Origin of the sequence: Occultella aeris (assembly GCF_902703175.1) — a bacterium.
In the GTDB taxonomy this organism is placed as follows: domain Bacteria; phylum Actinomycetota; class Actinomycetes; order Actinomycetales; family Beutenbergiaceae; genus Occultella; species Occultella aeris.
In genome coordinates this window covers 1-83,045 of sequence record NZ_CACRYJ010000060.1, presented here as the reverse complement: position 1 = coordinate 83,045, position 83,045 = coordinate 1, and the positions used below count along the sequence as shown (strand labels likewise).

Annotated in this window: 88 protein-coding genes; 32 read left to right on the top strand and 56 right to left on the bottom strand. The window is 71.9% G+C overall.

Annotated features, from left to right (window positions below; all coding sequences use genetic code 11):
- Positions 1 to 587 precede the first annotated feature (587 nt).
- The 12 genes from tyrS to HALOF300_RS21360 form a co-directional block, all read right to left on the bottom strand.
- Positions 588 to 1,847: a tyrosine--tRNA ligase gene (tyrS, locus tag HALOF300_RS21415; protein WP_156742924.1), complete on the bottom strand. Its 1,260-nt coding sequence runs from the start codon at positions 1,845 to 1,847 to the stop codon at positions 588 to 590.
- Positions 1,848 to 1,933: 86 nt separating this feature from the next.
- A complete protein-coding gene (locus tag HALOF300_RS21410; RefSeq protein ID WP_156742923.1) occupies positions 1,934 to 2,557 on the bottom strand; it encodes a DNA-3-methyladenine glycosylase in 624 nt (207 codons plus the stop codon).
- Complete coding sequence (locus tag HALOF300_RS21405; RefSeq protein WP_156742922.1) at positions 2,554 to 3,144, bottom strand: nucleoside/nucleotide kinase family protein; 591 nt, start codon at positions 3,142 to 3,144, stop codon at positions 2,554 to 2,556. The genes HALOF300_RS21410 and HALOF300_RS21405 overlap by 4 nt, the downstream gene beginning before the upstream one ends.
- The gene (gene argH / locus HALOF300_RS21400) at positions 3,141 to 4,565 is read right to left on the bottom strand and encodes an argininosuccinate lyase (RefSeq protein WP_156742921.1); all 1,425 of its coding nucleotides are present in this window, start codon (positions 4,563 to 4,565) and stop codon (positions 3,141 to 3,143) included. Before argH ends, HALOF300_RS21405 begins: the two co-directional genes overlap by 4 nt.
- Positions 4,565 to 5,992, bottom strand: a complete 1,428-nt coding sequence (gene argG, locus HALOF300_RS21395; protein WP_156742920.1) for an argininosuccinate synthase — start codon at positions 5,990 to 5,992, stop codon at positions 4,565 to 4,567. The genes argH and argG overlap by 1 nt, the downstream gene beginning before the upstream one ends.
- Positions 5,989 to 6,522, bottom strand: coding sequence for an arginine repressor (locus tag HALOF300_RS21390; RefSeq protein ID WP_156742919.1), 534 nt, complete (start codon positions 6,520 to 6,522; stop codon positions 5,989 to 5,991). Before HALOF300_RS21390 ends, argG begins: the two co-directional genes overlap by 4 nt.
- Positions 6,522 to 7,478, bottom strand: a complete 957-nt coding sequence (gene argF, locus HALOF300_RS21385; RefSeq protein ID WP_156742918.1) for an ornithine carbamoyltransferase — start codon at positions 7,476 to 7,478, stop codon at positions 6,522 to 6,524. Before argF ends, HALOF300_RS21390 begins: the two co-directional genes overlap by 1 nt.
- A complete protein-coding gene (locus HALOF300_RS21380; protein WP_156742917.1) occupies positions 7,475 to 8,734 on the bottom strand; it encodes an acetylornithine transaminase in 1,260 nt (419 codons plus the stop codon). Before HALOF300_RS21380 ends, argF begins: the two co-directional genes overlap by 4 nt.
- Positions 8,731 to 9,783, bottom strand: coding sequence for an acetylglutamate kinase (gene argB, locus HALOF300_RS21375; RefSeq protein WP_156742916.1), 1,053 nt, complete (start codon positions 9,781 to 9,783; stop codon positions 8,731 to 8,733). The genes HALOF300_RS21380 and argB overlap by 4 nt, the downstream gene beginning before the upstream one ends.
- Complete coding sequence (argJ, locus tag HALOF300_RS21370; RefSeq protein ID WP_156742915.1) at positions 9,780 to 10,943, bottom strand: bifunctional glutamate N-acetyltransferase/amino-acid acetyltransferase ArgJ; 1,164 nt, start codon at positions 10,941 to 10,943, stop codon at positions 9,780 to 9,782. Before argJ ends, argB begins: the two co-directional genes overlap by 4 nt.
- Positions 10,940 to 11,998 carry an N-acetyl-gamma-glutamyl-phosphate reductase gene (gene argC / locus HALOF300_RS21365; protein ID WP_197522741.1) on the bottom strand — a complete coding sequence of 353 codons (1,059 nt, stop codon included), beginning with the start codon at positions 11,996 to 11,998 and terminating at the stop codon, positions 10,940 to 10,942. Before argC ends, argJ begins: the two co-directional genes overlap by 4 nt.
- Before the next feature lie 8 nt (positions 11,999 to 12,006).
- On the bottom strand, positions 12,007 to 14,049 hold the full coding sequence (locus tag HALOF300_RS21360) for an elongation factor G (protein WP_156742913.1): 2,043 nt from the start codon (positions 14,047 to 14,049) through the stop codon (positions 12,007 to 12,009).
- A 257-nt stretch (positions 14,050 to 14,306) separates the two neighbouring features.
- On the opposite strand from HALOF300_RS21360, the gene HALOF300_RS21355 reads away from it, so the two are divergent.
- The 5 genes from HALOF300_RS21355 (at position 14,307) to HALOF300_RS21335 (ending at position 18,650) form a co-directional block, all read left to right on the top strand.
- Positions 14,307 to 15,023 carry a VOC family protein gene (locus tag HALOF300_RS21355; RefSeq protein WP_197522740.1) on the top strand — a complete coding sequence of 239 codons (717 nt, stop codon included), beginning with the start codon at positions 14,307 to 14,309 and terminating at the stop codon, positions 15,021 to 15,023.
- 495 nt (positions 15,024 to 15,518) lie between these two features.
- On the top strand, positions 15,519 to 16,568 hold the full coding sequence (locus HALOF300_RS21350) for a hypothetical protein (protein WP_156742912.1): 1,050 nt from the start codon (positions 15,519 to 15,521) through the stop codon (positions 16,566 to 16,568).
- 57 nt (positions 16,569 to 16,625) lie between these two features.
- Positions 16,626 to 17,078, top strand: a complete 453-nt coding sequence (locus HALOF300_RS21345) for an SRPBCC family protein (RefSeq protein ID WP_156742911.1) — start codon at positions 16,626 to 16,628, stop codon at positions 17,076 to 17,078.
- Between the two features lie 48 nt (positions 17,079 to 17,126).
- Complete coding sequence (gene def, locus HALOF300_RS21340; RefSeq protein ID WP_156742910.1) at positions 17,127 to 17,771, top strand: peptide deformylase; 645 nt, start codon at positions 17,127 to 17,129, stop codon at positions 17,769 to 17,771.
- A 60-nt stretch (positions 17,772 to 17,831) separates the two neighbouring features.
- Positions 17,832 to 18,650, top strand: coding sequence for an alpha/beta hydrolase (locus HALOF300_RS21335; RefSeq protein WP_156742909.1), 819 nt, complete (start codon positions 17,832 to 17,834; stop codon positions 18,648 to 18,650).
- On the opposite strand, the gene HALOF300_RS21330 is transcribed toward HALOF300_RS21335, so the two are convergent.
- From HALOF300_RS21330 to HALOF300_RS21315, 4 genes are all read right to left on the bottom strand, one after another.
- On the bottom strand, positions 18,634 to 19,287 hold the full coding sequence (locus HALOF300_RS21330; protein ID WP_156742908.1) for a DedA family protein: 654 nt from the start codon (positions 19,285 to 19,287) through the stop codon (positions 18,634 to 18,636). The two genes, HALOF300_RS21335 and HALOF300_RS21330, sit on opposite strands and share 17 nt — an antisense overlap.
- A 109-nt stretch (positions 19,288 to 19,396) precedes the next feature.
- Entirely contained in the window at positions 19,397 to 20,053 is a 657-nt protein-coding gene (locus HALOF300_RS21325; protein WP_156742907.1) for a response regulator transcription factor, read from the bottom strand.
- Positions 20,054 to 20,084: 31 nt separating this feature from the next.
- Positions 20,085 to 21,377, bottom strand: a complete 1,293-nt coding sequence (locus HALOF300_RS21320) for a sensor histidine kinase (protein WP_156742906.1) — start codon at positions 21,375 to 21,377, stop codon at positions 20,085 to 20,087.
- On the bottom strand, positions 21,374 to 22,735 hold the full coding sequence (locus HALOF300_RS21315; RefSeq protein WP_156742905.1) for an acyltransferase family protein: 1,362 nt from the start codon (positions 22,733 to 22,735) through the stop codon (positions 21,374 to 21,376). Before HALOF300_RS21315 ends, HALOF300_RS21320 begins: the two co-directional genes overlap by 4 nt.
- A 109-nt stretch (positions 22,736 to 22,844) precedes the next feature.
- On the opposite strand from HALOF300_RS21315, the gene HALOF300_RS21310 reads away from it, so the two are divergent.
- Genes HALOF300_RS21310 through HALOF300_RS21300 form a run of 3 tightly spaced genes read left to right on the top strand, consistent with a single transcriptional unit; the run spans position 22,845 to position 25,162 of the window.
- Positions 22,845 to 23,831, top strand: coding sequence for a quinone oxidoreductase family protein (locus HALOF300_RS21310; RefSeq protein ID WP_156742904.1), 987 nt, complete (start codon positions 22,845 to 22,847; stop codon positions 23,829 to 23,831).
- A gap of 39 nt (positions 23,832 to 23,870) precedes the next feature.
- Complete coding sequence (locus HALOF300_RS21305) at positions 23,871 to 24,392, top strand: PadR family transcriptional regulator (protein ID WP_156742903.1); 522 nt, start codon at positions 23,871 to 23,873, stop codon at positions 24,390 to 24,392.
- Positions 24,392 to 25,162 carry an alpha/beta fold hydrolase gene (locus HALOF300_RS21300; protein WP_156742902.1) on the top strand — a complete coding sequence of 257 codons (771 nt, stop codon included), beginning with the start codon at positions 24,392 to 24,394 and terminating at the stop codon, positions 25,160 to 25,162. The genes HALOF300_RS21305 and HALOF300_RS21300 overlap by 1 nt, the downstream gene beginning before the upstream one ends.
- A 43-nt stretch (positions 25,163 to 25,205) precedes the next feature.
- Here HALOF300_RS21300 and HALOF300_RS21295 read toward each other — a convergent pair whose 3' ends face one another.
- The 3 genes from HALOF300_RS21295 to pheS form a co-directional block, all read right to left on the bottom strand.
- The gene (locus HALOF300_RS21295) at positions 25,206 to 25,742 is read right to left on the bottom strand and encodes a flavodoxin domain-containing protein (RefSeq protein WP_197522738.1); all 537 of its coding nucleotides are present in this window, start codon (positions 25,740 to 25,742) and stop codon (positions 25,206 to 25,208) included.
- Between the two features lie 110 nt (positions 25,743 to 25,852).
- Complete coding sequence (gene pheT / locus HALOF300_RS21290; protein ID WP_156742900.1) at positions 25,853 to 28,396, bottom strand: phenylalanine--tRNA ligase subunit beta; 2,544 nt, start codon at positions 28,394 to 28,396, stop codon at positions 25,853 to 25,855.
- On the bottom strand, positions 28,396 to 29,445 hold the full coding sequence (gene pheS, locus HALOF300_RS21285) for a phenylalanine--tRNA ligase subunit alpha (RefSeq protein WP_156742899.1): 1,050 nt from the start codon (positions 29,443 to 29,445) through the stop codon (positions 28,396 to 28,398). Before pheS ends, pheT begins: the two co-directional genes overlap by 1 nt.
- Before the next feature lie 213 nt (positions 29,446 to 29,658).
- On the opposite strand from pheS, the gene HALOF300_RS21280 reads away from it, so the two are divergent.
- From HALOF300_RS21280 to ligD, 7 genes are all read left to right on the top strand, one after another.
- Complete coding sequence (locus tag HALOF300_RS21280) at positions 29,659 to 29,814, top strand: ribbon-helix-helix domain-containing protein (RefSeq protein ID WP_156742898.1); 156 nt, start codon at positions 29,659 to 29,661, stop codon at positions 29,812 to 29,814.
- On the top strand, positions 29,811 to 30,566 hold the full coding sequence (locus HALOF300_RS21275) for a VOC family protein (RefSeq protein ID WP_156742897.1): 756 nt from the start codon (positions 29,811 to 29,813) through the stop codon (positions 30,564 to 30,566). The genes HALOF300_RS21280 and HALOF300_RS21275 overlap by 4 nt, the downstream gene beginning before the upstream one ends.
- Before the next feature lie 62 nt (positions 30,567 to 30,628).
- Positions 30,629 to 31,204 carry a DinB family protein gene (locus HALOF300_RS21270; protein WP_197522737.1) on the top strand — a complete coding sequence of 192 codons (576 nt, stop codon included), beginning with the start codon at positions 30,629 to 30,631 and terminating at the stop codon, positions 31,202 to 31,204.
- Between the two features lie 137 nt (positions 31,205 to 31,341).
- Complete coding sequence (locus HALOF300_RS21265; RefSeq protein ID WP_197522736.1) at positions 31,342 to 32,070, top strand: DedA family protein; 729 nt, start codon at positions 31,342 to 31,344, stop codon at positions 32,068 to 32,070.
- The gene (locus tag HALOF300_RS27115; RefSeq protein ID WP_197522735.1) at positions 32,067 to 34,109 is read left to right on the top strand and encodes an aminotransferase class I/II-fold pyridoxal phosphate-dependent enzyme; all 2,043 of its coding nucleotides are present in this window, start codon (positions 32,067 to 32,069) and stop codon (positions 34,107 to 34,109) included. The genes HALOF300_RS21265 and HALOF300_RS27115 overlap by 4 nt, the downstream gene beginning before the upstream one ends.
- Positions 34,110 to 34,254: 145 nt before the next feature.
- Positions 34,255 to 35,379 (top strand): hypothetical protein, encoded by a 1,125-nt coding sequence (locus HALOF300_RS21250; protein WP_156742896.1) that lies wholly within the window; start codon positions 34,255 to 34,257, stop codon positions 35,377 to 35,379.
- A 10-nt stretch (positions 35,380 to 35,389) separates the two neighbouring features.
- Positions 35,390 to 36,406 carry a non-homologous end-joining DNA ligase gene (ligD, locus tag HALOF300_RS21245; protein ID WP_156742895.1) on the top strand — a complete coding sequence of 339 codons (1,017 nt, stop codon included), beginning with the start codon at positions 35,390 to 35,392 and terminating at the stop codon, positions 36,404 to 36,406.
- Positions 36,407 to 36,423: 17 nt separating this feature from the next.
- On the opposite strand, the gene HALOF300_RS21240 is transcribed toward ligD, so the two are convergent.
- From HALOF300_RS21240 to HALOF300_RS21200, 9 genes are all read right to left on the bottom strand, one after another.
- Entirely contained in the window at positions 36,424 to 36,942 is a 519-nt protein-coding gene (locus HALOF300_RS21240) for a gamma carbonic anhydrase family protein (RefSeq protein ID WP_156742894.1), read from the bottom strand.
- Positions 36,943 to 36,986: 44 nt separating this feature from the next.
- Entirely contained in the window at positions 36,987 to 37,349 is a 363-nt protein-coding gene (locus tag HALOF300_RS21235; protein WP_197522734.1) for a pyridoxamine 5'-phosphate oxidase family protein, read from the bottom strand.
- Positions 37,346 to 37,825, bottom strand: a complete 480-nt coding sequence (locus tag HALOF300_RS21230; RefSeq protein ID WP_156742892.1) for an LppU/SCO3897 family protein — start codon at positions 37,823 to 37,825, stop codon at positions 37,346 to 37,348. Before HALOF300_RS21230 ends, HALOF300_RS21235 begins: the two co-directional genes overlap by 4 nt.
- Before the next feature lie 108 nt (positions 37,826 to 37,933).
- Positions 37,934 to 38,368, bottom strand: a complete 435-nt coding sequence (locus HALOF300_RS21225; RefSeq protein WP_156742891.1) for a VOC family protein — start codon at positions 38,366 to 38,368, stop codon at positions 37,934 to 37,936.
- A 26-nt stretch (positions 38,369 to 38,394) separates the two neighbouring features.
- The gene (locus tag HALOF300_RS21220) at positions 38,395 to 39,162 is read right to left on the bottom strand and encodes a maleylpyruvate isomerase family mycothiol-dependent enzyme (protein ID WP_156742890.1); all 768 of its coding nucleotides are present in this window, start codon (positions 39,160 to 39,162) and stop codon (positions 38,395 to 38,397) included.
- Positions 39,163 to 39,223: 61 nt separating this feature from the next.
- Entirely contained in the window at positions 39,224 to 40,285 is a 1,062-nt protein-coding gene (locus HALOF300_RS21215) for an ATP-dependent DNA ligase (RefSeq protein ID WP_156742889.1), read from the bottom strand.
- A gap of 39 nt (positions 40,286 to 40,324) precedes the next feature.
- Complete coding sequence (locus HALOF300_RS21210) at positions 40,325 to 40,948, bottom strand: 2'-5' RNA ligase family protein (protein ID WP_156742888.1); 624 nt, start codon at positions 40,946 to 40,948, stop codon at positions 40,325 to 40,327.
- Positions 40,945 to 41,958 carry a hypothetical protein gene (locus tag HALOF300_RS21205; RefSeq protein ID WP_156742887.1) on the bottom strand — a complete coding sequence of 338 codons (1,014 nt, stop codon included), beginning with the start codon at positions 41,956 to 41,958 and terminating at the stop codon, positions 40,945 to 40,947. Before HALOF300_RS21205 ends, HALOF300_RS21210 begins: the two co-directional genes overlap by 4 nt.
- A gap of 20 nt (positions 41,959 to 41,978) precedes the next feature.
- The gene (locus tag HALOF300_RS21200) at positions 41,979 to 42,440 is read right to left on the bottom strand and encodes a hypothetical protein (RefSeq protein ID WP_156742886.1); all 462 of its coding nucleotides are present in this window, start codon (positions 42,438 to 42,440) and stop codon (positions 41,979 to 41,981) included.
- A 27-nt stretch (positions 42,441 to 42,467) separates the two neighbouring features.
- Here HALOF300_RS21200 and HALOF300_RS21195 point away from each other — a divergent pair, with 27 nt between their 5' ends.
- The 4 genes from HALOF300_RS21195 to HALOF300_RS21180 are packed head-to-tail and all read left to right on the top strand — an operon-like array spanning position 42,468 to position 45,911.
- The gene (locus tag HALOF300_RS21195) at positions 42,468 to 43,067 is read left to right on the top strand and encodes a thymidine kinase (protein WP_156742885.1); all 600 of its coding nucleotides are present in this window, start codon (positions 42,468 to 42,470) and stop codon (positions 43,065 to 43,067) included.
- Between the two features lie 49 nt (positions 43,068 to 43,116).
- The gene (locus HALOF300_RS21190) at positions 43,117 to 43,926 is read left to right on the top strand and encodes a nucleotidyltransferase domain-containing protein (RefSeq protein WP_156742884.1); all 810 of its coding nucleotides are present in this window, start codon (positions 43,117 to 43,119) and stop codon (positions 43,924 to 43,926) included.
- Positions 43,927 to 43,968: 42 nt separating this feature from the next.
- A complete protein-coding gene (locus tag HALOF300_RS21185; RefSeq protein WP_156742883.1) occupies positions 43,969 to 45,081 on the top strand; it encodes a DUF4037 domain-containing protein in 1,113 nt (370 codons plus the stop codon).
- Between the two features lie 5 nt (positions 45,082 to 45,086).
- Complete coding sequence (locus tag HALOF300_RS21180) at positions 45,087 to 45,911, top strand: class I SAM-dependent methyltransferase (RefSeq protein WP_156742882.1); 825 nt, start codon at positions 45,087 to 45,089, stop codon at positions 45,909 to 45,911.
- On the opposite strand, the gene HALOF300_RS21175 is transcribed toward HALOF300_RS21180, so the two are convergent.
- The 11 genes from HALOF300_RS21175 to HALOF300_RS21125 form a co-directional block, all read right to left on the bottom strand.
- Entirely contained in the window at positions 45,908 to 46,564 is a 657-nt protein-coding gene (locus HALOF300_RS21175; RefSeq protein WP_231955672.1) for a nucleoside/nucleotide kinase family protein, read from the bottom strand. The two genes, HALOF300_RS21180 and HALOF300_RS21175, sit on opposite strands and share 4 nt — an antisense overlap.
- The gene (locus tag HALOF300_RS21170; protein WP_156742881.1) at positions 46,561 to 47,415 is read right to left on the bottom strand and encodes a TrmH family RNA methyltransferase; all 855 of its coding nucleotides are present in this window, start codon (positions 47,413 to 47,415) and stop codon (positions 46,561 to 46,563) included. The genes HALOF300_RS21175 and HALOF300_RS21170 overlap by 4 nt, the downstream gene beginning before the upstream one ends.
- Before the next feature lie 39 nt (positions 47,416 to 47,454).
- A complete protein-coding gene (gene rplT, locus HALOF300_RS21165) occupies positions 47,455 to 47,844 on the bottom strand; it encodes a 50S ribosomal protein L20 (protein WP_154793698.1) in 390 nt (129 codons plus the stop codon).
- A 35-nt stretch (positions 47,845 to 47,879) separates the two neighbouring features.
- Positions 47,880 to 48,074: a 50S ribosomal protein L35 gene (gene rpmI, locus HALOF300_RS21160; protein ID WP_154793697.1), complete on the bottom strand. Its 195-nt coding sequence runs from the start codon at positions 48,072 to 48,074 to the stop codon at positions 47,880 to 47,882.
- 30 nt (positions 48,075 to 48,104) lie between these two features.
- Positions 48,105 to 48,671, bottom strand: a complete 567-nt coding sequence (gene infC, locus HALOF300_RS21155; protein ID WP_231955671.1) for a translation initiation factor IF-3 — start codon at positions 48,669 to 48,671, stop codon at positions 48,105 to 48,107.
- Between the two features lie 331 nt (positions 48,672 to 49,002).
- Positions 49,003 to 49,782, bottom strand: a complete 780-nt coding sequence (locus HALOF300_RS21150) for an SseB family protein (protein ID WP_231955670.1) — start codon at positions 49,780 to 49,782, stop codon at positions 49,003 to 49,005.
- Positions 49,779 to 50,510: a bifunctional 1-(5-phosphoribosyl)-5-((5-phosphoribosylamino)methylideneamino)imidazole-4-carboxamide isomerase/phosphoribosylanthranilate isomerase PriA gene (priA, locus tag HALOF300_RS21145; protein WP_156742880.1), complete on the bottom strand. Its 732-nt coding sequence runs from the start codon at positions 50,508 to 50,510 to the stop codon at positions 49,779 to 49,781. Before priA ends, HALOF300_RS21150 begins: the two co-directional genes overlap by 4 nt.
- Before the next feature lie 43 nt (positions 50,511 to 50,553).
- The gene (gene hisH, locus HALOF300_RS21140) at positions 50,554 to 51,174 is read right to left on the bottom strand and encodes an imidazole glycerol phosphate synthase subunit HisH (protein WP_156742879.1); all 621 of its coding nucleotides are present in this window, start codon (positions 51,172 to 51,174) and stop codon (positions 50,554 to 50,556) included.
- Entirely contained in the window at positions 51,171 to 51,923 is a 753-nt protein-coding gene (locus tag HALOF300_RS21135) for a hypothetical protein (protein WP_156742878.1), read from the bottom strand. The genes hisH and HALOF300_RS21135 overlap by 4 nt, the downstream gene beginning before the upstream one ends.
- Complete coding sequence (gene hisB, locus HALOF300_RS21130; protein WP_231955674.1) at positions 51,920 to 52,501, bottom strand: imidazoleglycerol-phosphate dehydratase HisB; 582 nt, start codon at positions 52,499 to 52,501, stop codon at positions 51,920 to 51,922. Before hisB ends, HALOF300_RS21135 begins: the two co-directional genes overlap by 4 nt.
- Before the next feature lie 80 nt (positions 52,502 to 52,581).
- A complete protein-coding gene (locus HALOF300_RS21125; protein WP_156742876.1) occupies positions 52,582 to 53,724 on the bottom strand; it encodes a histidinol-phosphate transaminase in 1,143 nt (380 codons plus the stop codon).
- A 148-nt stretch (positions 53,725 to 53,872) separates the two neighbouring features.
- Here HALOF300_RS21125 and HALOF300_RS21120 point away from each other — a divergent pair, with 148 nt between their 5' ends.
- From HALOF300_RS21120 to HALOF300_RS21100, 4 genes are all read left to right on the top strand, one after another.
- Positions 53,873 to 54,244 (top strand): DUF952 domain-containing protein, encoded by a 372-nt coding sequence (locus HALOF300_RS21120; RefSeq protein WP_156742875.1) that lies wholly within the window; start codon positions 53,873 to 53,875, stop codon positions 54,242 to 54,244.
- Positions 54,245 to 54,291: 47 nt separating this feature from the next.
- Positions 54,292 to 55,017 carry an aminoglycoside 3'-phosphotransferase gene (locus tag HALOF300_RS21115; RefSeq protein WP_197522733.1) on the top strand — a complete coding sequence of 242 codons (726 nt, stop codon included), beginning with the start codon at positions 54,292 to 54,294 and terminating at the stop codon, positions 55,015 to 55,017.
- Between the two features lie 219 nt (positions 55,018 to 55,236).
- On the top strand, positions 55,237 to 56,952 hold the full coding sequence (locus tag HALOF300_RS21105) for an HNH endonuclease signature motif containing protein (RefSeq protein ID WP_197522732.1): 1,716 nt from the start codon (positions 55,237 to 55,239) through the stop codon (positions 56,950 to 56,952).
- A gap of 175 nt (positions 56,953 to 57,127) precedes the next feature.
- A complete protein-coding gene (locus tag HALOF300_RS21100) occupies positions 57,128 to 59,293 on the top strand; it encodes a RecQ family ATP-dependent DNA helicase (RefSeq protein ID WP_156742873.1) in 2,166 nt (721 codons plus the stop codon).
- A 21-nt stretch (positions 59,294 to 59,314) separates the two neighbouring features.
- On the opposite strand, the gene HALOF300_RS21095 is transcribed toward HALOF300_RS21100, so the two are convergent.
- Positions 59,315 to 59,575 (bottom strand): PspC domain-containing protein, encoded by a 261-nt coding sequence (locus HALOF300_RS21095; protein ID WP_156742872.1) that lies wholly within the window; start codon positions 59,573 to 59,575, stop codon positions 59,315 to 59,317.
- A gap of 95 nt (positions 59,576 to 59,670) precedes the next feature.
- Between HALOF300_RS21095 and HALOF300_RS21090 the strand changes: the two genes are divergently transcribed.
- Positions 59,671 to 60,339, top strand: a complete 669-nt coding sequence (locus HALOF300_RS21090) for a P-loop NTPase family protein (protein WP_156742871.1) — start codon at positions 59,671 to 59,673, stop codon at positions 60,337 to 60,339.
- Positions 60,340 to 60,384: 45 nt separating this feature from the next.
- Here the strand turns inward: HALOF300_RS21090 and hisD are convergent, their stop codons facing one another.
- Positions 60,385 to 61,704, bottom strand: coding sequence for a histidinol dehydrogenase (hisD, locus tag HALOF300_RS21085; RefSeq protein WP_156742870.1), 1,320 nt, complete (start codon positions 61,702 to 61,704; stop codon positions 60,385 to 60,387).
- Between the two features lie 117 nt (positions 61,705 to 61,821).
- On the opposite strand from hisD, the gene HALOF300_RS21080 reads away from it, so the two are divergent.
- The 3 genes from HALOF300_RS21080 (at position 61,822) to HALOF300_RS21070 (ending at position 63,000) form a co-directional block, all read left to right on the top strand.
- Positions 61,822 to 62,205, top strand: coding sequence for a nuclear transport factor 2 family protein (locus HALOF300_RS21080; protein ID WP_156742869.1), 384 nt, complete (start codon positions 61,822 to 61,824; stop codon positions 62,203 to 62,205).
- Positions 62,206 to 62,308: 103 nt separating this feature from the next.
- On the top strand, positions 62,309 to 62,560 hold the full coding sequence (locus tag HALOF300_RS21075; protein WP_156742868.1) for an RNA-binding S4 domain-containing protein: 252 nt from the start codon (positions 62,309 to 62,311) through the stop codon (positions 62,558 to 62,560).
- A gap of 95 nt (positions 62,561 to 62,655) precedes the next feature.
- The gene (locus HALOF300_RS21070) at positions 62,656 to 63,000 is read left to right on the top strand and encodes a cupin domain-containing protein (RefSeq protein ID WP_156742867.1); all 345 of its coding nucleotides are present in this window, start codon (positions 62,656 to 62,658) and stop codon (positions 62,998 to 63,000) included.
- 25 nt (positions 63,001 to 63,025) lie between these two features.
- Here the strand turns inward: HALOF300_RS21070 and dnaE are convergent, their stop codons facing one another.
- Positions 63,026 to 66,571, bottom strand: a complete 3,546-nt coding sequence (dnaE, locus tag HALOF300_RS21065) for a DNA polymerase III subunit alpha (RefSeq protein WP_156742866.1) — start codon at positions 66,569 to 66,571, stop codon at positions 63,026 to 63,028.
- A gap of 139 nt (positions 66,572 to 66,710) precedes the next feature.
- Between dnaE and HALOF300_RS21060 the strand changes: the two genes are divergently transcribed.
- The 3 genes from HALOF300_RS21060 to HALOF300_RS21050 are packed head-to-tail and all read left to right on the top strand — an operon-like array spanning position 66,711 to position 69,347.
- Positions 66,711 to 67,532, top strand: a complete 822-nt coding sequence (locus HALOF300_RS21060; protein WP_197522731.1) for an endo alpha-1,4 polygalactosaminidase — start codon at positions 66,711 to 66,713, stop codon at positions 67,530 to 67,532.
- A gap of 18 nt (positions 67,533 to 67,550) precedes the next feature.
- Complete coding sequence (locus HALOF300_RS21055) at positions 67,551 to 68,828, top strand: aminotransferase class I/II-fold pyridoxal phosphate-dependent enzyme (protein ID WP_156742865.1); 1,278 nt, start codon at positions 67,551 to 67,553, stop codon at positions 68,826 to 68,828.
- 39 nt (positions 68,829 to 68,867) lie between these two features.
- Positions 68,868 to 69,347 (top strand): pyridoxamine 5'-phosphate oxidase family protein, encoded by a 480-nt coding sequence (locus tag HALOF300_RS21050; RefSeq protein ID WP_156742864.1) that lies wholly within the window; start codon positions 68,868 to 68,870, stop codon positions 69,345 to 69,347.
- A 41-nt stretch (positions 69,348 to 69,388) separates the two neighbouring features.
- On the opposite strand, the gene HALOF300_RS21045 is transcribed toward HALOF300_RS21050, so the two are convergent.
- Positions 69,389 to 69,862 carry a YqaA family protein gene (locus HALOF300_RS21045; RefSeq protein ID WP_197522730.1) on the bottom strand — a complete coding sequence of 158 codons (474 nt, stop codon included), beginning with the start codon at positions 69,860 to 69,862 and terminating at the stop codon, positions 69,389 to 69,391.
- Positions 69,863 to 69,944: 82 nt separating this feature from the next.
- Here HALOF300_RS21045 and HALOF300_RS21040 point away from each other — a divergent pair, with 82 nt between their 5' ends.
- Entirely contained in the window at positions 69,945 to 70,157 is a 213-nt protein-coding gene (locus tag HALOF300_RS21040) for a hypothetical protein (protein ID WP_231955669.1), read from the top strand.
- 66 nt (positions 70,158 to 70,223) lie between these two features.
- Here HALOF300_RS21040 and HALOF300_RS21035 read toward each other — a convergent pair whose 3' ends face one another.
- Positions 70,224 to 71,675, bottom strand: a complete 1,452-nt coding sequence (locus HALOF300_RS21035) for an MFS transporter (protein ID WP_231955666.1) — start codon at positions 71,673 to 71,675, stop codon at positions 70,224 to 70,226.
- A 49-nt stretch (positions 71,676 to 71,724) separates the two neighbouring features.
- Between HALOF300_RS21035 and soxR the strand changes: the two genes are divergently transcribed.
- Complete coding sequence (soxR, locus tag HALOF300_RS21030; protein ID WP_156742862.1) at positions 71,725 to 72,192, top strand: redox-sensitive transcriptional activator SoxR; 468 nt, start codon at positions 71,725 to 71,727, stop codon at positions 72,190 to 72,192.
- Here the strand turns inward: soxR and HALOF300_RS21025 are convergent.
- The 12 genes from HALOF300_RS21025 to HALOF300_RS20970 all read right to left on the bottom strand — a co-directional run.
- Positions 72,179 to 72,685 carry a GNAT family N-acetyltransferase gene (locus tag HALOF300_RS21025; RefSeq protein WP_197522729.1) on the bottom strand — a complete coding sequence of 169 codons (507 nt, stop codon included), beginning with the start codon at positions 72,683 to 72,685 and terminating at the stop codon, positions 72,179 to 72,181. The genes soxR and HALOF300_RS21025 overlap by 14 nt on opposite strands.
- Positions 72,682 to 73,590 (bottom strand): RluA family pseudouridine synthase, encoded by a 909-nt coding sequence (locus HALOF300_RS21020; RefSeq protein ID WP_408636990.1) that lies wholly within the window; start codon positions 73,588 to 73,590, stop codon positions 72,682 to 72,684. The genes HALOF300_RS21025 and HALOF300_RS21020 overlap by 4 nt, the downstream gene beginning before the upstream one ends.
- Before the next feature lie 10 nt (positions 73,591 to 73,600).
- Positions 73,601 to 74,353, bottom strand: a complete 753-nt coding sequence (lspA, locus tag HALOF300_RS21015) for a signal peptidase II (RefSeq protein WP_156742859.1) — start codon at positions 74,351 to 74,353, stop codon at positions 73,601 to 73,603.
- Between the two features lie 88 nt (positions 74,354 to 74,441).
- Positions 74,442 to 75,134, bottom strand: a complete 693-nt coding sequence (locus HALOF300_RS21010; protein WP_197522728.1) for a DivIVA domain-containing protein — start codon at positions 75,132 to 75,134, stop codon at positions 74,442 to 74,444.
- A gap of 88 nt (positions 75,135 to 75,222) precedes the next feature.
- Entirely contained in the window at positions 75,223 to 75,516 is a 294-nt protein-coding gene (locus HALOF300_RS21005; protein WP_156742857.1) for a YggT family protein, read from the bottom strand.
- A 2-nt stretch (positions 75,517 to 75,518) separates the two neighbouring features.
- Positions 75,519 to 76,004: a cell division protein SepF gene (locus tag HALOF300_RS21000; RefSeq protein ID WP_156742856.1), complete on the bottom strand. Its 486-nt coding sequence runs from the start codon at positions 76,002 to 76,004 to the stop codon at positions 75,519 to 75,521.
- A gap of 138 nt (positions 76,005 to 76,142) precedes the next feature.
- Positions 76,143 to 76,856 (bottom strand): peptidoglycan editing factor PgeF, encoded by a 714-nt coding sequence (gene pgeF / locus HALOF300_RS20995; RefSeq protein WP_156742855.1) that lies wholly within the window; start codon positions 76,854 to 76,856, stop codon positions 76,143 to 76,145.
- A 1-nt stretch (position 76,857) separates the two neighbouring features.
- Positions 76,858 to 78,102, bottom strand: coding sequence for a cell division protein FtsZ (ftsZ, locus tag HALOF300_RS20990; RefSeq protein ID WP_156742854.1), 1,245 nt, complete (start codon positions 78,100 to 78,102; stop codon positions 76,858 to 76,860).
- A 231-nt stretch (positions 78,103 to 78,333) separates the two neighbouring features.
- On the bottom strand, positions 78,334 to 79,278 hold the full coding sequence (locus tag HALOF300_RS20985) for a cell division protein FtsQ/DivIB (protein ID WP_156742853.1): 945 nt from the start codon (positions 79,276 to 79,278) through the stop codon (positions 78,334 to 78,336).
- Positions 79,275 to 80,648, bottom strand: a complete 1,374-nt coding sequence (gene murC, locus HALOF300_RS20980) for a UDP-N-acetylmuramate--L-alanine ligase (RefSeq protein ID WP_156742852.1) — start codon at positions 80,646 to 80,648, stop codon at positions 79,275 to 79,277. The genes HALOF300_RS20985 and murC overlap by 4 nt, the downstream gene beginning before the upstream one ends.
- Positions 80,645 to 81,787, bottom strand: a complete 1,143-nt coding sequence (gene murG, locus HALOF300_RS20975; RefSeq protein ID WP_156742851.1) for an undecaprenyldiphospho-muramoylpentapeptide beta-N-acetylglucosaminyltransferase — start codon at positions 81,785 to 81,787, stop codon at positions 80,645 to 80,647. The genes murC and murG overlap by 4 nt, the downstream gene beginning before the upstream one ends.
- On the bottom strand, positions 81,780 to 83,045 hold a 1,266-nt coding region (locus HALOF300_RS20970), incomplete at its 5' end, for an FtsW/RodA/SpoVE family cell cycle protein (protein ID WP_231955664.1). The genes HALOF300_RS20970 and murG, both read right to left, overlap by 8 nt.

Here is an 83,045-nt window from a genome sequence, read left to right as displayed (position 1 = left end):
TATTCGGCATCGATCATATGACACACTGTTGAGTTCTCAAGGAGCGGACGCGCACCAACCCAGACCCGATCGGATCCTCGCTGGGGCAACCTCTCTACCTTAGCCTCCCGCACCCTCGCCGTCAAATCCTGCGTTCCGGCTCGTGCTTACTGCCGGTGGGCATGGAGTTGCTGCGTGGACTGTGGTCCAAGGCCCGTCCTGTCGCTCCTCGATGCATCGCATCGGGTGACTGCCGGGGGTTCGTGCCCTCTATCCGGGACCGTCCACCTCTCGGTGTCCGTTCCTCCCTGTCGGGGCAACGAGGTGAAACATTACGTCGTGCCGGCGCAGGGGTCAAATCACCCGCAGCGCGCCCCACGGGCACCCGTTCGGGTCGCGTTGATGGCCTCTGACCTGCGGCAACGTCCGTTCGGTGGAACTCGTAGGTCTCGGCTTCGGCCCGGATCCGGCAGGAACTGGTCCCAGTGACCTGAGTCACGATCCGGCCCGGGCCGGGTGATGCCGCTCGCCGGAACGAGCGCGGCCGGCCGCCGGGACCCAAGGGTCCTCGGCAGGCCGGCCGGCATCGGGCAGCGGGTGCGGGTCGATCAGCGGGTGATGACCGCCAGGCTCCGACGCCCACGGCGCACCAGGGCGACACCGCCGGCGAGGAGGTCCCCCTCGGTGATGATCTGCTCCGGGTCGGAGATCTTCACGTTGTTCAGGTACGCGCCCCCCTCACCGACCACGCGGCGGGCGGCGTTGCGTCCCTTCTCCAGGCCGGCGGCCACGAGGGCATCCACGATCGTGGACTCCCCCGGCACCACGGTGCCCCGCGGCACCTCCGCCACGGCATCCGCGAGCGTTCCGGCGTCGAGGTCGTGCAGATCCCCGCCGCCGAACAGGGCCGCCGAGGCGGCCTCGACCCGGGCCGTGGCGTCCGCGCCGTGCACCAGCGTGGTCACCTCACGGGCGAGCACCCGCTGGGCCTCACGGGCGCGGGGTGCGTCGGCGACGGCCTGCTCCAGCTCGGTTATCCGCTCCCGGTCGAGGAACGTGAAGATCTTCAGGTAGCCCACCACGTCGGCGTCGTCGGTGTTCACCCAGAACTGGAAGAAGGCGTACGGGCTCATCATGTCCGGGGCCAGCCAGACCGCACCGCCCTCGGTCTTGCCGAACTTGGTGCCGTCCGCCTTCGTGATGAGCGGGGTGGTGAGCACGTGCACCGTGCCACCGTCCGCCTTGCGGATCAGGTCCACGCCGGAGAGCAGGTTGCCCCACTGGTCGTTGCCGCCGGTCTGCAGCGTGCAGCCGTAGCGCCGGTTCAGTTCCAGGAAGTCCATGCCCTGCAGGATCTGGTAACTGAACTCGGTGAAACTGATGCCCTCGTCGCTGCTGAGCCGGCGGGCCACCGTGTCCTTCGCGAGCATGGTGCCCAGCCGGTAGTGCTTGCCGATGTCCCGCAGGAAGTCGATCGCGGACAGCGGCGCGGTCCAGTCGAGGTTGTTCACCATGGTGGCCGGGTTGTCGCCCTCGAAGTCGAGGAACCGGGAGATCTGGGCGTGCAGACGCATCGTCCACTCGGCCACGACCTCCTTCGTGTTCAGCGTTCGCTCGCCGGACATCCGCGGGTCGCCGATCAGGCCGGTGGCGCCGCCGACGAGGGCGAGAGCCCGGTGGCCGGCACGCTGCAGGTGTCGCAGCAGCACCAGCTGCACGAGGTGCCCGTGGTGCAGGCTCGGGCCGGTGGGGTCGAAGCCGGCGTAGTACGTGACCGGCCCCGCCGCGAGTGCGTCGGCCAACGCCGACTCATCGGTCGACTGGGCGATCAGACCGCGCCAGCGCAGCTCGTCGAGGATGTCGTTCACGGCTACTTCTCTGCCTCTCGGGTGGAGTGACACGCGGATACGTCGGAACCGCGTGGGGTGCGGCGGGTTGCCCGCCAGGTGCGAGCCTAACGGCGACCGGCGGACCGGTAGGCGGACACGTGGGGGTCACCGTCGACCCAGTACCGCCAGCCGAACCTCTCGGCGTCTCCCCCGGCGCCGCTCACGCCGACCCGGCCGCCGCTGGCCACGGCCGCCGGCGGCTCGCCGCGGTCCAGGCTCAGGAGCCCGACGGCGTCACCGCCCTGGGTGACGACGGCTCCGTTGTGCTCTCGGGTGAGTCCGAGCACCACGGCCAGGCGCGCCGGTCCCCTGGCGAGGTCACGATCGGCGCGGCACACGCCCGAGGCGAGCCGACGCCGTCGGGCCTCGCCGGTCCCGGCGACCACCTCGCCGGCGCGCAGCAGGACCGCGGAGGCGACGCCGTCGGGCCCGCAGACGAGATTGGCGCAGTGGTGCAGCCCGAGGTGTCGGTACACGTAGAGATGCCCGGCCGGCCCGAACATCACCTCGTTGCGCAGGGTCGGGCCGCGGTAGGCGTGCGAGCCCGGATCATCGGTGCCCTCGTAGGCCTCGACCTCCACGAGCCGGACGGTGACCTCGTGCCCGCCGACCCGGGACGTGAGCGTGGCGCCCAACAGCTCCGACGCGAACTCGGTGCTGCGCCGGGACAGGTCGAGGGCGCCTCTCATGGGCGCAGCCGGCCCCAGGCGTCCACGTGCACGTCGGCGAGGTCGCGGGTCCCGACGCGGGCGAACAGGTCACGCTCGGCGTTCATCCAGCTCCGCCAGTGCGGTTCCGCGGCGACGCCGTCACGGGCGAGGCCGCGGGCCAGCCGGACGTCGTCGTCGGCCTCCACCCACACGATCACGGACAGGAACCGGCGCGAGGACGCCCGCACGCACCCGACACCCTCGACCACGAGGTGGTCGGCGATCGGGACCTCGTGGGACTCGGCGAACGCTTCGGAGTGCCAGTCGTAGCGCCGGTATCGGCCCGGTCGGCCGAGCCAGATCGGCGCCAGGACCTCCTCGGTGAGCCGGTCCCCGGCCGCCGCGAGTCCGGACCAGCCCTCGTAGAGATCGTCCATGTGGATGGTCCGGGCGTCCAGAACGGGCGCGAGGGCGGCGGCCAGGCTGGTCTTGCCGGAGCCGGCCGGCCCGTCGATGGCGATCACCGTGGTCCGCCCACAGTGCGGCCCCGCCGCGGCCGCCGCCGCGACGATCGCGGCGACGGTCTCTGCGGTGGCGGCCGCGCCGTCGGAGGGCGTCCGGGTCACCGCATCGCGGCGATGCCGGCGCGCCGCTGCGCGGACGTGGTGCGCGCCACCTCGAGCTGCTCGGCGACCCGCTCGGGGGCGGTGCCACCGACGCCGTCGCGGGAGCCGATGGAGCCGGCCACGCTGAGCACGTCCCGTACCCCCGGGGTGAGGTGCTCGCTGATCTCGGCGAGGTCGTCGTCGCCGAGGTCCCAGAGCTCGATGCCGCGCCCCTCGCAGGCCTGCACGCAGGCGCCGGCGATCTCGTGGGCATCCCGGAACGGGACGCCCTGACGCACCAGCCACTCGGCGATGTCGGTGGCGAGGGCGAAGCCCTGCGGGGCGAGCTCCGCGAGCCGGTCGACATGGAAGGTCAGGGTCGCGACCATGCCAGCGACGGCGGGCAGCAGCAGAGCGAGTGTGTCGACGGCGTCGAACACGGGCTCCTTGTCCTCCTGCAGGTCCCGGTTGTAGGCCAGCGGGAGGCCCTTCAGCGTGGCCAGCAGTCCGGCCAGGTCGCCGATGAGGCGGCCGGCCTTGCCGCGGGCGAGCTCGGCCACGTCCGGGTTCTTCTTCTGCGGCATGATCGAGGAGCCGGTGGAGAACGCATCATCGAGGGTGACGAAACCGAACTCCTTCGTGGCCCAGAGGATGACCTCCTCGGAGATCCGGGACAGGTCCACCCCGATCATCGCGGTCACGAACGAGAACTCGGCCACCACGTCCCGGGCGGCCGTGCCGTCGATGGAGTTCGCCACCGGGGCGTCGAAGCCGAGGTCCGCGGCCACAGCGGCCGGGTCGAGGCCGAGAGAGGAACCGGCGAGCGCCCCGGACCCGTACGGCGAGATCGCCGCGCGGGCGTCCCAGTCGCAGAGCCGGTCCACGTCCCGCAGCAGCGGCCAGGCGTGCGCGAGCAGGTGATGGGCGAGCAGGACCGGCTGGGCGTGCTGCAGGTGGGTGCGCCCAGGCATGGGCGCGTTCGGGTGTGCCTGCGCCTGCGCGATCAGGGCGTCCACCACGTCCAGCACCCCGCCGGCGACCAGGAGTGCCTGCTCGCGCAGATACATCCGGACCAGGGTGGCGATCTGGTCGTTGCGGGACCGCCCGGCGCGTAGCTTGCCGCCGAGCTGCGGCCCGGCCCGCTCGATCAGACCCCGCTCGAGGGCACTGTGCACGTCCTCGTCGCCGTCAGCGGCCACGAACGCGCCGGAGGTGACGTCCGCGTCGAGTGCGTCCAGGGCGGCGAGCATGCCGGCCAGCTCGTCCTCGGTCAGCAGGCCGGCACCGTGAAGTACGCGGGCGTGCGCCCGGGAGCCGGCGATGTCGTGCCGCGCGAGGCGCCAGTCGAAATGGGTCGACTTGCTGAGGGCGGCGAGCGCGTCGGCGGGTCCACCGCTGAAGCGCCCACCCCAGAGCGCGCCGGACGTGGTGTGCTCGGCCATCAGTCGGATCCCACCTCCATGGCCGCACTCTCCAGAGCGGTCTCGTCGTCCGCGACCGTCGGGTTGGCCGTGATGACGGCGGCGCCGCCGGTGGGCAGCTCACCGAAGAGCGTGCCGTTCTCGACCAGCACCTGCCCCTGGTTCACCGGCTGCCTGGCGTACATCTCCAGCTTGTCGCGCGAGTCGGCGATGTCGAGGTTGCGCATGGTGAGCTGACCGATCCGGTCGGTCGGACCGAAGGCCGCGGACTCGGTGCGCTCCATCGACAGCTTCTCGGGGCGGTAGGAGAAGGCGGGTCCGTCGGTGCGCAGCAACGTGTAGTCCTCGCCACGCCGCAGCCGAAGGGTGACCTCGCCGGTGACGACGGAGGCGATCCACCGCTGGATCGACTCGCGGATCATGAGCGCCTGCGGGTCCAGCCAGCGGCCCTCGTACAGCAGCCGTCCCAGCCGCCGGCCGTCGGCGTGGTAGCTGGCGATGGTGTCCTCGTTGTGGATGGCGGCCACCAGCCGTTCGTAGGCGATGTGCAGCAACGCCATCCCGGGGGCCTCATAGATACCGCGGGACTTCGCCTCGATGATGCGGTTCTCGATCTGGTCTGACATGCCGAGCCCGTGCCGGCCACCGATGGTGTTCGCCTCGTGCACGAGCGCCACCGGGTCGGCGAAGGGGCGCCCGTTGATCTCGACCGGGCGGCCCTGGGAGAACGCAATGGTCACGTCCTCGGCCTCGATGGCCACCTCCGGGTCCCAGAACTTCACACCCATGATCGGGTCGACCGTCTCCAGGGAGACGTCCAGGTGCTCGAGGGTCTTCGCCTCGTGTGTGGCGCCCCAGATGTTGGCGTCGGTGGAGTAGGCCTTCGCGGCACTGTCCCGGTAGGGCAGGTTGTGATCGGTGAGCCACTCGCTCATCTCCGCGCGGCCGCCCAGCTCGGACACGAACGCCGGGTCCAGCCACGGCTTGTAGATCCGCAGGGACGGGTTCGCGAGCAGCCCGTAGCGGTAGAACCGCTCGATGTCGTTGCCCTTGAACGTGGACCCGTCGCCCCAGATCTCGACACCGTCCGCCTGCATGGCGCGCACCAGAAGGGTGCCGGTGACGGCTCGGCCGAGCGGGGTGGTGTTGAAGTAGGCGCGGCCGCCGCTGCGGATGTGGAACGCACCGCAGGCGAGCGCCGCCAGCCCTTCCTCGACCAGGGCACTCTTGCAGTCGACGGCGCGGGACAGCTCGGCGCCGTACTCGATGGCGCGGCTCGGGACCTTCTCGATCTCGGGCTCGTCGTACTGGCCGAGGTCGGCGGTGTAGGTGCACGGGATCGCCCCGTGGTGCCGCATCCAGGCCACCGCGACCGAGGTGTCCAGACCGCCGGAGAACGCAATGCCTACTCGTTCGCCGACCGGCAGTTCCGTCAGTACCTTGCTCACCGGTTCTCCTCAGGGGTCGTCGTGTCTCTATCGGGATCGCGGCCACCGGCCAGATCCAGGAACAGCTGGGCGACCACGGGTCCACCCGCTGCTTCGGCCGCGATCACCAGCACGGTGTCGTCCCCGGCGATCGTGCCTATCACCGGGGGCAGGACGGAGTGGTCGATCGCCGATGCCAAGAATTGTGCCGCGCCGGGAGGGGTGCGCAGCACCACCAGGTTCCCGGAGACGTCGGCGGAGACGAGCAGCTCGGTGCACAACCGGGCCAGGCGCGTGGCGAGCTGCTCGGTGTCGCCGCCGGCGTAGCCGAGCCCGCTCTCGGGCGGTAGCGCGTAGTGCTGGCTGCCGTCGCCGCCCCGGACCTTGTAGGCGCGCAGCTCGTCCAGGTCCCGGGACAGGGTCGCCTGGGTAGCACTCATGCCCCGGTCGGCGAGCAGGGCCTGCAGGTCGCCCTGGGAGCGCACCGCGCCCGCCTCGATCACCTGCCGGATCAGCGCGTGCCGGGCCGTCTTGGTCGCCGGGATCGTCATCACTGCTGCACCAGCCGCTCGAGCAGCCACGCCAGGATCGCCTTCTGCGCGTGCAGCCGGTTCTCGGCCTCGTCCCAGACGACCGAGCGTGGTCCCTCGATCACCTCGTCGGTGATCTCCTTGCCGCGGTAGGCGGGCAGGCAGTGCATCGCGATGGCCGACGGCGCAGCCTGGCCGAGCAGGTCGTCGTTCAGCTGGTAGGCCCGGAAGGGCGCTTCGCGTGCCTCGGACTCGGCCTCCTGTCCCATCGACACCCAGGTGTCGGTGGCGACGGCGTCCGCGCCACGGACGGCCTCCACCGGGTCGGTGGTGACGGTGACCGATCCGCCGCTCTCGCGTGCGATCGCGGTGGCCCGGGCCACGATGTCCGCGTGCGGGTGGTAGTCGGCGGGCGCGCCGATCCGCACGTCCAGACCGGCCACCGCGCCGCCGAGCAGGTAGGAGTTGGCCATGTTGTTGGCGCCGTCGCCGACGTAGGCGAACGAGCGACCGGCGAGCGCCGGACCGGAGGCGGACAGGCCACCGGTGTGCTCGGCGATCGTGAGCAGGTCGGCGAGGATCTGGCACGGGTGGTAGTCGTCGGTGAGCGCGTTCACGACCGGCACCCCGGCGTGCGCCGCCATCTCCTCGATCCGGTCCTGCCCGAACGTGCGCCAGACGATCGCCGACGTCATCCGGCCGAGCACCCGCGCGACGTCCGGAACGGACTCCCGGACGCCGACCTGGGCGAGCTTGCCGTCGACGAGCATCGGGTAGCCGCCGAGCTCGGCGACCCCCGCGGTGAACGACGCCTGGGTGCGCAGGGTGGGCTTGTCGAAGATGATCGCGACGGCCTGCGGGCCGGCCAGCGGCCGGAACGCGTGCCGGGCCGCCTTGGTGGCGAGCGCGAGCAGCAGGACCTCGCGCTGCTCGGCACTGGTCAGGTCGTCGTCGGCGAGGAAGTGGCGAAGGCTCATGCGGCACTCGCTTCCGTGAGGATCGTCGGCAGGTCCGCCACGAGGGCGTCGGCCTGCGCGGTGGTCAGGATCAGCGGTGGGGCGAGCCGGATCGCGTCCGGTGCCACCGCGTTGACGATATAGCCGCGGCGCAACGCGGCGGCGGCGACCGCCGGAGCCACGGGCTCGGCGAGCTCGATAGCGATCAGCAGGCCCTCGCCGCGGCATCCGGTCACGAGCGGGTGGTCGAGCGCTGCGATCTCGGTGCGAAGGTGCTGCCCCACCGTCGTCGCGTTGGCTAGCAGCCCGTCGCGCTCGATGACGTGGATGGTGGCGAGGGCGGCGGCGCTGGCCACCGGGTTGCCGCCGAATGTGGTCCCGTGCTGGCCGGGGGTCAGGAGCGTGGCCGCCTCCTCGGTGACCGCGACGAGCGCGCCCATCGGAAAACCGCCGCCGAGACCCTTGGCGAGCGCGATTGCGTCGGGGACGACTCCCCCACCGATGTGCGGCAGGTGGTGGCCCATCCAGGTACCGGTGCGGCCCATGCCGGACTGCACCTCGTCGAGGATCAGCAGCGCCCCGTGCGCGGAGGTGATCTCACGCGCCGCGGCCAGGTACCCCGGCGGCAGCGCGCGCACGCCGGCCTCCCCCTGGACCGGCTCGACGATCAGCGCCGCGACCCGCCCACCGCCGTCGGCGAACGCGGCCTCCAGGGCGGCGAGGTCACCGAACGGCAGATGCTCCACCCCGCCCGGCAGCGGCTCGAACGGTTCCCGGTACGCGGCCTTGGCGGTGAGGGCGAGCGCCCCCATCGACCGGCCGTGGAACGCGCCCTGCAGGGCCAGGATGCGATCCCGGTCCGGGCCGCCGTGGCGGCGCGCGAGTTTGAACGCGGCCTCCATCGCCTCGGTGCCGGAGTTCGTGAAGAACACCCGACCGCCCGCCGGTGCGCCGCCGTCGACCACGAGGGCGAGTAGCCGCTCGGCGAGCGTGATCTGGGTGGGCGAGGCGAAGAAGTTGGAGATGTGCCCCAGCGTGCCGAGCTGGGCGCTGATCGCCCCGGTCAGCGTGGGGTGGGCGTGGCCGAGCGCGTTGACCGCGATGCCGGCGAGCAGGTCGAGGTAGCGGTTGCCGTCGGCGTCCCACACATAGCAGCCCTCGCCGCGAACGAGCACCCGCTGCGGCGGCCCGAACGTGTTCATCAGCGCGCCGGCGTACCGGCGCTGCCAGTCGTCCTGGGTCAGCGAGCCGGTGGCTGCGTCGATCACTTCGCTCACGCGTCGTCCTCCTCGTTCTCACTGGGCTCGGCAACCTCGGTGGTGCCGTCGGCCACCGGCAGCACCATGGTGCCGACGCCCTCGTTCGTGAAGATCTCCAGCAGCAGCGAGTGCGGCTGGCGGCCGTCGATGACATGTGCCTGGCGCACGCCGCCGCGGACCGCGCGCAGGCACGCCTCCATCTTCGGCACCATCCCGGACTCGAGACCGGGCAGCATCTCCTCCAGGGAGTCCGCGTCGATGGAGCGGATCAGGGAGGTCCGGTCCGGCCAGGCCGCGTACAGGCCCTCAACGTCGGTGAGCACCACCAGCTTCTGTGCGCCGAGCGCGGTGGCCAGCGCGGCGGCGGCGGTGTCCGCGTTCACGTTGAGCACGTCACCCGGGTTCTCGCCATCGGGCGCGATCGTGGAGACCACCGGGATCCGGCCGGCGTCGAGCAGGTCCTGCACGGCCTTCGGCCGCACCTCGACGACGTCGCCGACCAGGCCGACGTCGACGGGTTGGCCGTCGATCATGGCGGGCCGCTTCACCGCGCGGAACAGGCCGCCGTCCTCCCCGGACAGCCCGACCGCGAGCGGCTCGCGCTCATTGAGGCGGCTGACCAGGTCACGCTGGACCTGCCCGGTGAGCACCATCCGGACCACGTCCATGGTCTCGGGGGTGGTCACCCGCAGGCCGCCGCGGAACTCGGAGGAGATCCCGAGCCGGGCCAGCATGGCCGAGATCTGCGGGCCGCCGCCGTGCACCACGACGGGCCGCAGACCGGCGTACCGGAAGAACCGGATGTCGTCGGCGAAGGCACGCTCGAGGGTGGCGTCGACCATGGCGTTTCCGCCGAACTTGATGACGACGATCGCCCCGGCGAACTCCTCCAGCCACGGCAGGGCCTGGACGAGCACCTCGGCCTTCTGGTGCGGGAACAGGTCCGTCTCGGTGTTGAAGACGAACGAGGGGTCGACGGCGGGGGTCGCGTCCGGGCCGACGGCGGCGGTCGGGTCCGGGCGCTGGGTGGGACCGTCGATGAGCTGGTTGTCGGTGGGCTCGCTCATGTGGAGTACGCGCTGTTCTCGTGGACGTAGTCGTGGGTGAGGTCATTGGTCCAGATCGTGGCGGTGGCGTCGCCGGCGTGCAGGTCGATGACCACGTGCACCTCCCGGGAGGCGGCCAGGTCGAGCTGCGCCGGGTCCTCGTGGGCGCCCCCGGCCCGGCAGATCAGCAGCCCGTTGATGCGCACGTCCAGTTCGGCAGGGTCGAACGGCGCGACCTCCTCCGGGACCGTGCCCACCTGGGCAATGATCCGGCCCCAGTTCGGGTCGTTGCCGAACATGGCGGCCTTGAACAGGTTCGAGCGGGTGACCGCGCGGCCCACGGCCACCGCCGCGGCCTCGTCGCTGGCCCCGACCACCTGCACGGCGATGTCGTGGCTGGCGCCCTCGGCGTCGGCGATCAGGGCCCTGGCGAGCTGAGCGCAGGCGGACTGGACGGCCTCGGCGAACTCGGCGGGCTCCGGGGTATGGCCGCTGGCGCCGGAGCTCAACAGCACCACGGTGTCCGAGGTGGACATGCAGCCGTCGGAGTCGATCCGGTCGAACGTGGTGGCGGTGGCCGCCCGCAGCGCGGCATCGGCGGTGGCGGCGTCGACCACGGCGTCGGTGGTGAGCACCACGAGCATGGTCGCCAGCGACGGGGCCAGCATGCCCGCACCCTTGGCCATGCCCCCCAGGGACCAGCCACCCGCCTCGACCAGCACCTGCTTGGGCACCGTATCGGTCGTCATGATCGCCGTCGCTGCGGCCGGGCCGCCGTCCACGGACAGGCCGTCGACGGCCCGGTCGAGCCCGGCGAGCAGTTTGTCGGCCGCCAACGGCACCCCGATCAGGCCGGTGGAGCAGACCACCACGTCGGCCGCGGACGCGCCGAGCAGGGCGGCCGTCTTCTCGGCGGTGGCGTGGGCGTGGGCGAAGCCGTCCGGGCCGGTGGCCACGTTCGCGCCGCCGGAGTTCAGGACCACGGCGTGCACGATGTTGTCGGTCACCGCCTGGCGCGACCAGATCACCGGGGCGCCGACCACCCGGTTGCTCGTGAACACCGCGGCGCCGACCTGGTCGGGCCCGTCGTTGACGACCAGGGCGAGGTCGGGTCTTCCGGAGGACTTGAGGCCGGCGGTGACGCCGGCGGCGCGGAACCCGGCGGGTGCGGTGATGCTCACGGGGCGACTCCGTTCGTGGGCAGGCCCATGGTCTCGGGCAGGCCGAGGGCCAGGTTCATGGACTGGATGGCACCGCCGGCGGTGCCCTTGACGAGGTTGTCGATCGCGCAGACGGTCACGACCCGGCCGGCCCGGGCGTCCACGGCCACCTGGACCAGAGCGGTGTTCGCGCCGACGGTGGCGGCCGTGGTGGGCCATTGGCCCTCGGGGAGCAGGTGCACGAACGGCTCGTCGGCGTAGTAGGTCTGCCAGGCGGCCCGGACCGTGGCGGAGTCGATGCCCTCGGTCAGGCGCGCCGTCGTGGTCGCGAGGATGCCTCGGGCCATCGGCACCAGCGTCGGGGTGAACGACAGCCGCACCTGCTCGGCGCCCGCCGCGCGAAGGTTCTGTTCGATCTCGGGGATGTGCCGGTGCGTGCCGCCGACGGCGTAGGGCACCGCGGAACCGAGCGCCTCGGAGGCGATCAGGTGGGTCTTGGCCGCCTTGCCGGCGCCGGAGTACCCGTTCGCGAGGACCGCGACCAGGTCGGTCGCCTCCACCACCCCGGTCGCGATACCTGGCTGGATGCCCAGGGTGACGGCGGTGACGTTGCAGCCGGGCACCGCGATCCGCCGGGCCGAGCGCAGCACCTCACGCTGGCGGGTGCCGGAGTCGGCGAGCACGAGCTCGGGCAGCCCGTAGGGCCAGGTGCCCGCGTGGGGAGAGCCGTAGAACGCCTCCCAGTCCCCCGCGTCCACGAGCCGGTGGTCGGCGCCGCAGTCCAGCACCAGGGCCTCGGACCCGGCCGCCTCGAGGGCGGCCGCGATCGCGCCGGAGGCACCGTGCGGCAGGGCGAGCACCACGACGTCGTGGCCGAGCAGGTTCTCGGCCGTGGTCTCGACGAACCGGCGCTCGGCGAGGTCACGCAGGTGCGGGTGGTGCAGCCCGACCGGGTCACCGGCGTTCTTGTGGGCGGTGAGCGCGCCGATGGTGACCTCTGGGTGACCGAGCAGCAGGCGCAGAACCTCGCCGCCGGCGTAGCCACTGGCACCGGCGATCGCGACAGATACAGGCATGTGCATAACTATACAGTCGGATGGATGCCTGTCCAGCCGCGATCATCGGTGGCCCGGTCCGACCATCCGCCACCGACGATGGGCGCGAAGTGGTCCGGGACCGATTCCAGGACGCCCTGTCCGTTCGCGGCGCCGTGCAGACCGGCCCGTACCGCGCCGACCGCGGCGGCTCGCACCGTTCCCGTCACCACGGCCAAACGGCCGTGGCCGTCGGTGGCATCCGGCGTTGCGCCGTGCCGGGAGAGCACGGCGAGGACTGCGGCGAGGGTGCCGATCGGTGCCTCGACGGTGAACCGGTCGACCGGCTCGCAGACGGTGGTCCCCGCACGGTCGAGCGCTTCTCGCACCACGACCTCCGTGGTGTGCCGCACGTCGGACGCGCGCGGACCGGCCGGAGGGTAGTCGCTCTCGATCACCGTGACCCTGAGGTCCGTGACCGGCCAGCCGCGCGGTCCGGATCCGAGGGGCTCCGCCAGGTAGCCCAGCATCGCCGACCGGAAGCCGTCGAGGGTGGCGTACACGTGCAACGGAAGCCCGGCACGCGGTGCCTCGACCACCAGGTCGACGCCGCTGCCCGGCGCGGCCGGCACGATGCGCACCCCGAGGGAGTAGCCGTACAGGTGGTCCGGGTCACCCATCCGACGCACGGCCGTCCCCGTGCTCGACGGTCGTTCGACGCACACCACCGTGGTCCCACTGAAGGCGGCATCGATGCCGAAGTCGGCAGCCAGCGTCTGGGCCAGGACCTGTTGCTGCACCTCCCCGTAGGTGCTGATCCGCACGGCGCCCCGGTCGGGCCGCACGGAGATCAGCGGGTCGATGTCGGCCAGCTCCGTCAGCGCCTTGCGCAGGTCGTACTGCTTGCGAGGATCACGCGCAGCCACACGGGTCTCGAACCCCGGCCTGGGCAGCACCGACCGAGCGGCGGGCGCGGGTCCGGAGCCGATCCAGTCACCAATCTGCGCGGAGTCCAAGCCTCGGACCCGGGCGATCTGCCCTGCCGCTACCCGATCACGCCGCACCGGCCCGCCCGGCTCGAAGACCTCGAGCTCCGTCACGGTCGCCGACCGGCCACCACCGAGCGGCACCCGGTCCCGAAGGCGCAGCACGCCGGCGCGCATCCGCACCGTGGCCTGCCGTCCTCCGGACGCGGGATGCTCGACCTTGAAGATCTGCGCCGACACAGGGGCTGCGTCATCGCCGGCGGGCGGCGTGAGGAACTGGGTCACCGCGTCGATCAGCTCGGTGATTCCGGCACCGGTTCGGGCCGAGCCGAACACGACCGGTTCGACGGCTCCGGCGCGGGTCAGCCGCTCCAGACTCATGCGCAGTCGCGCCACGCCGACCGGAGGCGGGACGGCGACCCACTCGGCGAGCAGTTCGTCGTCATGCTCGGCCAGCCGAGCCGTCAGATCCTCCGCCACCACCGTTTCGTCCCAGGCGAGCGACTGGCTCTGCGCCGCGGGTGCGCCCGCGCCGAGCACGCGGGTCAACGGCACCACCGACGAGCCCAACCGGAGCCGGATCTCGTCGAGGACCCTCCTGGGCGCCGCTCCGGATCGGTCGATCTTGTTGACGAACAGCACCATCGGCACGCCCATGCGCCGCAGCGCCCGGTACAGCACCACGGTCTGGGCCTGCACGCCCTCGACCGCGGAGAGCACCAGGACCGCACCGTCCAGAACTGCCAGCGACCGCTCGACCTCGGCGATGAAGTCCGGATGGCCCGGTGTATCCACCAGATTGACGGTGAGATCGCCGACGCTGAACGACGCGACGGCGGAGCGGATGGTGATACCGCGCTGCCGCTCCAGGGCAAGGGTGTCCGTCTGGGTCGTGCCGGCATCCACCCGGCCGATCTGGTCGATCGCTCCCCCGGCGTGCAGCAGCGCTTCGGTCAGAGAGGTCTTGCCGGCGTCGACATGGGCCAGTACGCCGAGGTTGAGCCGGCGTGAGCCCGAGTGGGGCGGCGCACCCGCGGCGGGCGGATCCGAGGCTTTGCTCGGGTCGGCGTCAGGTGATGCGGATCTCTGCGAGTTCGAACGGTCCATGGCTCCTCGTGTGCAGGTCGGCAGTGGCTGGGCACACGAACTCGCGCATGGTGGCTCCGTTCTTCCGGTCGGGGAACCTGTCAACTATTCGGACAGGACCCGACGATCCTGCGGCCGTGCCCGGCGCAGTGTCAACGCGATTTACATCGAGCTCCGACGCCATCGAGCCTCGACGCGATACCACCGCGTCGTTGCGCACCTTCGCGCATCGCATCAGGCAGGATCGTGGTCGTACCACCAGACCCGGAGGTCCGGTCATGAGTGAGCAGGGTTGGCGTCACTTCCTCGAGGCCACCGGCGTCGAGGACTGGGTCGTGCTGCACGGCGGCGCGACGGCGGTGTTCCGGACCGGCTCGCTCGCTGACTCAGTGCGGCTCGCGGCGGCGATCGCCGAGGTCGCGGGCTTCGAGGGTTCCGGCCGGCTCCTGACCATCGCGGATGACCGGCTCACGGTGCGACTCACCCGGGACCTGTGGGCGCTCGAGCCGGAGCACGTCGGCCTGGCCAGGGCGGTCTCGGCCACGGCCGGGCGGCACGGCGCACCGGCTGATCGCGCGGCGGTCCATGAGGTCCAGCTCGCGATCGCGGCGAAGCCCGAGACGATCGACGTCGGCTTCTGGCGGGCCGTCCTCGGCTACGACCCTGTGGCCGACGACAACGGTGTCGACCCGCTCGGCCACGGCTCAACGGTCTGGATGCAGGACCTGGACGAGACCAAGCCGCTGAGGCATGCGATGCACATCGATGTCTCCGTGGCGCGCGAGCATTCGCAGGCTCGGTTCGATGCGGCCGTGGCGGCCGGCGGGATCGTGGTGCACGACGCCGCACCGGGTCACTGGATCCTCGCCGACCGGGCCGGCAACAAGGTGTGCATCTGCGCGTGGCCCGACGGAGCCGAGTTCTCGGCGGACGACGAGGGGGACGTCACTGCCGGGGAGTCCGCGATCGAGTCCGGGAGGACCGAGACCGGCTGAGGCCCCGCTCGTGCGGTGCGTGCAGGGCCCTGCTCGTGCGGTGCGTGGCGACTGCGCGCGGCGCACCCGGAGGTGCCGGTACGATCCGCGGGAAAGCGAGCGGCCCCGCACCCGTGACCTACGAGCGACGAGGGCCCTGCACAGGGGCGAGGAGTGGCCGTGGGGCACGACGCACAGCAGCCTGGACACCAGCCAGACCCGCACCCGGGCCAGCCGCCGACGCAGCAGTCGTGGTCGCCGCCGGGCCAGCCACAACCGCAGGACGGGAGTCGTCCGTGGCCATTGAGCAGCGGTGGGCAGCCGTGGCAGCAGGGCGGTGCACCCGCACCCCAACAGCCTTGGCAACAGGGCACCGCACCCGCACCCCAACAGCCTTGGCAACAGGGCACCGCACCCGCACCCCAACAGCCATGGCAACAGGGCCTCCGCCAGGCGCCGCAGCAGCAACAGTGGACGCCCGCTGCCGCCCCGCCGCCCAGGCCGAAGCGCAAGCCGATGCGCAAGGGCATGCTCTTCGGCATCATCGGCGCCGTCGTCCTCGTCATCGCGCTCGTCGTCGTGCTCTCGGTCACCAACGCCCGGCGCGCGGAGCAGCGCGCTGCGGAGGAAGCCGCGGCATCCGAGGCGGCCGCCGAGGCCGCCGCGCAGGCGCGAGCGGACGCGGCCATCGCTCCAGTCCAGGGGTACCTGCAGGCCCTGGCCGATGCGGACGCCGCAGCGGCACTCTCGTTCCTCTCGATCGACTCCTCTCCGTCTGAACTCATGACGGATGAGGTGCTCGCGGCATCGAACGCGATCGCACCGATCTCCGCGATCGAGGTGAGTCCGGTCGACCCGGGAACGGCGCTCGGAGTCGTCGACGTCCCGGTGTCGTACCTCCTCGGTGACGAACAGATCGACGTCACCTTCAACGTCTCCGGGCCAGTCACAGAGAACGACGACGCCCCGTGGGAGATCTCCGGCGGCTACGGCACCGTCTTCGTCAGCGACCCGTTCGTTGCCGCGGGTGGACTGGTCAACGGCGTCCCAGTCACGTCCACGATCGTCGACGTGTTCTTCGGCGCCTACCAGTTGAGCCTGTCCGACACCAGGTTCGGGCTTGAGGGCACGACGGCGGCGACCATCTCCGTGGATTCCCTCGAGGCTGACTTCGATGCCGAGGTCGTCCTGACCGAGGAGGGACTCGTGGCGTTCCGCACCCTCGTCAACGCAGCGGTCAGCACGTGCGTCGCCTCGACGACTCTTGTCGCCGGTTGCGGTATCGACCTGCCTGACACGATCCAGGGCACCACGGTTCACGAGGGCACGGTCGCCCGGTCCCTGACCGCCGAGGCCCAGGTGACCCTCGACTCGCTCGAGGCGACCGTCACCTCCGACGAGCCGAGGATCGTGACCGGCGAGTCCATCGGTGCTGTCGACGTCGAGTTCGACTGCACGGAGAACGGCCAGTCGGGCCGCTGCGAACTGCTCTTCGGCAGCGCCGGCAGCCTCGGCGCGCCCGTGGTCGACTTCGGCGCCGACGCACCCGTGGTGCGCTGGGACTGAGATCCGAGGCGCGGGCGATCCTTGCGTCCGCGCACTTGCCCGTGGTCGGCTCTACCCATGAGCGACGACGAGCGCATCGTGACCGCGTCGAAGGTGGTGGCGGCCCCCGCGGCCGACATCTTCGAACTGATCGCCGATCCGGCCCGGCAGCCGGAGTGGGACGGCAACGACAACCTCGGGCACGCGCCGCCCGGCCAGCGGGTGCGCTCGGTCGGCGACGTGTTCACGATGGAGCTCACGAAGGGCGCCGTCCGCGAGAACCACGTCGTCGAGTTCGAGGAGGGGCGCCGCATCGCATGGAATCCCGCGCCGCCGGGGGAAGCGCCTCCCGGTCACCTGTGGCGCTGGGAACTCGAACCGTCCGACGAGCGCACCACGCTCGTCAGGCACACCTACGACTGGACCGACCTCACCGACGAGCGGAGGTTCGACCGGGCCCGAAGCACGACGGCGGCGAATCTGCAGGCTTCCGTCGATCGCCTCGCGGCCCTCGCCGAAGCCTTCGGGTAGCCAACGAGCCCGCACGGGCACTGCCGCGGTTGCGGAACAATGGGGGCCATGAGCACCACCTACCTCCAGGGCGTCCCCGTTGAGAACTACCCCGAGGTCCCACCCGAGGCCGCCCGTGGCCGGGCGCTGCGGATCACCGAGGTCGGCGAGGACGTCCTGCATCACCCGTGCCGCGACGTCGAGAACTTCGGTTCGCCGGAGCTGGCCGGCCTGATCGATGACATGTTCGCCACCATGCTCGTGGCCGAGGGTGTCGGCCTGGCGGCGAACCAGGTGGGCGAGGACCTCCGCCTGTTCGTCTACGACCTCACCGACTCCGACGAGGTGCGGCACGTCGGGCACGTCGCGAACCCGGTCCTGACGGTGCTGGACGGGGACACCGAGGAGGGCGAGGAGGGCTGCCTGAGCGTGCCCGGGCCCGGCGCGGACCTGTTCCGTCCCGTGCACGTGCGCGTCCGAGGCGTCGACCAGCACGGTGAGCCGGTCGAGCTCGAGGGCTGGGACTACCTCGCCCGGTGCTTCCAGCACGAGGTCGGGCACCTGCACGGTCAGCTCTACATCGACCTGCTCAGCAAGCGGGTCCGCAAGCGGGTGCTGCGAGACATGGATGACATGCGCGACGAGGTCCTCGAGCGCCGCGAACGCATCTCGCGGGCGTTCGCGAAGGAGCCGGCGGCCTACCCCGCACCCTGACGTCCCGCTCGCGCGAGACGGCCGGGCCCACCGCCGGCGCGGTGCCCTACAGTGCTGCGCATGTCCGCCGTTGGTCACCTTCCGCGCGTCCCGTTCGTTCTGCATCCTCGGGCCAAGGAACTGGCCGACGGCGGTGCCTCCGGCTTCGTGCTGGTGCTGCCGGGCGGTGGTTACGAGGGGCGGGCCGAGCACGAGGGTGCGGTGATCACGGCGTTCCTCGCCGACCACGGCATCCCTTCGGGATACCTGGAGTACCCCGTCGCGCCGGCGATCTATCCGGAGGCGCTGGACCAGGTCCTGCTGGCCCTGGCAGACCTGCGAGCCGCGGTGCACGGCGCCTTCCCCGGCCCGTTGGCGGTGATCGGGTTCTCCGCGGGTGGTCACCTGGCCGCCTCGGTCGCGACCGCTACCGAGTCCGAGCGCGCCGACCTGGCCGGCCGCGAGGGTACGGACCCGGCGTCGCTGGCCCGACCGGACCTGGCCACCCTGTGCTACCCGGTCATCTCACTCGTCAACCGTGCCCACATCGGTTCCCGGCGGAACCTGCTCGGCGACACGGACACCGAGGCCCTCGCCACGTCCCTGAGCGTGGAGCGCCGGGTCGATGCGGACACTCCCCCGGCGTTCCTGTGGCACACGGCCGACGACGCAGCGGTCCCGGTGGAGAACTCGCTCCTGATGGCCGCAGCGCTACGGGATGCTGCCGTTGCGTTCGAGTTGCACGTCTACCCCACCGGCCGGCACGGTCTCGGCCTGGCCGACGACGTCGGCGCGCCGGTCACCGACTGGCGGGATGCCTGGCTCAACTGGCTCGCGCGCGGTGGCGTGGGCCCGGCCCCGACCCTGAGTCCTGGCTGTGCTGTCAGGCGCACTCGGTGACCTCGTCAGCCGCGACGCGGTCGGCGGGGCGGGACCGGCGTCGGACCAGGTGCACGGTGACCGCCACCACGATCGCGGCGACGACGATGCCCCCGAACACCAGCCAGCTCGCGGTGCCGAGCGCCGCCGCGGCCTGCGGAAGGGCCGTCCGGGCGGCGGCGCCGACGCCCACCCAGAGCCCGGACCACAGGATCGCCCCGATGACCGACCCGGCCAGGAACTTGCCGTAGCCGAGCCGGCTAGCGCCGGCGGCCGGCGGCACCAGGGTGCGCACGGCCGGGAGCAGCCGGGACACGACGATCGCCAGCACGCCGTACCGGCGCAGCATCGACGTACCCCGGTCCCAGTGTCGGGTGCCGACCCGGCGCACCACCCGCGACTCCCGCAGGGCCGGGCCGGCCCGGTGCCCGATCAGGTAGCCGAGGTGATCGCCGGCCGTGGCGCCGAGCGCGACCACCCCGATCGCGACTGCGACCTGGTCACCCGTGGTGGTGGCCGCGCCGATGCCGAGCACCACGGTCTCCCCGGGGAACACGAATCCCAGCCCCAGTGCCGACTCCGCGAACGCGAAGAGCGCGCCGAGTGCGAGGAGCAGCGGACCGTAGTGGTCGGCGAGTCCGGCGAGGAGGGATTCCATGCGTCCCAGCCAACCGTCCGGGGCGGGGTCGCGGCCATGGGGTATGCCCCCCATTCGCCCCCGGGATCCCACCCGTGACCACTCAGGGTAGGCCGGCTCGGACCCCGGCTCAGGATGCCGGGGAGTCCCCTTCGCGCAGCCAGGTGAGCACGGCCAGCACCCGGCGGTGGTCGTCCCCCGACGGCGGCAGGTCGAGTTTGTCGAAGATCGACGAGACGTGCTTCTCAACAGCCTTCGGGGTGATCACCAGGGCGCGACCGATCGCCGCGTTCGTGCGCCCCTGCGCCATCAGGCCGAGGACCTCGCGCTCGCGCGCGGTGAGCCGCTGCACCGGCCGCGCCCGGCGCCCGGCGAACAACTGCGCGACGACGGTGGGATCGAGCACGGTCCCACCGGCTGCCACGCGCTCGAGGGCGTCGGAGAGCTCGTCGAGGTCCGCGACCCTGTCCTTGAGCAGATAGCCCACACCACCGCCGGTGGCGAGCAGGTCCCCCGCATAGGACTCCTCGACGTACTGGGACAGCACCAGAACGGCGGTCCCCGGGACCCGGTCGCGGATGGTGAGTGCGGCACGCAGGCCCTCGTCGGTGAAGGAGGGTGGCATCCGCACGTCGACGACGGCCACGTCGGGCCGGGCCTCGGTCACGGCTTCGATGAGCGCGTCCCCGTCCCCGACCGCGGCGACCACCTCGCAGTCCGCCTCCTCGAGGAGCCGGATCAGGCCCTCACGGAGCAGGACCGAATCCTCGGCGAGGGCGACGCGCATGGTCCCCGACCCTAGCCGAGCGCGGGTCCGGTCAGGGAATCGTGGCGACCACGCGGGTGCCCGCGCCGTCCGGGCTGTGCACCTCCAGCACCCCGTCCACGCCGGCGAGCCGGTCGGCCAGGCCGGTCAGGCCATGCCCCTTGCCCGGATGCGCGCCGCCGATGCCGTCGTCCGCGATCTCGACCCGCAGCACGCCGTCGTCCAGCTGCGCCACGGTCACTCGCACCGCCGTCGCACCGGAGTGCTTGGCAGCGTTCACGAGCGACTCGGTAACCACGAAGTACGCTGCCGACTCACGGGCGGCGGCGAGCCGCTGGCCCGGGTCGAGGCCGATGTCCAGCTCCACCGGGATCAGTGACTGCCCCGCGGCGGACCCGATCGCGGCGCGCAGGCCACGGTCGCTGAGGACGGGCGGGGCGATGCCGCGGGAGAGTGTGCGGAGTTCGTCGAGACTCGCCTGGGCATGCCCTATCGCCTCGGCGATCAACCGCTCGGCGGCGTCCGGGTCGTCGGCGGCGAGCCGCCGCTGCGCGGACTGCAGGTCCATGCTCATCCGGACCAGTCGCTGCTGCGGCCCGTCGTGGATGTCCCGCTCGATCCGGCGCAGCGTATCCGCCTCGGCACCGACCACGGCGGCCCGGCTGCGGGTCAGTTCCGCGACCTGGGCGCGCAGGGCCGACGACGACGTGCCACCGAGGGTGATCCGTGCGAGGCCGCTGTGCAGGGCGACCATGCCGCGCACGACCCAGGGTGCGGTCAGGAGCAGGAGGGCGCCGAGCACCGTGGTCAGCAGGATGTCGGCCAGTTGGCCGGGGTAGCCGAGCAGGTCCGCGAGGTCGGTGCGGCCGCCGTCCGGCAGGTAACGCTCCCAGACGATGTACAGCACGCCCCCGGCGCCGACGACCCACCAGACCACCGTGACGACGAAGGTGAGCAGGGAGACCGGGAAGAACAGCAGCGCGTGGAGCAGGTCCAGCCAGCTCTGCCCGTGGCCGAGCCTGGCCAGGAACCGGCGCAGGCCCTTCCGCTCCGTGTGGAACGGCAGGGTCGCCGGTACCGGGTAGCCGAGTGCGGCCAGCCGCGTCCGCTCGACGTTCCCGAGCCCCTGGGCCGCGGCGAGGGTCCCGGCCAGGATCGGCAGGCCGAGCAGCGTGACCAGCAGGCCCACCCCCAGCGCGATCCCGACCACGAAGACGACGAGTCCGGCGATGCCGAACGGTAGGCAGAGGAGCAGGTACCCGCTCTCCCGAGCGGCGCGGCGCAGCAGCGAGACGTGCTCGGGTGCTTGCGGACCGGGGCCGATGGGGGTCTCGAGCGCGGTCATGACGCCACCTTGCCGGTTCGAGCCACCGAAGACCAGCGCGATCCGGGGCGCCGGGCGGCACTCGCGAGCAGTAGCAGCACCCCGGCCGTGATCGACGCGACAGCCACGAGGGGCCCGGTGGCGTCCCAAAGGGTCTCGGGGCGGAATCCACCGATGGTCAGCGCCAGCACACCCGCACCGACGAGCAGCCCGGCCGTGAGCAGCCGCCCGGCACCCACGTCCGTGGCGACCAGGCGGGGCAGCCGCACCCGCTCCAGGCGTGAGAAGACCGTCATGGCCACCGCGAGGACCAGGCCGAGCACGGCCACCCAGGCGGTGACGCCGTCGAACCACTCGGCGCTCAACGGATCCGGGGTGTCGCGGCCGAGGGCGATAACCGCGACCCCGGCGACCAGCACCAGTGCCGGCGTGTGCCACAGGTACACGGTCATCGCAGACCCCGAGAGCCGGCCCACGACGGCGGCCACCCGCGGACGCGCTGCCCACGCCGCGATCTGGTCGCGGACGGCGAGCGCAAGGCCGAGCTGACCGACCGCGAGCGCGAGCAGCACCGCGGTCGGGGGGTTCATGTTGGACATCGGGTCACCCGGCAGACCGACCATGCTCAGCGGGTACGGGCCGAACCCCACGGCCAGCGCCGCCGCGGCGAACCCGAAGGCACCGAGCGCGACCGCGCGCAGCCCGCGGATGCCCCGAAGGCGTCCGTGTCCGTAGTGGATGCCGACCTGATGCACGGCGCCCCAGACGGCGATCACGTTCAGGTAGCCGAGCACGTCCGGCGCCCCGAAGGAGAACCGGAGCACGTCCACCGCGATCGCGACGGCTGCGAAGCCGATCAGTTCGCGGCCACGCAGCGCGTCGGCCAGCCGCACCAGCGCCGGGCTGAGCAGGGTGATCAGGACGTACGCGCCGAGGAACCACAGCAGCGCGCCCACGAGCCGGGCACCGACCGAGACCGGCTCGGCGGGCATCCCGAGGGCCAACATCAGGTGCGGCAGCGGCAGCCAGAGCGCCGCGAGCCCGAGGACCGGGATCGCCAGGCGCAACAGTCGAGCTGCCACCCAGGCCCGATCGGCGCCGGTGGAGCGCCGGCGCAGGCTCATCGCGGTGGCCGCCCCACCGGCGAAGAAGATCAGTGGCATCACCTGGCTGATCCAGGTCACCACCCAGCCACCGGGGACGGTCAGGGCGTTGCTGGTGACGAGGTGGCCGTCGGAGTAGTCGATCACGGGCATCAGCCAGTGCTGTGCGACCACGAGGGCGATCGCGAACAGGCGCAGGACGTCCACGAACAGGTCCCGCGTCGGCGGAGGGCTCGCGGCGGGGGCGAGGACGGGTGGATCAAACGTTGCGGTCATGGTGTCCAGCCTTGTCGTCACAGGGCGCGCGATCACTGGTGCCCACCGGCATCTGGACCCGGGGGTTCTCCCTACCTCCGGACGGGGTGGGCGGTTGTAGGTTGGCCACATGCTCGCGATCGAAGCCCGGGCCGCAGGCGGTCCCGACGTCCTCACGCCCACCGACCGCCAGGCTCCGGCGCCCCAGGCCGGACAGGTGCTGGTCCGCACCAGCGGGATCGGGGTGAACTTCTACGACACCTACGTCCGCTCCGGGGTGTATCCGCGCCAGTTCCCGTTCGTGCCCGGCAGTGAGGGCGCCGGCGAGGTGATCGCGGTCGGCGACGGCGTCACGCACCTCTCGGCCGGCCGCCTCGTCGCGTGGTCGAGCTCGCTCACCGGTTCCTACGCCGAGGAGGTGCTGCTCGCCGCCGACGCGGCGATCGTGGTGCCCGACGGCGTCGATCCGCACCTGGCCGCGGCGTTGCCGCTGCAGGGCATGACGGCCCACATGCTCGTCGACGGCGTCTTCGACGTGCAGCCGGGCCAGGACGTGCTGCTCACCGCCGGCGCGGGCGGGGTCGGACTGCTGCTCACCCAACTCGCCGTTGCCCGGGGGGCGCGGGTCATCACCACGGTGTCGACGGCCGAGAAGGAGGCGCTGTCCAGGGCCGCCGGAGCCAGCGAGGTGATCCGCTACACCGATCTCGACGACGTCACGACCGAGCTCCCCCAGATCGTGCGGGACCTCACCGGCGGCGCCGGCGTACACGTGGCCTACGACGGCGTGGGCAGGACCACCTTCGACGCGAGCCTGGCGAGCGTGCGGCGCCGAGGCATGCTCGTGCTCTTCGGCGGCGCCAGCGGCCAGGTGCCCCCGTTCGACCTGCAGCGGCTGAACAGCTCGGGCTCGCTGTTCGTCAGCCGGCCGACGCTCGGGCACTACACCGCGGACCCGGAGGAGCTCGCCTACCGGTCCGGCGCCGTGTTCGGCGCCCTCGCGAGCGGTGACCTGGACGTGCGCGTCGGCGCCACGTTCCCCCTGGCACGCGCCGCGGACGCGCACCGCGCTCTCGAGGGCCGCGAGACGACCGGCAAGGTGCTCCTGCTGCCCTGATGCTTGCATAGTCCTATATGTGCATGGTCCCATAGGTCCATGAGCATGAAGCATGCCGTCCTGGGGTTGCTCGACCTGTCCCCGTTGACCGGCTACGACCTCAAGAGGGCGTTCGACGAGACCGTCAACCACTTCTGGTCCGGCGACCAGGCGCAGATCTACCGCACCCTGACCGCGCTGGTGGCTTCCGGCCTGGCCGACGTGGAGGTGGTGCCGCAGCAGGGGCGCCCGGACCGTAGGGTCCACCACATCACCGACGCCGGCCGCGACGAGCTCGACAGCTGGCTGACTGCCCCGGCCGAGCCTGCGCCCGAACGCAGCGAGTTCCTCGCCAAGTTGTTCTTCTCCCCACGCCTGCCCGACGCTGCGATCGCAGACCTGCTGGGGCAGCGCCGCACCGCGGCGACCACGGCCTGGGAGACGCTCAGCGCCCTCGCGGCGGCCGAGGGCACAGGCACCACCCGCGCCGAGAGGCTGCGACTGTCCACCCTGAGCAACGGCCTGGCCCACGCCCGGGCCGAACTGGACTGGCTCGAGACGATGGACCGGGAGTTCACCTGATGTACGTCGCGGTCACGAACGAGCAGTCGCCCCCGAGCGTGCTGTTCCTGCACGGTGGGAACGTCGCGGGCTGGATGTGGGAAGGGCAGGTGGCCACCCTGGCGGACCACCACTGCCTGGTACCGGACCTACCCGGGTTCGGGGCCTCGGCCGATCAGGACTGGACCTCGCTCGCCGACGTCGCGGACCAGCTCGCGGACCTCATCGGCGAGCATGCCCACGGTGGCCGCGCCCATGTCGTCGGGCTCTCCCTCGGCGGGATCCTGGGGAGCATCCTGACCGCCCGCCATCCCGAGCGAGTCCGTTCCACCCTGGTCACCGGTGCAGCCCTGCGTGGGGTCCACGGGCCGACGCGCTGGTTCGGGTTGGCACAGGTACGGCTCTGGGACAAGCGCTGGTACTGGAACGCGATGGCCCGGGCGTTCCGCCTCCCGGGGGACGCCGTGCCCACGTTCGTGAGCACCGGGCTCGGGATCCGTACGGAGAACGCCGTCGCGATGATGACCGAGGTGTACGACGGCGTCGCGCCCGCCGACCTCGGGGGCCTGCAGGGCTCCGAGGTTCCGCTCCTCGCCCTGGCGGGCGAGCGGGAGCCGCGGACCGTGGCCCGGTCGTTCGCCGAACTGACGTCCCGCTCGGGTGCGGTGACCACACGACGGGTCCCCAGGATGCACCACGCCTGGAACGCCGAGGATCCGGCACTCTTCAACGAGGTGATGCGGGACTGGCTGACCAGCGGGGCGGTGAACCAGCATCTGATGCCCGCCTGAGCCCCGTCGATCAGGCAGCGGAGCGGGTCCACCGCCGGTCGGGTCAGCCCGGTGTCGCGATCGACCTCGTCTCGCCCGCCCGACGGCGGGCGGTGTAGGCATTCATCCGCACCGAGACCTCACCGGACCAGGCCGCGATCAGGTCGAAGTCGCGCTCGTCGGAGTGGGTCGCGCCGACGAACCCGATCAGTGAGCGCTCCGCGGTGCCGAGCTTGCTGCGGTCCACGACGCCACCGAAGATCGTGTACCGGCCGCCGAAGTACGGCGGCTGTACGGGCGAGGTGAACGCGGCGCCGAGCGGGTAAGGGGTGACGCTCTTCATGCCGGAGGCGAACACCCACACCGGGCGCGGCGCGAACTCCTCGGCGAGGCGGGCGGCGAACTGCCGGGCCGATGTCAGGATCCGGCCGATGTACACGGCGGATCCGAGCACGACGCCGTCGTAGGGGTCGAGCCGGCCCACCGCCTCGACCGGGCGGACCTCGACGTGGTGGCCACCCTGACGCAGCTCGACGGCGATGGCCTCGCCGATCTCGGCGGTGGCGCCGTAGGTGGATGCAATCGCTACCAGGACTCTCATGTATCCAGGGTGCGCCACCGGATCCGGCCGATCGAGGGACCTTGGTCCTCGCATGGCCTTGGTCGCGGCCCGGGCGTCGTCGATCTCGCCCGGGCCGCCGGAACCTCGGTTCAGCCGCGCAGTTGCGCGCCCAACCGCGCTCCCGCGAGCGCCACGACGGCGTCGCGCACCCCGGCGGTGTCGGCCGCGGTGAGCGTCCGGTCGGCCGCGCGCAGGCGCAGCGAGAACGCCATCGACGCCTTGCCCTCGCCAACGGACTCGCCCGTGTAGATGTCGAAGAGGTGGATCTCCTCGGCCAGCTCACCGGCTCCCTCGCGCACGGCGGCGAGCACGGCGGCGACCGGCGTGCCCGCATCGACGACGAGGGCGATGTCCTCCTTCGCGGCGGGGAACGTGGACAGCGGCGGGACCTGCTTCGGCTCCGTGGGCGCCGCACCGAACAGCTCGTCCAGGTCCACCTCGAACGCGACCGTGCGGGCCGGCAGGCCGAGGGCGGCCGTGACCTTCGGGGCGAGCTCGCCCGCGTGGCCCAGCAGGACGCCGTCGGCCGTCATGAACCTTGCGCACCGGCCGGGGTGCCACGGCAGGTGCTCGGTGTCCGCCTCGACGACAGGCGTGACGTCCACCGCTTGGGCGATCCGGTGCACCAGGGCGATGGCGTCGGCGTGGTCGGCACGCCGGGCGCTGGTGTAGACGCCCGGAGCGACGATGTTGCCGGCCAGGATGCCCGCCACCCGCAATGGCTGCGCGGGCACCGCGGCCCGGATCGCGTCCAGGTCCGCGTCGCTCGGGCGCAACCCGGTGGGCGGCAGCGGCGAGTCGTGGCTCGCCCCGTCGGGTCGGGTGACCAGGCCGATCTCGTAGATCGCGACGTCCGTGAGCCCGCGGCCGATATTGCGCGCCGCGGCGTCGGTCAGGGTGTCCAGCAGGGACGTGCGCAGGTACGGCATCGTCTCCGAGAGCGGGTTGGCCAGCCGGACCGACCGGCGCCGTGGGTCCGCTGCCGGCATTGCGAGGTCGTCGTGACGGGAGGCTGCGATGAACGGGTACGTGAGCACCTGGGTGAGCCCGGAGTCCGCGAGCAGGTTCGCCACCCGGCGGCGTCGCCGCTGCGTGCGGCTCAGCCCGCGTCCGCCCGGGGGCGCCGGCGGCAGCACCGAGGGCACACGGTCGTACCCCTGCAGGCGCACGACCTCCTCGACCAGGTCGGCCGGCTCGGTCAGGTCGGGCCGCCACGTGGGCGGGGTGACCACCAGCGCGTCGCCGTCGGCGACCACCCGGGCACCGAGGGACTCGAGGGTGGAGACGACCGTCCCGGTCGCGTACGCCACGCCGGCCAGCCGACCCGGCAGGCCGGCGTCGATCGCGATCGGTCCGGGCGCCGTCGTCCGGTCGAGGTCGGTGACCCCGGCATCCGGCGCGCCGCCCGCGAACTGCACGAGCAGGTCGACGACGCGCTGCGCGGCGACCGCCTGCAGCGCGGTGTCCACGCCGCGCTCGAACCGCTTGGCGGCCTCACTGGGCAGCTTGTGCCGGCGGGCGCTGCGGGCCACCGAGATCTGGTCGAAGTGCGCCGCCTCGATGAGCACGTCCGTGGTCGCGTCCGTCACCTCGGTGTCGGCGCCGCCCATCACCCCGGCGATGCCGAGGATCCGCGAGCCGACGGTGCCCGAGGAGTCCGGGGAGTCCGTGATCAGCAGGTCCTCGGAGTCCAGGGTGCGCGTGACGTCGTCCAGGGTGGTGAGCTTCTCCCCGGCCCGGGCCCGGCGCACCACGATCGGTGCAGCGAGGGTGGCCAGGTCGTAGGCGTGCAGCGGCTGACCGAGGTCGAGCATCACGTAGTTCGTGATGTCCACGGCCAGGGAGATCGGACGCATGCCCGCCTGACGCAGCCGGGTGGCCATCCAGTCCGGCGTCGGCGCGCCTGCGTCGATGCCCCGGACGATCCGCGCGACGAAACGGTCCGCGCCCGGCACACCGTGGATCGGTGCGTCGTCGGCGATCTCGACGGCGAACCCGTCCTTGTTCGCGGACGGCAGGTCCGCCGTCGCGAGGCCGTGGTCGGTGAAGGCCGCGCCGGTGGCGTGCGCGTACTCACGGGCCACGCCGCGCACGCTGAAGCAGTAGCCGCGGTCCGGGGTGACGTTGATCTCGAGGATCTCCTCGCCGAGGCCGAGCAGCTCGATCGCGTCGGTACCCGGCGCCGGTGCGTCCTCGAGCACGATGATGCCCTCGTGCCCCTCGCCCAGCCCGAGCTCGCTCTCGGAGCAGATCATCCCGTCCGAGACGTGGCCGTAGGTCTTGCGGGCCGCGATGGCGAAGTCCCCGGGCAGCACGGCGCCGGGCAGAGCCACCACCACGTCGTCACCCGCGGTGAAGTTGTGCGCACCGCAGACGATCCCGCGCGGTGACCCGTCGGCGTTATTGTGGGCGCCGACGTCGACCTGGCACCAGTTGATGGTCTTGCCGTTCTTCTGCGTCTCGGGGATCGCCTCGAGGACCCGGCCGACCACGAGCGGGCCGGTGACACCGGCGGCGTGCACCGCCTCCTCCTCGAGCCCGACCCGGACCAGGTCCGCGGCCATCTGCGCGGCCGTGGTGCCCACGGGGATCTCGACGTGGTCGCGGAGCCAGCTCGGCACGACGTACGGCATCAGCGCTGTCCTTCCTGGGAGAAGCGGATATCGCCCTCGATGATGTCGTGCATGTCCGTGATGTCGTGGCGCAGCATCAGGGCGCGCTCGATGCCCATCCCGAACGCGAACCCGGAGTAGACGTCCGGGTCGACGCCGCAGGCCCGCAGCACGTTCGGGTTGACCATTCCGCAGCCGCCCCACTCGATCCAGCCGGCGCCGCCCTTCTTCGCCGGGAACCACAGGTCCATCTCGGCGCTCGGCTCGGTGAACGGGAAGAACGAGGGGCGCAGCCGGGTCTTCGCGTCGGGACCGAACATGGCCCGGGCGAAGTGGTCGAGGATCCCGGTCAGGTGCGCCATGGTCAGGCCCTTGTCAACCGCCAGGCCCTCGATCTGGTGGAACACGGGGGTGTGCGTGGCGTCGAGCTCGTCGGTGCGGAACACCTTGCCCGGGCATGCGATGTACACGGGCAGGTCCCGGGTGAGCAGGGTCCGAGCCTGCACCGGAGAGGTGTGCGTGCGCAGCACGAGATGCTCGGCGGCGCTGGCGGGATCGACGAAGAAGGTGTCCTGCATCTGCCGGGCCGGGTGGTCCGGGCCGAAGTTCAGCGCGTCGAAGTTGAACCATTCGTGCTCGAGCTCCGGGCCCTCGGCGATCTCCCAGCCCATCCCCACGAAGAAGTCGGCGACCTCGTCCATCAGGGAGTCCAGCGGGTGCCGGGCGCCGAGCGGGGCGCGGTCGACGGGGATCGTCACGTCGACGGCCTCGGTGCGCAGCACCTGCTCGTCGCGCTCGGCCTCGAGCTCGACCTGGCGGGCGGCGATCGCGGCGTTCAGGCGGCCACGCGAGGAACCGACGAGCTTGCCCGCGGTGGCCTTGTCCGCCGGCGCGAGAGCGCCGATCGCGCGGTTGGCCAGGGCAAGTGGGCTCTTGTCCCCGGTGTGGGCCAGACGTACGTCCTTGAGCGCGTCCAGGGAGTCGGCGCCGGCGACGGCGTCGAGGGCCGCGGTCAGCGCCGCGCCGATGGCATCGGCATCGAGCGGGGAGGGTGTTTCGGGGGTGGGCATGCGAACCTTCCGGGGCGTGTGGGGACCACTGGGAGTGTAGATGCGCCCGCCCCGGGCGTGATGGCTCGGCTCAGATGGCGCGCGCCGGCCCGAAGGCGGGCCGGCTAAATCGACGCATGAGCATGGGCCCATGGTGGCACACCGACCGTTCCGCCCGCGAGGGGGCCCATGTTCGTCTCCAATCGGCCACCGATAGATTGCTAGCATTCTCGCATGACAGACGAGAAGGCCACGAAGGCCCAGTTCAACGTCTACCTTCCGCCGGAGCTGATCCGGGCGGTCAAGCACCGCTCGATCGACGACGGCCTGAGCCTGTCCGCGTTCGTCCAGCGCGCGCTGGAGACCTACCTGAAGGAGCACGACCGATGAGCCTGCGCGTCCGCCCGATCCAGTACACCGCGCACACCGAGGACTGGTTCGCCCTGATCACCGCGCTCGGTGGCGAGCGCGTGCGCGACGATGGCGACTGGCAGTTGTTCGCCGTCGCCGGCGGTGGGGTCGCCATCCACGGCCTGCCCGACGGCGATCCCGCGGTCGGCCGGACGGAGCTGCGGTTCGTGGTGGCGGACCTGGACGGGGCGCTGCGCGCCGTGACGCCGGGGCTGATCGAGCTCGGCCTGACTGCGCGCGTGACCGCCGAGGACTTCGGCCGCTTCGCCAGGGTGAGCGCGGCCGACGGCCAGCACGTGTACCTGGACGAGGACTCGGACCTGCTCGGCCGGGTCGCCGGGTCCGCGTCGGGCGACCTCGCCCCGGCCGAGGTGCTCCCACTCTGGTACACCAAGGACGTCCCGGGCGGCGCGCGCGTGCTGACGGCACTCGGTCTGAGCGCCCGGATCCGGTCCGACTCGGGCGAGTGGGTCGACCTGTCCGCGCCAGGCGGTGGGCTGCTGGCCGTCCACGGCGACGCCCGGACCGGTGCCGTGCTCTCCTTCGAGCATCCGGACGTACGGGCCCTCGCCGAGCGCGTGGGCGACGCGGGCATCGTGGCGGACGTGGTCGACGAGAGCTACGGCCTGTCCCTGCGGATCGCCAACCCGGACTCCCCCGACGACCTGCGCACCCGGATCTGGGTGAACCAGACCCAGGAGGACCTGTACGGGTACCAGCGGCTGGGCTGACACGGCGAGTCCTCGCCCGAAATTGACTTGCCGAACCCGGGGGCCGGGAGCAGTGTCGAGCCATGGTCACGGTCGACGAGGCAGGTCAGGAACTCCCCGAGCGGAGGTTCGGTTGGTGGGACATGTGGGTGCCCGAGGACGAGGATCCGCGCCTGGACGGCGCCTTCGAGAACACCGAGCGCGCCATGCTGCTCGGCTTCCTCAGCGACTACCGCCTCACCCTCGAGATGAAGTGCTCCGGCCTCGACCCGGCCGGTCTCGCGAAAGCGTCGGTACCGCCGTCGGATCTGTCCCTGCTGGGCCTGGTGCGCCACCTCGCAGGCGTCGAGCGGAGCTGGTTCCGTCGCGTCCTCGCCGGCGAGGAGGTACCGGCTCCCTACCTGGTCGACGGCGTCGACACCGAGTTCAGCGGCGCCGCCGCCGATCCGGCGGTGGTCGAGGAGGCCTGGGCCACCTGGCGTGCCGAGGTGGCGAACTCCGAGGCGTTCGTCGCCGCCCATGCGGACCTCGGCTGGATCGGGGCGGACGGGCAGACCCCGTTGCGGCGGGTCCTGATCCACATGATCGAGGAGTACGCCCGGCACTGCGGGCACGCAGACCTGATCAGGGAACGGATCGACGGGCGCGTCGGGCAGTAGCCCGCTCGCCCACCAGTCGTACGCGCACGTCCCACCAGGGTGTGAGGCGGTGCTGCGCGCACGCGTGAGAACCTTGAGGGGTCAAGGGCGATCACCGCACCAGCCGTCCCGTCGCCGCCCGATCCTCGAGGAGCTCCATGCCCGCGCTGCACCACCTGCCCATGCAGGCAGTCGACCCCGCCACCGAGTACGACGGGTTCATCGGGTGGGTGCTCTCCCTGATGACGATCGCGGGCGAGGTCGGTGTGGGGCTCGCGGTGCTGATCGAGACGTTCTTCCCGCCGATCCCGTCCGAGGCGATCCTGCCCGGCGCGGGTTTCCTCGCCTACGAGGGCCGGATGAGCTTCTGGGGGGCCCTGGTCGCCGCGACCCTGGCCGGCCTGATCGGCGGCTGGATCTGGTACGGCCTCGGCGCCGCACTGGGCCGGAACCGGACCCGCTGGATCTTCGAGAAGATGCCGCTCGTGGAGGTCGCCGACTTCGACAAGGCCGAGAAGTTCTTCTCCCGCTGGGGCGGCGTGGCGGTGTTCACCGGCCGGTGCGTGCCACTGGTGCGCTCGTTCATCTCCATCCCGGCCGGGATCGAGCGGATGAACCTGTGGAAGTTCTCGCTGTACACGTTCGCCGGGTCGCTGCTCTGGAACGGCATCTGGATCGGGCTGGGCTACGCGTTCGGGCCCGCGATCAAGCCGGTCCTCGAACAGTGGAGCGGGGTCATCTCGAACCTGGTGCTGATCGCCATCGCCGGCCTGATCGTCTGGTTCGTCATCGTCCGCCTGCGCAAGCGCGCCCGGCTGGCCCGCGAGGGTGACACCGCCGGCGCCGGCGCCACCACGGACAAGGACGTCGAGGACCCCACGAGGTGAGCGCCGCCGTCGTCTGCTGCGGCCTGACGACGATCGACGTGACCCAGGTGGTCACAGCCGTCCCGACCACGAACCAGAAGGTGGTCGCCCGCGCCACGCGGGTCCACGTCGGCGGACCGGCGGCGAACGCGGCGCTCACCGTCGCGGCCCTGGGCGGGCGGGCCACGCTTGTCACCGCGCTCGGTGCCTCCACGCTCGGCGACCTGGCCCGCCACGAGCTCGCGGCCGGCGGCGTCGAGGTCGTCGACCTCGCGACCGACGACGGCGCCCCGCCGGTCTCCACCGTGCTGGTCACCGAGGCCACGGGTGAGCGGGCCGTGGCCTCCACCAACCACGACGGCGCCCGGATGCTGCGCGCCCCGGACGAGTCGGTGCTCGACGGCGTCGGGTGCGTCCTCGTCGACGCTCACCTGATGGCGGCGTCCGTCGCGCTGTGCGCGGCGGCCCGCGCCCGCGGCGTGCCGACCCTGCTCGACGGCGGCTCGGACAAGCCGGGCCTGCCCACGCTGTTGACGCACCTGGACGCCGCCGTGCTGTCCGCGGACTTCCGGCTCGGCGACGCCGACCCGCGAACCGCCGCAGGGCTGCTCGACGTCGTCGCCACGTACGGGCCGGCCGTCGTCGCTCAGAGCCACGGCGCCGACGCGATCGAATGCCTGCTCGACGGCGTCCGGCACCGTCTCGAGGTCCCCCACGTTCCGGCGGCGGAGGTCGTGGACACCCTCGGCGCCGGTGACGTGCTGCACGGTGCGCTCGCCCACGCGATCGCCTCCGGCGCACCGTGGCTACAGGCACTGGCGAGCGCGGCCACGGTGGCGACGGAGTCCGTCCGGCACCCGGGCGCGCTGGGGTGGGCAGACCGTCGGCCCGCCCAGGGCGGGCCCGGCCGCGCTGCGAGACGGGTTCGCGACGCGCCGCGCCCGGCAACTACGCTGGGCGTCATGGCCACCGAACCCGCCCCCATCTCGTTCGCCCGCGGCGCCCCCTCCCTCGACATCATCGACACCGAGGGCCTTCGCGCCGCCGCCGATCGTGCGTTCACCAACGACCCGGCCGGCACCTTCGCCTACGGCACCTCCGTTGGCTACAAGCCGTTGCGCGCCTGGATCGCCGAGCGGCACGGGGTGACCGAGGACCAGGTGCTGGTCACGAACGGGTCGATGCAGGCGGACGCGTTCCTGTTCGAGACGCTCGTCTCAGCCGGTGACACCGTCGTGGTGGAGCGCCCCTCCTACGACCGCACCCTGCTCTCCCTCAAGGGCCGACAGGCGGACCTGCGCGCGCTCGAGCTCGAGGAGGACGGCGTCAACGTGCGCGCGTTCGCCGACCTGCTCGCCGGCGGCACCGACGTACGCCTGGCCCACCTCATCCCGAACTTCCAGAACCCGGCCGGGTACTCCCTGTCCGGCGACAAGCGCCGCGCCCTGGTGGCGCTGGCCCGCGAGTACGACGTCACGATCTTCGAGGACGACCCGTATGTGGAACTCCGGTTCTCCGGCGAGACCCAGCCCACGATGCTGTCCCTGTCCACCTCCGGCGAGGTCGTCTACGCGTCGTCCTTCTCCAAGACGGTCTGCCCGGGCATCCGAGTCGGTTACCTCGTCGGTGACGAGGAGCTGATCGCCAAGATCGCCAGGCTCGCCACCGGCACCTACATCTCGCCGAACATGGTCGCCCAGTCCATCGTGAACGAGTTCGTGCGCGGCGGGTCCTTCGAGACCTCGATCGCCACGGTCAAGGCAGCCCTCGCCGAGCGCGCCGCGCGACTGGCCGGCGGACTGCGCGCCCAGCTCCCGGACGCGAGGTTCGTGGACCCCGAGGGCGGCTACTTCCTCTGGGTGGAGTTCCCGGAGGGCACCGACGGCGACGCCCTGTTCGACGCCGCCGGCGCGCGTGGTCTCGCCATCGTCAAGGGCAGCGACTTCCTGCTCGACGGCGCGAAGAACTCGATCCGGATCGCCTATTCGGGCGTCACGCCGGACGAGATCGACGAGGGCGTCACCCGGCTCGCGCAGGCGTACGCCTCCCTGCCCGGCTAGGACGTACCGCCGAGGTTCGCCTGCCGTTCCTCACCCTTGCCTGTTCCGATCTCCCTCACCCGGGGCACTCCGCTCCCCCGGGTGAGGGAGTTCGCACGACCCAGGGAGCCCCGATCGTGGAAGCACACGATCGAAAGGGCTCCTCATGTCTCAGACCTCACCTCCCACCACGGCGCGGGCGACGACGCCTCCCGCCCCCGACCGGCCGACCCGTTGGGCGTTGCTGTCCTCCCTCGTGGTCGCGCTGCTCACTGGCTGGCTGCTGCTTCGTCCGGACCTGAACGCCTTCCTCCTGCCCGACGGCGCGCTGGCCCGAGCCTGGCTCCCCGGGCCCGACCTGACGGCATCGTTGTGCGCCCTCGCCGCGGTCGGAGGGCTGGTGGCCCTGCTGCATCTGGTCTTCCCGCACCAGCGGGTGCTCGCACGGGTCGTCGGACCGGTCGCGGTGATCCAGGTCGTGGCGTTCGCGGTGCTTGCCCAGGGCAGCGGCACACTGAGCACGTTCGGGTACCTGGTCTCCCTCCTGGTGCCGCTGATCCTGGTCGGCCTCGGCATCCAGGTGTTCCGGACCCGGCCTGCCGCGCGGATCGTGGTGGCCCTCGTGGCCGTGGCAGTGGTGGTCCTGATCATCATCGGCCGAGATGTGGTCGCCACCTACGCCGGCTTCATCTTCCCGGCGCTGCTGGCGCAGACCTGGTCGATCCTGGCGGTGCTGCTCACCCTTGGCTGCGGCGTGGCCTGGGCGGGTGTGCTGGTGTCCCGATGGTCGCGCACCGGCTCGCTACGGCGGGCGACGGCGTGGGTGACCAGGTACCGCCGGCTGTTCACGGCGCTGGCTGCGCTCGGACCGTTGCCCTACGCACTGATCCGTCTCACGTGGCTGACCCCCTGGCCCCAGCTCGGCAGCGAGCAGGCGCTCGACCCGGCGGTCCGCCTGCAGGGTCTGCTGCTCAGTTCGGGCGCGTGGCTCGGGTTCATCCTCACCCTCGGGCTCATCGCCCGCTGGGGCGAAGTGTTCCCGCGCTGGTTCCCGGTACGCGCCGGACAACCGGTCCCGCCGCTGTTCGCCATCATTCCCGGGGCCACCATCGCGCTCATGCTCTGCGGCGTCGCGATCCCGGTGTTGGGCATGATCGGCATCGCCGGCGCCGTGGTGTTCCCCGCCTGGTTCTGGGGCCCGATGCTCGCCCTGGCGGTCTGGGGCTACGCGGGGCACCGGTACGGGATCGACCGGCCCGCTGACCTGGCTCGTGTCGGGGCAGACCTCTAGGCTCGCAGCCATGGCCACGACGGCGAAACACCTGGACCTGCCCGGAGGAGACGGTGCGCGCTCCGTGCGCATCTCCTCGCCCGATCGCGAGATGTGGCCGGGCATCACGAAGTGGGACCTGGCGCGCTACCTCGCCGCCGTGGCCGATGGTTTCCTGCGGGCGGTCGGCGACCGGCCGGTGACCCTGCAGCGGTTCCCGCAGGGCACCGACGGGGAGGAGTTCTTCTCCAAGAACCCTCCCAAGGGTGCCCCGGAGTGGGCTCGCACCGTGATCTGCACCTACCCTTCCGGGCGCCAGCACCCGCAGCTGGTCATCGACGAGATCGCCACCGCCGTGTGGGCAGTGCAGATGAACACGGTCACGTTCCACCCCTGGCCGGTGCGCACCGCGAACGCCGACAATCCCGACGAGATCCGCATCGACCTGGACCCGCAGCCCGGCCGGTCCTTCGCCGACGTCGTCACGGCGGCGTTCGCCCTGCGGGACCTGATGACCGAGCTCGGGCTGACCCCGTGGGTCAAGACGAGCGGGAACCGCGGGCTGCACGTGTATGCCCGGGTCACCCCCGATCACGAGTTCCTGGAGGTGCGGCACGGCGTCATCGGGATTGCCCGGGAACTGGAGCGGCGCCTGCCAGAACTGGTCACCACCGCCTGGTGGAAGGAGGAGCGCGGGGAGAAGATCTTCGTCGACTTCAACCAGGCGAACCGCGACCGCACCATCGCCGCGGCCTACTCCCCCCGGCCCCTTCCCGGCGCTCCGGTCTCCATGCCGGTGCGGTGGGAGGAACTGTCCGAAGTCAGCACCGCGGACTTCACCGTGCTGACGGTGCCGGGTCTGCTCGAGGACCACGGCGACGCGTGGGCCGGGATCGACGACGCCGTCGGCACGTTCGAGTCCGCACTCGGCCTCTGGGACACCGACGTCGGGAACGGCCTCGGTGAGATGCCGTTCCCGCCCGAGTACCCGAAGATGCCGGGCGAGCCGCCCCGGGTGCAGCCCTCCCGCAAGAAGATGGAGGGCTGAGCAGGGCCTGACCTCGGCTAGGAGGCGGCACCCCGGTGTCGGCGGGAGATCTCCGCGTACCGCGAGGCGCTCCCCTCGAGCCCGGCGATCTCGTCATCGGTGAGTTCGCGGCGGACCTTCGCCGGCACACCAGCAACGAGCGAGTGCGGCGGTACCACTGTCCCCTCCAACACCAGGGCACCGGCGGCCACCAGTGAGCCGGCACCGATCACGGCCCCGTTCATGACGGTCGCACTCATGCCGATGAGGCAGCCGTCCTCGACGGTGCATCCGTGCACCACGGCGGCGTGACCGACGGTCACTCCGTCACCGATGGTCGCCGGAAAGTCCGGGTCGGCATGCACCACCACGTTGTCCTGGAGATTGGTGCCCGAGCCGATCCGGATCGGTGCCAGGTCGCCACGAACGACCGCGCCGTAGAACACGCCGGTCCGCGCGCCGATCCGCACGTCTCCGATCAGAGTCGCGGTCGACGCCACGAACGCGGTCGGGTCGATCTCGGGGTGGACGCCATCGAGCGGGACGAGGTGGGCCATCCCGGCACCGTACTCCGGCCGTGGGACGGGCAGGTGCCCGCGCGTCACCGATCGAGGTCGATCGCGATGACAGTGGCGTCGGGTGAGTCCTCGGTCGGGCCTGCGAGCCGACCCGAGTACTTCGCGAACCAGGCGGCCTGCGCCCGGTGGCTCTCCTGCTCGTCCGCCACGAGCCTGGCCCGCCCGGCCAGACGGGCCTGGCGATAGCAGATCTCGACAGCCGGCTGGGCCTGCACGTTGCGGACCCAGTCGGTGCCGACGCCCCGAGCCAGCACGAACAGGGTATCCCCCTCGAGCACGAACCACACCGACACCACGTGTGGTCGCCCGGTCCGCCGACCCGTCGTCGCGAGTCGGCAAGTGGCCGCGTGAGCCAGACCGGTGCGGCCCGCGCTCGCGCCGGTCAAGACGCCGGCCAGCGGATCCAGCAGTACACGCTCGGGTCGCTGTAGACGCGGACCTGCTCGGTCTCGGCCGGGCAGCCGGCTTCGTCGTCGGTGTCCTCGAGGATCGCGGCGAGCTGGTAGCCGGAATCCTCCTCACAGTCGGCGAGCCCGGAGAAGTCCGTCCAGGCACAGTCGCCGACGGCGCCGAGCAGACGCAGGCAGACCGACTTCCCGTCGTCCTCGAACGTCAGGTAGATGTCGCCGTCCGGCTGGTCGGCACAGACGGTGCCGTCGATGGTGTCGGCCACAGCGAGCACCGACCACTTCGCCTCCCCGTCGGCGCACTCGACGACGTTCATGTCGTCCGCGCTGCTGGCCTCGACCAGGCAGTCCCCGGCCACCGCCGTCGTCGGACCCGCGCCGCTCGAGCAGGCCGCCAGCGTCAGCACCAGACCGAGCAGGAACGCCATCACCACGCCACGTCGCGCCGTCTTCATCACAGGCCCCCGCATTCGCTTCCGAGCGGGCCGCCGATGGCCCGCGGTGCGCCGCAGACTAGCGTGCCCACGGGCGGTCGCACCATAGCGCGTTGCCGATCCCGGGGGTCAGTCGGCCCCGTCCAGTCCGGACTGGATCTCCTCGGCACTCCAGGTCAACGGAGTCTGCACCAGCCACTCGTGACCGAACGGGTCGCGGACCCGGCCACCACGGGCGCCGTAGGGCTGGTCGCCGACCTCGAAGACAACTTCGCCGCCGCCGTCCACGACGGCCCGCGCGACCCCGTCGGGGTCCTCGGTGTCGACACTGAGGAGCACCCCCGGACGGCCGAGCGAGGTCGGCGCCGGATCGTGGGAGTCCTCATCCTTGAGCTGCACCGTGGAGCCGAGGATCTGCAGCTGCGCGAACACCACGGACTCCCCGGCCGTGAACCGCTGCTGCAGTTCGGCCCCGAACACGCGTCGGTAGAAGTCGATGGCTGCGTCTGCGCCCTTGACCACGAGTTTCGGGGTGATCGACCCGTGCGATCTCGTTGTCTCCATCGCTCCATCGTGCACCACGAGCCGGCTCAGCTCCACCGCACCCGCACGTCGCGCCACCGCTCCAGAAGTCCGAGCCCGCCCGCCTCGACGATCTGGGTGCCACGGTTCCACAGCCCCAGGTAGAGCTGCACGGCGGTGCCGGTCAGGGCCGGCTCCACTGGCCCCGCGACGTCCTCGAGGACCAGCGGGCCGTCGCGCACCTGCACCGTCCAGGACGCCGCGGCGTCGGTGGGCCGCACCGTGAAGGTGAAGTCGGTGCCGTCGAACAGCGGGCTCGTCCGCCGGCCCCGGGTGTGGAAGCCGCGAAGCAGTTCGTCGATGCCGTCGAGCGCCAGGTCTGTCGGGATCCCGACCTCGGCGTCGGTCGGCACCCTGCCGAGCGCCGCGGCGCGGGCGTCGACGGCGTGGATGGTGGTCTCGTGCGCCTGCCGACGCGCCCAGAACAGTCGCGGCGGCGGTGCGTCCTTGAGGAAGACCATCGCGCGGAGGTCGTCGTCGGCGCCCACGATCGCGGCGAGCAGGGCGTCGGCCCCCTCGCGCAGGTAGCCGCGCAGATCAGCCACCTCGGCGAGGATGCGCGTCTGTGTGATCGGGACGCCGGATCCCGATCCGCTGACGTTTCCCGCCGCCCAGCGGTGCACCATCGACTGATGCGCCAGCAACTGGTCGGCCGTCCACGCAGGGCAGGTCGGGACCCGCGCCGTTGCGCCGGCGCGGGCATGCGCGTCGAGCATCTCCGCGACGCCCATGCCGATGGCGCCCAGGTAGTCCTCGAGTGCCAGGCGCATCGGCATGGAGTCATGCTGCCCGAACCCACGCGCATCCGGTAGGGGTACCCGGTCCGCCTGGCCGCCGTCACCGGGCCAGGACGGACTCCAGGTCGTAGGCGACGGCCCGGTCCACCTGGTCGATCAGGCAGGAGGTGGGCTCCCGGTCGGGCCGCCAGCGCAGGAACGTCACCGAGTGCCGGAACCGCCATCCCTCCAGCTGGTCGAACGCGACCTCGACCACGCGCTCTGGGCGAAGTCGCACGAACGAGACGTCCTTGCTTGCGCTGAACCGGGACCGGTCGGTCTCACCGCGAACCGCCTCCCCGTCGCCGTCGCGGACCACCAACGGGTCCAACTCGTCGACGAGCTCGAGCCGGCGCGCGTTCGTGAAGGCCGAGATCCCGCCGACGTTCACCAGGGTCCCGTCACCGGTGTACATGCCGAGCAGCAGCGACCCCACCCCCTCGCCGCTCTTGTGGACGCGGTAGCCGACGAGCACCGCGTCCGCCGTACGGGCGTGCTTGATCTTCAGCATCGTGCGCTTGCCGGGGGCGTACGGTTGCGCGAGCGGCTTGGCGACTACCCCGTCGAGCCCGGCACCCTCGAACCGCTCGAACCAGTCCCGCGCGAGCACGTCGTCACCGGTCACCCGGGTGAGGTGGATGGGCGCGCCCGCCGCGATGCCGTCGAACAGCCCCTCGAGGCGCGCCCGCCGCACGGAGAACGGCTCGCCCATGAGGTCGGCGTCGTCGAGCGCGAGCAGGTCGAACGCCACGAACTCCGACGGCGTCTCGGCCGCCAGCCGATTGACCCTCGACTCCGCCGGGTGGATCCGCTGCGAGAGTGCCTCCCAGTCCAGCCGCTGGCTGCCCGCCGCCCCGGAACGCACCACGATCTCACCGTCGATCGCGCACCGCTCCGGAAGGTGCTCCTTGACCGCCTCGACGAGCTCCGGGAAGTATCTGGTCAACGGCTTGCTGCCCCGGGAGGCGATCTCCACGTCGTCACCGTCGCGCAGGATGATCCCGCGGAACCCGTCCCATTTGGGCTCGTAGGAGTAGCCACCCTCGACGGCGTCCGGTGCGGGCACCGCCTTGACGGCCTTGGCAAGCATCGGAGTGACGGGCAGGTCGATCGGCAGGCGCATCCGCTCAGTCTGCCGTGCTGAATGCCCGACGGCGAGGGGTCAGGCGTCGTAGCCGCGCAACGGGTAGGTGTCGATCACCTCGTGCAACGGCCCGCCGCCTGGTCCGGCGCCGAGGCGGGAGGACACAAGCTCGACCGAGTCGGCCACCCACGCGGGACCGGAGTACACCGAGAGCACGCGGGCGAGCCCGCCCAGGTCCACGTCGGCCGCGCGCCGCGAATGCCGGGCCACGCTCAGGTGGGCGCGACGGCGCTCTCGCACCTGGGCGTCCGGCAGGTCGTCCGCCGCGGCCATCAGTGCCAGCAACCGCGCCAGGTCGTCGGCACGGGCGTGCGCACCGGTCGCCGCGCCACCACCACCGGCGCCGCCATCGGCCGTGCCACCATCTGCCACGCCCACCCAGAGCGAGCGCCCCGCGAACTCCCCCGCGCCTCGCAACCGCAGCTCCAGCGGCGCGAAGCCGGCCACCAACCGGGCCAGCGGGTCCTGCAGATCCGAGGCAGCGCCGTCGGGCAGTTCACCGAAGAACGCGACGGTGACGTGTTGCTGCTCGACCGGCACCCACCGCAACGGTGCACCGGCGCCAAGGCGCAGCGCCGTGGTCGCCGCCCCCAGGTGCGCCAGCACCGGAGCAGGCGGCCGGATCGCCGCGAAAAGCCTCATGCGTCCTGGCGCCGCGCTCGCCGGCCCACGATCACCCCGATCACGACACCGATCGCGGCGACCACCACGACGATCGCGGCGATCACCCAGCCGTTCATGCTCACGGCCGGTTCCGGGAGCGCCTCTGGCCGCTCGACCATGGCCTGCGCGAGCTTGAGATCGAGCACTGTCGCGTTCGTGCTGATCGCGACGGAGCCCCGGCAGCCACCGCCGGAGGCGGGCAGGCACAACTCGAGGTTCAGCTCGAGATCCACCTCGGCGCTGAGCCCGACGGCGCTGGCCGAGCCGGTCGAGTCGTCACTCTCGCCGACGCGGCCCACTCGCGCGTCGATGGCTCCGTCGGCGCTGACCGCCGTGCCGATGAACTGGGTGATCGTGGACAGCCCGGGGAACTGCTCCTCGAGGAGTTCGAGGATCTCGGCGGTGCTGAGCGAGAGGGACAGGTCGACGAACTGCCCCTCCGGGATCGTCACCGGCGAGCCGAACACGGTCAGGCTGGTCACGGCGGCGTCCGCGGTGGGCGGGTCGGTCGGGTGCGTGGTGGCCGTGGCGTGGACAGGGCCGACGTCGAGCACCTCGTAGGAGAACAGGGTCACGTTCGCGCCGCCGACGCCCCCATGGGCGGAGAGGGTCTCGTTCTCGACCCGCTCGGTGTCGGCGGTGACCGCCTCGATGACGACCAGGTCCGCGACCGAGACCGGGCCGACGGCGTCGGACTCGGTGCCGCTGGTCTCCGCCGGGGTGCCGACCTGCGCCGCCGTGATGGTCTGACCCTGAAGGATCGGGTCCTCGGTGAGCAGGTCGATCACGGGTTGAAGGGCACCGATCGCCCCTGTGGTGGTGATGGTCAGGTCCACCTCGGAGGCGACGGCGTACACCCCGGTCGCGCTCGCCGCTCCCCCGGTCGTGGCCCGGGCGGGCGTGGCTCCGGTCGCGAGCGTCAGTGCGAGCAGGGCGAGCGTCAGGACGGTGGTGCCGACGGCGCGGGCGGTGCGGGGGCGGGCCGTCATTGTTCGATGCTATCCGGCGGTCAGAGCGTGGCCGTCCACTCGGTGGTGCGGTGCTCCGGGACGCCGCCGTGCCGGGCCGCCATGGTGTGGGAGTCCCGGTTGCGCACGTCGTAGGTCCCTGAGCCGCGGTGCACTGCGATCAGATACAGGTCCGGGTCGAACTCGTCGTCGGCGAGCGTGGCCCGCAGGTCCTCGACGGTGCCCGTCCAGTCCTCGGTCCCCGGGATCTGGTGCCGCACGATGTTGTCCAGTTCGCTCACGCGGACCAGGTCACAGCCGGTGACCGGGGTGAAGTCGTGCGAGCCGCCGGTGACCGGTGCCGGCAGCGCGGCGAGCGGGAGGCGCCAGATCTGCTCGGTGCGGGCCGCGGTGAAGCCGAGGTCCACCAGCGGAGCGTCCCAGGTCTCCTCGGCCGTCGTGACCAGGACCCGGTCGACGGCCGTGGGTCGGTCCGCGAGCAGGGCGGGCCACGCCTCGATCACATCGGCCCGGAAGGTAACCTCGCCCTCATGCGCACAGACATGGGGACCGCCGGCCGGATCGAGGTGGTCTGCGGGCCGATGTTCGCCGGCAAGTCCGAGGAGCTGCTGCGCCGGGTCCGCCGGGCCAGGCTTGCCGGCCTGGACGTCGAGGTCATCAACCATTCCCTGGACGACCGGCGCGGCACCGGAACCGTGTCCTCGCACGCCGGACAGAGCGCCGAGGCGCACATGGTCGCCGATGTCCCGGCACTCATGGCCCTGGTCGATCTCATGGGCGTCCTCGAGGGCCGCACACCCGACCTGGTCGCGATCGACGAGGCCCAGTTCTTCGGCCCCGGCCTCCTCGATGCGGCCACGGAGCTCGCCGGTCGTGGCATCGTGGTCGTGGTCGCGGGGCTGTCCGTGACGTTCGATGCCCGCCCCTTCGAGCCGCTGCCCGCGTTGATGGCGGTCGCCGAGTCGGTCACGAAGCTGACCGCGGTGTGTGCCCGCTGCGGTCGGGACGCGGCCTTCCACCAGCGGGTCCGGGCGGGTGCGGTGGGAGACGCGCTTGTCCCGGGCGCCGAGCATGTCGGCGGCATCGAGAGCTACCAGCCGCGGTGCCGCCTGCACCTGGAGACCTCCTAGGGTCTGCCGGACACCGGTGCGAAGCCGCGAGCCGCACAGGCTGCCGGGCATGCTCCCCGCCGAAGTCCGCCGGGCCGTCGACGCCTACCTCGGCTGGGCCGACCGGCTGTTGCCCGGTCGGGTGGTCGGCGCCTACGTGTTCGGTTCCACGGCCCTGGGTGCCTACCGGCCAGGGCGCAGCGACATCGACCTGCTCCTGGTGCTCGACGACGAGCCGGTCACCGGGCACGACCTGCGCCGGCTGCGGGCCCTGCACGCGTCCCAGCTGCCGCGGGTGCTGGCCGGTCTGGCCCGGACCCGGCACCTGTTCGCCACCTGCAACACGGCGTTCGTCCGGCGGGCGGACCTGGGACTGCCCGTCACCAGGATCGAACCGGCCGCCTCACACGTGGGCCATCAGTTCGTCGCGGGCGGGGCCTTCGACGTGAACCCGGTGATGTGGCAGGTGTTGCGCAGCCGGGGCATCGCGGTGCGCGGCCCGGCGCCGGCCGACCTCGGTCTCGATCCGGAGCCCGGTCGACTGCGTGACTGGAACCTGGCGAACCTGCGCGGGTACTGGGCGGGACAGGCCGACCGGGTCGAGGCCGGCAGGGACCCACTGCGAACGGCGGCCGTCGAGTGGTGCGTGCTCGGCCCGCCGCGCCTGCACGCGACCATCTCGACCGGGGCCGTGCTGTCCAAACAGGAGGCGGGCGCCTACGCGGTCCGCACGTTCGGGGCGGAGGTCGAGCCGATCGTGACGGTCGCGCTCGCCACCCTCGCCGGCGAGCCGCTGCCTGCCGCACCACCGCGCCACGAGTGGCGGGTCCGCACGGCCGACTTCATGAGACGCGTGATCGAGGACGCGTCCGGGGTCTGAAATCCCTGGCAGCACGGCGGCCGCACATGGCAGGGTCACGGCATGGAGCAGGCACCGGTGACACACGTGTGGTCCGGCCGCGCCACCGTCGATGGCGTCCCTGACATCCCCGGGATCGAGCTCGCCGGCGCCTACTACCGGGATGTGGTCGGCCCGCTCGTGCTGGCCCGCCGGCCAGGGTTGCCCCACGCGGCGGCCAGGCTCGGCAGCGGTTCCGACGTGCTCGGCCTGGACGACGCGATGTCCCGGGACCATGACTGGGGCCTGCGCCTGACCCTGCTGGTACCCGGTGACGCCGTCGCCGACGTCGACGCGTTCCTCGAGGCCGAGCTGCCCGCCCGGTACGCGGGCCTGCCCGTCCGGTTCCCGACCAGCTGGCAGCCGCAGGTGCGCCACCAGGTGGAGGTCGCCGAGCCGCACGACTTCGTGGCGTCCCGGACCGGGCTGGACACCCGCACCGAGCTCACCGTCGCCGACTGGCTGAGCGTGACCGGGCAGGCGATGCTCGAGGTGACCGCCGGCGCCGTGTTCACCGATACGGCCGGGACGCTCACCGAGATCCGCGAGCGTCTGGCCTGGTACCCCGACGATCTCTGGCGCTACCTCCTGGCCGCGGACTGGGCCCGGCTCACCCAGGAGCTGCCGTTCGTGGGCCGCACCGGCTCCCGCGGTGACGAGACCGGCGCCGCGGTCATCACCGCCCGGCTCGTCGACGTCGCCATGCACCTCGGGTTCCTCCTCGACCGGGCCTGGCCCCCGTACCCGAAGTGGCGGGGCACCCTCTTCGCCGCACTCCCCCACAACGCCCCAGTCGGTCCCGCGCTCACCCGGGCGGTCACCGCACAGGTGTGGCGCGAACGCGAGGCCGCCCTGGTGGAGGCACTGGCGGCGTTGAGCGCGCGCCAGCGCGACCTCGGTCTGCCCACACCGGACGTGGCCATCGAGAACTTCTGGGACCGGCCGTTCCGGTCCCTGGTCTCCCATGACGGGCCGCTGCGAGAGTCGATCATCGACCCAGCCGTGCTCGCCCTGCCACCCGAGGTCGGCTCGGTCGAGCAGTGGGTCGGGAACGTCGCGGTGCTCACCGACCCGGCTCGACGCCGTCGGGTCGCCGGGGCCATTGCCCCGCAACCCACCGAGGACGACGGGAACTGACACCGATGCGCATCGAGAGCGAGATCCGCGACTACTACGACCAGGGCCGCGAGGCCGGCCGGCTGCGCGACGGCCCGGGCCTGCTCGAGCAGATCCGCACCCGGGAACTGCTCACCCGGCTGCTGCCGCCTGCCCCGGCGGTCGTGCTCGACGTCGGCGGCGGCCCGGGTGCCTACGCCGTCTGGCTGGCCGAGCGCGGCTACACCGTGGACCTGCTCGACCCGGTGCCCCGGCATATCGAGGAGGCGAGGACCGCGAGCAGTTCGAGCGCAGCGGCGGCCGATCCGCTGCGCTCGGCCACGGTGGGCGACGCGCGCGACCTGCCGGTCGCCGACGCGAGTGTGGACGCCGTCCTCATGCTCGGCCCGCTGTACCACCTGACCGAAGCCGGCGACCGGGCGCTCTCGCTGCGTGAGGCGCACCGGGTGCTGCGACCCGGTGGGGTGCTGCTCGCCGTCGGGATCAGCCGGTTCGCGTCCACCATCGACGGCATCGGTGCGTCCTATCTGGCGTCGGAGGAGTTCGCCCAGATCGTCGCCGAGGATGTCGCCACCGGGCACCACCGCAACCCTGACAACGTGCCGGGGTGGTTCACGACGGCGTACTTCCACCGCCCTGAGGAGCTCGTCGCCGAGGTCGCCGCCGCCGGGTTCGACGCCGACGGTCCGTTCGCGATCGAGGGCCCGTCGGGTGCCGCGGCGGCCATGGCGGAGCTGCTCGACGGCGGCGCGGCGCAGGAGCGTGCGCTGGCCGCGATCCGCCGGATCGAGCGGGAGCCCAGCCTGCTTGGTGCGTCGGCCCACCTGATGGTGCTGGGCCGGGCGGACTAGGCCCAGTCGACGACCAGATCCGCGGCAGCCGCGGCCGCCTCGATCAGCTCGGCGTTCCGGGCGTCGGAACCGTCGGTGAACGCGAGGGCACGCTCCATCGACTTGCCGTTCGCCAGGTGCCGGGCAAGCAGCCGTTCGCGCCGGGCCGCCGGGTCGGTGTGCAGGAACCACGTCTCGTCCAGGACCTCCCGCACCCGGTCCCACGGCGGGGTGTCCGCGAGCAGGTAGTTGCCCTCGGTGAGCACCACCCGGACGTCCGCGGCGACCGGGACGTGGCTGCCGATCGGCTGCTCGAGCGTGCCGCGGACGTAGCGGGGCGCGTAGATCACCTCGTCTCCCGGGCGCTGTGCGCGCAGGCGACGCAGCAGCGCGAGGTACCCGTCGCCGTCGAACGTGTCGATCGCACCCTTGCGCTCGGCGCGGCCGAGGCGGTCGAGCTCGGCCTGGGCGAGGTGGAACCCGTCCATCCCGACGACGGCGCAGCTCACCCCGTCGGCCTCGAGCGCGGCGCCGAGGGCGTCGGTCAGGGTGGACTTGCCGGCTCCCGGGGAGCCGACCACGCCGACGAGGACCCGGTCCGTGGAGCCCAGGAGGTCGCGGATCCGCCGCACCAGGGGCCCGACGGCGCCCGGTGCGGCCCGCAGCCCGCTCACCAGTCGACCGGTTCCCACGGGCGGCGGTGCCGCGGGGCGCGGCCGGAGGCGTACAGGCACAGGGTCGCCGCCATGGCCAGGTTCAGCGACTCGGCTCGGCCGCGGATCGGGATCCGCACGACGGCGTCGGCGAGTGCGCGCTCCTGTTCGCCGAGCCCCCAGGCCTCGTTGCCGAACACCCACACCGTCGGCGCGGCGATGTCGGCGCCGCTGCGCGGGGAGTCGGCGAGCTCGTCCAGGTCGACCGTGCCGGCACCGTCGGCGGCGAGGATCTGGAACCCGGCCGCGCGTGCCGCCATGATCGCCTCGGCCAGGGTGGGTCCGGTGACGACCGGGACGTGGAACATCGAGCCGGCGGTGGCGCGCACCACCTTGGGGTTGTGCGGGTCGACGCTCGCGGAGGTGAGGACGACCGCGTCGGCGCCGGCGGCGTCCGCCGCCCGGATCACGGTCCCGGCGTTGCCCGGGTCACGAACCTGGGACAGCAGGGCGATCAGGCGCGGCGCGGGCTCGCCGGCCAGTACCGACTCGAGCGTCCGCTCCCAGGTGTTCAGGACGGCCAGGACGCCCTGGGCGTCGGGGCTCATCGCGTCGAGGACCTCGGGGCTGCCCAGGTGCAGGTACAGCCCGGCCGCACCGGCCCCGTCGACGATCTCGGAGTACCGGTCGGCGGCCTGCGGCGTCAGGTAGACATCGCGAACATGCTCGGCGGCGAAGGCGACCGCCTCGCGCACGGCCTGCGGTCCCTCGGCGAGGAACTGGCCGTGCCGGGAACGCGCCGAACGCCCGGCGAGGCCCCGGACCGCCTTCACCCGCTCGGCGCGGGGGTTGGTCAGGTCCGGAAGGGGCATCGTCCGGGCGTTCGGTGTGCGTTCGGTGCTTCGGGTTGGTCAGGCAGCCGGCGTGGCCGGCGCGTTGACGTCCTCGGGGAGGCTGTTCTTGGCCACCGTCACCAGCGCCACAAAGGCAGTGATGTCGTTGACGGCGAGGTCGGCGAGGACGCGACGGTCCACCTCGACACCCGCGGCCTTGAGACCCTGGATGAAACGGTTGTAGGTGATGCCGTTCGCGCGGGCCGCGGCGTTGATCCGCTGGATCCACAGGCGACGGAAGTCACCCTTCTTGGCCCGGCGGTCCCGGTAGGCGTAGGTCAGCGAGTGAGTGACCTGCTCCTTGGCCTTGCGGTAGAGACGCGAGCGCTGGCCGCGGTAACCGCTGGCCCGCTCGAGGGTTGTCCTGCGCTTCTTCTGGGCGTTGACCGCCCGCTTGACGCGTGCCACGTCGTACTCCTAATTCTCGGTGTAAAGGCGCGGCGTTACTTGCCGAGCAGCTTCTTGATCTTCTTCACGTCGGCCGGGGAGACCTCGACGTCGTTCACGAGGCGGCGCGCCTGGCTGCTGGTGCGCTCCTGGAACTTGTGGACGTGACGGGCACGCTCGCGCATGACCTTCCCGGAACCGGTGATCCGGAAGCGCTTCTTGGCACCGGAGTTCGTCTTGTTCTTCGGCATCTCTTGTTCCTTGTTGGTAGCAGGCTGGGGTCAGCCGGCTTCGGTCGCCTCAGGCTCGGCAGGCTCCGCGGTGGCGGCGGCCTCCTGAGCGCGGCGGCGCTGTTCGTTGCGGGTCTCGGTCTTCTTCTTGTTCGGGCCGAGCACCATCGTCATGTTGCGACCGTCCTGTCGCGGGGTGCTCTCGACGTGACCCAGTTCTGCCACATCCTCGGCGAGCCGCTGCAGCAGGCGCATGCCCATCTCCGGGCGGGACTGCTCGCGGCCGCGGAACATGATCATCACCTTGACCTTGTCGCCGGCCTTGAGGAACCGCTCGACGTGGCCCTTCTTGGTGCCGTAGTCGTGCGGGTCGATCTTCAGCCGGAACCGGATCTCCTTGAGGACGGTGTTCGCCTGGTTGCGCCGGGCGTCACGTGCCTTCATGTCGGCTTCGTACTTGAACTTGCCGAAGTCCATGAGCTTGCAGACCGGCGGGCGCGCCTCGGGGGCGACCTCGACCAGGTCCAGATCGGCCTCCGCAGCCAGTCGCAGTGCGTCCTCGACCCGAACGATGCCTACCTGCTCACCGTTCGGCCCGACCAGACGCACCTCCGGCACGCGGATCCGCTCATTGATGCGGGGCTCGCTGATGTGGTGCTCCTTACGAGAGAGATCAGTTTCACCGCGTCACACGGAAAAGGCCTCCGGGTGCGGTGCACACGGAGGCCTCTGGTCGCGTCCCGGCACGAGTCGCCTCGGCCGGCACTGAGGGTTCGTCAGAACCCTCGACCTGAACCCGTACTCCGTCGGCGGCTTGATCCGTTCCGGTCGAGCAAAGGTGGGAGAAACTCCGCTTGCACACCGGCCACGCCGAAGCGAGACCGGTCGGTCAGTGACCACTTTAGCATGTGAACGGCTGCGGACCACGGTTGGCGGTGTGGCACCGGTCTCAGCCCGCGCTGACCACTCGCATCTCGAGCGAGTCCACCCGCTCCGCGACGATCTCCTGCGCGGCCAGCGCGGCGCCGGCACGGCCGACCACCTTGTCCAGTCCGGTCCGGTCCAGCCCGGGCCGCAGCTCCAGCACCACCCGCACCTCGGCCCGCTCCCCGGGTTCCACGCGGGAGTCGACCACGCCCGGCACCGGGGCCAGGGCGGCCCGGATCGCCTGCGTGACCGCAGGGTCCTCGACGGCGGGCACCCACTCGCGCTGCGAGGCGATCGCCCAGACGGCGGGCCGCGGCACCAGTATGGGTACCGGGCCGGCCGGGTCCAGGACCAGCAGCCCGTCGGCGTCCGCGGCCGCGGACAGCGCGGCCCGCACCCCCTCGGCCGGGATCGGCCGGGCATCGGCTCGCCACGCGGTCAGGGCGGCGAGCCCGGAGAACACCGGGATCGCGGCGCGCCCGTCCGGCGTCGCGACCGTGACCATCGCGGCCGAGGCGCTCTTCTCCCCCACGAGCCGAACCTCGCGTCCGTTGATCTCATGCCCGACGGCGTCGGCTCGCTCCTCCAGATGGGCCACCACGGGCACCAGGACCCGCGCCGCACCGAGGGCGCGGACGACCGCGCGAAGGCGCGCTCCGCCGTCGGGCTCCGAGAGCGCAGCGGCCAGACCGGGGTCGGTGCCGCCGTCGTCCCCCGCGTACTTGGGGGTGGGTGGCAGCGAGCGCCCGCCGCCGGCCGGCAGCGGTCGACCGTCGGGCAACCGGTCCGGCACCGGCCTCACGGGCGGCCGGCGACGTCCAGCGCCTCGCCGAGCGTGAACGCGCCGGCATACAGCGCCTTGCCGACGATCGCGCCCTCCACACCGACGTCGGTCAGCGTCCGCAGGGCGGCCAGGTCGTCGAGGCTGGAGATGCCGCCGGAGGCGACCACGGGGGCGGTCGTGGCGGCGCTGAACTCACGGAGCAGGTCCAGGTTCGGGCCGCGCATGGTGCCGTCCTTCGTGACGTCGGTGAGGACGTAGCGGGAGCACCCGTCGGCGTCCAGGCGCGCGAGCACCTCCCACAGGTCGCCGCCCTCCTTGGTCCAGCCGCGGGCGGCCAGGGTGGTGCCGCGCACATCCAGGCCGACCGCGATCCGGTCCCCGTACGTCGCGATCACCGACGCGGTCCAGTCCGGGTTCTCCAGCGCGGCGGTGCCGAGGTTGACCCGCCGGCAGCCGGTGGACAGCGCCCGCTCGAGGGACTCGTCGTCCCGGATGCCGCCGGACAGCTCCACGGCGACGTCGAGGGTGCCGACGACCTCGGCGAGCAGCTCGGCGTTCGAGCCGCGCCCGAACGCGGCGTCCAGGTCGACCAGGTGCACCCACTCGGCGCCGCCGGACTGCCAGGCCAGCGCGGCGTCCATCGGGGCGCCGTACGTGGTCTCGGAGCCGGCCTCACCCTGGACCAGGCGCACGGCCTGACCATCGGCGACGTCCACGGCGGGCAGCAGTTCGAGGCGGGTACTCACAGGGGATCTGGGTCCTTTCGGGGGTGCGGCGCGTTCGGCGCCGTCAGCGCAGGGTGGCGAGCCAGTTGCGCAGCAGCTGCGCACCGGCGTCGCCGGACTTCTCGGGGTGGAACTGGGTCGCGCTCAGGGCGCCGTTCTCGACGGCGGCGACGAACGGGTGGCCGTGCTCGGCCCAGGTGACCCGGACGTAGTCGGGGGCGGTGCGGGCGGCGTAGGAGTGCACGAAGTAGAAGCGCTCGTCGGCGATCCCGTCGAAGAGCACGCTGCCCTCGGGCGGGGTCACCGTGGACCAGCCCATGTGCGGCACCACCGGAGCCTCGAGCCGCTCGACCACACCGGGCCACTGGTCCAATCCGTCGGTCCGCTCACCATGCTCCACCCCGGCGGTGAACAGGACCTGCTGACCCACGCAGATGCCAAGGACCGGGCGGCCACCGGCAAGCCGGCGCTCGATCATCCGCGGCGCGCCGACGCCGGCCAGACCCGCCATCACGGCGGCGAAGGCGCCCACACCCGGCACCACCAGCCCGTCCGCGGCGGCGACCGCGTCGGGGTCCGCGGTCAGCTCCACCTGTGCGCCGACGCGTTCGAGCGCGCGCACGGCGGAGCGGACGTTCCCCGAGCCGTAGTCCAGGACCACGACCGTGGGGCCGGCTGCGGTCACGGCTTCTTCTTCCGCTGGGCCCGGCCGAACAGGCGGCCGGCCTGCCACCGGGTCAGGTTCCCGGGCTTCAGGTGACCGGGGGCCTGGTCGGGTGTGATGACGCCGAGGAGGAGGTTCTCGAGGACGTCGTCGGCGTTCGCGAGGATCAGGCCGGCGCTGACCTCGTTGCTCGGCTCGCCATTGACGTAGTTGCGCCCGCTGATCGTGCCGGTCAAGCCCTCGTCGCCCTCGCCCAGCCGGGAGATGAGCAGCACGACGCCGGCCTTCGCCGCCCGCGAGAGCGTCCTGGCGAGGTCGACAGCGGCGGCCGGTGCCCCGGTGAGGAACTCCTCGGGGTCGACCTCGTCGGCCTGCGGGAGCACCCGCACGGCGAGGCTGCCCCGCTTGATCGGCACGATGTCCGCCTCGATCTTGGCGATGGCGCACAGCCCGGCGAGGGCGGGCGCCGACGTGATCGGGGTGAGCACCACTGCGACCACCGAGCGCTTGCGGACACCGTCGGCACCGAACACGGGAACGGCATCGGCGCCGTCGGCCACGGGCTCCGCCGCGCCGTCGCTGTCCCGCTCGGCCGACCCCTGCGCCGCGCCGGCCTGCTCGGCGGCCGAGCCGCCGTCCACCGGCTGGCGGAACTGCCGATCGGGCTCGGCGGCCGCACCGAACGCCTCCTCGAAGGCGGCCTCGAAGGCGGCCTCGTCGAACTCCTCGGGTGAGCCGCCGCCGTCGGGCCGTTCGCCGGTGTCGTTCACAACGCACCCTTGGTCGAGGGCACGCCCGTGACCCGCGGGTCGCGGGCGACCGCGAACCGCAGGGCGCGCGCGAACGCCTTGAACTGGGCCTCGACGATGTGGTGCGGGTCGCGGCCGGCGAGCAGGCGCACGTGCAGGCAGATGCCCGCGTGGAGCGCGATCGACTCGAACACGTGCCGGGTCAGAGACCCCGTGTAGTGGCCGCCGATGAGGTGGTGGACCTGCGCCTCGCTCTCACCGCTGTGCACGATGTACGGCCGGCCGGAGACGTCCACGACGGCCTGCGCGAGCGCCTCGTCCAAGGGCACCAGAGCGTCCCCGAACCGCGAGATGCCGGACTTGTCCCCGAGAGCCTGGCGCAGCGCCTCCCCGATGCAGATCGCGGTGTCCTCGACGGTGTGGTGCACGTCGATGTCGGTGTCCCCGGTGGCACGCACGGTGAGGTCGATCAGGGAGTGCTTGCCGAGGGCGTTGAGCATGTGGTCGAAGAACGGCACGGTCGTGGACACGTCCACGGCACCGGTGCCGTCGAGGTCGATCTCGACCACGACGCTCGACTCGGACGTGGTGCGCTCCACCCGGGCGGTGCGGTGAGCGGAGGCGACCCCCGCCGTCGGGCTCGACTGTGCCTGCGCTGCGTCGACCTGGCTGGACTCGCTCACCGGCCGGTCACCTCCTTCAGTGCGCCGCGGAACGCGGCCATCTCCTCAGCGGTCCCGATCGAGACGCGCAGGTATTCGCTGGGACCAGTCTCCCTGATCAGCACACCGCGATCGAGCAGACCCTGCCAGATCACGTGCCGGTCGTCGAACCGGCCGAACAGGACGAAGTTCGCATCCGAGTCGGCAACGGTGAAACCCTGCTCACGCAGCCAGGACACCGTCGCGTCCCGCTCCGTCCGCAGCTGCGCCACCTGCGCCTGCAGCACCGCTCGGTGCCGCAGGGCCGCACGGGCCACCGCCTGGGTGACCGCGGACAGGTGGTACGGCAGCCGCACCACCCGCAGCGCGTCCACCAGATCCGGTGCGGCGGCCAGGTAGCCAAGCCGCGCACCGGCGAACGCGAAGGCCTTGGACATCGTCCGGGACACCGCGAGGTGCGGGTGGCGAGCCAGGATGCTCAGCGCGCTCGGAGTGCCGTCGCGGCGGAACTCGGCGTAGGCCTCGTCGACGACGAGGACGCTCGCGGCGCCGTCCGGCCCGGTGTTCGCGGTCGCCGACGCGATCGCGTCGATGGTCGCCACGTCCAGGGCGGTGCCGGTCGGGTTGTTCGGGCTCGCGAGCAGGACGACGGCGGGGCGTTCGTTCTCGATCTGCGCGATCGTCTGGGCGGGGTCGAGACTGAAGTCCGGCCGGCGGGTGCCGGCCACCCAGCGGGTGAACGTGTCGCGGGCGTACTCGGGGTACATCGAGTAGGTGGGCGCGAAAGACATCACGCTCCGACCCGGTCCCCCGAAGGCCTGCAGCAGGTGCAGCATGACCTCGTTGGAGCCGTTCGCGGCCCACATGTTCGCTACCTCGAGATCGCGGGCGCCGGACTCCGCGGCGAGGTAGTCGGCGAGGTCCTGCCGCAGCGCCGGGAAGTCCCGGTCCGGGTAGCGGTTCAGGCCCGCGGCCGCGGCGGCGACGGACTCGGCGATGTCCGCGACGACCTCGGCCGGCGGCGCGTACGGGTTCTCGTTGACGTTCAGCAGATGCGGGACGTCCAGCTGCGGGGCGCCGTAGGGCACCTCGCCGATCAGGTCCGCGCGCAGGGGCAGCGCGACGGCGAGGGCTGGCTGGGTCGTCGGGTCACCGGTCACGGGGCAAGTCTAGGAGCGCCGGAGCATCAGAGGGCCGTGGCGCCCGTCACTCGGACTCCGACGACCTGCCGGAGTGCGCCGCAGGCGCGCTGCCGGGACCGTCATCATGTCGGTGCGTTCCGCCGTCGGGCACCGTACTCTCGCGGGCATGAGCGCAACGATCCTGCACCTCGCCCACGCAGCCGACTGGGCCGCCGCGATCGCGAGCGGCGAGTACGCCGTATCCACCCGCGGCGCCACGATCGAGCAGGTGGGGTATATGCACTGTTCGTTCACGCGCCAGGTCGCCGGCGTGGCCGAGGCGTTCTACGCCGACGATCCGGAGCCGCTGGTGGTGCTCGAGATCGACGTGGCCGCACTCGAGGCCGCGGGTCGGACCGTTCGGGTGGAGGCGCTCGACGGCGCGCCGGAACCGTTCCCGCACATATACGGTGGGCCGCTGCCTGTGGCCGCGGTCGTGTCCGTGCGCGGTGCCGAGATCGACGCGCAGGGCAGGTTCCGGTTCAGCGACGGGAGCTGACTGCTCTGACCACGCTTCCGCGGAAGCGGTCAGGGCAAGATGGCATGGTGTCGATCCCCAACGAACCGGTCACCGAACCCGATGTCGTGCGGCGTCTCGCAGGCACCGCCCGGCTGACCCCCGTCTGGCGCAACGGACTCGGCGGGGTGACGTTCCGTACCGACGACGGGCGCTACCTCAAGTACGGTCCACGCAATGACGAGACCTCGATGGACGCCGAGGCCGCGCGCCTGTCCTGGGCAGCGCCTCACACTCGAGTGCCCCGCCTGATCGAGGTGGGCGGTGACGGGACGCACGAGTGGCTGGTGACGGCCGCCATCGACGCGGAGTCCGCGGTCGCACCACGTTGGATCGCGGATCCGGCGACTGCGGTGCGTGCTGTCGGCGAAGGGCTCCGAGCATTGCATGAGGCGCTGCCGGTCGACGGCTGCCCGTTCGACTGGAGCGTGCCGACCCGCCTCGCGAACGCGCAGGCCCGCGGCCTCCAGATATCCGAACCGCTGCGGGAGCCACCACCCGTCGAGCGGCTCGTCGTGTGCCACGGCGATGCGTGCTGTCCGAACACGCTGCTCGACGACGGCGGATCCTGGGTCGCACATGTCGATCTCGGCGCGCTGGGTGTCGCCGACCGATGGGCAGACATCGCGGTGGCGTCGATGAGCACCGAGTGGAACTACGGCCCCGGGTGGGAGGACGCCCTCATCGCCGCGTACGGCGTCGTTCCCGACCGCGGGCGCCTTGCTTACTACCGCGACCTCTGGAACGCGACCTGACCGCGCGAAGATGACCCGAGGCGCCGCCGCTCCCGTCCACGGATGAGTTCGGCGCTTCCGCGGAAGCGGGCACGCGAGCGCATCCCGGCCTCCCTCATGACGCTTCCGCGGAAGCACCGGAGTTGTTCATGGTGCCGAGGGCGTTGTCCACAGGGGTGATTTCAGTGTCAGTGCTCGCGGTTAGGTTTGGAACAGTCGTTCTACGTCCTGGAGGTCACCGTGAGCACCACAGTCATCGAACCGACGCGGCCGCTTCTGCCCGACGCCGCTGACCTGGCCGCCGCCGAGCCCGATCCCCCACCAGAACCGGCCGCGGAGCGCCCGCTCGAGGAGATCGAGGCAGAGCTGTCCGGGCTGGCCGTGAGGATCGCCGCGACCACCTGCCGGTTCCTGCTCCTGCTCGCCGAGTTCGACGCCCGCCAGGGCTGGAACACCGGCGGCTTCGCCTCCTGCGTCAACTGGCTCTCCTGGCGGTGCGGAATGTCAGCGACCACCGCACGAGAACAGGTCCGGATCGCCCGCACCCTCACCGATCTACCCGGCACGAGCGCGGCTTTCGCCGCCGGACACCTGTCGTACTCGAAGGTTCGCGCCATCACGCGGGTCGCCACCCCCGAGACCGAACCCGAACTCCTTGCCGTCGCCGCATCCGCGACCGCCAGCCAGCTCGAACGATTCGTCGCCGGCGTACGTACCGCCGAGTCCCTCGCCGACATCAACCAGCGCCACGCCGAGCGCCACCTGCGCTTCCGCGAGGAACCCGACGGCTCGTTCTCGTTCTCCGGGCGCTGCTCCCCCGAGGACGCCGCCGTCATGATGGAAGAGGTGCACCGCGTCGGCGACTACCTCAAGGACACCGACGCCGGTCACAGCACCGACCCGCAGCCACCACCCTGGCTCCGCGAGAGTGTCGTACACGGGCACGCCCTGATCGACGCCCTCGTCCTGATCTGCGAACAGTCGAACGTGGCCCACCCCGGCCACACCGACCCCGCGGCGACCACCACCGGAGCCGACCACACCCCACGCGGCTCCCGCCGCGGCGAGACCGTCCTGCACGTCACCCTCGACGACCTCGCCAAGGCCCGACCCACAGCCGACAACCCCGCTGCAGCAGATTCGCCGCCGCTCCCTGGGCTCGAGACGTTCGGCGACGGCTCGGCGCATGACGAGGTAGCAGCGCCGGGGCACGACGACGCGTCCCAGACCGACGGTGCGGAAGACGACTCTCAATACGTCGGTAGCGACGACGCCACGGACAGCCATGAACTCGCGACCGTCACAGAGATCACCACACGCCGGGACTCCGGCTCGGGCGCTTCCGCGGAAGCGCCAGACACCGCAAAGCTGATCGGCCCCCACCTGGAACTCGGCCCAGCGCTCCACCCGGAAACCGCACGCCGCCTGACCTGCGACACCGGCATCGTCATGCACGTCCACGCCGACGGATCCCGCTTCACCGTCGTGCCCAACGCCCGCCCCGGGCGCACCCTGGACGTCGGTCGAAGGACCCGGAGCACCAACTCCGCACTCAAGCGAGCACTCTGGGCCAGAGACCACAGCTGCCGCATCCCCGGCTGCGGTCGACGCGCCTACCTCCACGCCCACCACATCCAGCACTGGGCCGACGGCGGCCCGACCACCCTGGACAACCTCGTCCTGCTCTGCAGCACCCACCACAGGCTGCTGCACGAAGGGAACTACGACATCACTCTCCGCCCCGACGGCACCGTCCTGGTGACCACCCCCGACGGCCGCATCCTGCCACCCGTACCGATACCCAATCCGGTCCGAGCCGGGCTGGCGGACTCGGGAGTGCACGACGGCGACGTTCCGCGGAAGCATCCGAGAACGACTGGCTGCGCGACCCCATCCACCCGCTCACGCCGATCAACGGTGGCCCGCTGGACCTCAACGGGTCAGTCGGCGTGGTGATGGGCAACTGGGCACTGCGGCGCCAGGACGCCGACGAGGCCGAGGACGCCAAGGGCGAACCCGATGACCGCGCGACCGATCCGGCCGCGGCCTGAGTCGCCACTGGTGCATTGCCGGCGTTCAGCGATCCACAGGCCGCGCGCACGACCGGTCCCCTCATGAAAGGCTGCCTCCGATGAACGAGACCACAGCAGGCACCGCCGCGGACACGGCCCCCGCCGCTCCGAACAGTGACGACCCGAACGGAACCCGGGAGCGGGCCACCGCCGTCCTGCAGCGCCTGGTCGGCTCCGACGAGGCGCAGTTGCGCGACGACCAATGGCGCGCGATCTCCGCGCTGGTCGACGGTGACCGCCGCGCCCTCGTGGTGCAACGCACCGGGTGGGGCAAGTCCGCCGTCTACTTCGTGGCCACCTCCCTGCTGCGCGAACGCGGCGCCGGGCCGAGCGTGATCATCTCCCCGTTGCTTGCCCTCATGCGCGATCAGATCGCCGCCGCCTCGCGGGCCGGGATCCGCGCCGTCACCATCAACTCGGCCAACACCACCGAGTGGGCCGGCATCCACGAGCAGATCGCCGCCGGCGAGGTCGACGTGCTGCTGTGCTCTCCGGAGCGCCTGAACAACCCGGCGTTCCGGGACGAGGTACTCCCCCGCCTGGCCGCGAGCGCCGGTCTGGTCGTCGTCGACGAGGCCCACTGCATCTCCGACTGGGGCCACGACTTCCGCCCCGACTACCGCCGGATCCGCACCCTGCTGGACGATCTCCCGGATGGCATCCCGGTCCTGGCCACCACCGCGACCGCGAACGAACGTGTGACCGCGGACGTCGCGGAGCAGCTCGGCACCGACGTGCTCGTGCTGCGCGGCGGACTCGACCGCCCCTCCCTGCACCTGGCCGTCGTCCAGCTGCCCGATCAGCCGACCCGGATCGCCTGGCTCACGGCGAACCTCGGCTCCTACCCGGGCTCGGGGATCGTCTACTGCCTGACTGTGGCAGCCGCCGAGGAGGTGGCTCGGCAGCTGCGGGGCGCGGGCTACGCCGTGCAGGCCTACACCGGCGCGACCGACCCGAGCGAGCGGGAGGCCCTTGAGGCGGACCTGAAGGAGAACCGGGTCAAGGCCCTCGTGGCCACGTCGGCCCTCGGGATGGGATTCGACAAGCCGGACCTCGGCTTCGTGATCCACCTCGGTGCACCACCGTCGCCCATCGCCTACTACCAGCAGGTCGGCCGCGCGGGCCGCGCGGTACAGCGGGCCGACGTGGTCCTCCTACCTGGCTCCGAGGACAAGCAGATCTGGGACTACTTCGGGTCATTGGCGTTCCCGAAGGCCTCCGATGTGCGCGCCGCGATCGACGCGCTGCCCATGCTCGGCGACGGCGCGATGTCCGTGGCCGCCCTGGAGACCCAGGTGGACCTGCGTCGGACCCGTCTGGAGATGATGCTCAAGGTGCTGGACGTGGATGGTGCCGTTCGCCGGGTCCAAGGCGGCTGGTCCTCCACCGGCCAGGAGTGGAACTACGACGCCGACCGGTATGAGCGCGTCGAGGCGGCGCGCGTCGCCGAGCAGGACGCGATGATCGCCTACGAGCGCACGGACGAGTGCCGAATGGTCTTCCTACGCCGGGATCTGGACGACCCTGAGCTGGTCGACGGCGAGCGCTGCGGCCGATGCGACAACTGCGGCGGGGTCACCGTGCCGGATGCACCGGACCTGGAGGTTGTGGAGGCCGCGCGCGAGCGTCTGGACGCGCCCGGCATCGAGATCACGCCGCGTCGACAGTGGCCGAGCGGGATGTCGGAGTTGGGCGTGGACCTGCGTGGCCGGTTGGCCGAGGGCGAGCGCGCGCAGACCGGTCGTGCCATCGCGCGCCTGGACGGCCTGGGCTGGTCGGTGCAGTTGCGCGAGCTGTTCGCGTCGACCACGCCCGACGGCGAACTACCGGTGGGGCTGCGGGCGCCACTGATGCGAGTGGTCGCCGACTGGGCGCCGAGCGCCGACGGCGTCGTGTTCGTCGACTCGGCCACCCGCCCCCTGCTGGTGCAGCACCTCGCCCAGGGGGTCGCCCGGCTGCTCAAGGCGCCCCTGGTCGGGCGCATCGCTCCCGCGCCGGATCGTGGGCCCGGCCGCCACGACGTGAACTCCGCGCAGCGACTCGCATCCGTGGCACGGCGCCTCGACCTGGACCTGTCCGATGCGGCGACCGCCGGCCTGACCGGCAGGAGCGTCGTCCTGGTGGACGACTTCACCGACTCGGGCTGGACCCTCGCCTACTCCGCCATGCTGCTGCGGCGCGCCGGCGCCGGGGCGGTCCTGCCGCTGGTCCTGGCGCAGGGCTGAGCCGGATCAGGGTCGCCGCGACTACTGGCTGCGGCTGTTCGTGAGCTGGCGGATGAACCGCTCCAGCGGGATCGAACCGTCCTGCCATGGCAACAGCACCCAGGCGACGAGGTACACGCCCCACCCGAGCACGGGGAGCAGGCCGAGCAGCAGCAGGAGGATCCGGACCAGACCCACGCTGACGCCGGTCTGGTCCGCGATCCCGCCACCGATGCCGCCGAGGATCCGGCTGGGCCCACGGCGGAGGCCGATCTTGCGGATGGTGTCGAAGATTGCGTCCATGACCCCAACGGTACGGGGACTCGGTCTGACGCGACATCGGGGATCGCCCTGACCACCCCCTGAGCCGGGTGGCACGGGTATGCCAGCATGTCCGGGTGGACGATGCACGTGCTGAGCGGATCCTGGTCTACGGCGTCACGGGGACGGGCAAGACCACCCTGGCCCGCAGGATCGGGGAGGCGACCGGTCTGCCATGGCACTCGGTGGACGACGAGATCGGCTGGCTGCCCGGTTGGGTCGAGCGACCTCCGCAGCAGCAGCGCGAGATCGCCGAGGCGATCTGTGCCGGCGAGCGCTGGGTCATGGACACGGCGTACGGCAAGTGGGCCGACGTGCCGATGGCTCGAGTGGAGATGATCGTCGCCCTGGACTACCCACGCTGGTTCTCCCTGCAGCGCCTGATCCGGCGCACGTTCTCGCGACTGATCACACGTGAGGAGATGTGCAACGGCAACATCGAGACGGTGCGCAAGATATTCGCCCGCGACTCGATCATCGTCTGGCACTTCCAGAGCTGGGCCCGCAAGCGGATGCGGATCCGGCGCTGGGCGGCCGACCCGTCGACCGTGCCGGGTCGTTACCCGACTGCCACGAGTGCCACGAGTGCCACAGACACTGTCCGCGCCGCGGGTGCCCCCAGAGCCACGGGCACAGAGGTCACGGGCAACGCGGACAACCTGGCCACGGACCCGGCACCGCCGGTCGTGGTGCACCTGCGCAGCTCCCGTGAGACCGAGCGATGGCTGGCCGAACTCGGCGCGTAGCGCTCCGGCTCCCGGTCCGGGGTTCTGTTGCTCGGCCGGATCCGCTCAGTCGCCGCGGCGCACCCTGGCCGCCTCGCCGTGCGCGGGCAGGTCCTCGGCGGCGGCGAGCGCGATCAGGTCGTCCGTCACTTCCTTCAGACCGGCCTCGTCATAGTCGATCACCTGGACCGACTTCAGGTAGACCTGCACGCCGAGCCCGCTCGCGTACCGGGCCGTGCCGCCGGTCGGCAGCACGTGGTTCGAGCCCGCGATGTAGTCCCCGAGCGGCACCGGTGAGTACGGGCCGACGAAGATCGCGCCCGCGTTGCGGATCCGCTCAGCGTCCGCGGCGGCGTCGGCGGTCTGGATCTCCAGGTGCTCGGCGGCGTAGGCGTTGACCACCTCGATGCCGTGGTCGACGTCGTCGACGAGGACCACGCCGGACTGGGGGCCACTCAGGGCGGTGCGGATCCGGGCGCTGTGCTTGGCCGCGGCTGCGCGGGTCTCGATCTCCTCCGCGACGGCGGCAGCCAGCACTGGCGAGTCCGTGACCAGCAGGGACGCGGCGGCGGGGTCGTGCTCGGCCTGGGAGATCAGGTCGGCCGCGACGAACCGGGGATCCGCGCCGGAGTCGGCGAGCACCGCGATCTCCGTGGTGCCGGCCTCGGCGTCGATGCCCACCACCCCGAGCACGGCTCGCTTGGCCGCAGCCACGTAGATGTTGCCCGGTCCGGTGACGACGTCCACCGCCTCGCAGGAGTCCTCGGGCCGTTCCGAGCGCACCCCGTAGGCGAACATACCGATCGCCTGGGCGCCGCCGACGGCGTAGACCTCATCGACCCCGAGCAGCGCGCACGCCGCCAGGATCGTCGGGTCCGGAAGGCCGTCGTGGTCCTTCTGCGGCGGGCTCGCCAGGGCGAGTGACGCCACGCCCGCGACCTGCGCGGCCACCACGTTCATCACGACCGAGGACGGTAGCGGCGCGAGACCGCCGGGCGCGTACAGGCCGACGCGCTGCACCGGCACCCAGCGCTGGTGCACCCGGGCGCCGGGCCCGAACTCGGTGGTGCGGGGGGTCGGCAGCTGCGCCTCGTGGCCGAGCCGGGCGCGCCGGATCGACTCGGTCAGTGCCACTCGCACGTCGGCGGCGAGGCCATCGAGCGCGGCGGTGAGTGCCTCAGGCGGCACTCGCAGGCTGGCCGGCCGGACGCCGTCGAACTGCTCGGCGTAGTCGGCCAGTGCCGATGCGCCCTCGGTGCGGACCCGCGCCAGGATGGGCGCGACCCGCTGGGTCGCCACCTCGATGTCCACCTCGGCGCGCGGCAGCACGGCTCGCAGTTCCGCCGCTCCGAGTGCCCGGCCACGCAGATCGATCGTTCGCATCACCTGAAGAGTCTAGGGCGTTCACGAGACCTGCCCGAAGACACGCTCAGGCGGACCCATCGGATCTAGAATTGGCACGTCCGCACCCGATGGAGCTGCGGGAACGGCCAGGAGGTCGTCATGGGTGAGATCGAGAACCGGGCCGTCATCGAGCGGCTCGTCCAGTGCCTCAATGACAAGCGGACCGAGGTCATGGACGAGTTGTTCCACGAGGACGCCGTCATGGACTGGCCCCAGTCCGGCGAACAGGTGATCGGTGCGGTGAACCGCCGGGCGGTCTACGGGGCGTTCCCCGGGCTGCCGACCATCACCAGCCGACGGATGTTGTCCGCCGGGGACCTGGTGGTCCTCGAGGCCACGCTGGACTATGACGGTCCCGTGTATCGAAGCGTATTCATCTTCGAGTTTCGCGACGGGCGGATCGCCCGGGAGACGGCCTATTGGGCCGAGCCGTTCGAGGCGCCGCAGTGGCGCGCGGCGTGGGTGACCGTCGAGGGTCCGTGACGTCCGCCCGCAAGGACCGGTGCACGGACCCGGTGCCGCGGTCCACGAACCCGGTACCGCGGCGCACGAACTCGGACCCCGGTGCGGCTGCGATACTGGCCCGATGGCCACGCCGACCCCCGATCAGCCCACCGACGTCGAGATCCGCGACGACATGATCCGCCTCGGCCAGTTCCTCAAGCTCACCGGCATCGCCGACGACGGCGCGACCGCCCGGGACCTGCTCACCGACGAGGCGATCGACGTCAACGGCGAGGCGGAGACCCGCCGTGGGCGGCAACTGCACCCCGGCGACGTCGTCGAGGTGGACCTGCCCGACGGCGTCCGGCGGCTCCGGGTGGTCAGGCCCGCCTGAGTGCGTGGCTCGTCGGGCCCGGTCGGGCCCTGGCCGGGCACACCCTGGTCGGCCGCACCCTGGTGATCGCCGCGGCCCGGCGATAGTTTGAGTTGATGGACACATTCGTGATCAACCGGACCGATGGCCGCTCCGACGGCGAGGACTGGGCCGAGAACTACGAGGAGCTGCCCGGCGGTGCCGGGATCTCGCTGATCCTCGAGTCCACCACCCGCGCCGGGGTCGGCCCCCGCCTGCATCAGCATCCGTACGCGGAGACGTTCCTGATCCGCCGTGGCTCGGCGACGTTCCGGATCGGCACCGCCGAGGTCGAGGGCCACGCCGGCCAGATCCTGGTGGCCCCCGCGGACACCCCGCACACGTTCCGGACCGGACCCCACGGGTACGAGGCGGTCCACATCCACGCCAACGAGCGGTTCGTGACGACCTGGCTCGAGTGAGCGCCGGGCTCCCGCAGCCGGTCCGCTAGACCAGGCAGCTGGGCCCGAGCAACGCCTTCAGGTCGCCGTACAGGGCCGGCGTCCGCTCCACCCGCAGCCCGTCCTCGAGCCGGAGCACGGTGGCCCGGCCGGGTGAGGTGAGCTTCACGTGCACCTCGGTGACCCCGGGGTGGGTGGACAGGATGTCGCGGAGCTGCTCCACCACCGGGGTGGTGCAGCGGTTCGTGGGGATGGACAGCATCATCGGCGCGTCGTCACCCACGGACACGTCCGGGATGGACACCTCCATGGCCTGCAGCTGCATGGCCTCGTCCCGGCGGCGCACCCGCCCGCGCAGCACCACCACCTGGTCCTCGGCGAGGATCGTCGAGTAGGCCAGGTAGGTCTCGCCGAAGAACATGACCTCGACCGAACCCTCCATGTCCTCGATCGTGACCGCGGCCCACGCATTGCCCTGCTTGGACATCTTGCGCTGCAGCGAGGTGATCAGCCCGGCGATGGTCACCGTGGACCCGTCCGGGCGGGCCTCGTCCGCGTTCAGCGTCGCGATCGAGACGTCCGCCGACTGGGTGAGCACGTGCTCGATGCCGGACAGAGGGTGGTCGGACACGTACAGGCCGAGCATCTCCCGCTCGAAGGCGAGCTTCTGCTTCTTGTCCCACTCGGGAAGGTCCGGGACCTCGACGGCGAAACCGCCGCCGTCGCCGTCCCCGCCACCCAGGGAGGCGAACAGGTCGAACTGCCCCTCGGCCTCCTTGCGCTTGACCCCGATCACCGAGTCGACGGCCTGCTCGTGCACCATCAGCAGCGCGCGGCGGGTATGGCCGAGGGAGTCGAACGCCCCGGCCTTGATCAGCGACTCGATGGTCCGCTTGTTGCAGACCACCGCGGGCACCTTCTCGAGGAAGTCCGTGAAGGAGGTGAAGTCCCCCTTCTCCTCGCGGGCGGCCGCGATCGCGGCGACCACGTTCGCGCCGACGTTGCGCACGGCGGCGAGTCCGAACCGGATGTCCGTGCCGACCGGGGTGAACGTGGCCGCGGAGGCGTTCACGTCCGGCGGCAGGACCGTGATGCGCATCCGGCGGCACTCGTTCAGGTATAGCGCCGACTTGTCCTTGTCGTCCCGCGTGGAGGTGAGCAGGGCGGCCATGTACTCGGTCGGGTAGTTCGCCTTGAGGTAGGCGGTCCAGTAGGAGACCAGCCCGTACGCGGCCGAGTGCGCCTTGTTGAAGGCGTAGTCGGAGAACGGGACGAGCACGTCCCAGAGGGTCTTGATCGCGTTCGCGGAGTAGCCGCCCTCGCGCATCCCGGAGCTGAACTTGTCGAACTCGGCGTCCAGCACCTCGCGCTTCTTCTTACCCATGGCCCGCCGGAGCAGGTCGGCCTGCCCGAGCGTGTACCCGGCCAGGTGCTGGGCGATCGCCATCACCTGTTCCTGATAGACGATCAGGCCATGGGTGGTGCCGAGGACCTCCTCGAGCGGTTCGGCCAGCTCGGGGTGGATCGGCGTGATGTCCTGCTGGCCGTTCTTGCGCAGGGCGTAGTTCGTGTGCGAGTTCGCGCCCATCGGGCCGGGCCGGTACAGGGCGCCGACGGCGGAGATGTCTTCGAAGTTGTCCGGCCGCATCAGGCGCAGCAGCGACCGCATGCCGCCGCCGTCGAGCTGGAACACGCCGAGGGTGTCCCCGCGGCTGAGCAGGGTGTAGGTCGGGCGGTCGTCCAGCGGCAGGTCCTCGACCACCACCGGCTCCTTGCCGTTGACGACGATGTTCTCGAGGGCGTCGTCCAGGATGGTCAGGTTGCGCAGCCCGAGGAAGTCCATCTTCACCAGGCCGAGGTCCTCCCCGGCCGGGAAGTCGATCTGGGTGATGATGGCGCCGTCCTGCTCGCGGCGCATGATCGGGATGATGTCGATGAGGGGCTCGCTGGCGATGATGACGCCCGCCGCGTGCACCCCCCACTGCCGCTTCAGGTTCTCCAGGCCGCGGGCCGTCTCGAGCACCCGCTGGGCGTCCGGGTCGATCTCGACGACCTTGCGGAACTCGTCCGCCTCCGCGTAGCGCTTGTCGTCCGGGTTGTAGATGCCCGAGAGCGTGACGTCCTTGCCCATCACGGCCGGCGGCATCGCCTTGGTGAGCTTCTCCCCCATCCCGAACGGGTAGCCGAGCACCCGCGAGGAGTCCTTGAGGGCCTGCTTGGCCTTGATCGTGCCGTACGTGACGATGTAGGCGACCTTGTCCTCGCCGTAGGTGTCGGACACGTACTTGATGACCTCGCTGCGACGACGCTCGTCGAAGTCGATGTCGAAGTCCGGCAGGGACATCCGCTCGGGGTTGAGGAACCGCTCGAAGATCAGCCCGTTCTTCAGCGGGTCGAGCTCGGTGATGCTCATCGCGTACGCCGCCATCGACCCGGCGCCGGAGCCACGACCGGGCCCGACGCGGATGCCGTTGTCCTTGGCCCAGTTGATGAAGTCGGCGACCACCAGGTAGTAGCCGGCGTAGCCCTTGGAGGTGATGATGTCGATCTCGTACTCGGCCTGCTTGCGGACCTCGTCCGGGACCGTCTCGCCGAACCGCTTGTGGAGGCCGACCTCCACGGACTTCACGAAGGTGGAGATCTCGTCCTCGCCCTCGGGCACCGGGAAGTGCGGCATGTACTTGCCGACCTGCTCGGTGAACGTCACGTCGCACTGCTCGGCCACGAGCAGCGTGTTGTCGCACGCCTCGGGGTAGTCCCGGAACAGCTCGCGCATCTGGGCGGCGGACTTCAGGTAGTACCCCTGCCCCCCGAACGCGAACCGCTTGCCGCCCTGCTCGTACGTGGGCTCGTCCAGGGTGGCCCCGGACTGCACGCACAGGAGCGCCTCATGGGCGTGGGCGTCCTCCTCCTTCGTGTAGTGCAGGTCGTTGGTGGCCAGCAGCGGCGCACCGATCTCCTTGGCGATCTCGATCAGGTCGGCGAACGTGCGGCGTTCGATGTCGAGACCGTGATCCATGATCTCGATGTAGAAGTTCTCCTTGCCGAAGATGTCCTGCAGCTCCCCCGCTGCCCGGACCGCCTCCTCGCGCTGCCCCAGTCGCAGCCGTGTCTGGATCTCCCCGGACGCGCAGCCACTGGTCGCGATCAGGCCCTCGGCATACGTGGACAACAGGTCCCGGTCCATCCGGGGCCACTTGCCGAGCTGCCCCTCGAGCGAGGCGAGCGAGCTCATCCGGAACAGGTTGTGCATGCCCTGCGTGGTCCGCGAGAGCAGTGTCATGTGCGTGTACGCACCACGCGCGGAGACGTCGTCGCCCGCCTGGCTCGCCTCGCCCCAGCGGACGCGGGTCTTGTCGAACCGGGACGTGCCCGGGGTGACGTACGCCTCCACGCCGATGATCGGCTTGATGCCGTACTTGCGGGCCTTCGACCAGAAGTCGTAGGCGCCGAACAGGTACCCGTGGTCCGTGGTCGCGACCGCCGACTGGCCGAGGCGCTGCGCCTCCTTGAACAGGTCGTCCACCCGTGCCGCCCCGTCCAACATCGAGTACTCGGTGTGGACGTGGAGGTGCACGAAGTCGTCGGACATGCAGGCGATTCTAGGTCGAGCCGGGGACACTCTGGGGAGGGTGTCCGGCGTGCCCGATCGGCCCGGCGTGTCGCCCGGCGTGTCTGCCTCGGACCCCGACGGCGGGTCCCGGCTCGGGCGCTACCCGTACCCTGATCCCGTGGGGACGACGGGCCGACGGCGAGGCGCGTCGATGCTCCTCGTGCTCGCCCTGGCCGCGGCGTGCGTCGGGTGCGCCGGGCGCGCGCCGCAGCGGTGGTCCCCCGAAGCCGGGGCGAACTGGCAGATCGTACTGGCCGCCGAGCCGGGTGCCGGCGTCGAACTCCTCGACGGCGTGGCGGTCTACGACCTCGATGGCACCGACACCTCACCCGAGCAGGTCGCCACGCTCGCCGAGGCCGGGGCGCGGACGATCTGCTACGTCAACGCGGGCGCATGGGAGGACTGGCGCGACGACGCCGACGAGTTCCCCGCCGAGGTGATCGGGGCGGCGTACCCCGGCTGGGACGGGGAGCGCTTCCTCGACATCCGCCGCCTGGACGTCCTCGCGCCACTGATGCAGGCGCGGCTGGACGCGTGCGCCGCGGCGGGCTTCGACGCCGTCGACCCGGATAACATCGACTCCTACGACACCGAGACCGGCTTCGACCTGACCCGGGCGGACGCCGTCACCTACGCCCTGTGGTGGGCGAGCGCCGCGCACGAGCGGGGACTCGCCGTCGGGCAGAAGAACGCACCCGACCTCGTGGGCGAGCTCGTGGACTCCTTCGACTTCGCCGTGACCGAGGACTGCGCGGCGGATGGGTGGTGCGCGGCCCTGGGCCCGTATCTCGACGCGGGACGGCCGGTGTTCGCGATCGAGTACACCGACCGCACCAGCCCCGGCGACTTCGCCGAGTTCTGCGACGATCCCGCCCTGTCCGGGTTCTCGCTGATCCTGAAGCACCGCGAGCTCGACGATCGGCGGGCGGGCTGTGAGTGAGGCCGCTATTGTCGCCGAATGGCTGAACTGAGCGCGCTGCCGGGTGGGCGCTGGCGCGAGGTGGCCGCCGCCACGGGACTGCTGGGCGCCACCGGCGCACCGCGGCCCACCATCTTCGCGGAGATGTCCGCCCTCGCCGCGAGCACCGGCTCGCTGAACCTCGGTCAGGGCTTCCCCGACGCCGACGGTCCCGAGACGGTCAAGGCGGCCGCCGCGGCAGCCATCGCGGCCGGTCACAACCAGTACCCGCCGGGGCCGGGGATCCGGGTACTGCGTGAGGCGATCGCCGCCCACCAGGACCGCCACTACGGGATCGCCCTTGACCCGGACACCGAGATCCTGGTCACCGCCGGTGCCACCGAGGCGATCGCGGCCGCGGTGCTCGCGCTCGCCGGTCCCGGTGACGAGGTCCTCACCCTCGAGCCGTTCTACGACTCCTACGCCGCGGTGATCGCCCTGGCCGGCGCCACGCACACGAGCGCACCGCTGCGCCCCGGCACCGATCCCACCGACGGCTTCCGGCTAGACCTGGCCGCCCTGCGGGACGCGTTCACCCCGGCCACCCGGGTGGTCCTGCTCAACTCCCCGCACAACCCGACCGGCGCCGTGCTGAACCGCCCCGAGCTCACCGAGATCGCCCGCCTCGCCGCCCAGTACGACGCCGTCGTGGTCACCGACGAGGTCTACGAGCACCTCACCTACGACGGCGCCGTCCACGTCCCGATCGCGACCCTGCCCGGCATGACCGAGCGCACTCTGACGATCTCCTCGTCCGGCAAGACGTTCTCCCTGACAGGCTGGAAGATCGGCTGGGTGAGCGGCCCGGCGGGGCTCGTCGACGCCGTCCGCGCCGTCAAGCAGTTCCTCACGTACGTCAGCGGGGCCCCCTTCCAGCCGGCGATCGCGACGGCGCTCGACCTGGAGACCGGCAGTGGCCCGGACGCCACCTGGGTGCGTGACCTGGCCGCGTCGCTGCAGCGGCGCCGGGACCTGCTCACCGAGGGCTTGACGGACGCCGGGTTCAGGGTGATCCGGCCGCAGGGCACCTACTTCGTCATTGCCGACGCCGCCGACCTGCTCACCGGGTCGCTCGCGCCGACCGGCATCGAGACGGGAGCCGACCTGTGCCGGGAACTGCCGACCCTGGCCGGCGTCGTCGGGGTGCCCACCAGTGCGTTCACCCGGGCCGGCTCCGACGCCGACCGCGCGCTGGCCACTACGGTGCGGTTCACGTTCGTGAAGTCGACCGAGGTGCTCACCGAGGCCGTCCGGCGCCTACGGGTGTTGGGCGGCTAGCCTGAGACCTGACACCGCGCGGGCCTGAGGAGGCGCCTGATGGCCGATCTGAGCACGGACGACGTGTGGCGCGTCCTGGAGAAGCAGAACTTCATGGTGATCGGGATGGTCTCGGCACGCGGGATGGCGCGGACCGCGGGTGTGATGCTGTGCGCCGTCGAGCGAGTGCTGTGGTTCACGACGAACACGCAGGAGTGGAAGGCCAAGCACCTGGCCGCGAACGGCGAGGTGTCGGCGACGGTCCCGATCCCGAAACGCATCCCGTTCGTGCCCTGGGTCAAGATCCCGGCCGCGACAGTCACGTTCGCGGGCGTCGCGCAGATCCTGCCCGCCGCACAGATGCCGCCGCACGCGCGCGCGACGCTGCTGCGCGGGCTCGAGCTCGGCGGGGAGGAACGTGGCGCACTGATCGGCGTCGGGGTGCGACCCGTCGGCGACTTCGTGACGTACGGTGTCGGATGCTCACTGCTCGAGATGCGGGACACGGAAAAGGCCAGGGGGCGCGCGCCGGCAGCGTGAGCTCGGCGGACAGCCGAGCATGAGCGACGTGCATTGCTGCCCTAGAGCCCGAACAGGGTGTCCGGCAGCAGGTGGGGCACGGTCATCACGGCCCAGAAGCGCAGCCAGCGCCCGGCCACGGAGATCAGTGCGAACAGCCACCAGCGCATCCGCACCGTGCCGGCGAGGACGCTGACCAGCGCGTACGGAGGCACGCCGGCGAAGGCGCTCACGGCGGTGACCAGGCTTGGACCCCAGACGTGGCGGCGGCACCACGCCTCCACCCGGTCCATGCCGTCCACCCAGCGGCCCTTCGCCGTCGACCGCTTGCGCAGATGGGCGAGGTCCAGCACGCCGCGGCCGAGCAGGTAGTAGAGCATCTTCCCGGCGACCTGCCCTACGGCGCCGGCGAGCGCCAGCCACACGGCCGGCACGTCCGAGACCAGTGCCACCGCCAGCAGGTACACCTCGGCGGGCAGCACGATCACGATCGCCGAGAGCAGGCAGTAGCCGAAGGCCGCGGCGAGTTCCAGCACGCCGCGAACCCTACCCGGGCCGGGCTGCGATGATGGTTGATGCGACCGGCCCACCCGTTCGCGGGCAGAAGGTAGGTGTGGCGTGTCCCGGATCGAGATCGTCGTGGTCGACGGCGAACGGTTCGAGGTGCGGCGTCAGGCCGGCACCTACCACCTCACCTGGCTGACCGGCCCGAACCCCGGATACGGCTTCAGCATGGGAAGCAACACCGGCGCAGCACTCGAGCCGGCGTGCCTCGAGACTGAGATCCGTGGGTTCCTCGGTCAGATCGACCCCGCGACCGGCTACCTGTAGGCCGCCGAACGCGACATCGTTGGCCTCAAGCGCGCTGACGTGGCCAACAACCTCGCGCTCGACGGATCAAGCGGCCACGGTCACGCCGTCCGGGTCGCCACCGGCCGCCTCGGCGCCCGCCGCGCCGGGGTCCGCAGCGGTGTACCCGGCCAGACGCGACGCGGTGGCGCGGCGGACGAGGAGCGCAGCGACCAGGGCGAACAGCGTGGCCAGGGCGAACACGCCGCTGAACGGAGCGAACGCCGCCGGTCCGTCGGTGAGGGCACCGAACACCACGCCGGTACCGGCCAGGGCGACCGCACCACCGATGGAGTCGGCGATGGTCAGGGCGGAGCTGTTGAAGCCGCGGTCGGTGTCGGATGACAGCGCCAGCGTCATCGTGGAGATCCGTGGGTAGGCCAGTCCCATGCCTGCACCGGCGAACGTCCACACGGCCACGGTCGCAAGGGGCGGCGCCGCCAGCACGCTGGTGAGCGTCGAGGCTGCGATGGCGAACAGAACCAGGCTCGTGCCCAGCCGCAGGACGCCCCGGTCGCTGACCCGGGCGGCCACCCGGCCGTGGATCTGGGAGGCGAGGGCCCACGCCAGTCCGCCGAAGGTGAGGCCGAAGCCCGCCAGCACCGGAGTCACGTGGTGGACGTCCGTGAGCAGGTAGGGCAGGTAGACCTGGGCACCGACGAACGCCCCGGACAGGAAGCCCCGCAGGGTGATGACGGCGGGCAGGCCGCGCCGAGCGCGCAGGGCACCGGCGGGCAGCAGCGGGCGCAGCGCGATCAGCACCACCACGAGCGCGGCCGCCGCAGCGACCCAGCCCGCCGGTGTCCCAGTCCCCGAGGTCAGGTCGACGGTGAGCACTCCGGCCGCGACGAGCGCCGCCCAGGCGACCGTGCCGAGGCGCCACGGCGCCGCGCCGGGTGCGTCCGCGGCGAGCCGGCGCAATGCCGGTCGGAGCATGATGACGGCCGGCACGACGAGCAGGATCACGCCGTGGAACACCCAGGGCCAGCCGAGGTTCTCGGCGACCAGGCCGCCGAGGAACGGCCCGACCAGCGACGGCACCACCCACGCTGCGGCGAAGCCGGCGAAGATCCGGGCGTGCAGCTCGGGCGGGTAGATGCGGGCGACCATCACGAACAGGGACACCGTGATCGCCCCACCGCCGAGTCCGTGCAGCAGGCGCCCGGCGACCAGCACCTCCATCGAGGTGGCGAACCCGGCGATCCCGAGGCCGATCACGAACAGGGCGAGCGAGGCGAGCAGCGGACCCCGTGGCCCGGTCCGGTCCGACCACTGCCCCGCGATGACCATTCCGATGATGCCGACCGCCAACGGTCCGGAGAACGCGAGCGCGTACAGGGAGGCACCGTCCAGGGCCGCGCTGATGCCGGGCATCACCGTGGTCACGGCGAGCGACTCGAACGCCGCGAGGAACACCAGGGCGCACATGCCGACGCTGATCCAGCGCAGTCGGGGTCCGAGAACGGACAGGGGTGCCTCAGCGGCCACGGGAGCGGTCATGATCATCAGGCTAGAGTCTCAACCTAGGTTCAGGTCAAGGAGTTGACGCATGCCCAGGATCGAGGGTGGGAAGACGCACGTGCTGACAGTAGGTGAGCTCTCCGCGCGCAGCGGTGTTGCGCCGTCGGCGTTGCACTTCTACGAGCGGCAGGGGCTGATCAGCGCCGAGCGTACCGCCGGCAACCAGCGCCGGTACCGGCGGGACACGCTGCGCCGGGTCGCGTTCATCCGGGTGTCCCAACGCGTGGGGGTCCCCCTCGCCCGGATCCGCCTGGCGCTCGACTCGTTGCCGTCCGGCCGGACCCCGACCAAGGCCGACTGGGCCCGACTGTCCCGGATGTGGCGCAGCGAGCTCGACGAGCGGATCGCGGCACTCGAGCACCTCCGTGACGACCTCACCGGGTGCATCGGCTGCGGCTGCCTCAGCCTGCGCACCTGCACACTGCAGAACCCCTCGGACACCCTCGGCGCGACCGGTACCGGTCCACGCCGCTGGGCCGACGTCACGACGTCGTGAGCACCTTGACGGCGTCGCGGTGCCAGATCCGGGCGTCCAGGTAGCGGTCGACCCCGATCTCGTAGCCGAGCGAACGGTAGAACGGCATAGCGGTCTCCTGCGCGGACAGCTCGACCCGGACCGACGCCGGCTCCCCGGCCGCGTGCTCGGCCAGGGCGATCTCCTCGAGGGCGGCCATGAGCACCCGGCCCACCCCCCGCCGTCGGGCGCTGCCCCGCACCGCGACCCGGGTCGCGTGCACCACGCCCGGGTGCGCGGGGTCGGCGAGCAGCCGCGCGGTGCCGAGGTCCGCGGCGCCGGTGACGTCCTCGGGATCGTCGGTGACGAGCACGTGCGCCGTGCCCGGCCGGGCGTCGAGGTCGTCGAGCTCCTCGTCCTCGCGCACGCCCTGCTCGCCGACGAACACCTCGAACCGGATCGCGTGCACGCGAGCCAGGCCGGCCGCGTAGGCAGTGCCAGTACTGCGGGCAACATCGACCCGGAGCACCCTCACGGCCCCTGCAGCCTCTCCAGCGCGACCGTGAGGTCCTCGGGGTAGGAGCTGGTGACCTCGAGCCAGTCCCCCGTGGCCGGGTGGTGGAAGCCGAGCCGCATGGCGTGCAGCCACTGGCGGGTCAGCCCGAGTTTCTGGGCGATCGTCGGGTCGGCACCGTAGGTCAGATCCCCCACGCACGGGTGGTGCACGGCGCTCATGTGGACCCGGATCTGGTGGGTCCGCCCGGTCTCCAGGTGGATCTCCAGGAGCGAGGCCCGCCGCATCGCCTCGAGGGTCTCGTAGTGCGTGACACTGTCCTTGCCGTCGGCGACGACGGCCCATTTGTAGTCGAGCGTGGGGTGCCGCCCGATCGGAGCGTCGATCGTGCCGGTCGACGGGTCCGGGTGCCCCTGCACCACCGCGTGGTAGACCTTCTCGACGGTGCGCTCCTTGAAGGCCCGCTTGAGCACGGTGTAGGCCCGCTCGCTCTTGGCGACGACCATCAGCCCGGACGTGCCGGCGTCGAGCCGGTGCACGACGCCCTGGCGCTCCGGCGCCCCCGACGTGGAGATCCGGTAGCCCGCCGCGGCGAGCCCGCCGACGACGGTCGGCCCGCTCCAGCCCGGGCTCGGGTGCGCGGCCACGCCCACCGGCTTGTCCACGACCACCACGTCGTCGTCGTCGTAGCGGATTGCCATCCCCGGCACCGGCTCCGGCGGCGCCGTCGGGGCAGGGGCGAGGTCAGCGAGGGTGACCTCGAGCCAGCCGCCCGCGACGAGCCGGTCGGACTTGCCGAGCGGACGCCCGTCCAGCAGCACGTCGCCGTTCGCGGCGAGCTCGGCGGCGCGGGTGCGGCTCAGCCCGAGCAGCCGGGCGAGCGCGCTGTCCACCCGTTCCCCGGCCAGCCCGTCCGGGACCGGCATGGAGCGCGTGTCAGCCACGGTCGGTGCCGTTCGTGGTGGTGCCGTCACCGGGCTCGACGGCGGTACTCGCCTCGTCTGCGGCGGCCCGGTCCTGCTCGGGCGTGGTCTCGTCCGACTCGACGGCGGAGCTCGGCTCCTCGTCGACGGCGGCCTTCACCTCGGGGTCGACGTGCCCGGCCGGGGCCAGCCGGCGACCGTCCACGCTGATCCCGCGGAAGGTGAGCACGGCGACGGCGATCGCGGACAGCACGATCGCGATGTCCGCGACGTTGCCGACGAACCAGTTGTTGTAGTTGATCATGTCGACCACGTGACCGACGCCGAAGCCGGGCTCGCGGAACAGCCGGTCCGCCAGGTTGCCGAGGTTGCCGCCGAGCAGAGCACCCAGTGCAATGGCCCAGGCGAGCGACCCGAGCCGCCGGGCGACCACGATGATGACGGCCGTGACCACGGTCGCCGCGATCGTGAAGAACCAGGTGGAACCCTCCGCGAAAGAGAAGGCGGCGCCGGAGTTGAAGACGAGGCTCAGCCCGAGCAGGTCCCCGATGATCGGGACGTACTCACCCGGCTCGAGGCGGGTCACCGCGAGGTACTTGACGATCTGGTCCACCACAAGCACCACCACGGCGAGTCCGGCCAGCAACGCGAGCAGGCGCCGCCGACGGGCGGGCGCGATGGTCAGGTGCCGGCCCGCAGGCGAGGCGCCGTCCGATCCGCGCGTCTCCTCGGCGTCCGACGGCGTCGGCTCCGTCGAACGGTCCATGGGTACTGCCCTTCGGCTCAGGAACGGCGGCGGGCCCCCTGGTCGGAGGCCCGCCGCCGTTGTGGTGCGAACTATGGTGCGCTACGAACTACGGGCGGCGCGACTCGCCGGGCTCGCCGGAGTACGCCGAGGACACGTTGCCACGACCCTCGACGTCGGAGAGCAGGCCCTCCAGGTAGCTCTTCAGGCGGGTGCGGTAGTCCCGCTCGAACACGCGCAGCTCGTCGATCTTGCGCTCCAGCAGGGAGCGCTCACCCTCGAGCTGGTTCAGGGTGCGGGCCCGCTGCTCATCGGCCTCACGGGTGAGGCGCTCGCTCTCGACGGTGGCCTCGGAGATGATCCGGTCCGCCTCGGCCTTGCCGTTGCTGACGTACTCGTCGTGGACGCGCTGGGCCAGCTGGAGCATCCCGGTGGCGGACTCCGGCTCGGTTCCGGCGGACGGCGGCGTGAACGCGGCAGCCGCAGGGGCGGCGGGGGTCTCCTCGGCCTCAGGCGCCTGCTCGGGTTCGGCCTGCGCCTCGGGCTGCTCGCCAACGGCGGCGAACTGCGTGGTGTCCTCCGCAGAGGCCGCCTCGCCGCCGGCGAAGCCGGAGAGCTCGGAGATGCGGCGCTCCGCCGCGTCGAGCTTGGCCTTCAGTTCCTCGTTCTCGCCGCCGACCACCCGAAGGGTGTTCACGATCTCGTCGAGGAAATCGTCGACCTCGTCCTGGTCGTAGCCCTCACGGAACTTGGTCGGCTGGAACTTCTTGTTGAGGACGTCGTCTGCCGTCAGCAGCGCCATAGTCGTCACCTCGGTCTAGGTCGTTCGGATCAGCGACAGTGTGTCACTGACGCAGGTTCACGGTAGCGGACTTCTCGGTACTTGCATCTCAAGCAGGTGTCAATGGCCGCAGGACGGCCATCAGCACCGAGACCACGATGATCAGCACGAGGAACGCGAGATCGATCGCGAAACCGCCCAGCCGCAACGGCGGGATGAGCCGCCGGAGCGCCTTCAGGGGCGGGTCGGTGATGGTGTAGACCACCTCGGCGACCACCAGCATCACGCCGGTGGGCTTCCAGTCCCGGGCGAACTGGATCACCCAGTCCAGAACGACCCGGACCAGCATGAAGATCAGGAACAGCAGCAGGAGCAGATAGACGACCCCGACGACCCACGCCACGATCAGCTCTGGTTGAAGAACCGGGCCTTGGCTTCAGGCTCGTGCGACTCCGTCGCCACCTCCACCGTGGCGGGCGAGAGGAGGAACACCCGGCTGGTGACCCGCTCGATGGCACCGCGGAGCCCGAAGACCAGACCCGCGGAGAAGTCGACGAGGCGCTTGGCCTCGGCGTCGGTCATGTCGGTGAGGTTCATGATCACCGGGGTCCCGGACCGGAACGCCTCGCCGATCACCTTCGCGTCGTTGTAGGTACGCGGGTGCACGGTCGTGATCCGGCGAAGGTTGGCACCGGTGTGCGATGCGGCACGTGTGATCGGAGTCACCTGGGCCTCCTGGGCAGGGGCGTCCTCGACGGTCTCGTACGCCTCGTAGTCGTCGTAGGAGTCCTCGACGTCGTGGGAGTCGACCTGCTGGTCGTCGTAGGCACTCTCGCGGTCGGCCTCGGAGAGCCCGAGGTACATCATCGTCTTGCGCAGCGCTCCGGCCATGCCTGCTCCTCATGTGATCGCCGGGCGGCGGGTGATCTCTCGCCCGTAGGTGTGGGGTGGGTGTCGTTGCCTCTGACGCTAGACCAGCGATCCCGAGCCCGCCGTCACCGGTCGCGGCGTGTCGTCGCGCGGCCGCGATCACCCCGCCAGCGCCACCACACCCGCGAACCGTCCGGTCAGGCCGTCCCGCCGGTAGGAGAACAGGTCCGGGTCCTCGCGCGTGCACCGGTCGTGGTGCTGCACGCTCGCCACGCCCGCTTCGGCCAGCTGGACGCGCACCCCAGCGACGAGGTCCAGCGACGGCGTGCCCCAGGACGTCGTGGCGGCCAGCTCGGGGATCAGCGCGGCGGACTCGCTGCGCAGTTGTGCCGGAACCTCGTAGCAGCGCCCACAGATGGACGGGCCGATGGACGCGAAGAGCGCCGGCGCCCCTGCCGCACGCATCCGGGACAGGGTGTTGCTCAGCACCCCGGCCAGCAGGCCGCGCCGCCCGGCGTGCACGGCGGCGACGAGGTGTTCCCCGGCGAGCAGGATCGGCACACAGTCGGCGACCAGCACGCCGAGGCCGACGTCGGCCCGGTCGGTCAGCGAGGCGTCCGCCTCGGCTACGGCGACAACGTCCGGCTCCGGTGGCGCACTCACCGCGTGCACCCGGTCGGAGTGCACCTGGGTCAGGTATGCGACCGGCCGGCCGAGCCGCTCGGCGACCCGGCGTCGGTTCGTCGCGACGGAGTCAGGGTCGTCGGACACCCCGGCGCCGAGGTTCAGCGACTCGTACGCCCCGCGACTGACGCCGCCCGCACGCGTGGTGAAGCCGCCGACCGCGGCCGGGCCGAGGTCGGCGGCCAGCACGTCACTTGAGGAAATCGGGCACGTCCAGGTCGTCCTCGCGGCGGCTGCGGGGCTGCTCGTCGAAGACCCGCGGCACCTCCAGCCCCTGGGTCGGCTGGCCGTTCTGCGAGGGACGCTCCGGCGCGACCTGGGCGACCGGTACCGGCTCGCGCACGGGCGCCGGTCGAGGCGCCTCCTCCACCTGCTCGGCGGCGGTCGGCTCGACGACGGCCGGCGGCGTGGGCCGCTGGGCCGCCACCGGGGCGGCGGCGGGCTTGGACCTGCTCTGCTGCTGGTCCGCCCGGTTGGCCACCTTCGGGCCGCCGGCGTCGAAGCCCGCCGCGATCACGGTGACCCGCACCTCGTCGCCGAGCGCGTCGTCGATGACCGCGCCGAAGATGATGTTCGCCTCGGGGTGCGCTGCCTCCTGGACCAGCCGAGCCGCCTCGTGGATCTCGAACAGGCCGAGGTCGCTGCCGCCCTGGATGGAAAGCAGGACGCCGTGGGCGCCGTCGATGCTGGCTTCCAGCAGTGGCGAGGAGATCGCCAGTTCGGAAGCCTGCACGGCGCGGTCCTCCCCGCGCGCCGACCCGATCCCCATCAGGGCACTGCCCGCGCCCTGCATCACGGACTTCACGTCCGCGAAGTCCAGGTTGATGAGGCCGGGTGTGGTGATCAGGTCGGTGATGCCCTGCACGCCGGACAGCAGCACCTGGTCGGCGGACTTGAACGCGTCGAGCACCGAGACGTTCCGGTCGCTGATGGACAGCAGCCGGTCGTTCGGGATCACGATCAGGGTGTCCACCTCGGCGCGCAGCGCCTCGATGCCGGTGTCCGCCTGGACGCCACGGCGGCGACCCTCGAACGTGAACGGCCGGGTCACCACACCGATGGTCAGGGCTCCGAGGGAGCGGGCGATCTTCGCGACCACCGGCGCGCCACCGGTCCCGGTGCCACCCCCCTCACCCGCGGTGACGAAGACCATGTCGGCGCCGCGCAGGACCTCCTCGATCTCCTCCGAGTGATCCTCGGCCGCCTTCTTGCCCACCTCCGGGTCGGCGCCGGCGCCGAGCCCTCGGGTCAGTTCCCTGCCGACGTCGAGCTTCACGTCGGCGTCGCTCATCAGCAGGGCCTGGGCGTCGGTGTTGACGGCGATGAATTCCACGCCCTTCAACCCGACCTCGATCATGCGGTTGACGGCATTCACGCCGCCACCGCCGATCCCGACCACCTTGATGACCGCCAGATAGTTCTGCGGTGCCGCCACGTCAGTCCCTCTCGTTCGCCAGTCGCTTGGTGCTGGTCAGCCAGTCCCGGCCTTCCGGTGGCCGATCGTGCTTCCCACTCGTGCGTGGTCCCCCGGGAGGAACCCTGAACTCTCAACCTCAACCTGAGGTTTAGAGTTATGTCATTTTCTCGATGCAGATGACGCTAGGTGCCGCCGGGACGTTCGGCAATCACCGCGCGGGCGTGTCGCGCCGTGGGTTCGATTCACCGGCTACCTGGTGATCGGGCTGAGCGGCGCGGAGATGTCGTAGACAGCTGGGGGGACGGCAGCGGGCACGCTGCGCAGGGTCGTCAGCACGGCGACCTTGAGGTCACCGTCGTCCGCACTCCCCCAGATCACCTCGGCCCCGTCGGTCAGGGTGAACCGGACCTGGTTCGGCGTCTGCGCCCCGGCGTCGGCGACCTGGGCAAGCAGGTCCGGCGGAAGCTGCGACAGCACCGTCAGGACCGCCCGCAGCGACGCGGCCGTGCCCTCGTCGCCGAGCGGCACCGTGATCACCGGCAGCGCCTCGGTGGGCGCCTCGGTGTGCGCCAGCTCCACGCCCTCGGCGTCCAGGAGTGCGAACCCGCCGCCATCGGCAGCCACGCTGGCGACCGGGACCCTTGGCACGACCGCCACCTCCACACCGGACGGCCAGACCCGGCTGATCCGCACGTCCAGCACCCCGGTCAGCGACTCGATCCCGTTGGCCATGGCACCGGTGTCGAGGCGGGCGAGCGGCACCCCGGCCTGGGCCTGGACCACCTCGCGGACCTGGGCATCGGTGACGATCTCGGTCGTGCCGGTGATCGTGATCTCGTCCTCGGCGAGGGCGAGGACAGGTGAGTACAGGACCAGCCAGGCCAGGGCCGCGACGACCAGGACCGCCGAACCGATCCAGGCCATCGTGCGCCAGCGCAACCGGCGGCGGGCGGTCCGGCGCTCGGCCACGCGCTCGGCGAACTGGCCGCTGACCCGGCTCGCCGGTGAACCACCGACGACGGCGGGAGCCGGCTTCGCGGTCGTCGTCACCGTCTGCTTGGGTGCCGCCGGCACCTCGGTCGTCGGGCCCGTCCGCCGGACGGACGGCTTGGCCCTGGCCGGCGACGAGCGCTTCGCGGGCGCCGTGCGCTTCGCGGGTGCCGCGGTCTGGCGGGGCTTCGCGGGTGCCCTCATCGCGCCCGACCCTGTCCCTCGCGCTCGGCGAGGTCGGCGAGGATCACCGGGCCGAGCCGAGTCACGTCCCCGGCCCCGATGGTCGCCACCAGATCCCCGCTGCGCGCAGCAGCGGCGACGGCGTGGGCCGCCTCGAGGTGGTCCGGCAGGTACCGCGCCCCGGGCAGCCGGTCTGTGATGAGGGCGGAGGTGACACCGGGCCGCGGGTCCTCCCGGGCCGGGTAGATCGACGTCAGGATCACCTCGTCGGCGCCGGAGAGGGCGTCGGCGAACTCGGCGGCGAACGCCTCGGTGCGCGAGAACAGGTGCGGCTGGAACAGCACGATGACCCGCCCGGCCCCGGCCGCGCGGCGGGCGGTCGCGACGGCGGCACCGACCTTGGTGGGATTGTGTGCGTAGTCGTCGACCACCCGGACACCGGCGACCGTGCCCTTGTCCTCGAACCGGCGTGCCGTGCCGCTGAACGTGCCGAGGGCGCTCGCCATCGCCGCCGGATCGACGCCCAGCTCCACCCCTGCGCACCACGCGGCCGTCGCGTTCGCGACGTTGTGCGCTCCGGGGACGGCCAGGTCCAGTTCGACCTCCCCGGCGGCGGAGCGCAGCCGGGAGGCGGAAGAGCCCACACCGAGCTCGGTGTCGACGATCCGCACGTCCGCGCCCGCCGCAAGCCCGTACGTGAGCACGCGAATCCCTGCCGCACGCGCACGGTCGGTGAACCGCCGTGCGCCGTCGTCGTCCGCGCAGGCGATCACGGCGCCGTCGGGCCGGACCCGGGCGGCGAACGCGTCGAACGCCGCCTCGAACGCCGCGGCGGTGCCGTAGTGGTCGAGGTGGTCGGGTTCGATGTTCGTGACGATCGCGACGCGCGGGGTGTAGTTCAGGAACGAACCGTCGGACTCGTCGGCCTCCGCCACGAACACGGACCCGCTGCCCAGGTGGGCACCGGTGCCGAGGGCGAGCACGCGCCCGCCGATCGCGAAGGACGGGTCCAGCCCGGCCTCGCGTAACGCCACCGCGAGCATGGCTGAGGTGGAGGTCTTGCCGTGGGCGCCGGCGACGGCCACGAAGTCGGTGTCCGCGGCGGCGAGGGCGAGTCCCTGGGACCGGTGGATCACCTCGATGCCGGCGGCCCGTGCCGCGCGCAGCTCCGGGTTGTCCGGACGGATCGCGGAGGAGATCACCACGAGGTCCGCCCCGGCGACGTGCGCCGGGTCGTGGCCGACGTGAACCTGCGCGCCGAGCCGGCCGAGCCGGTCCAGCACGTCGGAGGCCTGGGAGTCGGAGCCGCTCACCTCGTGCCCACGGGCCAGCATGAGCTCGGCCACCACGGACATCCCGGCGCCGCCGATCGCGATGAAGTGGACTCTCATGTCGGCCCGGACCCGTTGCGGCGGGCTGCTGCCAGCACCAAGGCGACCAGTCGCGCCGCGCCGTCCCGGACCCCCACGGATGCGGCCCGGCGGCCCATCTCGGCGAGCCGGTCCGTGTCGGCCACGAGCGGCAGCACGCGTTCGCTCAACCAGGCGCCGGTGAGGTCCGCGTCCGGAACCAGAATGCCACCACCGGCGGCCACGGCCGCGGCCGCGTTCAGGCGCTGCTCGCCGTTGCCCACAGGCAGTGGTACGTAGACGGCGGGGATACCCAGGGCGGTGAGCTCGCTGACCGTGCCGGCGCCCGCACGGGCGATCACGAGGTCGGCGCAGGCGAGCGCGTCCTCCATCTCGGCCAGGTACTCGCGCACGTGGTAGTGGGCCCCCGGCGGCGCGCCGAGGTCGGCCAGCGCCCGGGTGACGGTCTCCGACTTGCCCCGGCCGGTCAGGTGCAGCACCTGGGCACCGGCGTCGACGAGCTCGGCTGCCACCTGTGGCACGGCCGTGTTCAGCCTGAGGGCGCCGAGCGAACCACCCGTGACGACCACCGTTGTCCGCTCGGGGTCCAGCCCGAGACGCTGCGCCCCGTGCCGGGCGGCGCCGGCCGCATCGGTGGTCCGCGCGGCGACGAGGTCGGCGATCGCGGGTCGCAGCGGCAGCCCCACGAGTTGCGCGCCCGGTAGCGAGCTGCCAGGAAACGTCACGCCGACGGCGGTCGCGAACCTCGCGCCGACGCGGTTCGCCAGGCCGGGCCGTGCGTTCTGTTCGTGCACGACGATCGGTACGCCCCGCCGTCGGGCAGCGATGTAGGCGGGCGTGGCGACGTAGCCACCGAAGCCGACCACGACGTCGGCGTCGACGGCCGCCAGGGCGTCGGCGGCGGTCCGGACGGCGGCGCGCCACCGTCCCGGGAACGCCAGCCACTCGGTGGAGGGGCGGCGCGGCAACGGCACCTTGGGGATGACCGTGAGCTCCAGGCCCGCCGCGGGCACCAGGTCCGCCTCGAGGCCCTCAGCCGTGCCGAGCACGAGAATGCGGGTGTCCCGGCCCTGGCGGCCCAGCTCCGCGGCGGTGGCGAGCAGCGGATTGACGTGTCCGGCCGTGCCACCACCGGCCAGGACCACGCTCAGGTCAGCCACGTGCCTTGCCCGAGGCCAGCCGTGGCGCGATCACGGCGAGCGACCGGCGCACCGACGCCTTACGCGCCGCGAGCGCCTCCTTCGCGCCGGGTTCACTGCGGGCGAAGGCGAGCACGATCCCGAGGGCGGCGAGCGTGGTGACCAGCGCCGAACCACCCGCGGAGACGAGCGGCAGCGGAAGCCCGATCACCGGGAGCACTCCGATCACCACGCCGATGTTGATGAGCGCCTGCCCGATGATCCAGCAGCCGATCGCGGCGGTGGTGATCTTCACGAACGGGTCCGGGTGCCGCTTGATGATCCGGGTCAGCCCGACTGCGAGCGCACCGAACAGGACGAGCACGAGGAGCGTGCCGAGCAGGCCGAGCTCCTCGCCGATGATCGCGAAGATGTAGTCGTTGTGCCCCTCCGGCAGCCAGAGCCACTTCTCCCGGGAGCCACCCAGGCCCACGCCGGAGATGCCGCCGGTGCCGAGGCCGCCGAGTGCGTGCCGGGGCTGCAGCCCGAGGCCCATCGGGTCCGCCGTCTCCGGGGAGAGGAAGCTCAGCAGTCGTTCGCGGCGGTTCGCCGAGGAGACCGCGAGGTACGCGACCGCCGCGGTGACCCCGGCAGCTGCGAGGGAGAACATCGACAGCGGCACCCCGGCCACCCAGAGGGCGCCGGCGACGAGGGCGATCAGGATCAGGGCCGTGCCGAGGTCGTGGGTGTACAGGACGATGCCCAGGAAGAGACCCGCGACCAGCACGGCAGGCATCAGCACGTGCGACCACTTCTTCAGGAGCGGCCCCTTCGCTGCGAGCACCGCGCCGAGCCAGACCGCGAGCGCCAGCTTGGAGAACTCGGCGGGCTGCAGGTTCTGCGGGCCGATATGGATCCAGCCGGAGTTACCGCCCTGGCTCAGTGAGAGAGGGCTGAACACCATCAGCTGCAGGCCGAGGGCGCCGATGATGCCCACCCAGGCCAGCTTGCGGATCCACCCAACCGGCAACCGGGAGATCCCGTATGCCACCGGTGCGGCGACGAGCGCGAACTTGGCCTGGTTGAGGAAGTCCGCGAACGGCGTCGCCCCCTCGGTGTCCCGGAGCGAGTACACGGTGGAGGCGGACAGCACCATCACAAGCCCGAGGAGGAGCAGCAGCAGCGTGGCTCCCCCGACCAGGTAGTAGCTCGTCGCCGGGGAGCTCCAGGTCGCGGTGCGTGCTGCCGACGCGGCCTTGGTCCGGTTCGACGCGGTCGTGGCGCGGCCCGTGCCCGACCC

Bases quoted from the DNA above. Each gene is read 5' to 3' on its own strand.
- HALOF300_RS21410 (WP_156742923.1), bottom strand. From the start codon at position 2,557: ATGAGAGGCGCCCTCGACCTGTCCCGGCGCAGCACCGAGTTCGCGTCG.
- argH (WP_156742921.1), bottom strand. From the start codon at position 4,565: ATGGCCGAGCACACCACGTCCGGCGCGCTCTGGGGTGGGCGCTTCAGC.
- HALOF300_RS21390 (WP_156742919.1), bottom strand. From the start codon at position 6,522: ATGACGATCCCGGCGACCAAGACGGCCCGGCACGCGCTGATCCGGCAG.
- argF (WP_156742918.1), bottom strand. From the start codon at position 7,478: ATGAGCCTTCGCCACTTCCTCGCCGACGACGACCTGACCAGTGCCGAG.
- argB (WP_156742916.1), bottom strand. From the start codon at position 9,783: ATGAGCGAGCCCACCGACAACCAGCTCATCGACGGTCCCACCCAGCGC.
- argC (WP_197522741.1), bottom strand. From the start codon at position 11,998: ATGCCTGTATCTGTCGCGATCGCCGGTGCCAGTGGCTACGCCGGCGGC.
- HALOF300_RS21360 (WP_156742913.1), bottom strand. From the start codon at position 14,049: ATGGACCGTTCGAACTCGCAGAGATCCGCATCACCTGACGCCGACCCG.
- HALOF300_RS21355 (WP_197522740.1), top strand. From the start codon at position 14,307: ATGAGTGAGCAGGGTTGGCGTCACTTCCTCGAGGCCACCGGCGTCGAG.
- HALOF300_RS21350 (WP_156742912.1), top strand. From the start codon at position 15,519: ATGCGCAAGGGCATGCTCTTCGGCATCATCGGCGCCGTCGTCCTCGTC.
- HALOF300_RS21345 (WP_156742911.1), top strand. From the start codon at position 16,626: ATGAGCGACGACGAGCGCATCGTGACCGCGTCGAAGGTGGTGGCGGCC.
- def (WP_156742910.1), top strand. From the start codon at position 17,127: ATGAGCACCACCTACCTCCAGGGCGTCCCCGTTGAGAACTACCCCGAG.
- HALOF300_RS21335 (WP_156742909.1), top strand. From the start codon at position 17,832: ATGTCCGCCGTTGGTCACCTTCCGCGCGTCCCGTTCGTTCTGCATCCT.
- HALOF300_RS21330 (WP_156742908.1), bottom strand. From the start codon at position 19,287: ATGGAATCCCTCCTCGCCGGACTCGCCGACCACTACGGTCCGCTGCTC.
- HALOF300_RS21325 (WP_156742907.1), bottom strand. From the start codon at position 20,053: ATGCGCGTCGCCCTCGCCGAGGATTCGGTCCTGCTCCGTGAGGGCCTG.
- HALOF300_RS21320 (WP_156742906.1), bottom strand. From the start codon at position 21,377: ATGACCGCGCTCGAGACCCCCATCGGCCCCGGTCCGCAAGCACCCGAG.
- HALOF300_RS21315 (WP_156742905.1), bottom strand. From the start codon at position 22,735: ATGACCGCAACGTTTGATCCACCCGTCCTCGCCCCCGCCGCGAGCCCT.
- HALOF300_RS21310 (WP_156742904.1), top strand. From the start codon at position 22,845: ATGCTCGCGATCGAAGCCCGGGCCGCAGGCGGTCCCGACGTCCTCACG.
- HALOF300_RS21305 (WP_156742903.1), top strand. From the start codon at position 23,871: ATGAGCATGAAGCATGCCGTCCTGGGGTTGCTCGACCTGTCCCCGTTG.
- HALOF300_RS21300 (WP_156742902.1), top strand. From the start codon at position 24,392: ATGTACGTCGCGGTCACGAACGAGCAGTCGCCCCCGAGCGTGCTGTTC.
- HALOF300_RS21295 (WP_197522738.1), bottom strand. From the start codon at position 25,742: ATGAGAGTCCTGGTAGCGATTGCATCCACCTACGGCGCCACCGCCGAG.
- pheT (WP_156742900.1), bottom strand. From the start codon at position 28,396: ATGCCGTACGTCGTGCCGAGCTGGCTCCGCGACCACGTCGAGATCCCC.
- pheS (WP_156742899.1), bottom strand. From the start codon at position 29,445: ATGCCCACCCCCGAAACACCCTCCCCGCTCGATGCCGATGCCATCGGC.
- HALOF300_RS21280 (WP_156742898.1), top strand. From the start codon at position 29,659: ATGACAGACGAGAAGGCCACGAAGGCCCAGTTCAACGTCTACCTTCCG.
- HALOF300_RS21275 (WP_156742897.1), top strand. From the start codon at position 29,811: ATGAGCCTGCGCGTCCGCCCGATCCAGTACACCGCGCACACCGAGGAC.
- HALOF300_RS21270 (WP_197522737.1), top strand. From the start codon at position 30,629: ATGGTCACGGTCGACGAGGCAGGTCAGGAACTCCCCGAGCGGAGGTTC.
- HALOF300_RS21265 (WP_197522736.1), top strand. From the start codon at position 31,342: ATGCCCGCGCTGCACCACCTGCCCATGCAGGCAGTCGACCCCGCCACC.
- HALOF300_RS21250 (WP_156742896.1), top strand. From the start codon at position 34,255: ATGTCTCAGACCTCACCTCCCACCACGGCGCGGGCGACGACGCCTCCC.
- ligD (WP_156742895.1), top strand. From the start codon at position 35,390: ATGGCCACGACGGCGAAACACCTGGACCTGCCCGGAGGAGACGGTGCG.
- HALOF300_RS21240 (WP_156742894.1), bottom strand. From the start codon at position 36,942: ATGGCCCACCTCGTCCCGCTCGATGGCGTCCACCCCGAGATCGACCCG.
- HALOF300_RS21230 (WP_156742892.1), bottom strand. From the start codon at position 37,825: ATGAAGACGGCGCGACGTGGCGTGGTGATGGCGTTCCTGCTCGGTCTG.
- HALOF300_RS21225 (WP_156742891.1), bottom strand. From the start codon at position 38,368: ATGGAGACAACGAGATCGCACGGGTCGATCACCCCGAAACTCGTGGTC.
- HALOF300_RS21220 (WP_156742890.1), bottom strand. From the start codon at position 39,162: ATGCCGATGCGCCTGGCACTCGAGGACTACCTGGGCGCCATCGGCATG.
- HALOF300_RS21215 (WP_156742889.1), bottom strand. From the start codon at position 40,285: ATGCGCCTGCCGATCGACCTGCCCGTCACTCCGATGCTTGCCAAGGCC.
- HALOF300_RS21210 (WP_156742888.1), bottom strand. From the start codon at position 40,948: ATGAGGCTTTTCGCGGCGATCCGGCCGCCTGCTCCGGTGCTGGCGCAC.
- HALOF300_RS21205 (WP_156742887.1), bottom strand. From the start codon at position 41,958: ATGACGGCCCGCCCCCGCACCGCCCGCGCCGTCGGCACCACCGTCCTG.
- HALOF300_RS21195 (WP_156742885.1), top strand. From the start codon at position 42,468: ATGCGCACAGACATGGGGACCGCCGGCCGGATCGAGGTGGTCTGCGGG.
- HALOF300_RS21190 (WP_156742884.1), top strand. From the start codon at position 43,117: ATGCTCCCCGCCGAAGTCCGCCGGGCCGTCGACGCCTACCTCGGCTGG.
- HALOF300_RS21185 (WP_156742883.1), top strand. From the start codon at position 43,969: ATGGAGCAGGCACCGGTGACACACGTGTGGTCCGGCCGCGCCACCGTC.
- HALOF300_RS21180 (WP_156742882.1), top strand. From the start codon at position 45,087: ATGCGCATCGAGAGCGAGATCCGCGACTACTACGACCAGGGCCGCGAG.
- HALOF300_RS21170 (WP_156742881.1), bottom strand. From the start codon at position 47,415: ATGCCCCTTCCGGACCTGACCAACCCCCGCGCCGAGCGGGTGAAGGCG.
- rpmI (WP_154793697.1), bottom strand. From the start codon at position 48,074: ATGCCGAAGAACAAGACGAACTCCGGTGCCAAGAAGCGCTTCCGGATC.
- HALOF300_RS21120 (WP_156742875.1), top strand. From the start codon at position 53,873: ATGAGCGCAACGATCCTGCACCTCGCCCACGCAGCCGACTGGGCCGCC.
- HALOF300_RS21100 (WP_156742873.1), top strand. From the start codon at position 57,128: ATGAACGAGACCACAGCAGGCACCGCCGCGGACACGGCCCCCGCCGCT.
- HALOF300_RS21095 (WP_156742872.1), bottom strand. From the start codon at position 59,575: ATGGACGCAATCTTCGACACCATCCGCAAGATCGGCCTCCGCCGTGGG.
- HALOF300_RS21080 (WP_156742869.1), top strand. From the start codon at position 61,822: ATGGGTGAGATCGAGAACCGGGCCGTCATCGAGCGGCTCGTCCAGTGC.
- HALOF300_RS21075 (WP_156742868.1), top strand. From the start codon at position 62,309: ATGGCCACGCCGACCCCCGATCAGCCCACCGACGTCGAGATCCGCGAC.
- HALOF300_RS21070 (WP_156742867.1), top strand. From the start codon at position 62,656: ATGGACACATTCGTGATCAACCGGACCGATGGCCGCTCCGACGGCGAG.
- dnaE (WP_156742866.1), bottom strand. From the start codon at position 66,571: ATGTCCGACGACTTCGTGCACCTCCACGTCCACACCGAGTACTCGATG.
- HALOF300_RS21055 (WP_156742865.1), top strand. From the start codon at position 67,551: ATGGCTGAACTGAGCGCGCTGCCGGGTGGGCGCTGGCGCGAGGTGGCC.
- HALOF300_RS21050 (WP_156742864.1), top strand. From the start codon at position 68,868: ATGGCCGATCTGAGCACGGACGACGTGTGGCGCGTCCTGGAGAAGCAG.
- HALOF300_RS21035 (WP_231955666.1), bottom strand. From the start codon at position 71,675: ATGACCGCTCCCGTGGCCGCTGAGGCACCCCTGTCCGTTCTCGGACCC.
- soxR (WP_156742862.1), top strand. From the start codon at position 71,725: ATGCCCAGGATCGAGGGTGGGAAGACGCACGTGCTGACAGTAGGTGAG.
- HALOF300_RS21020 (WP_408636990.1), bottom strand. From the start codon at position 73,590: ATGCCGGTCCCGGACGGGCTGGCCGGGGAACGGGTGGACAGCGCGCTC.
- lspA (WP_156742859.1), bottom strand. From the start codon at position 74,353: ATGGACCGTTCGACGGAGCCGACGCCGTCGGACGCCGAGGAGACGCGC.
- HALOF300_RS21010 (WP_197522728.1), bottom strand. From the start codon at position 75,134: ATGGCGCTGCTGACGGCAGACGACGTCCTCAACAAGAAGTTCCAGCCG.
- HALOF300_RS21000 (WP_156742856.1), bottom strand. From the start codon at position 76,004: ATGGCCGGAGCGCTGCGCAAGACGATGATGTACCTCGGGCTCTCCGAG.
- HALOF300_RS20985 (WP_156742853.1), bottom strand. From the start codon at position 79,278: ATGAGGGCACCCGCGAAGCCCCGCCAGACCGCGGCACCCGCGAAGCGC.
- murC (WP_156742852.1), bottom strand. From the start codon at position 80,648: ATGAGAGTCCACTTCATCGCGATCGGCGGCGCCGGGATGTCCGTGGTG.